Here is a 115,343-nt window from a genome sequence, read left to right as displayed (position 1 = left end):
CGGTCCTAAAAAACCAAAAACCTGCCCCGGAGAAATATCCAGGGTCAGGTCACTGACCAATGATCGGGAGGAAATGATTTTACTGACGCCTTGAAGTCGGACGACCGGCTCCTGCTGCATTCAATCCTCTCCTTCATGGACGGACATATGTTATGCCCGCTTCTCATATGAGCATAGTGTATCATAATCTTTAGTAAATTGTCCTGCAAACTGGGACTTACCTTCTCGTTTTGATTCAACTACACACGCCTCACAGCATCCAAGCGGCATTTCACTCCGGTAAAATCCAGTACGAAATACGTGATTGCCTCCATTGCCCTCTGGTTTCTGGGCAGCGTCTCTAGCGACCGACACAATCATCCCACAACTGACACAGTAAAAGCGGCCCGTTTCATTCAATGGAATACCTTCCCCTCACAGGGAGCCTCTAGTCCCTGTTATTTGTCGTTAGACGCTGAAATTTGATACATTTTGTATCCTAATTCGTAATTTACTTGACACCAGGACTATTGTCAAGCTTTTTAAGCACAAAATTAGGTTGAAAATTCAAAAAAGCGCTATAAATGCGACAAAAGTCTCGCATTTATAGCGCTTAATCAAGGACTAATGATACAAAACGGTATGTTAAACCTTCATTTACATTACAAGCTATGTAACATTAACTCCTCATCCTGATATTACACTATATCACGCATCAGGATGAAGTTTCAGTGTTGTGTTTTCCCTCATCTGGATAATACCATAGCAGAGTCCACTGCTTACCATCCTGCACGAGATAACAAATCTGCACAAGATCAAACCTTCCAAAGGTTCCGGAATACATTTGTGTAACTTTTATTTTGTAAGCTTCGGAAAAGGGCTTCACGCCTTTCATGATCTCTACATCAAATTCCCGTTCCGGCGGTTCCATCTCCAGTTCAAACGTCTGCACACCGAAATGTTGCATAAAGATGTGTGCTCTATTCTGCACGTAGGCACTCTTTGGGAATCGCTCTTTCATTAAAGGATGAAAAAGCTCCCAGGAGCTTCCGAAGTCACCCGTTTGCTCGTATTTGTAAAACTCTTCTGCTACAGCAGCAGCCTCTGCAGGCGCATCTGCACGGAATAACGCAGGTACACTCCTAATAATCAGCCATAGCAAAAGCATTACAAATAAAACAAGTCCACTTTTTTTGAGCAGCGCATTACGGTTTCTTCTTCTTAGCATCATTCAGCCCCCTTGTCCTGCCTACCCCATATGTATGTTGGTATGCAAGCAAGTAGAAGCTATAGCTGGGTGAAACATTGCATTTCCTGGGAAATCAATGATGTCTTCTACCCAGCAAAGCTCGAATTCCTATATAAATTGCAATACCACAACACCCGCCAATCAAGTCTACACCGACATCCCAGATTGAACTCGTACGGTTGGGGCTAAACTGTTGAATATACTCGTCAATGGAGGCAATGATTACAACGAACATCAGCGCTAACGCAACGCATGTTATGACACGCACCCGTTTGTAACGCAGACTACCATAGATTAACACTGCGAGTATAGCGTAGACTAATAGATGCGCAGTCTTACGAAAGAGGAATTCTACAAAATCATACGGTCTCTGTTTTAGCGAATATTCATGTCCGCTATACGTAAAGTGCACATCGGGCAGTGTAAACCCGATGTGCACCTTCTGCGATAGTCTGTGGAGCCACGGCTGAATATTCTGCTGCTGATAAGATTGAGCAGACATCGACCAGATGATTACAATCCAGATGACAACCAGCAGCAGGGCAATCCACCATCCGTATGTTCTGCGTGTCTGCTTATACCTTTGGGGCCCGGAGCCTCCCCTCATGGTCATCTTGTTCACCACTTTCATGACTATGTTAATCTTGTTACTCTAATGATCCGACATAGATTCCTCTGCCATTCGTGCCAATGTAGACGCGCCCATAGGTTTGACGATCAGCAACCATAATCTGTGGTTCATTGCTCAAGCCAATCCCTTCACCCGTCGGACCGATATTACTCCAGGTCATCCCCATGTCATCGGAACGGAAAAAGCCAGTGATATTATTAACAGTCCCATATACATAAGCGCTTGGTACCGTCTGACCAGGTCGATTTTTGCCAAAAGAAAACAACCTGGAGTTCTGTACGCCTTGAATCTTGGTAAACGTGGAACCCGAATTCGCTGATGCATACAACCCATCGGCACCCAGACTTACCCATACACGATTCGCCAATCCGGGAGCAGCCTCTACTTTAATGTTCCCCTCACTTACCGGAAGTCGGGTGGCATTGCCTTTGTACCAGTTAGCTCCTGCATCGGTTGAGCGATACAAATAACCGGCAGCATACATGTAAAATTTATATCCGTTGATGCGATCAGCGGCAAGTGGATGGTTATAAGTGAAAACCATACTTCCTCCAATCGCCTGAAAAGGAGCGCCATTCATGTTTTGCCAGGTCGTTCCTCTGTTGATACTCCTGACCGGATTTCCAGTTTGCGGATAATAGACAATGACGTTGGGATTGGTAGCCGAGTAAGCTAGCCGCCCCAACGTAGAACCTGCTGGAAGATTCATCGGAGTTACGGAAACGCCATTATTAGAGGAGACAAACAAACGGGTTGTTGTACCGTACCAGTCACTGCTCCCCAAAAAAACCATGTAGTTCGGGTTGGCCTCATGGTAATCTATGCTCACAATTTCACGCATGCCCGCAAGCGGGAGTTTGTTAAGCGGTATTTCGCTCACGTTCTCATGCCGAAATCCGATCTGATCAGTTAAACCACTGAAAAATGATACGCCTTGTGGCGGAGTTGACGCTGTGAGTGCAACAACTTCCTCATGTCCATCCGTAATCGCTTCCCATGTGCTTGCTGATCCTGCCACTCCATTTGTACCATTGATGTTATTTGTTTTGTACACACCGAACCAATCTGAGGCATATACGGAACCGGCATTGTGGGGGTCAAATCCAATACTGGATGTTGCGGAGAAAAACATATTAGGTGTCCACCATCCCGGTTTGGAAACCAGTGTTTTATTGACAGTGGTCCAGCTGCTTCCCCCGTTCACCGAGCGATATAGGGGCAAATTATCGCCTCCTGTCCGAACTGCGGCCAGAATGTGATTATCGTTTCTAGGATCGATTGTAATGCCGTAATACGAGGAATAACTCGAGCTTGGTGTGATATTGGTCCACTGCACACCATTGTATTTGAAAATCCCTTGGTTATCTGTCGTTACATATAACGTGCCGTTCTTCGCTACAGTCATGCGGGCGGGGTATTCAGGACTCCGGCCCGTAAGTTGCCAGGTCGTCTGTCCGTTACTTCTGGGCGCTTTGCTATATACACCAATACCACGTACACCTGCATACACAACTTGCCCTTGCTTCGTTACAGGATTCAATCCGTAGGCTACACTTCGTATACCTTCACCAGATAACCCGTTAGGCACATCCCTTACCTTGCTCCAGGTGGTCGCACCGTCACTGGAGGTGTACAAACCATCATAACGTGTACCCACATGCAGATAGTTTGAATTGGTTGGATTAACAGCTATGCTCTCTCCCATGGCCCGGTGAATATTCCCGTTAGCTTCATTCCGAAGGTTGAGTCCCGTACGTCTCCAAGTAGCTCCGCGGTCAGTAGATTTCAGAATATCACTTGGTCCGACATTGCCATACTTCCCGGCCGCAATATATACCACATTCGGATTTTGTTGGTCCAAGGCAATGCCATCGACCCCGTACAAATTGCTATCTTCATCCCCTAAATGATCCAGCAGCGGAATCCAGTTTCCGGAGGAAGTGTCTAGGCGATAAGCCCCTCCAACGTCAGTACGAGCATAAACCAGATCAGGTTCAGTCGGATGAATGACAACACCTGTAACGTACCCCCCACCACCAATAGGCACATGCTTCCATTGATAACTTTGAGCTGATTGAACAACACTTGTACTTGCAGGTATCATCAGCATATACATCAACAGCATAATCATTGATAATTTCATTAGCGTGGAGATACGCATCTGGTTCACCGCCCTATCCGATCATCTTGTGTGCTCCACAATCATTTGGTGAATTCTGTCCCTCTCCACCTGATCCACCATGTAATAATAGATTCCGTCTATTTTTTTCCCCGATCCTTTAATTTCAATGGAGTCAATATGGTTTAGCACCGGTCGATAATTGGTGAACATCTGCTTCATTTCATCAAAAGTTATATCGGTTCTGACATGCGCACTGAATTCATCGAGCAAAGATTCGAACTGAAACATGTTGGATACCTGCACTGTATTTTTCAATACCTGCTGAATAATTTCCCGCTGCCGATCATTCCGGCCCAGGTCCCCCTTTGGATCATCATAACGCATTCGTGAAAACCCGAGAGCTGCCTCACCATCCAGATGGATCGTCCCCTGCTCAAAACGTCTTCCTTCGTAGTCAAAGGCAAACGGATTATTCACGTCGACCCCGCCTAGCATATCGATGACCTGCGCAAACCCCTCCATGTTGACTTTCATGTAGTAGTGTATAGGAATATCCAGTAGTTTCTCTACGGATTGCACAGACATGTTCACGCCCCCAAATGCATAAGCATGGTTGATTTTATCCTCCGTACCGTGTCCCACGATACTTGTTCGGGTATCTCGGGGGATGTTAAACATCAGAACGGACTGTTTTGCCGGATTTACGCTGAGCACAATCATCGTATCTGAGCGGCCTCGATCATTGGTGCGTTCATCTACGCCTAGAATTAACGCATTGAAAGCCTCCTCGTTTTCCATGTCTACGGGAAAGTCGCCCCCGCCACGCTGATCTGTAATAGAGACCTTTTTAATCGGTTCCCGCGGCTCATACATCTCTTCCGCAGCTGATTTGACGTGCAGGTACAGATAAACGGAATATCCCAGCAGCAGAACAACCATGAAGACCACTGCTCCAACTGTAATTTTAATCCCCAGTCTCATCATATTCGCCTCCGTCAGATGATTGCGGGTTTTCTGCTTTCAATATTGGTCAGGCTTGGACGTCCCACAGCATAATATCGGAAGGAGCTATCCTTGATTTGTGCCTCTCCGTATATATTTCGTCCATCAATCAGAATAGGCTGTTTCATTCGAGTGGAGAGTTCAACCAGATTCACTTCCATGAACTCCTTCCATTCGGTCAGGACACAGAGTGCATCAGCTCCTTCGGCTGCATTCATGGCGCGCTCTTCCCAAGCAATAGAAGGTGAATCTACCTCTTTTCGGAAGTTTACCGTTGCAATTGGATCATATGCACGAACACGGGCTCCTTCTTCCAACAAACGCTGAATAATCTCTATAGCTGGAGCATCACGTACATCATCGGTATCCGGTTTGAATGCAAGCCCCCAAACAGCAATTTCTTTTCCTTTTAGTGAACCCAGCGCATCCTCCAGTTTTCGAATGACATTAAAACGCTGATCCTTGTTTACTTCCACAACGGATTTCAACAACTTGAAGTCATAGTCTACATTGCCTGCAATTTGGATCAACGCCTGAGTATCTTTGGGGAAACATGATCCTCCATAACCAATACCGGCTTTAAGAAATGACCCACCAATTCGTCTATCATATCCCATACCCTCTGCAACACGGCTGACATCTGCACCTACCTTCTCGCAAATGTTCGAAATTTCATTAATAAATGATATCTTGGTTGCCAAAAAAGCATTGGATGCATATTTAATCATTTCTGCCGAACGGATATCTGTGACGATAATCTGGTCCGTAAGTGGTTGATGTAATTCTCTCAGTACCTGCTCTGCCCGGGCGCTGGAAGTACCAATTACGATTCGGTCAGGAAAGAGCGTATCTTGTACGGCTGTACCTTCACGAAGAAATTCGGGCACGGAAGCCATATCAAACGGCTGGTCTGTCAGACTGCTGATCCACTCCTGAATTCGATCATTGGTCCCCACAGGAACAGTGCTTTTTGTCATTATTATTTTGTAATTATCCATATGAGAACCAATTTCCCGCGCGACAAGCTCAATATAGCTGAGATTAGCCTCACCGTTAGGCAATGAAGGTGTGCCAACAGCGATAATAATGATATCCGAATAACTGATCGCATCTTGAATATTGGTTGTAAATGACAATCTGCCTGCCTTCACGTTGTTGTTCATGATCTCCTTAAGCCCTGGCTCGTAAATCGGCACATGACCTTCCGTGAGCAAATTCACCTTTTCCACATTGTTATCAACACAAATAACCTGATTCCCCAGCTCTGAAAAGCATACGCCTGATACAAGTCCCACATACCCCGTGCCAATGACCGTAATATTCATTCCAAGATCTCCCCCAAGTCCTAATGTGATGGTTACACATGCCTTACATAAGTCTGAACAATATCTTTCCATTCCGTGGATACTCGCACGATGTCTTCCTCAATCAGTTGTGTGCCGATCTGTACTTCTATGATTTCAAGTTCGGTAATCGCACGTACAGAGTGAAGCATGCTTTTGTCAATGACTACGGTATCCCCCTCACCAATCTTGCGACTCTCTCCATTCAGAATCAGTTCGCCTTCCCCTGATGCAACGGTCCACACTTCATTGCGAAGCAGATGATATTGGTAACTAAGGTTTTTACCAGCAGTAATACAGATCCGTTTGGTTAGCACCTCGCCCCCAGCTTCATTTCTTGTGTGATCCAACACCCGATAACATCCCCACCTGCGCTCCTCATACATAGGACGCTGATCCTCATTCTTCAAGATTTCTTTGATTCTTGGACTGGACTCCTTATCACTGACCAAAATACCGTCCGGGCTCACAGCTACCACAACATCTGAAAGTCCCAGAATAGCCACCGGAATGTTTAGTTCGTTGACTAAATGTGTGTTTTGGGTATCTGACGTAATCCACCCTTTGCCCACTACTGTGGTATCCATCTCTTCAGTAAGGGTGTTCCACGTACCAAGATCCTTCCAAAATCCGTTATAGGGTAAGGCTATAACCTTTTTCGCCTGTTCAACGATCTTGTAATCAAAACTTATTTTTTGTAATCTCCCGTATTGTTTCAGCATCTCGTCGTACTGGATTGGCAGCTCCATCTCAATTAACAAATTGATCAAATACCCGAGCTTAAAGGCAAAAACCCCGCAATTCCATAATGCATTCTGCTCGATCATGAGAGCTGCATCGGATTCACAGGGTTTTTCTTGAAACTTGGCTACATGAATATATTCTTCTGTCGACATGTCTGAACTTTCTTTATCCCGTGCTGGGATGATGTATCCATACTTCTCGGATGGATAGGTCGGTATAACTCCCATCAAAGCCATATCTGCTCCTGACTTCTCCATCATCTCTGGCAAAGTGCACAACGTCTCAAAAAATTCTTTTTCCACAAAAGGATCAACCGGCAGCACCGCTACCGTTTCGCTCAGGCTCACACTCTCCACGGAATACAAGTAGGAGGCTGCGAGGGCGATCGCTGGAAATGTATCCCGGCGCTCCGGCTCCACTACCAGCTGTACTTCCTCACCGAGCTGCGAAGTCAAAATCTCGACCTGCGACAGACTCGTGGCAATGAGTGTTTGTGAAGCAAGGCCACTCTCATTCATTTGGCGCCATACACGTTGCACCATCGATTCCAAATCACCGGAAGGACTTCGAAGGACTTTAAGAAACTGCTTGGATCTGGCATCATTGGACAATGGCCAGAGACGTTTGCCAGAGCCGCCGGATAAAAGAATGCTTCTCATAACGCGGCTCCATCCGAGAGCACAATAGCCCCGGAACCCTTAGAAGGCTCTTTTGCCAGGTTTGCCGCTTCAGCTCTCCCTGGAGTTCCAGACTTTCCGGCACCTCCCGATTGGTTTGCTTCCAATCGGCCCACCGGATTATTTTTCGTCCATGCTGCGTAATAGTTTGAGTTTTTGCCATAGGAGTTATCTAGCAGTACATTGGGCTGATCGAGCAGACAAGCCAAAATATGCCCATGCAGGCGGGACGTTGTGACAGTTTTATATTTACTGAATTCTTTAATCGCGGTATGTACCATCCGATCCGAATATTTGTACCATAACCAGCGGGCGAGCGACCGACCTTTGCTTGATTTCAGACGGGATGTAATCATGCGAATAATCTTCCGATCAATCCGGTTGTACAATGTCTCCCAGTCCTTGAAGACGGCCTCAGGTCCACTGATAGATTCATAGTGAGTTTGATTCTTCGTTTTCTCAATGTCTTTACGGAAAAAATATAACATCTCCGCAAGGGGTTGCCCCTTGGATTTCAGTGGCCATAGCTGATGCGCCATATCCGGTGACAAATATACATTAGTTTGCCGAAACTCCCTTTTGGCAATCTCATAGGATACGGTATCCCTGACAAAGAAGTGTACATCCTTATGACGATTAAATACCTGCGCTGTCTTTTTCAGCTCAATATCACTCTTGTAGAACATCGTTTGAGGCAGTATTACAATCCGGTGATGCGGATGTTGGTTGATCATCCGCTCTCTCAATTTCTGATGAGCAGGATACAGATCACCGAAATTACCTCCGCCATGCAGTACGATCGTTATTCCATCTGGCACGTTCAAAGACAATGGGCAATCCAAGACACTGTATCTGGCAAGTACATTAATTTCATTATCCCGGAAAAATGCTTCTGTACCTTTCATAATAAGCAGGTCGCCACCGTTACTATGCACGGGGTAATCCAGATAGTAGATATTGCTTCCGGACGGGATCACTTTCAAAATCTGACGTAAATGTCCCTTTAACTCTTCCATGGGATGAATATTGTTAGCGTCCAGCATCTCCATCTCCTCCTTGGGTCACTCTTTTTCTTTTTTTGTTTAGCCGTTCATACAGAAAAGGCAGGTCCTGCTTGTCAAAGAACATCGTTCCAAATCTGACTTTGAACACGATTTTCATGGCGGCTACCGTAACCAACATACGTACAACAGAACCGACCAGTAACGCTATCGCAATCCCATTCAATCCCCATAAGGGGGTGAAAACAAAAAATAGAGCCACCGTGACGGAAAGTGCGATAAGTTGTCTGATCATCACAAGCCCTGGACGTCCCAATGCATTAAAAGCAGATGCGAGAATCCACGAGCCCCCGCCAATAATACATTCGAAAGCTAAAATGTAGAAGGCTACACTGGCCTCCAGAAATTCAGAACCAAACAGCAGGCCCATCAGATAGTTCCCGACAAACATCGTCGGGATTACAAGGATCATCATGACGATCAGGGAGATACGAAATGCTCGGCCTACCGTCCGGATGATCTGTTCCTGGGGCTGTCCGGTGACTTTTGGAAAGACCACATTACTGATTGCAGTTTGCACCGCATTATAGATTCGTGATAATGCAAATACAACAGAATACAAACCAAAATCACGCGGAGTGAGCAGAGCAAGAATGATGATTTTATCAAACTGGGTATAGAGCGTACCAAGCAGTTCTACTCCATACACCTTGCCACCATAACCAAAAAGCTTCTTCGCTGTAACTTGGTCTATCTGATCCTGAAACCATCTCAGTCTCAATTCATTACGATTGGCATAGATTGCCCACACCACAACCGAGAAGCTGGTCACGAAATAGATGGCTGCCGCGAGCTGGATACTGAGCAGGCCCAGTCCCCACAATACAAAAAGCCCGCCTACATTAAAGAGGGGGATCATTAATCGGATGCCATTATAAACGGCGAATTTCTCCCTACTCTGCGAGAGGGCCGATATGAGATTGATAACAATCAGCACAGGAACCGTTGCTATGGTGTACCATCTGGAAATTTGAATCACTTCAGGGGGAAAGCTTGAGAGCCAGTATGGGAGACCGAGCCAGGCAACCACTCCGATAATGATGCACACTGGAATTTGAAACAAAAAACTTAAACGGACATATTGCGCGCTCTTCTCGCTCGCACTCTGTTTGATGTTATATATAATCGACGTAGGAAGGCCAAACCCGACCAAACCGGTTAACAATGCAGGCCAGAAAAGGATGGCTGAGAATGCCCCTTTTCCTTCTACTCCAAACATGCGTGATGTAAGTATGGAAGATAGCATCGTCAGTGTCATGACCAGCAGATTCGTCCCACTTGTCTGAAAGATAGCACTCATCAAGCCATTTCCCCGCAATACTTTACTTAGCGCAACTTGAGCCATAACGATCCTCATCCCTTACTGTTTTGACGAAGCGATCCAACGATCATTCCGTTCCGATAACATACTTTGGCCAGTTGGCGTGTAAAACGATCAGCATTATAAATATATATCAGTGCCGTTGTGATGCCTTGCACCAGCTTGATGCCATGTTTGATTGTACGTAACACTCCCCGATGCTGATCCCTGATCGCATCGCTTACCCCCTGCCAGTAGATCCGGCGCAGAAACCAGTTTTTCGTCGTCCGCTCCTTGGCCACTTTATGTTGCACCGCCCCGTATGGCGTGTAATACACCTTATATCGGGTTCGAATTCGTGCAATCAGTTCACTCTCCTCACTAGAGAGAAGATTGTTCCCCACTCTGCCCAAATCTTCACGGAATGGAGCCAACTCATCAAAGACCGATAGGCGAAAGGCTACGTTTGCCCCAAAGGGAATCGAGGGGCTTTTCATCTCGGTCACTTCATTGGCAAAATCCAAAATTGTGAACAACGACCGGTTCTCCGGCGGAATCCACATCGGTTCGGGGACTTCCCAGATTGGATCAATTCGTCCGCCAACACATCCGATCTGCTGATCCATTTCAAACACATGCACAATCTGCCGAATCCAATCTTTGCAAGCAAATGCGTCATCATCCAAAAATAAAATATACTGACCACGGGCTTCCTGAATGGCACGGTTGCGAGCCACAGATAAGCCTTGCTTTACTTCAAGCACATATCGGATATGATGCTGTTCATGCTGCAGAATCGTTTGCAATACCTGATCACGAGTGTTGTCTTTTGAATTGTTATCAATCAGTATGATCTCGTAATCATCACAGGGATAACTCTGCCGAACAGCACTGCGTATCGCCTCTATAGCATCCTGTGCACGATTATACGTACATATTGCTACAGTCACCTTCATCATTTCATCCCCATATTCTTAAAATAGGTTAACCTGAATAGAGCGTAAGTGTTCGCTGCGCAATGACCGGCCAATCCAGCCGTTCCAGCGCTTTGACAAATCCGCTGCCTTCCTCATACTCGGATTGCTTCATTCGGATCAGATGCATGGCCTTAATTAATCCATCCGGGTCCGCCGGGTCATAAAGCACGGCACAATCATCAGGCAAATATTCCTCCAGCAAGCCGATCCGTGGTGCCACCACAGGTTTACCAAAGCTCAAAGCCAGAATGGCACTTCCAGAGGTTGCAATCTGTTTGTAAGGAAGAATGATCGAATCGACGGCAGCAAAATAATCCGAATATTCATCATCTTCTATGAAATGAAAATGAGTATGCACCTTGCCGCTCTGGAGAACCTGTGTATCTAGTTCGTACTTCTCCACTTTTTTTCCGGCAATTAGTAGATGTGCTTGTTCCGACTGTAGGCCCTCAAAAGCGTCAAGCAGATCATCCACTCCCTTGTAAGGGGAAACTTGCCCGAAGAATCCATAAACATAGCTATTCTTAGGAATTCCAAACCGCGAACGGATGTCTGTTCCTTTTCCCTTATATACCCCTTTGTAGTGGCCATGAGGAATAATCTCGATTCTGTCCTCTCCCACACCGAAGGTTGAACAAATTTCGGGAATCAGCGGTTTGCCCATAACGATCAGCTTCACACAATTGGCCACCAATATTTTTCGCATCCAATAATCAAATCTAGTTTTTCCGCTGTTATGTGGCCAGATGTTATGAACCGTCCAAAATAATTTCACCCCGCGAAGACGTGCATAAGCAATCATCAGCACATAAAGCATGGCCTTAATTGTGGTGGACAATACAGATGAGCCTCTATAATAGAAGCTGGGCCAGTGAAAATGTACGATATCATTCTTTTTAAGCCTCAACAGATTCTTTTTCGTAAACTGCTTTACCTCCCACCCCTTATTCTCAATGGATCCGGATAAAAGCTCATTAAACTTGTTGTTCTCAATCATCTTCGGCAACATATATACTGTCGGGTTTTCCATCCACACACCTCTTACTTCAGTTTCATTCGTACAGGTTCCTCAGCATATGCTCCTGCCATACGTCTGGCCTGGAACCGCATCAGGTAACCCAGCAGTATAATTTTGGTGTTCCGCTTGAGTAGCACCCAGTCTCTCCACCATGGATACAACGATAAAGCTTTTTTCAGATATACATGATTGCGAATCCTGTTCCGGGACCATTCCAACATGCGATAGTGTTGCAGCTGGCGGCGCTTCTGCTCTTTGGACATATCATTGTAATACTTTAAAATGATTTTGCGCTGTCCCTTATATTTGGCACTTGTGGAGGTGGAGATACGCGGGCCACTATGAATATTGATATCTACCAGCACTTCTTTTACATTAATGGCGACATATCCCCGTTGGAGAATACGCAGATAAAAATCATAGTCCTGAGCCGAGGTTAAATTCTCATCAAACCTTACATCTCGGGCTAGCGAAGTCAGTACCATGATCTTGGACGTTTCTCCAATCCAATTGAAGGTAAGCAGATCCTCGTAACGAATGACATCCCGCTCTTCTACAGATAACTTTCGTTTGACCACCTGATGCTGATCATTGGTATACGCCAGATATTTACTGCAAAAGGTAAAGGATTCCTCCGTCTTTTCCAGCACCTCACACTGAATTTTAATTTTGTCAGGCTTCCACTCATCGTCGTCATCCAGAAAAGCAACATATTTACCATTCGCTTGGGATATGCCTATATTCCGCGCATGATTGGCTCCTTGGGGGAAGGGCACCCGAATATATCGAATGCGCTCATCATCACGAGCCCAAGCTTGACAGACCTCGGGCGTCGTGTCCTCCGAGCCATCGTCTATAATGAAAATTTCTAATTCCGGATATGTTTGCGCAAGCACACTGTTCAGTGCAAATTCTAACAAGTTGACCCGATTATGGGTTGTAATGATGCAAGATACCAAAGGATTCATACCATCACCTTTTCCTGTTCATTCGGATTTCACTAGGATACTTTTGCCTGTAAGGCATCATATATTCCTGACAATCTGCCCATCAGCAGATTAATATCAAATCGTTCGGATATAATCTCTCTGTTATATGAGCCCATTTTTTTTCTGGCCTCATCATCTGTAATGAGATCGGTCAGCGCCGTTGTCAGCCCGTGCACATCTCCCGGCTCGATTAACAGCCCATTATGACCAGATGTAATGACCTCAGGAATCCCCCCCACTGTGGTCGAGATAATGGGCAAGCCACAATTCATCGCTTCGAGTATAGCCATAGGTAATCCCTCATGATAGGAAGGTAGCACCAAGAAATCCGCTTCCTGCATCAGCTTTTCCTTTTGCTCTCCGTTAATCCAGCCGAGTACGTTAACACAATCCTCAATCCCGTATTGCTGTACAATCGCTTTGACTTCATTGACTTCACCATCCCCTGCTAAATTGAAGATTGCATGGATTCCTTTTGCCTTCAATTGCTGAATGGATTGAAGTAAATCATAGACTCCTTTTCGTTCCCCAAGTCTGCCCAAGAACAGAGCATTCACCGCAGCCTGCTGCGTTTTGGGTAGTGGTGCTTTTACGAATACCCCGTTATACAACACTTCTATCCCATTCTCCGGCACGATGGTGGCGAAGTATTCTCTCCACGTATGGGACAACACGATCAGCTTGTCGGCCTGATTTAATATATAATGGCAATACTTGCGTTGCAGGGGAAATTTGTTGTAGAACTCGTCAAAGCTCGCCGCATGAATATGAAGTATAACCGACTTGCGAAACAGCTTGCGTGCTGTGAGCAAGAACATTGATTTTCGATAAAAGCTCCCATTGTTGGCCATATGAATATGCACGATATCGGGTTTGAACGTGTACAGCTTCATCCAGAACTTCAGATATCCCTGAATAAAAATAAGCAGACGTGAGAACACGCTGCCCGTGATGTAGGTTTCGACCCGTTGCATGGGGTACAATTCGGAGATGGAGGAATCCTCGATATTTTTGATTACACTCACAATTCCACCCATATCCCTCAAGGATGATCCAACAACCAATACTTTTGGTTTCATGACAGACTCCTTTTCTCATGGTTAATCCATTGATCTAGACTCCGCCTTACAGACTGTTCACATAACTTTTAATGGTAGAAATCAGATCAGATGGCTGCCTTACATAAGGTTGAAATTCCATCTCCCCGATGTAAGGGATCACCTTGCGCAGTTCGGACTGACTTTCCGCAACAACAACATAACCGCGCTCCTGAAATACCTTGGCAATCTCAAGCTGGTGGTCATCGACATGCTCACCTTTGTCTTTGCGGCGAGGAATAACAACAACCGGCTTTCCCCGTTCAAGACAATTCGTGATGGAGCCTATACCGGCATGCGTAATCACACATCGGCTGCCCTCGATATACGCATCCATCTCTTCTTGGCTTAGGAACGGAATTGTTTTGAAGTGACGTGGTTCATAGGAAGTGTAACCCGATTGCGCCACGATTTCTTCCTGAATGGTTCCAGCTTCAATCGCTTCATCCAGCAGTGCAAACATGCGATCAAACGAAAAGCGCTGTGTCCCCACAATCGCGAAAATCAAAATAACGCCCCCCTGTACTTCGCATTGGGATAGCTGTCCTGTAACGTTTCCCATTGAATGAAGAACTCATCCGAAATTTTGTACATCAGTCGTCCAGTTGCGCTGGAGGAATAAATTTTGGCATAGCTTTCAATATAAATGAGCTTGGCGCCGAATAGTTTACCAAACAGGCAAAATGGAAATGTCGCACCTGCCCCTGTCGTAATGATGACTTTGGGACGTTCACGCAGGTATAAATAGAGTGATTTGATGATGTTTGCAGCAAAAACAAGCAAAAACAACAGGTTTTTACGCTCCTGCTGCATCAGGAAATACACTTTATTCCGGGAAGTATCCACGCTTTTGCTTTTGTTTTTCTCCGTGATGATAAAGTAGTCATGGTCTTCCACCGCAGGAATGATCTTGGTCAATTCATCAAGATGGCCGCCCGTCGAACTGATCAAACAGACCTTCATGTTCTAATCTCCTTTGGAAAGGATACTTCCCCCGTATGCTGCAACTGTGAATCGGCCTCTTTTACTGCTGTCTTTCCGGCATTCCGGCCCTCTCCAGTTGTATACAATGCATTCAAATAAATACAAAACGGGGCAATGAGATGTACTGTAGACAACGTGTTATCGAAAAATGAATATGTCAGAAACCCTGCAATCATACCTAAAAAATATAACTTGATGATACCGTTCAGACGATGATAGATGACCCGGAATACGAGCAGTAGCGAGAGAAATAACAGAATCGCACCCACAAGTCCACCATCATAATAAAAACGAATGTACTCATTGTGCGGAACAACAAACCCCGAAAATATGCTCCCATCGTTCGCAACCAATGTAGAGCCCAAGCCGCGGCCAAAAATAGGATATTCGTTTGCTTTCTCAATAAAATAACTCCAGGCCACATCCCTACCAGACAGTCCCTTGCTCTCTGATCTCATCTCATAATTGTCCCACTGTGCGATAACCATGTAGGTCACAGCCACAACGAATAAAATGAGGGGAAGGACCGCAATCACTCTACCCTTAACAAAGGCTCTCATCTGATCAAAAAGATACACCAGAATGATCGGAATCAGTGCAATTAATGGTCCACGTGTTCCCGTCTGCACCAGAATGATAAGATGTGTCAGTGTCAACATATAGAACAATACGGCCTGCTGACCCTGTCTGATCTGAATGAGACAGACACAGATCGAAATGAAACAAAGCATTGCCAGATGTGCGGCAATATTTGCTCCCTGCAAACGTGTCACACCGGATATTTCCAAATTCATAATGGACAATATGCCACCCAATTGGAGAAAATAGCCCCCTACCAGACTGAGTACTGGTAGCCAGGCTAGCACATGGATAATACGCCGGCTAACCTCATGTGTGAAGTGAGGTATCAATAACAGAAAGGGAACCACTACCCCTAGAAATGCTTTGAACGGATCAAGCGGACTAACCCTGCTCGGCAGATCAGAAAGAAAGTAGCTTTCCACGAATAAAAACGTAATGGCCAGTGCCGGGTAAATTAATGGTTTACGTATGCCGTAACGTAGAAAAAGTGAAACGACAAATCCAAGAATCGCCAGCTTGTAAAAGGACAGTGAATCAAGTCCGGCGAGTTGTACTTTGAAGATCTTGTCAATGGACAAGGAAAAGCTGATCACAAACATAATAAAAATCCAACTGGGGTGCTTGATATACACACCCAGCAGGATTACAAACAATAGCGCAGCTACCGAAACTAGTGGAAGATAGATAGCTGCAGCAACGATAACCAGCGATAAAAAAATGATCCTAAAAACCTTCATATCCGTTGCAGCCACTAAACCGGTCTTTTGCATATCTGCTATGCCACCTCAGAACCAGAATCTTGTTTCAAAATGCATCCTTTGAACCGAGCAGCACTTTGAATGTTTTGAAAATGATTTTGATATCCATCAACAGATTACGCTCAAGCGCATAGGTCAAATCAAGTTCAACCATCTCCTTGAAGCCGACACTATTTCGCCCACTCACTTGCCAGAGTCCCGTGCAACCCGGCATCACCTGCAGACGTTGTCTATCGTAGGAAGTATAATTCTGTACTTCTCTCGGCAGAGCCGGACGTGGCCCTACAAGACTCATCTCCCCTTTGAAAACGTTCCACAGCTGCGGAAGTTCATCCAGGCTCGTTTTTCGAATAAATTTGCCGATGCGTGTAATACGTGGATCATTTTTCATTTTGAACATATTCCCGTTGACTTCATTCTGATCGATCAGCTGGTCCAGCATACCCTCAGCATTCTCAACCATGGACCTGAATTTATACATATAAAATTCCTTACCATGCTGTCCCACACGAACCTGACGAAAAAAAACAGGGCCTTTGGGGTCTTCCATCTTGATTAACACAGCAAGCAAAATAAATAGGGGTAACAATAGAATCAAACCTATGAAAGAACCGAGAAAATCAAGCATTCTTTTCATAAATAAATAAACTTTATCCGCATTTTGCCTGGTTAACTTGCCTGATCTATATCCCAGACTGGGGTCCATTACGATCTCGGCTTCCTTAGTCTGCGGAGTTGAGCTCATTCATAATCCCTCCCAACCACATGCTCTACAACATGTTTGTCAAGAATTTGTTGCAACGCTTGGAGCATAGGAAATTTAAGATCATGATTCTGTAAAGCAAAATCGATAGTTGTCAAAATGAATCCGAGCTTCTCACCGACATCGTATCGCACTCCTTCAAAGTCGTAAGCGTACACTCCTTGTGTTTCATTTAAACGTTGGATCGCATCTGTAAGTTGAATCTCTCCCCCTTGACCAATTTCCTGTTGTTCCAAATATTCGAAAATCTCTGGGCTCAGGACATATCTCCCCATAATCGCCAAGTTGGAAGGCGCCGTTCCTTGAGCAGGCTTTTCCACAAATCGCAGAACCTCCGTCAAACGCCCATCCGATTGTAATGGGTCCACAATACCATATCGATCCGTTTGTTCAGGCAAAACTGTCTGTACCCCAACGATGGATTGATGAACTTGTTCATATTGATCAATGAGTTGTTTCGTACAAGGCACTTCGGATACAACGATGTCATCCCCAAGCAGGACGGCGAACGGTTCATCACCGATAAAGTTACGTGCGCACCAAACGGCATGCCCCAGTCCTTTAGCCTCTTTTTGTCTTATGTAGTGGATATCCACATTAGATGATTTGCGCACCTCTTCTAGTAGGCCCAGCTTTCCCTTTTCCAGGAGATTGTGTTCCAGTTCAAATGCGTTGTCAAAGTGATCCTCAATAGCCCGCTTACCTTTTCCTGTTACAATGATAATATCTTCAATTCCAGAGGCAATGGCTTCCTCAACGATATATTGAATGGTTGGTTTGTCCACAATAGGGAGCATTTCTTTGGGCATGGCCTTTGTGGCTGGCAGAAAACGCGTTCCCAATCCAGCTGCAGGAATGATTGCTTTTCTCACTTTTTTCATAAATACCACCCTATCCTCTTTTTTTAATTTTTTCACCAAACATAAATATACGGGCATTTAACCCCTCCTCACGTCATGCCTTTGACGATATACGTCTAAGGTCTCGAAAACCCACAGCATGACCGAGTGCCTACAGTGATAGAGGTACAGTAGACATTACCTTTGAAATAAAAATTTCAGGTTCTTTCATATCTCGCCGTAACTGACTGAACCTGCACTTGCTTTTAAATTGTTGAGAATAACGCCCAGAATACGAGCATTGACATGTTCCAGATGAGCCTTCGTTTTCTTTACCAATTCCTTTTTGACTTTACCTGCATTTACGACGAGTAATACTCCGTCACACAATGAACTTACGATCAGTGCATCCGTCACAGTCAGCACGGGAGGTGTATCAAACATGATGACGTCGTATTGATTCTCCAGCTTCTCCATCAGGCTTTTCATCCGATTGGAACCAATCATCTCGGAAGGGTTAGGAGGGATCGGACCGGAGGTGAACAACTGCAGGTTATCAATGTAACTGTCCCTCAGCACCTCTTCTACGGCATACTGATTCGAAAGCACACTGCTTAACCCGACATGATTAGGCACAGAAAAGACTCGATGTAAGGAGGGGTTTCGCAGATCTGCATCAATTAGCAGCACTTTTTTTCCCTCTTGGGCATATGTCACCGCCAAATTACTAATGGTCGTTGTCTTGCCTTCACCTGATTCGGCCGAAGCAACCATAATTTTATGAATAGTATTGTCGATGGATGAGAACTGGATATTGGTTCGTAGCTTGCGATAACCTTCCGAGATTTGGGATTTGGGATTAAAGTAAGTCACCAAACTGTTATTCTCACTGGTTAACCGTGACATATGTGCCATCCCCTACTTTCTGTTGTGATACGTAATTTTTCGTATTTTTCAGATCTTCTTTTTTCATTTTGGATATGACCGTTAACACAGGTAATCCCAGCTCTTTCTCCAGTTCGGTTTCTGATTTGAACGTATCATCCAGATAATCAAGTAGAAATACTAGAGCTACGGCGAGTACAAGACCAGCAAACAGACTGACGATAATGCTTAAAGTTGTTTTCATATTAATCGGGGCTACATTGCTATTGAGATTGGCTTCGCTGAGGATGGCCACATTATCAATTTTCATAATTAGAGGAATTTGAGATTGAAACACTTTGGAGATCGCATTGACCGTTTTTGCAGCACTTTCGTAGGTAGTCCCCTGTACCGTAATGCTCATCACTTGGGATTCGCTGGCCGTAGAGACGGAGGTTCGATTCATAAGTTCATTAGAGGTTAGACCCAGATCCGGATAGGTTGAGACAACTTTGTCCATAATCGCCGAAGACTTAATAATTTCCCGGTACGAGTTGATTAATTTGATATTGGTTTGAATCATGCTGAAGTCCATGATCGCCTGCCCTTCAATCGTTGAAGTCTGGTTGACGATCAGTTTGGAACTGGCTTCATAGATCGGTTGGGTAAAAAAGAGGCTTTTCACGCCTGCTCCTACCCCAGCAATTAGCGCAATAACTACAATTAACCACAGTTTTTTTTGCAAGATTCGAAAATATCCCTTCAGTTCCACTTTCATTCCTCCTAAACGTTGTAATCAATCCTATGTAAACTACCAGATAGACAGCAGCCATTTGCGAAATTTCCATCGTTTTGGAACCACTCTCGAATTCGTCAGAATGGAAGAGGCATTCAACGTCAAATGATTCATTGCTTCAGTACCAAAGCGATGTCTTATCTCTCTGGCCCCCTCTTCCAGCGCAAATGTCCTTTTGCAACTATCATGAGCATCTGATGAAATGAAATGAAACCCGTTTTCTTTGCAAAAATGAAAACACCATTTTTGAACTTTTCGTCCGAAAAGCCCCGTGAAAGATGCAGCCGTAAGCTGGCATAGTCCGCCTTGCCTCAAGTATTCGGACAACAGCAATGGCTTTTTCAAAATGACAAGGTTACGTTCCGGATGAGCGATAATAGGGGTAATTCCCGAGATTCGCAGTTCATGCAGTATTCCGGGGAACTGTGAGGGAATATGACCAAAGGGCAGCTCCAGCAACATGTAACGACTACCGGCAAGTGTGCAGCACTTTCCTGCATACAAATCTTCAATCAGCCCATCGTGCACTCTGATCTCCTGACCGGGATCAATCTGCAAACGGATATTCCGTTTGGCAAGCTCAGCACGAAGCATAAGGACAGCCTGATTGACTACCTCTGGTTCATTGTTGTAATGTCCGTTCAGGTGATGCGGAGTTGCAATAATGGAGGTAATTCCTGAAGCTACTGCCTTCTCGGCCATCGCAACGGACTGCTCCAACCGAACAGGACCATCATCCAGACCGAATAGAATGTGGCAGTGCATTTCAACCATATCCAAACTTCCAGAAATAGTATGCTCCTCCTCGCCTCTTTATTCATTGCGCAAATGCTTTTGGTGTTAAAGAACTAATGCATAACGCTACGAAATATAGTAAAATGGCGTTAAGTACATGCTTGTTCAGAAAATGTTCAGATCTCACCTCATCCTATATGGTAAAATCAATGTAACGATAAGGCTTTAACTGTGGAGTTGGCTCTGTTGCATTCCCGTATGTAGAACGGGGAACCGCCTCGAATTCAACTTCAGTAAGCATTCTGTTTAACTGTCCAGTTATATATAGTGTTTGCTCTTTCTGAATATGCAAGTTTGAATGATACAATATCAACTCTCCAAAAGGCTGTTTCCATTGCAGCTTGGCATGAAGCCTGACGCATAAACGGCTGTCTTCTACATCTAAACCTAGTACCATTTCTGATAATACGGGTAAGTTCAGGTCGCTCAGGAAAGTGATCGCTTGTGTGTCCATACCAAGTAACAGGACGGGACGTCTTTTGCGATCTACCATTTTCCCATGAAACTCCTGAATGTACATATGGACATTTGGTTTCAGATCGGCCCATTCCTGAAGAATTTTTGAATTCATGATTTCATTCCTTTAGAATGGATTGGCCAACATGGACAATACTCTTTTACTTTTGACAGGTATAACACTCAGTCCATGAGGAAATACTTAAAATACTAATAATGATACATTTTGTAACTCCATACGTTCAATTTACGATACAATACGTATCATGTCAAGCGGTATTTGGACATGGTTCTTTTGATTTACGACAATATGAGCTGTCCTTAGACAGACCTATTTTAGAAGTGAAGTATATGAAACGAATGAGGCGTAGTACCTTTGCAGGAAAGCTTGCCCTGATCAAAAACTTGGCTCAGGATTGTTTCAATATATATGATGGTGTTCAGGGGGAAATAGCTTATGAGCTACGGAAATCGCATTGCTGAATTACGAGAACAGCGGGGACTTACTCAAGAAGAACTTGCGAACTCCATTCATATTACCAGAGCGGCTCTTTCCCACTACGAGAAAAACCGGCGCAAACCGGATTTCGAGGTGTTAACGCGGCTTGCTGACATTTTCGATGTGTCCATTGATTATTTGATTGGACGTACGAAGCAAAGTGATATGGTTATGGATGAAGAGGTGCGTGAATTCGTGGATGCGCTTGAATTGTCAGATAAAGAAGTGTTAGAGCGCTTTGATCTGATGATTGATGGTAAACCTTTAACGGAGGAAGAAGCTCGTCGTTTTATCGCTTTTGTGCGAATGGAACGCAGTATGGATTAATGATGTGATACCCGAAAAGAAAACCCAGTTTCCGAGTACTTCCTGCTCCGGTTTCTGGGCCTTTTTGTGTATCATGATTCCCCTCCATTCCTTGGTGTGCACTGGCTCATGTACGCTTGCTGTCGGAGGATACGAAATGTTTCAAACGCTCCGGGTCGATTCCACATTGCAGTAAAACTTTCAAGATGTCCATCTGGGTTGCTTCGACTTTGTTCCCTGTCGGCTTAGAATCGCCCATGTTTGGATGCTTCATCTTCATTCCGCTAACCTCTCTTATCTTTATAGTTCTCTCTGCACTCCAAAAACTAAACCTAATTATACTTTAGAACGTTCCTCGATGTTGTCGTCTCATGGCGATAACGTTTTTTGAGCGGGTTCTAATTTTGTCGAAAGCAAAAAGGAGCCTTATAACGCCCTTCCGGCGACTATAAGACTCCTGTTGTTTTAGTGCTTTTCTTATAATAGAAAAATAACGAAACATTAACCTCCGGTGCGCGCAAGCTCACGCATATTTGCTTCAAACGCGGCCAGCAAAGCGGCTTCACCTGTCAGACCTGTCGCCTGTACCCGCTCAATCTGTTCTGTCATACGTTTGAAGTCCTTCGGAATGACACGCACAAATTGATTCAGGGAATCCTGCCATGTATCCAGGATACGCTGACCTGCATCACTTCCAGTCAGTGCTACGTGCCGTTGAATCATGCCAAGCAAATCTTCGCTTTCAGAAGCATCCTCGATACGCTCCAAAAGAACCATTTCCAGATTGCATCGTTGCAGGAAGGTGCCTTTTGGATCATATACGTAGGCAATACCTCCGGACATCCCTGCTGCAAAGTTACGACCTGTATCGCCGAGCACCACGACACGACCGCCTGTCATGTATTCACAGCCATGATCGCCTACACCTTCAACAACCACTTTGGCTCCTGAGTTACGTACAGCGAAACGCTCTCCGGCAATACCGCGGATATATGCTTCCCCGCTAGTCGCTCCATATAAAGCAGTGTTTCCGATAATGATATTATTCTCTGCTTCGAATGTCGCTTTTGGTGAAGGCATAACAATCAGCTTGCCTCCCGACAATCCTTTACCTACGTAGTCATTGGAATCTCCTTCAACCGTGAGCGTCATACCTTTTGGTACAAAAGCACCAAAGCTCTGTCCAGCGGAACCAACAAATTTAAATTTAACCGTATCCTCTGGCAAACCAGCAAGACCATATTTACGTGTAATCTCACTACCGAGAATAGTACCTACTGCACGGTTAACGTTGGTAATCGGGAGAACCGCTTCCACAGGTTGACCGGATTCAATCGCTGGCTGTGCCAGTGGCACAAGTTGTTGCATATCCAGCGTTTCTTCCAATTGGTGATTCTGATGCTGTGTACGATAACGTGCAGCGCCTTCCGGCAGTTCAGGCACATGCAGCAATACTGACAAATCCACACCTTTTTTCTTCCAGTGATCCACAGCTTCTACCGTTTCGAGACAATCTGTACGTCCAACCATCTCCTGAATGGTACGGAAACCAAGATCTGCCATGATTTCACGCATGTCTTCAGCGACAAAACGCATAAAGTTCACGACATGTTCAGGGTCTCCCATGTAGTTTTTACGCAGTTCCGGATTTTGTGTTGCCACACCAACTGGACAAGTATCCATTTGGCAGACACGCATCATGATACAGCCCAGTGCAACGAGTGGTGCAGTAGAGAAACCATACTCTTCGGCTCCAAGCAACGCTGCAATCGCCAGGTCGCGCCCGTTCAGCATTTTACCATCCGTTTCAAGAACAACGCGATCACGCAGGTTGTTAAGCATCAACGTTTGATGTGTCTCTGCCAGTCCAAGCTCCCACGGCATACCGGCATGACGGATGGAACCTTGAGGAGATGCCCCTGTACCGCCGTCGTAACCGCTGACCAAGATAATGTCCGCACGACCTTTAGCTACACCTGCAGCAATCGTTCCGACACCCACTTCAGATACCAGCTTCACGTTAATTTCGGCACGCGGATTAGCATTTTTCAAGTCATAGATCAACTCAGCCAAGTCCTCAATCGAATAGATATCGTGATGCGGCGGCGGTGAGATCAGACCCACACCCGGTGTAGAACCACGAACTTCAGCTACCCATGGATATACTTTACGGCCTGGCAGTTGTCCGCCTTCGCCTGGTTTAGCCCCTTGTGCCATTTTGATCTGGATCTCGTCAGCATTAACCAGATAGTTGGAGGTTACACCAAAACGTCCGGATGCCACTTGTTTGATCGCACTGCGACGGGAATCCCCATTACTGTCTTTGACGAAACGAGCTGGATCTTCTCCGCCTTCACCTGTGTTGGATTTACCACCCACACGGTTCATGGCGATTGCCAAATCTTCGTGAGCTTCTTTACTGATTGAACCGAAGGACATCGCACCCGTTTTGAAACGACGCATGATGTTTTCCACCGATTCCACTTCTTCGAGCGGAATGGATGCTCCGACCGGCTTCAGCTTCAGCATGGAGCGAATCGTGAGCAATTGGTCATTCTCACCCTGTACGAGTTTGGAATACTTTTTGTACAGCTTGTAATCGCCGGTACGTACCGCATGTTGCAACGTGTGGATCGTTTGCGGGTTGAACAAATGCTCTTCCCCGTCATTACGCCATTGGTATTCACCGCCGGAATCCAGCACTTTATCATTGCCGTCCTTATCCGTGAAGGCACGGTTGTGATGTGTCAGCGCCTCTGCTGCCACTTCCTCGAGACCGATGCCACCGATTCGTGAAGGTGTCCAAGTGAAGTAACGGTCTACGAAATCTGATTTCAGACCCACCGCCTCGAAGATTTGAGCACCGCGATACGATTGGATCGTGGAGATACCCATTTTGGACAATATTTTAATAACACCTTTGGTTGCGGCTTTAATGTAGTTTTTAACGGCTTTCTCATGGGAAATGCCACGCAGCAAGCCTTGCTGAATCATATCATCCAGTGTTTCAAATGCCAGATAAGGGTTAACCGCACTTACGCCATAACCCAGAAGCAATGCGTAGTGGTGGATATCACGCGGTTCTCCCGATTCGAGCAAAATGCTGACTTTTGTTCTTGTACCCTGACGAATTAGGTGGTGATGCAGACCCGCTACAGCCAGCAACGCAGGGATTGCTGCATTCTCCGCATCCACACCGCGGTCAGACAAGATCAGAATATTATGTCCTTTGTCGATGACACGGTCTGCTGCTTCAAAGAGCAAGTCCATTGCTTTACGCAACCCTTCCGCTCCTTCTGCAGCGGTGAAGAAGATCGGGATTGTCATGGAACGGAAGCCCGGACGACGAACGTGGCGGATCTTCGCAAAGTCTTCATTAGACAATACCGGTGTATCCAGACGAATCTGGCGACAGCTCTCCGGTTCAGGGTTAAGCAGGTTACGTTCCGGACCAATCGTTGTCGCTGTAGAAGTAACGATCTCTTCACGGATCGCATCAATCGGCGGATTGGTTACCTGGGCAAACATCTGTTTAAAGTAGTTATACAGGCGTTGCGGACGATCTGACAGAACAGCCAGCGGTGCATCATACCCCATGGAACCTGTAGCTTCCATCCCTGTAGATGCCATTGGCTCCAGCACTTTGCGCAGTTCTTCAAATGTATATCCGTAAGCCAGTTGAAGTTGCGTAACATTGTCATGTTTAGGGTCGGGAAGCTCCGGTGCTTCCGGCAACTCGTTCAGATCCATCAAGTGCTCTTCAAGCCATTCCTCATAAGGATTCTCTGCAGCAATGAGAGCTTTAACTTCTTCATCAGAGATGATACGTCCCTCTTGAGTATCTACAAGCAACATCCGCCCTGGACGCAGACGATCTTTGTACAGAATGTCTTCCGGTGCGATATCCAGAACACCGACTTCGGAAGAAAGAATGATTCGGTCATCCTTCGTTACATAATAACGGGCAGGACGCAAACCGTTACGGTCAAGCGTAGCACCGATCTGTAAACCGTCCGTAAATGCCATAGCGGCAGGGCCGTCCCAAGGCTCCATCATCGTGCTGTGGTATTCATAGAATGCCTTTTTCGCAGGGTCCATACCTTCATCAGTGCTCCATGGCTCAGGAACCATCATCATCGCCACGTGTGGCAGGGAGCGTCCGCTTAGGTATAGGAACTCCAGCGTGTTATCAAACATCGCAGTATCTGAACCGTCCGGATTAATGACCGGCTTTACTTTCGCAATGTCATCGCCGAACAGTTCGCTTTCGAACAAGGACTGACGCGCATGCATCCAGTTCACGTTACCACGCATCGTGTTGATCTCACCGTTGTGGATCATGAAACGATACGGGTGAGCACGTTCCCAGCTCGGGAAGGTGTTTGTACTGAAACGGGAGTGTACGAGTGCAATTGCTGATTCAACCAGTTCTTCCTGTAAATCCAGATAGAACTTGCCCACTTGCTCGGTTGTCAACATGCCTTTGTAGACCACTTTGCGGCAAGACAAGCTCGGCAGGTAGAATGATTCTCCTTCCGCCTCGTCTGCGGAATAACGGATAGCCAGTTCCGCACGTCTGCGAATAACATACAATTTGCGTTCAAATGCAAGCTCATCCTTCACTTCATCCGATCTTCCGATAAACACCTGACGTACATAAGGCTTCGCTGCCAGTGCAGAACGGCCCAGCATCTCATCATACGTAGGTACATCCCGGAAGCCTAGGAAGGTCTGTCCTTCTTCTTCAATAATCTTCTTCAAGCTCTCTTCATGTGCAGTACGAACTGCCGGATCATGAGACAGGAACAGCATACCTACGCCATAGAATCCCTGTTGAGGCAAAGCAATACCGAGTCGTTCTGCTTCCTTTGCAAAATAGCGATGTGGAATCTGGATCAGGATGCCTGCTCCGTCGCCGGAATTCGGTTCACTTCCCTGACCCCCACGGTGCTCCATGTTACTGAGCATGGTCAGCGCTTGACTAACGATATCGTGTGAAGGTACTCCTTTGATGTTGGCAACAAAACCCATACCACATGCATCTTTTTCGAATTGTGGGTCATACAGACCTTGTTTTGGCGGTAATCCGATGTGTCTCATGGAACGCAACCTTTCTATAATGAAGTATTTCGGAAAGATCAAGAACAATAACAACAGGCAACATTGAAACGGGAGGAGCCGGCATTTCGCTTGCGACAAGCCTGCCTGCTGAGATGGAGAGGTGATAGCTTGAGCCATCTGTTGTAAGCCTGGTTGCGGTAAAGACCGCGATTATTGCGAAGGACTGAATCCGGTGATCCGGTAACAGCATATATACGACAATACGTAGCCGCTGGCACGACTACTCAAGATGGAGCGACGTTTTTTGATATAGTTCTATTATTTTAACACCGACCTAACATCAGCGCAATTTAAACTTTTTAATACCTCTGATAAGAATTGCTTTGCAGTACAGCTTTAGTGTGTTGACGTTTAAAAACATCTCTTTTTCGAATAATTATACACATTTTATAGCAGAGCACAACTGATTTTAATTGCTGGTAAAAGAAAATCGTTCCATATCCAGCCTGCGTTTGACCATATTTTCGCAATTTTCATGATTCAGCTTCCAATATAACTTTCTATTTTCATACCACTGAATACAAAATGGCCTGCAGCTTATTTTCGCGCTGCAGGCCATTTGCACTATTTGACTACTATATTGCATAATTTCGATACATATGCTTTAACTTTTTTTGCAGAAAGTTGTGTGAATTGTCGTCTTGCTTCATTAATTATACAGTCAAGGGCTGACCGTTCTCTACTACTTCAGCTTCTTTCTTTGTACGTCGGCCGTTCAGGAGGAAGTACGTCAGCGTCAGCAGAACAGATACAACTGCATAGATGCTAAGTATTTCAGCCTGATGCCACATTACATCGAAGTTTCCGCTGGAGACAACGGCTCTGAGACCCATAATGCTGTGTGTCATCGGTAGCCACTGACTAATGGATTGTAGCCATGAAGGAATCAGTTCTACCGGGAATGTCCCCGCGCTTCCCGCAAGCTGGAAGACTAATAGCAGGATGATCACATAACGTCCAGGCAGATCTAGCCAAGTAACCAGCGCTTGAACGATCAGCATGAAGGTCAGACCCGTTATAATCGTAAACAGATAGAACAGTCCTGTACTATGTGTCTCTAATCCGAGACCGTATAGCATAAAGCTTGCTACAATAACCGACTGGAAGATGCTCACCGAACCAAATACCAGTGTGCGGCTTACGAAACGATTCCAGCCTGTTGCTCCAGGTACAGACGTTTCACGCATTTTCAGAACGATGGTAGAGATCAGTGATCCTACGAACAGACCGATGGACAGGAAAAATGGTGTCATGCCTGTTCCGTAATTACTTACGTTCTCTGCCTTGTTCTCGGAAGAACTCACCGGTTCTGCAAACATATTCACAACTTCATCCGTTTTCTTCACTTCGGATGTTTTTTGAGCTGCATCTTTCAGCTTCGTTGCCAGTTCACCAGAACCATCTTTCAATTCTGTAAGGCCATTAGCCAGTTTACCGGCTCCGTCACCCAGCTGTTTGGAACCGTCAGCCAGAGATGAAACACCGCCGCTAAGTTTACCGACACCTGACTGCAATGCAGCCGTACCTGTACCTAGCTGTTTCGCACCAGCCGCCAGTTGACTACCGCCAGTGGCTGCTTCACCCAATTTACTACTGAATTGTTGCAAGCCGTCCGAGAGTTTTGCTCCACCCTGGCTCAGCTGTCCAGCACCTGCAAGCAGTTGCTTCTGTCCATCAACCAGTTGAGTGGCACCTGCAAGCAGTTGTTGTTGACCTCCATGTAATTCAGTTGCACCCGTAGCCAGTTGCTGATTACCTTGGTGAAGTTGATCCGCGCCTTGAGCCAGCTTCTGCTCGCTCTCATGCAGCTGTGCACTGCCGTCAGCCACAGCCTGACTCGCGGCAATCAGCTTTTGAACATCAGCGCTTGCTGCAAGTTCCGGGTTGCTTGCGGCCAGTTGTTTCAATCCGGATGCTACTCCCTGTGCCCCATCGGCAACTTTACTGCTACCATCCACAGCGGATTGAAGGCCGGTTGCCAATGTTCCACTGCCCTGAACTGCCGATTGCAAACCGTCAGACAGCTTCGCACTGCCTTGTTCGGATGATTGCAGACCTGTTTGTAGCTTGTTTGTGCCATCCACTGAAGATTGCAGGCCGGAGGCCAGCTTGTCGCTTCCTTCTTTCAACTGGTCAGCACCACTTTGAAGCTGCCCAGTAGCTGCTTCATGAAGTTGCTGTAAACCTGAAACTAGACTTGTCGTGCCATTTTCAAGTTTGGAAGCTCCATTATGCAGCGCAGTAACTCCGTCACTTAACGGAGCTAGTCCATCCTGAAGTTTCAACGTGCCGGATGCAAGCTTAGCCAGATTATCTTTAAGTTTCACAGCACCGTCGTCGAGTTTTCCAGCACCTGTCTTCAAATCTCCGGCACCGTCGCCTGCTTCAGCCAAGCCATCCGACACTTCGGAGAACTTATCTAACAGCGTCTCTGCATAAGACTCTGTAACTTTGGCCGAAACTTTAGCCTTCAGATCTTTAATTGCCGTTTTACCGATTTGCGCACCTACAAAGTTGTAATTACCGTTCGGCTCATAGATCAAGTCCGCTGGTGCAGGCTTATCATCCAGCAATGTTGTGGCTTGGGACGAGAAGTTCTCTGGAATGGTAATCTGCATGTAATACTTGTCGTTTTGCATGCCGTCCTTTGCCTGAGCGGCACTCACAAAGTCCCATTTAAAATCTTTATTTTTCTTCAGTTCGTCAATAAGGTCTTTACCTACGTGAAGTGACTTCCCTTCCAGTTCGGCTCCTTTATCAAGGTTAACTACGGCTACCGGGAGTTTATCAACACGACCGTATGGGTCCCAGTAAGCCGCCAAATAAATGCCGCTGTACAGGATCGGTATAAATAATATCGCAATTACAGGGATCAACACCTTCGGGTTTCTCACGGCTGATCCCAAATCCTTGAAAAACACGTTTAATGATTTCATGTCATTTTCTCCCCTTAATCTCTCTGCTAGACAGCAGGAATAACCAATATGAAAACAGAATGAAAAACTCTGGTATTTTTACCGAAATACGTGATGACCAAATCTCTCAAACGGTCAGTTGAGAGCAAAAAACAAACTTGTCTTTCGACAAGCAAGTTTCAATCAACAGAACTGATCGCAGCTATGCCTTCCATTAAGAAAAGACGAAAGTAGTTCTTGATTTCCTCTTTGCTAAGCGGATCATGATGTTTACTCCAGTCCGAAGTTAATGCAATATACAATCGAATCATCATAAAAGCAACAACTTGCGGGTCGCAATCGCGTATTTCTCCCCCAGCTCTGGCTTTCTCCAGTTCACGGGACAGAAAATCGGAAATGACCTTCTCGACTTTTTCCAGACCTTCTTTGGCCTGTAACGTTCCAAAATCCTTCAACTCCTGTGACAACTTCACGAGCAACTCGTGATCACGGCGGAATTCCAACAGCGCATCGAGCACACGAAACAGATTATCAAAAAAAGCACTTTCCTGATGCACTTCACGCTGCGCAATGTTTTTCATCTCCTGTATGACTTCCACCAGGATCTGATCAAACAATTGTTCTTTATTTGTGAAAAAGGTGTAGATCGTGCCTTTGCCTACATTGGCAATCTTGGCCACTTGATCCATCGTAGTCGCTTTGTATCCAAACATGGCAAACGACTGGGCCGCTGCATGAATCACCTGCTGTCTCCTGTCGATCGGAGCCATCTTATCCCCTCCTTGCTTCATAATTAATAAGACGAGTGATTCTATCGCTCTCTATAAAATGACCAAAAATACAAAATGGTCATTCGGTCAAAAACTACAATATCATCTTGAAAATAAGATTGCAAGCCTAACAATAAAAAAATGTATTAATATTTTTTAACCGAAATGCAGTGGAAACTGTCAGCGTCGTCGTCTATAGTGTAAGATGACTCAAACAATCCGCATATAACTGAAGTTTGCTGTCTCAAATTAGTGTATACAGTGTAAATATTTTTGGATGAAACATGATTCCTTGTTTTGCTGTATATTCATTAGTAACAAACCTAGCATAACTGTCCCTACTTAAAACGTACGAAACTGTCTCATTCAAATTTAAATTTTAACTCAAACTTATGAATAAAGGTGAACTCATGCGAAAACCAAGAGTGCTCTTATTATCAGAAGGATTCGGTACTGGTCACACACAAGCGGCTCATGCCCTGGCACATGGCATCAAAAAAGTTAGTCCTCATGTTCACAGTCGTGTTATTGAACTTGGGAAATTTTTGAATCCGACCGTCGCTCCGCTGATCTTTTCTGCATATCGAAAGACACTATCGGTTCAACCGAAACTTGTCAGCCTGTTGTACCGCACACAGTACAACAAATCTTTAAACGGCTTAACCAAACTGGCGTTGCACCGTATTTTCTATACCCAGACGGCGCAGGTCGTATCCCAGCTGAAGCCGGATATTGTAATCTGCACCCATCCGTTTCCTAATGCGGTTATTTCCAGACTTAAACGTCAAGGGCTGAATATTCCGCTCTATACGTTGATCACGGATTACGACGTACATGGAACATGGATTAACCCTGAGGTAAACAAATATCTCGTATCCACTCCGCAAGTTAAAGCCTTGCTTGAGATTCGCGGCATCCCTTCCTCACAAATTCAAATTACAGGTATTCCTGTGCATCCGGATTTCTGGGAAGCCGGGGATAAAGTCAAACTCAGGGAAGAGATGGGGTTACAAAACATGCCGACAGCTCTACTTATGGGCGGCGGCTGGGGGCTTTCTTTTGACGAGGAACATATGAAAGCTCTCGCATCCTGGGCAGACCGGGTACAGTTAGTCTTCTGTCTTGGAAGCAATCAGAAAATGATAGACAAAATGAAGGAACTCCCTTGCTTTCAGCATCCGAATATTCGTATTCTGGGATACACAAAAGAAGTCAGTAAGCTCATGGATGTTTCGGACGTACTGATCACCAAACCGGGAGGCATGACATGCACAGAGGCGATGGCTAAGGGCCTGCCGATGCTGTTTATTCCTCCGCATCCAGGACAGGAAGAGGAGAACTGTGAATATTTTGTACAAGCCGGATATGGAGAGATTATTCATTCAAAGGATGTCATAACGAATCGATTCCGGGAATTGTCTGAAAATCAGCATAAGCAAGGTAGCCTGCCCAAGAAGAACAAAAGGTATATAACAGGACATTCACCAGCTTATGATCCGACCTGTTGTGCTCAAGCTGTTCACGATTTACTGTTCCCTGCAACAACAGAGGTTACAACTACGTCTCTAGAGCGTTTCTCAGCGGGCATTACAACCAGACCCTTGTCTGGTACCAGACTGCCTTTATAATCCCGTTAAGATGCCTTAGCATCGGCCTGAGAGTGCAATATCCAACGAACTATGATTCAAGTGCTTGAACGATACGAAAATGCAAAAAAGGTTCTCCTTCCGAAAATGAAGGAGAACCTTTTTTATTTATGTTGCATTTCATCGTATGATCTACCAAAAAAATGGGTAAATTACAATTAAGGATACTCACAAAAACGACGAAATAAAACTGCATTTATACAGATTCAGGGTTCATGTGACGTTCACATAGTTAACTACCCTGCCTGTTTGCAGAATTTTAAGGCCTTTTACTTGTAAAAAGTATGATGACCGATCGTTTTAACTTCTTTCTTCGTACGAGCCACTGTCAAATCATCAGCAAGCGTCAAAGATAAAAAATAATACGTATCATCAGACACTTCCTTCTGCCCGTTCAGCGCAGCATTTACAGCTTTGATGCTATCTTCATTGGGGGTTACCCGTTTTAGTCGTCCATTCGCCACAGGGCTGAACTGTGATTTTTGATGGATGACCTTATAAATGGTATCGGGAAAATTGGCTGACCGCAGCCGGTTTAAGACAACGTTGGCAACTGCCACTTTGCCTTTGTACGGTTCACCTTCCGCTTCTGCCATGACAATTTTTTGTAGCAGATGCAGCTCTTTATCGGACACACTGTAAGACCAGGTTGCGAGATTTGCATCCTCCTGATTCAAAAGTTTGGTCCGCGTAAAGTAAAGTTTTTGGGGGGGAGTTGACACCGCAGCCGCTGCTTTGGCATGTTCCATTTTAGCCAATTTTAGAGCAGCTTCTTTTTTTGCTTTCGCTTCAGCTATAGCCAAGGCTTTTTGTTTAGCCGCAGCTTCCTGTTGCTCTCGCTCTTCCTGAACAGTCAAAAGCCAGTTTGTTGCTGGCAATGCATTAGTCCAAGTTCCAGATTGTAGAGACGGATCCGTAGACAGACTTGTCCCATCTTCCATCATTCGCCTCTGTTCTTGCGGCAATGCTGGGTTATTATGACCGGAAGACGTAAGTTCCGTCATCTGTTTACTCTCACTTGCTTCATTCCACTTCCCCGTCGCCTGAACGACATTTACCCCCACTATACATACAAGCAGCACTGATAACATCGGCGCTACCCAACGATTCTTGCTTATAATTTCCATTCGAAGATTCCTCCTATCGAAACAATTCCCTAATCTTAGTAACCAAAAAAAAAGAATTTGAATAACGATGGCTAATATTACATAGGGATAAACACAATGTCAATGTGAGTTTATGGTATTAAAAAGTTTTTCAGGAAAATGAGAACGTATCCACCGTCTCATACATTGGCGTTTGCCCAAGCCTTGTCACATAAAGTACAAAACCGTCTACTGACCATGAATTTCCATGTGAAACATGTTCTGTTACGATTTCGGAAACTCCATAATTATCCATACCAGGAAGTGATCCAAGATATTTTCTCGCTACAGTAACATGTGCACGATAAGGTCTTAACTCAGCTTCAAAACCTAAACTTTCTGTAGCCTTTACAATTTGTTTTTGTAAGTGATGTAATCGCTCTATATCTCCGTTAACACCTCTCCAGAGAACTTTAGGCGTTTTCTCTAGCCCGAACGTTCCCCATTCCGATAGATGCAAGTCAAACGCATGAAAATCAGCAGCTACGTTGTGAAGAGTTGCTCGAAGATGACCAACATCACTCATTAACGTATCTCCCAGAAATTGCAAGGTTATATGATAGTCTCTATAGTCTGTCCACTTCCGAAAATCAAGCTTGTTCCGTATTAACTGTGCTTGCATATGAAGAAACTGCTGAACAGATTCAGGCAGACGCACAGCAATAAACAGACGTTCCCGTCTGGATGCATGTTCTTGAAGTTTTGGGGCATTCATTGCATACACCTCTCTAAAGTTCGCTCTATTATTCCATAACTATGCATATCATTTCAAGCTGGGTAAACATAGAGTGACACACAATATAGATTTTGCATATCAGACTCCGTTCCTGAATTTTCCATTTACATGCACAGGATACACTGAATCTGATACACTTGACAAGACTAATTCATCGATCTCAGGAGGCACACACATTATGAGTAAAATCGTATGTTTTCCATCTCTATCCGAAGAACAACAGCAACAGATCCAGCAGGCTGCGCCAGGATACACGATCAAAGTGGGTAAAGCCAAGGATCTGGAACCGAGTGAATTAAAAGAGGCCGAAATCATACTTGGCTGGTCCCCCCTTGTTACCGAACACGCTCTGCATCAGGACAGCCCTTTAAAATGGATTCAGGTCTGGTCAGCCGGTGTAGATAATCTCCCATTCGCGGAGCTACAACATAAAAATATCCAAGTGACCAGTGCCAATGGTGTTCATGCCATTCCTATTACTGAAATCATTTTGGGCATGATGTTATCCCACAGCCGCTGGTTGAGACAAGCTATGCTGTATCAGCAGCAAGCTGAATGGAAAAATCCCGGAAAAGCACTGCCTGAGTTGCATGGTAAGACAGCCGTTATCGTCGGAGTCGGCGAGATTGGTACCGAAACAGCCCGTGTATTAAAAGCGCTAGGCATGCGTACGATTGGAGTACGACGCTCTGGAAAAGACGTGCTCCATGTTGACCGTATGTATGATATGTCTGGACTATATGAAGCTCTCAGCCAAGGTGACTATGTGATTAACATTCTGCCATTGACCGATGAAACCCGGCACATGTACGATCAGAATACCTTTAACCATTTCAAGACTGATGCGTGTTTTGTCAATGTAGGTCGTGGCCCTAGCGTAAACACGGAGGCATTGCTGACCGCCTTGCAAAGCGACAAAATTGCCTTCGCTGCTCTGGATGTATTCGAAGAGGAACCCCTTCCAGCAAACCACCCGCTATGGGGCATGGATAATGTGTTAATTACACCTCACATTGCAGGAAGCACAGAACAATATACGCAGCGCGCTCTCGATATTTTCATCAAAAATCTGGAAGCCTACGTTGCAGGTAAAACTCTTCCGCTCAATCTTGTCGATTATAGTCATAAATATTAACACAAACACCCGTTCCCATGCAACTTGTCAAAATGATGTTTGATCATTCTGGATGAATTCAGAATAAAAACACTCCACGAAGGATTCTTTCTTCCTTCGTGGAGTGTTTATTATGCACTCAAACGTAAAATTACATGCACATCCAGATCATCACATACACACCCAGACATGACGTACAAATGTGCCTTTACGCACCGTTATGTACTTTTCTATCGTCCATCCGGATTCCAGCAAGTGAGACTGTACCCACTCTGTGGAAACGACGATAGCTCGTTTGCATAACTTGCGTAATTTCTGGAGCATCTCTCGCTGTTCTTGATCGGGAAGAACCGAACAAAGATTATAGGGCATGTCGAAAATTGCCGAATCATACTCATCTTCCAGATCCCTCATGTCTCCCAAAGTAATTCGATTGGTGTCATACCCGAAATGAGGTAGATTAACTTTTGCTCCGCGCACAGCAAGTGCATTAAGATCATTGCCTACTGCATCAATTCCCATGGATAAAGCTTCAATGACCACCGTTCCCATTCCGCAACACGGATCCAGCAAACGATGATTTTCCGTCTCTGGAACAGCAACGTTCACCAGCGCCCTTGCTAAGGTTACACCGAAGCCTGTGGAGTAGTTTTGCGGCTTCTGCTGATGGTTTTGCCACGATTTTTCCGCTTCTGTCCACTGACCCAAGATCCATTTTAGACCTATTTTAATTAGTCCGAAAGTCACTTTAGGTTGTTTCATCTGCGCTTTTCCATGGATGCACATCCCGACTTCTTTTTCAAACTTCCGTGCCTGAGCATAGTCAGGTGGCGTATCTCCTGCTTTTAGACAAACGACCTTAAATGTCTCATCCTGCTGCAAACGAATGTTTCGAGCTATAGGGAGCAGCTCCGTAATCGAGTCTCCTTCACCCAATACATTCAGCCGTCCATGCATAAATGGACTTCTTCCCGGCGGGATACACCGCTCAGACCTAATATAAGAACCACTGGTAATGCGTATTTCTGAATCCAACTTAAGCAATGTACTCAATTCAAGATGGCATAACTCACGTTCATTTTCATGACAGGCAAAGATGTATATATATGTAGCTGCCATCATAATCATCCTCATTTCTTGGTTCTACTTTTCAAGTTTAAATCAAAAAAATAAGGGATCCCATTGCTGGATATCCCTTTCAACTTTAATTTTATGACCTGGTCTTAAACTCGAACTCCGACAACAAATCCACCTTTTCAAACAATCGTTTTACCCTGTTTCTTCTATTATAAAGAACGGCTTATACTTTTAATTTTTCAATGGATGTGAGCAGATCGTCAGACAGTTCCTTCAACGTTTGAATATTACTGCTGATGGTCTCCATAGAACCGACTTGTTCCTCAGCCGAAGCAGAGACTTCCTCTACACTGGCCGCCGATTGTTGAGACACTGCAGAAATCTGCTGACTGAAGTCATTCATCAGGCCACTGCTCTGTTCCATACCTGAAAGCCCTTCCGACATCGTGCCAATTACCTCTACCATGCCTTCTACGGATGTGTTGATGGTTCTGAACAACTTACCTGACGTAAGCATACGCTCCTGCCCTAATTCCGTTTCTTGAACGCCAACACGTAGCTCATTCACTACACCCTGTGAATCTTGCTGGATATCCTGAGTGATGGTCGTAATTTCTTCAACGGAAGCTTGGACTGCTTCTGACAATTTCCGGACCTCCGATGCTACAACAGCAAAACCGCGTCCACTCTCTCCAGCCCGTGCAGCTTCAATCGATGCATTCAACGCGAGTAAGTTGGTTTGGCGAGCAATGTCGTGAATCACCAAAACCAGCTTGGAAATGTCTTCATTTTTACGGTTTAGCTCCTCCATCTTGCTCATCGAGGACGATACCGAGCTGGCAATCTGTTGCATCTGTTGCACGGATTCTTCCATGGATTTGCGGCCGCTCTGTCCCTGCTCCAACACTTGATTGGACATCATACGAAGCTGATTTCCCTGTTCCGCATGCTGCTGAATATGATTATTCAAATCTTCCACTGTGCGAGCCGACTCCACAGCGGTCTGAGCCTGACTCTCAGCCGCCTTAGCCGATTCCTCCATTGTGATCGCAATTTGCTGACTTCCGATCTTCACTTCTTCCGAAGCAATGGCCAGTTCGCTACTCTGACGATTCACCGATTCAGCTACACGCCTTACATTGATCACCATCGAGGTCAGGTTACCTTTCATCTCATTGACTGCTTTCGCCAGGGCGCCCACTTCATCTTCATGTTTGGTATGTACATCCTGCACGTTTAATTGACCTTCCGCGATCAATTTAACAGCACTGATGACACGAAGCAACGGTTTAACCACCTGTGTGCGGATGATTGGAACAAATATGGCAGTAATGATAATCATCGCAAGCACACCTATGAGCACCGACAACCTGCCATCTTGAACAGAACGAATGGTTTGAGCTGCCGAAATATCGGATTGCTGCTGGTTGTAATTGACGAGATAATCCAGATCAACCTGCATCAAATCAAATGAAGCAGATCCTTTGTCAGCTACTTCTTTGGCAAGCTGAGCCTGTCCTTCGTCACTAACCCGAATGGCTTGTGCATTCATTTTAAGATAGTCTTCCCATTTACTCTTAAACGCTGTCCAGTGTTCGTTCTCTTCTTCAGACTTTGCCTGTTTATCATAAATCGCAATCGTCTGAGCCGTTTCACGAATATACTTGGTGCGCTCTTCGTTAAGTTTGGACTTGTCCGCTTCCTCAGCGTCAAAGTAACGATAACTCAGTGACAAAACATGTTCGGTTGAATAATTTAATTGGTTGATCTTTTGGATCGAAGGCATCCAATTACCTGTAATGTCATTTGTGTTAGTCTCAATTGAATTCATCCGGCCAATGATGGTAACACTCAGAATAATTAAACAGAGGATTAACAGATAAAATGCGATGCTGATACGCAGACCGATGCTCTTGATTTTAAATCGGCTAAACATATAATTTCCCCCTCATGACAACTTTCGCCACATTTACAATTTAGTGCTTTTCTCGCAAATAAACCCATCTATTGGCCCCTTGCAAATTACACTCTTCTATATTTATCTGCATTATAGCGATAAAGTATTATAGCATTCTTTTGTCGGTAAACGCTGTAATCTATGAAATTTTGTTGAACTTTATCGAATTAAAAATGAGCTGCAACATCTGTATGATTCAGATCTGCAGCTCATCGCCATCTTAACATCACCTAACACTTGATTAGGCAATTTTAGATTCACTTTGTCCCTTAACTCATTCTAGATTTTAACAAGCGGTAGGACTCCAGCCTGCGTTCATAATCAGGACCAGTCGTTACCACGAGGATCCGGTTGGTATCCAGCCTCTGCCCTGCTTGCCGAATGTACTGCCATACTTGTTCGGGTGTGCCAGCAACATGCCGCTTCATCTCGTTGTCCTCTTTATGGACAGAAATACTCTGAGGGTTATCCTTGACGATACCCACGTTGGTATCTCGCTCATTTGTGTGCTCTTCACGACTTTCCTGGCGCCGGTTCTCAATCTCACGACTCCACCTTAAAGCATCGTTCTCCGTTTCCGCACACATTGCACTGAGCGCCACCATCACTTCTGGTTCCTTCAGCCCAGCACTAGGCACGAATTCCTCACGATAGCGGCGTACAGCCTGGGTTCCATCCGAATCACTCATGAACTGTCCAAAAACATAACCCATACCAAACTTCGCAGCATATGCTGCGCTTTTGACATTGGTCCCTAGCATCCATAAGGATAATGGAATTTCCGGAACTGGACGCGCTGTAACCGGAACATCCTCATACGTAAAACGGTCTTCCAGCAATTCGGTAAGCGAAGCCAGTTTGGCGGGAAGGTTCGAGACATGTTGCAAATAATTTCCACTGAGCGCCATCGTTGCATGAGGCCCTCCGCCAGGAGCCCGTCCTAACCCGAGCTCGATCCGTCCCGGATAGAGTGAAGCCAGCAGACGGAACGACTCTGCGACCTTGAGTGGACTATAATGCGGAAGCAGAACAGCTCCCGACCCAAGCAGAATGGTATCTGTCTTTGCACCAATATGAGATAGCAACACCTCAGGAGAAGCCGAAGCTAGTTCAGGCATATCATGATGCTCAGACGTCCAATATCGTGTGTAACCCCATGCTTCAGCATGTTGAGCCAAAAGTAATGCTTGCTGAAGTGCTTGTTCTGCGGATGCACCGTTCAGTCTAGGAACGAGATCCAGTACGCCGAGACTGAATTTTTCTCCAGAACAATCTTGTGTGCTGGCACCTAAGCTCTCAGTAAAGGTTTCACTTAAATTTGCAACCACACTGTACAACTCCTTTGATCTCTTGCCCCTCTTTGATTTTGCACTTAGTCCAGATCGTAGATCGAACCGACCTTCAGGCCGTAAAGTTCATTATAAATCTTCTCGGCGAATGCATCGGTCATGCCTGCAATATAATCAATCACCATATGCTCCCAAGTCCAGATCGGCTGCGCTTTAGCTTGGTCCTTCTCATATCGTTGCAACCAATCAGAAGGAATAATGGATTTTGAGGTTTCCGGATCAAGGAACGCATCCCAGAGCCGTTTAATCATCCACTCACTGCGCTTCTGCAGGCGTTGCACGCGCAGATCCCGAATCATCGTCACCCAGGCGAAACTCTTGAGTACACTCACGGTGCGTAACATGTCGAGGTCTTCTACGCCTTCGCGGACAAAAGTTACCTTTTTCCAATCCCCGTCATCAATGACTCCTAGACTGCCGACAAAAAGACTGACCCAATAGGCCTTTACCTCACGACGAGTACGCGAGTAATCATGCTCGCAGAAAGGCATCTTCTCATTCCAGATGCGCAGGAACGATGCAAGAACTTCTTCCACTTTTTCCGCGATCGCCTCTCTTGTCCAGCCCTTCCAGAACAGATCTTCCAGTGTAGTAATTTTGTCTACGATGAGCCGGTTAATATGCTGGTCTTGCAGAAAATGCTCATGCACCTCGATTTTGCCTGCCTTGATGCCATCCTCCAGATCATGTGCGGAGTACGCAATATCATCGCATAGATCCATCAGTTGTGCTTCGAGCGTTTTCTTGCCTGCCGGGATGTTCCAGCGCTCCCGAATCTCACGAATGTACTGCCACTCGTGGTGATACATGCCTTTCTTGCTCTCTGTTCCAGGGTACGGATACTTGTTGATCCCTAGCAGCACAGCATCAGACAAGTTCAGTCCGTCGATATCTTCACGTTTCTCCAAATACATGATCAGGCGGAAGTTATGTGCGTTGCCTTCAAAATGCTCATATTTTCGTTTGAGCTCCGCTCGTACGTCAGACTCAGCCTTAGGTGTTTTGGCGGCACGACTTTTTTTCATAATCTTCTTCGTCTCACTGTTGATCAGATCATCTAAAATGCCATCGAGCACTTCTTCCCCTTTATGTCCAAAAGGTGGATGACCAAAGTCATGTGCGATCGCTGCACATTCTACAACTTCCGAATCGATAATCAGACCGGGGTTCTCTGCCCGGCCCCAATCTACCTCCGGGTAATGACGCAACAGGCTTCTCGCCGCTTCTCGCGCAATCTGTGCCACTTCAAGGGAATGGGTTAGACGTGTCCGGTAATAATCACCCGTACCTGCGCCAAACACTTGCGATTTGCCCTGCAGTCTCCGGAACGTTGGGGAATGAATCAATCGGGAATAGTCTCGCTCATACGCTGCACGAGAGCCCTCCAGCTTGGTAAGTTCAGGGTATTGCCTATGTTCTCTCAGATCATGCCATTGCATTTAGATCACTCCTAGCCGACTGTCTCTATTTTGAGTGATTATACACAACATCTGCGGTTTCGAAAAGAAAAATCCGTCTGTCATGTCATCTCTTCTTACATCAACATATGATGCACAGTCCTCTCTATGTATATTATACCCTGCAAGACTACTGTCTGTGCATAGAATGAAGAACTGTACGTCGATAGTTGAGCCGGTGAGTAGTTACCTCGATATAAAAGAAAACCCGACAGACGAATGACGTCTTGTCGGGTTAAACTTCAAATGAAGTTTTAAATCTAGCAGACTTACACCATCACCTTGCAGATATCATTCGTAAACTCTACCGGGTCTTGAATCGGCAATCCTTCAATCAGTAATGCTTGGTGATACAAGAGGCTGGTATACAGGCTGAGCTTCTCTTTATCCTGTGCAAAAGCATCTTTCAACGATTTGAACACATCATGGTTCACGTTGATTTCCAGCACTTTATCCGCTTGAACATCTCCGCTGTTCGGCATAGCTTTCAGCACTTTCTCCATCTCAATCGTCAAATCACCCTCGGTGGACAAACATACCGGGTGGCTGCGAAGACGTTTGGACGCTTTCACCGCTTTAACTTTGCCCTCCAGCTGTGCCTGCATCGCTTCGAACAATTCTTTGTTGTCATTGTCTTGCGCTTCAGTCTCTTCTTTTTCCGCACTGTCTTCAATACCAAGATCACCACTGGAGATGGATTTGAACTCTTTCTCCTTGTAATTCGTGATCATCTTGATCGCGAATTCATCGATATCGTCGGTGAAGTAGAGCACTTCGTACCCTTTTTCCAATACGCCCTCGATCTGTGGCAGTTTCTCGATTCGGCTGATGGACTCACCCGCAGCATAATAGATATACTTCTGATCTTCCGGCATTCTGGAGACGTATTCGTCCAGGCTCACCAGCTTGTTCTCTTTCGAAGACGTAAACAGCAACAGATCCTGCAATGTGTCTTTGTTTGAGCCATAATCGCTGTATACGCCGTACTTCAGCTGACGACCAAACGCTTGATAGAACTTCTCGTAGTTCTCGCGCTCGTCTTTGAGCAGACTTTGCAGTTGGCCTTTGATTTTGTTTTTGATGTTCTTCGCAATCAGGCTAAGCTGGCGGTCGTGTTGAAGCATCTCACGTGAGATGTTCAGAGATAGATCCTCGGAATCCACCATCCCTTTGACAAAACCAAAGTAATCTGGCAACAGGTCGCCGCACTTATCCATGATTAATACGCCGTTGGAGTATAACTCCAGACCTTTTTCATACTCTTTTGTATAGTAGTCAAACGGTGTATTCTCCGGAATAAACAGGATCGCATTGTACACTACAGCGCCGTCCGCGCTAATGTGCAGATGTTTCAGCGGTTTGTCAAAACCGTACCGTTTCTCCATATAGAAGTTGGTGTAGTCTTCTTCGGTCAGTTCGCTTTTATTTTTACGCCAGATCGGCACCATGCTGTTGACTGTTTGTTCTTCCTTGTAATCCTCGAACTCGTTATCCGTACCTTCCTTCGGACGGTGATTGGTCACATCCATTTTGATCGGATAACGAATGAAGTCAGAGTATTTCTTGATGATGGATCTCAAGCGGTACTCTTCCAAAAACTCGTCATACGAGTCTTCTTCGGTATTTTGTTTAATCGTTAGAACGATTTCTGTACCCACGGTATCTTTTTCCGCAGGTGTAATCGTGTACCCGTCAGCACCTTCGGATTCCCATTTCCAAGCTTCGTTGCTGCCCAGCGTTTTACTCGTTACCGTCAGCTTGTCCGCCACCATGAACGCCGAGTAGAAACCTACCCCGAATTGACCGATAATGTTATGGCCGTCTTTGGCTTCGTTCTCTTTTTTGAAGGCCAGGGAACCACTCTTCGCAATGACTCCGAGGTTGTTCTCCAGTTCTTCCTGTGTCATACCAATCCCGGTATCCGTGATCGTGAGCGTGCGGTTATCTTTATCTACTGTCAGCTTAATGTAGTAATCCTCTTTGTTGAAGACGAGCGTGTCGTCCGTAAGTGCTTTGTAATATATTTTGTCGATGGCATCACTGGAGTTGGAGATTAGTTCTCTGAGGAAAATTTCTTTCTGTGTGTAAATGGAGTTGATCATCATATCCAGCAAACGTTTGGATTCTGCCTGAAATTCTTTTTTAATCGCCATGAATGAAATGCTCCTTTCGAATTTGGGTATCAAATGATTCAGTTGAGTACAGAGCCAAGCTGAGCCATATGCGACTGAACCATTCCATATGTAGTGGTGTGTATTAGCTTCATTTGTTAGCACTCAAACACTCAGAGTGCTAAACCCTTCTTTTTATATAACATATGGGAAAATTGGGTGTCAATACGAAGACGGTTATTTTAACAAAATCATGGATTTCATTCTGTAAAAACCGATTAAACTTCTGCATGGACAACCACTCTTCCCAGTGTAACGCACTTGCTCCAGCAAAACAAAAACCGCCACGAATTGAAATTCGGGACGGCTGGGTGAAATGGGCTATTTCTTCGCCATCTTTGGATCAAGAGTATCACGCAGGCCATCGCCCATCAGATTGAAGCCAAGCACCGTCAGCATAATGGACAGACCGGGAAAGACGAGCGTCCACGGAGCCTTTTGGATATACTGGCGTGAATCCGAAAGCATCTTGCCCCACTCCGGGTCCGGCGGCTGCGCCCCCATACCTAGAAATCCGAGCGCCGCTGCCTCGATAATCGCTGTACCGATTCCGAGTGTACCTTGCACAATAAGAGGCGTAAGGCTGTTTGGTAAAATGTGTCGAAACAAGATTCGTCCGTTCCCTGCTCCCAATGTCCGTGCCGACGTAATAAACTCTTCCTGCCGCAAGCTAAGTACACGCGACCTCACCAACCGTCCATACGTTGGAATATTCACGATCGCAATGGCGAGCAATGCATTCTGCAAAGAAGGGCCTAGAATCGCGACAATCGCGATCGCCAGCAAGATACCTGGAAATGCCAGCAAAATATCAAACAGACGCGAGATCAGCATATCCGCCCATTTACCATAAAACCCCGCAACCAGTCCAAGCAGCGCTCCAGCGACAATGGACCCAATGACGGAGAAAAATCCAACCCACAGCGATATTCTTGCGCCATGAATGACACGGGAAAATACGTCCCGTCCCAAGTCATCCGTCCCGAACCAGTGCTCAGCCGACGGAGCTTGAAGCCTGTCTTGTAGCACCTGCTCTTTGTAATCATAGGGCGCAATATAGGGGGCAAGGAAGGCTAATGCGATGAAAAAAACAATAATGATCAAGCCTGCCAACGCAAGCCGATTCCGCCGAAACGTCCTCCACGCCTCACGCCAAGGACCCGATCTACTCGCGCTGACTGCGTCAACGGTTCGTCCGGTATTGGTCGACAATTTGGCCATACAGGTTCTCCTTTGCTGAACTTAGATAATGGAAGAGATAAACGGATTGTTTACACAGAAGAATAAACCAACCATTGGGACTTTATCGTTGTATCTTAGGATGCTTTGATCTGCTATCCTGTCCCTCCTACTTGTAACTGATTCTTGGGTCAAACACCGCATAGAGCAAATCTACGATCAGATTAATCAATACAAAAAAGAAAGCCACGATCAGGATTCCGCTCTGAATCACAGGATAGTCCCGTGAACTAATCGCTTCATATATGTAACGCCCTACACCCGGCCAGGCAAAAATAGTTTCCGTCAGCACGGCGCCACCCAGCAGAGACCCCGTTTGAATGCCGATAACAGTCAACACGGGGATAAATGCATTTTTCAGCGCGTGCCCGTATACGACAAAAAACGGCCCCAACCCTTTCGCCTTGGCGGTACGAATATAATCTGAACTCATCACTTCCAGCATGCTGGAACGTGTCATGCGCGCAATCACAGCCATCGGGATGGTACCCAGTGCTACACTTGGCAGAATCAGATGTTTGGTCACCGTCCACAGCTGATCCCAGCGTCCTGCAAGCATCGTATCCAGCACATACAATCCCGTAATTGCCTCTACCGGATCACGTGCGTTCATTCGTCCAATGGACGGTAGCCATTGCAGTTTGTTGGCAAACAGCCATTGCTCCATTAGCCCGAGCCAAAAAATGGGCATCGATACCCCTACAAGCGCAATCACCATGCAGCAGTAATCAAACCAGGAGTTATGCTTCCATGCACTAACAATCCCTGCATTCACACCAATAATGACAGCAAACAACATACTCGCCATCGTAAGTTCGAGTGTCGCTGTCAGATAAGGCACGATTTCCTGGGCAATAGGTACCTTGGTACGAATAGATGTGCCCAGATCCCCTTTCAGCAAGTCGCCTAGATAGGCGAAATATTGCTGGAACCAGGGTTTGTCCAGTCCCAGCTGATCCCGAAGAGCCTGCTTGGATTGTTCCGTTGCTTTTTGCCCCAGAATCGTCTCGGCCGGATCACCGGGTATTGCATGGATGATGGAAAAAACGATCAACGTCATGCCCAGCAAAACGGGCAGCAGTACCAGCACACGTTTGACAATATAGCTGTTCACTTCCAGATCACCTGCCCTAAAGGGTTCATCTGCTTGATTTCAACTTTGGCTAAATCATAGAAATAGCGCTGGCGAACACGTATGCTTTGGCTCGTCACGACCCGGATGTAAAATCTAATAAGCATTGCATGTCCGCCAGCGCATAACTTGGTTTAACACTTGCGTTTCATTTATTTTCACTCGAAAGTTTTATTCGAAATAAGCCCCCACATACGATTCCGTTCCCAGCGGAGAGGTTACAAAACCCTTCAGGCTGGCTTTCCCGGCAAGAATCGGTGTGGTATGCACAAGTGGAATCCAAGGAGCGTCTTCCTTGATGATGACCTGAGCCTGTTTGTAAAGCTCGGCACGTTTATCCTGATCCGTCTCCGTTTGTGCTTTGGTGAGTAAGGAATGCAACTCTTCATTTACATAGTAGCTACGGTTGTTGCCTGGAATGGCGTCTTTATCCAGAAGGGTATACAGGAAGTTATCCGGATCACCGTTGTCCCCTGTCCAGCCGAGCATGTATATGTCGTCCTTCTCCCCGGCTTTGGAATCTTCCAGATAGGTCGCCCACTCCGGAGATTCGATCGTTGTTTTGACACCGATTTTCTCAAAATCAGCCTGAATGGCTTCTGCTACCTTCTTGCCATCAGGCATGTACGGACGGGATACCGGCATGGCGTAAAATGTTACCGGATCAGGCAATCCGTCAGGGAAGCCGGCTTCGGCCAGCAACGCTTTTGCTTTTTCCAGATCATACGCGTAATCTTCGATCTCATCATTGTAACCCCATAGAGTAGGTGGCATCGGGTTCACCGCAGGCTCTGCCTGTCCAGCAAAGAACGCGTCAATAATGGCCTGTTTGTTCACGGCATGGTTCAGGGCTTGTCTGACTTTCACGTTATCAAACGGTTTTTTCTTAAAATTAAACCCGATATATGCCACGTTGAACGGCGGACGTTCAATCTTCTGCAGCTCGCTATTGCTTTCCAGAATGCTCAGATCATCCGGATTCAGGTCTTCCATAATATCGATCTCGCCATTTTGCAATGCATTGAAACGAGCCGTGTTATCCGGAATGGAGCGCACGATTACCTTGTTCAGCTTCGGAAATCCTTCCCTCCAGTAGTCTGCATTTTTCTCCAGCGTGATGGAGTCGTTCCGTTTCCACTCTTTGAATACAAATGGGCCGGTGCCGACAGGCTCACTCTTAAAATTTTCTTTCTTCTCCTGGATGGCAGCCGGACTGCCAATGCCAAACGGAGTCATCGCAATATTTTGCAGGAAAGGAGCTTGTGGCTGGTTCAGGGTAAACTCCACCGTCGATTCATCGAGTGCCTTCACTTCCTTGATCACACGCGCGCCATCTGGCCCAAACATGGAATCATAATAGTCGAAGGAATCACCTTCGAATTTATATTCACTTGCCGGATCGCTCCAGCGATTAAAATTAAACACTACGGCATCCGCGTTAAAGTCAGTTCCATCATGGAACTTCACCCCGGATTTCAGCTTAAATACATACTTCAGCCCGTCCGCGGAAATTTCCCAGCTCTCGGCCAACGCCGGAACCACTTCGGTTCCACCCTCTTTGTAATCGAGGAGCGAATCAAATACCTGATGCCCGATCTTGAGGGATTCCCCATCCGTTACGATCGAAGGATCAAGCGCAACCGAATCTCCGCCGCGTCCCATAATCATCGTATCCTGGGCAGCCGCTTCTGTAGGAGGTTCATTACCTTCCGCAGGTGCCGGCGTTCCTTCCCCGCCATCTTTGCTGCTGGAGCAACCAGATAACACAAGTACGGTACTCAGTGCCAAAGTCAGTAAACCGGACATCCATTTTTTTCTCATTCGCATACGTACAACACCCTTCCCCTGTCTCATAATGTGTGTGATGCTTGCGCTCGAAAAACGGTACCTCTGGCCGTGTGTGCGATGATGTGGTGGTGCCAGCTAGTCATCAGATCATCCCTAGTTATAATCTTTAAATTCTTGTATCAATCATTAAAGGCTTTATATGCCTGTGATACCTGTTTTAGAGTGCTGAGAATTTTTCAACGGGTTAAATTAGCAGAGCGAGAGGCTACCGTAAATGTAAAACCATTAAAAAAGCCCAGATCAACGGATCGCCAGCGTTGGAGCACAAAGGATGGGATTTTAACAATAATGGGCTACAAAAATAAACAAAATGATGGAACAACGTTCATCAAGTTCTTCTAGGGGGATTAGTTAGTTATTTGGCGTATTAGCCAATTCATCTTCTAGCATTCCGGGCTAGCGAGAACCATGTATTTGAACCAAGGTCAATTCGAAACAGCAAATTTGCCCTTGAATGGGTGGACGCAAAGACCCAAAACATTCGCCATAAGCATTTTGTTCCGCAAGATTGTCTTCATGAGGTGTAAGATAAATTCAATCGATTTGCGAGTAGAAAAAGAATAGAACAGATCGACACTACAATAACTTTTCATGTTATGGTTTTGTCATGATGAGGAGGTTTGTGTATTAAATCGTGGTGAAAAACATTTTCGTGTAACTTACTTTACATCACATTTACCAATTAGACAAGAACTTTACAGACATACGTTTTAACAATATTATACGCGTCAGAATTAGTGACATTATGTACAAAAAAGGAACACAGCTCGACAATAATCGCCCATGTTCCTTGCTTTTTTCTCCACATTCAAATCTGTTCTATATCTAACATCAGACCCATCGTATTTACTTTTTAAACATACCTCTGCGATGCATCACGGTAATAAAACGATAAAAATCGTAGCTCGCTCCGTTATCAATACTAAACAGCGGATTTTTGGCATCATAGGCCAGAGCAGCATCTACAGCAGCCTTCGCCCAGGCAGGTACCTCCATCTGCTGACGCGCTTGCAAACGATCAACCTGCGCTTTCAGTGCATCAAACGCAGCTTTTTCTTCAGCTGTCATCGGTTCGCCCCCTTTCGGTGGTACAGTTGGTGGATTCGGATTCGAAGGTGTGGTCGGGTTACCCGGATTAGTCGGATTGGAAGGCTCTGTTGGATTCGTAGGATTTGGGTTCGGCGTAGCCGCCGCATATCTCACTCTAAGCTGCGCCGCTGTTCCCTCGAATTCATTCATATCCACATTGCCGCTAATGCCATTTACCTTACCTGAATCGGTATACTGCCAGAACGTCCAGCGCTTCCATGCCGGCTGAGCATCCGGTACACGTGTCGTGCTGTAACGCGCAACCCACAGATCGTAGGAGCCCAAAGAAGCATCGAAATTGCTAGCAAATGAATTGCCTGTATATATGATCGGTTTTACACCTGTAAGACGTTGCAATTCTGTTAAAAAGGCTTTGGCTACCGTATTCATCTGGGCTTTGCTCAGATTGCCGGGATTGTTCTCGTAATCCATAACCGGTGGCAACTGTAGCGCCTTGGCTCCCCCGATCTGGTTCAGCGTATTGGCATAATGTGCCGCTTCTGCCCTCGCAATCTCCACAGTTGTTCCGCGGAAGAAATGATAGGTTCCCACCATCATGCCCGCCGTAAGCGCACCGTTTACATTTTTCTGAAAATTCGGATCAATATAAGTCCGCCCTTCGGTTGCTTTGATAAACACAAAGGTCATGCCGTTTGCCTTTACCTTGGCCCAGTCGATATTGCCCTGATACCTGGAGACATCAATGCCCTGCGTGTTGCCCGGGGTTCTATTTTGCAAATTTCTCACACCCTTTATTCGGCTAATTGCCGTTTGTATATAGTTAATGCGGACGGGTTAAATGTTGCCTGTGTGCGTGTCCCATGTTGTACGTTATGTGAATCAGAATACCGAGCTAGCCTTATGAAAGAAAACTCTTATTTGGAACAGCTCAAATACTACTACAACCTTATTATCAAACTTAAAAGTATTCTGTAGACTAGTATGTAGCTTGAGTCGCACGAAATCACAGCGTATCAAGGATTAAAGATGAATTAGAGTAATGTCTAAAAGTAAAGAAAGCACCCATAACGGGTGCTTTTCTCATTGCTGCGCTGTGCCTTTCTTAACGTCGGAAACCTCTTGATCCGCGGCTTTCTCTTTGGATTGTTCATTTTCTGGAGGAAAACTTCTTTCACTTTCGGGTTGATCCAACGACGGAGGCGCATGCGGCAATGGAGTAGATGAGGCATCTTCCCCCGCCTTTCCTTTGAGCACTTGAATCGCCTGCCGAATGACTGGCGGAATCGGAGCGCCCAGTTTGCCCCCATTTTCAATAATGGATAACAACTCATTCGCCATATAAAAAAAGGCGACCGCATCCCTGAACAAATGTCCGTCTCCCAGAACACCGTCCACCAGATGAGCCACCGATACCATTGCAAATATAAATACCTTGCGTGCGATGCCAAACAATCCAACATTACTTTCAAGCTTGCCCGTCATTCCCGCCGCCGCGATACCTGTTAGGTAATCGAGAATGACAAAGACTAGCAGTACGCCGAGCACCCCTGACCAACCTCCGAAAAAGTAGTTTGCCGAGCTGCTCATCAGCGCAATTCCCCATTTCCATAGGGTGTCCCATCGGTCCATGGCTTCACCTCCTTTTGATTTGTATATACCCTCAGAATCATAAGTTTTGGAAATTAGTAAAGGTTACAATATTTCTGTATAAATCATTATTAACTCAAGTTATACACCGTAAATAAACACTTGCTTTAGTCTAAAATTATTGACATAAGAATTTGTATTTCCATTGCTTGTATAATTGCTTGCGCTTAAGGCTATTGTCACACTATTAGGAGTAAATTTTGTACTGTTAGTTCTCCATGAAAAGTTAAGTGTGTTGAAGTACCCGTTACTCTTAGTATAGTTTTGTGACTGTACTGTTGTCCTCGTTTTTAGTACCCCATCAATCACATCTGCGGTCATAACTGCATCTATTTGATTATATATATTGTTCCCATCACCAAAAGCTACCATATTGGTAACAAATACTTCGACTAAAAGAGGCTTGAATGGTAAGTCATTAACAGCGTAAGTAACGTAATTGTTACTGTCCTGAACAACATTTAGCCCTGTATACCTTGAAACCTTCATCCCCGTAGAGATTTCCCTTACTCCTGTAGCCAATTCTGAAAATGTGGCAGCACTTTCAGTTTTTGAGACTGACCCGCCTTTGTCAATGATTGCTGTCTCAATTAACCTTTTACCATCATTGACAGATTGAAAAAGCGTGTCAAATTCCGATTGCGTAGGCATTCTAACTAAGGTTGGTGTAAACTCTGTGTCCTTCACTGTGGAGATCGGTCCGGTTTCAAAGGTATACACGCCAGCCTGTCCCAATCTAAAAATGATACCTCTAGCACCCAAGTTAGAATGAGTTTGTTTATAATAATACTTATTGTTTGTCGGGTGGATATAACAGTTATGCCCCATCAAGAAAAAGCCAGATGTACCTGCCGAGATACTTCCCCACGAACTAATCGTAAGAGGACCTGAAATATCACCACCCGCACGCGGAAGACTCGCATTTTTCGCATTTGTTTCAGCTGCTGTAGCTGCATCCCTTACCGCCTTCTCCGTCGCTGCCATCGTCTCGGACGTGCCATCCGTCTTGTTCGATAACTGCACCTTCCCTTTTTGCGTCAAGGACGCATCGGGGATATCCATCTTGCTCACGGCTTCACGAAGTGTATCTAAATCCGCTTGTGTGGCAACGCCTGCGTCAATCTTTTCAAAAATCCTGTTAATGCTCTCTCGGGTCACATTCTCATTCCCCAAAGGCAGGGGTAGATTTAATCGATCTGTATCTTTTGGCATTACGCCCACACCTCCAGTTCATTCCACGTCAGAGACGCGGCATCAAGTTCATCCCACGTTTTCTGCTTCTTGTCCAGGTCGTCCCAGACCAGATAACGGTATTTATATTCAACGGCCATATGGGCCGGTTTCAGTTCATCAATGGCTCGTTTCAGATCATCGATATTGGGCGGAATGCCCATCGTATCTACAAAACTCACCGTAAAGCTCCACCCTTCCGGCTGGAACGTGACATTCACCTTGCCTCCGGCATACGCCTCAGCAACATTGGCAACTTGCCGACCCGAAAATTTGCCTGCCCCGCGCAGCTTCGCTTCAACGACCGAGCGCCGCTGTTCCACAGGTTTGAGACGATTCGTCTCAATGCCAAGCTCCTGCTCCCAGAAGTCCAGACCCCACGTAGCCGTGCGGACAAAAAACTGCTCCAATGTCTCGTCCAGCGCCTGATACAGCATATCCATCTCGGTGCCTTTGGCCTGCATGTCGGCCCGCATGACACGTGAAGTCTCATAATACTGAGGCAAATACGAGAACAGCTCCCGCCCTTTCTCACTTGTCAGTCCCACACTACTCATGCACATCCACCGTCCCAAGCACAGCCACTTGGCTGGCGGTCATCTCGATATTCTGGTCGCTTATGCCGTTCACGGTCAGCTCCGAATAGTCGATAATCGGCGGAATGTCCAGCAGGATCGCGGCAATGCGCGTGTAACGCACGAGTGGGTCGGCAAAAGCAAGCTGTTTCAAATATGCGGTAACCCCGCGTTCGATTAATGCCCGTACATCTGCCAGCGTAGCATCACTTGCCAAGGTCAGCTTCACCTGGATGTTCATCGGCACTTCCTCTGCCGGCATCACCGTCACCACAGGTCCAGCGGGGGCAACGCCCTCGCCTTGTCCATCTTGCGTGGGGTCAACATACTTTTGCACCGCAGCCGCCAGATCAGATCCCGCAGCGCGCTTGTCCGTATCCAGCAGATACAGCCCGACGGTACCCGGCCCTTGCCACAGCGGGATCACCCGTGTAGCCCCGACGCCTGGCACTTCACTGGCCCATTGCACATACTGTGCCTTGTTGCCGCTGGTTCCCTGGTTGCGGACTTTGGCATAAAAGCGCTCCAGCAGCGCGGTATCCGCCTCGATGTCCGCGCCGCCCTTGATGACGTCCGTGTTCACCACAGACGTGACGCCGCTTACCGGTGTAGACAGCACGGTTAACGTGCCTGCGGGTACATTGCTCTCTTTTCCAGCAACGAGCGCACGTACCCCTACACTTCCGAGACCATCCTCATCCAGCTCCACACGGCCCACCGTTTCATATTCCAGCGATGATTCACCGGATACCTCATCTGCGAGCGTAGCTACAACCGTACCTGCTGGCACGACTTTTCCCGGCGTGCCCGTGAATTTCACGGTGCCTTGTGCTGCCACAGCCGCCCGGCGCGTAATGCCATGTTCCCCCGCTCGCAAATCCAGCTCCTCCGAACGAAAATTCGGATCACCGCTCGCCGCTGTACTGGCAAATCCGCGCCGGAGCAGCTCCTGTGCCCAAAGCGCCGCCTCGGATAACATAAAGGCTACGGGAGCCTCCGCATCCCATAGAAACGAACCTTCCGACTTGTCCAGATCCGCGGGCAGACGATCCAGCATACGCTGCATAATCTGTTCCTCTGTCTGGTCCTCCAAATAACGCGGAATCTCAGCCATCCCGTCAGATCACCTCGCTTTCCAGAATAAACATCTCATCCTGCACACTCATCACCCGGCACGTAAACCCGCACTGCTCCCGTTCCCAATCAAATGTAAACTGGTCCACCGCATCCGTACGCGGATCAGCGAGCAGCGTTTCCGTCACCATTCGGGCAATCTCACTTTCCATCACACCGCGGCTATCCCCTTGACCGACCAGATCCTCCAGCTCCGAACCGTAGTCCCGAGAGTAGATCACATGTCTGTACCGCGGGGTTTTCACCGCCTTGATACACCACTGTACCCAAGCTTCATGCGCATCTGCCGTAGCCACCTTGCCGCTGGGAGTCAGCACAAAATCACCAGCATCGTAGTCATAGCGCCAGCTTCGTCCAAAACGTACCTCTTCCGAGGCCACTCCCGACAGGTCCTCCTCATCTCCCCAGACCATACCCGTTTCTGGAAACAAACTAGGCATTCGCGCTCACCACCTTACACAGCACCACAATATCGTTTCCGCCATTCACCCGCATCGCCAGCACGCGATCCCCGGCTTTCAACCCTTTGCCCAAAACCCAGACGGCCTCTTCCACTTCCCCTTTTTGCAAAAGAAACCGTCCCGTGCCCGTCGTACCGCCGCCCGCCACGTCAGATATCCCGGAGATCGAGCCAGCAAGCTCGCGCTCCGGCAAATTCAATGTCCCAGGCAACTCGGCCACGAGATAGTCCTGCACCTCGTGCTTGAAGTCGTCCAGCTTCACCCCGGACGCCGTGATCGTACCGAGCACCGCACCCAGACCGCTCACGGCCTGACGTGAATGTGTGCTCATTGCTCCCTGCATCACATCGGCAAACTGCCCGTACGGATCGTCTTTATTCAAGGTAAACCCTCCTTTTCACCAGCTCCGCCGTGCCCAGCTCCAGCGTCATTGTACCCGGTCCAACTGACAAATCTCGGCTAACCGACATGACGATCAGCTTCAAACCTTTCAGTGTGACCGCGTCTCCAGCGCGGATCGTATTGATGTCCGGAGCCGAAATCGTAAACGTCTCCTGGATGCCTGTCAGCTTGCTTTTCGCCAGTTTTTTTGCGGCGGCGGCTGTTTTTACCTGATCGTCCTCAACCAGTTTCTGTAATGTGCCTAACTGCTCTGTATCGCTCTGCTCAATCGCCAGCACTTTGGAAGGTACCTCTTTACCGCTACCACCGGACTCGGACGCAGCCATGACTTTTACTTTCGTAACCGCACCCTCCAGCGTCCGCATCTGCGTCAGATCGATTAGCCGATCCAGCGCATGTACCTTCGTATTGCTGCCTACCTTGAACAACTGCAACCCACCCGGCGTCATCCGCGGATTATACATATCTCCCCCGGACTTGGCCGTTTCTTTCAGGTCGGCAAATATCATCGAAAAAATCGTCTGCGACCGATATACCGCCTTACCCAGCTTGGTCTTCATCTCCGGCAGAGTAGCCAGAGGAATTTTCCATTCCTTAGCGTAAGCTTTGAGCCGTTGTACTGCCGTCTGATCCTTGGGAAACAGGAATTCATCCTCTGATTTCTCAAGATAAATCATTCGATCGTAGACTGTGAGCGACAATCGCTTGGTGCCACTATTCGAGCTTTCCGCTTCCCAGATGACCGCTGGGTGGAGCAGGTAGACCATCGATTCTTCGCCAAAAGGAACCCCGCTGATCCGCACCGCCATGCCCGGTGAAATCGCAGGCAGATCTGAAGAAGCAGACACGGCCAGGCGGATGTTCGCCTGATAGGCGATCTGGTCGAGCGAGTCCTTCAGCGTAATTGTCTCGACCAGCTTGGTGATATCATACTTGTCATCGACAATGACCTTGTAGGTCATGGCATCACCAGCTTTTGCCCCGGTTTGATCCGGTTCGGATCACTGCCGATGATTTTGGAATTGAGCTTGTAAATCTCGTTCCATTTGGAACTGTTTCCAAGCTCAAGCTTGGCTATTTTGGACAGGGAATCCCCGGCTTTGACGGTGTACGTCTTGCTACTTTTTTTCAGATCGGTACGTGAACCGGATTTGCTCGCAGCAGCGCTTGAACCCACCTTCTCCACTTTGGAATCCCGCCACGTTCGCAGGGTCAGGTCGAAATAAATATCGCCCGTTTCCCCGCCGCGAAAGCTCGAATTAAGCGAAATGAGAAATACTGGTACATTCACTCCGGTTCCGGAGATGATGAAACGCAGTGGTTTTTTGGAGATAATAAAGGTGTTCAGCACATTCATCGCCACGCGTGGATCAGGAATGTCCGTCACCGTACAATAGGAATCGTCGTACTCTTTTGGAAAAAAAGAAGAGAAGGTGATCTCCTTCACCTTCTCCCCTTGTGCAAAGTCAAACTCGCCATGCTCCAACATATGAATCGTTTCATATCCTTTGGATCTGGAAATGTTGACTTCTTCCGGATTCACGGGGAATTGAAACGAAGTACTGCCGTCTTTCAACGTAAATTCCATTTTCGCTGCATGAACCTCATCTTGAAGTACAGCCATATCTGCGGCCTCCTTTCTGCCTAGGCCATAATCGTTTTGCGATTTTGCATCGCGCGGCGGAACTCGCCTGCAATCCGTTGCCCCACCTGTTGAGTCACAGCATCGTAATCAATTGCGTTCTCGCGGACCGTCACCTGTACCGTTCCCGGCGCAACATTCACCGAAATCTGGTTGGTCGTTTCCGTTTTGAAATCCTTAAGGTAACCTGCCAGACTGCTCATCTGTTCTTCGGAGATACTTACTGTGAGTGGCGATGCTTTACCGCTCTGCTGTCCCGTTTGATTTAACGCCATCGCTTGAGATTGCATCACACTTGTTCCCATAAGACCCGCAGCCGTCGGTGAGCCCAATCGATTGTTCATATAGGCTTCGGGTCCGGTGATCGATAAAAATTCTGGCCTGTACGCTGGCGGCATTTGCGGTGCTGCAGGTACAGAAGGGGTTGAAGCAACGGTTGCAGGCGGAGTAGTCTGTTCTTCTTTTTTCGATCCAAAACCAAAGAAATTAGAAAATCCCTCAGTGAGACTCTTTGCTTTCTCAGAGACGAAGTCAGCAGCACCAGATAACGCGTTGCCTAAACCTTCCGATGCATTGGATACAAAGCTACCGATATCCTTCGCCTTATCTCCAATCCAGCCTCCCACTTCACCACCAGCCCAACCTCCAACAGCACCACCAATAACAGTACCGATCCCCGGCAAAATAAAACTACCAATGGCGCTACCAATAGCCGTACCTGCCGTGCCGCCGATCATATTCCCCACAGCCCGGCCTCTTTCCTCGGCAGGTGCATTGGCGATATTAGCCACATCCGCAAGCATGCTGATTGGACCGAGCAATCTTTTGGCCCCTTTGGCAAAGCCACCACCCACCTTGCCTAACATGCCATCTCCCGAAAAAAGATTCGACATTCCCATTGGTGAAGAGGACATGATCCCAGAAACCAGGTTGGATCTTCTACCGCCGCCCATTCTCCGGTTTCGGTTTCTGTCCATATCCAACGATTCTCGGAATGTTCGGTCTGACGTATCTGTGACAAGATCGGATACACTGGGAGTCGGCACAGATGCTGGAGTCGACACTCTGGAACCCCCACCTCTTCGTCCTCTTCCACCGGCCACTCTGCGAGTAGATGAATTTCGAGAAGTTTCTCCCCCTGCACTGGAGCTGGAACGAATGCGACGATTTCTTCTTGTACCCTCTGCAGCTTCCGTACTTGCACTGGGATTAGCAGCTTTATTCTTTTTATCTTTTAGACCGGACAACCATTCTTTGAATTGTATACCCTTTTCAAATAAATCACCTAGGTTGTTAGCAATGTTTAATACTGTGTCGAGATATTCCCACCATGCCTTATCCTCTTCTTTAGCCACATTATTAATCGTGGTGGTGGTATTGTTGCTCCCAATCATAACGGACATGGAAGAGGCACTTGCCGGGGTCATTTTCCCCATCGCCACTTCAACCTTCTGCTTCACCTCAACCGACACCGTTCCCGAAGCCTTCACTAACTGATTGCGGAAGCTGTTCAGTTTGATCAGCGCACGGTCCAAAGCCGGACTTAGCTGATCATCCAATCCGATTCTCGGCGTGATCCGCAAGCGGCTCAAGCGGACAGCGGTACTATAGATATTTTCCAGTCTGCGTCCGGTGGTTCTCAGCTCATTGTTTACTTTAATCAGCCCTTGATAACGAACCCGGTTTAAGCGATCCGTAGAGCGTTGAATCTGATCCAGGTAACGAAGCGTCGTCTTCATTTGTGTGTTGGACTGGGATAACCCAATAATCAACTCTGCCATTTTTTCACCTCCTGCCTGTTATGTTTAACTTGTGTTTAACGATTCATTTGAGCACTTAGCGCCGCCATCTCTTCTTCCGAGAACGCGAGCAACAACGAGCGCTCCCCGCGCGGCAAAGACCAGAACTCTCCGGGACGAAGATGATGACGCACCCACATGTGATACAGGAACGTGGTCATCCCGCCGGAGTGAATCAGTTTTTTAGGTCTTCGATCTCCACGCCGAATCCAGACAGTTCGAGCACTTTGTCACCAACCGCATCCAGTTCGCCCGCCAGCAACATCCGGCGCACTGCCTGTTCTCCACCCGACAATTTCATCCGTCCTGTGATACGGTTGTCTCCCCAGCCAGACAGCTCCAGTCCCTGTACAGTCATTTTTACCGTGGCTTCGGAGATCAGTAGGGCATTAAACGTCTCGGTATCCACCTTTTCTTCGGTGCGGCCCTTTGTCGTTTTGCGAATGGTGCAACGTTCCCGAATCTGATCCACTTTGGAAGACGTGAGTCCACGCAAGGTGAGCAGCAGATCCAGACGCTGGATACGTACATTTTCTTCTGGCAGACGTTCCGCCGCTTCAAACAACTGATCCAAAATCTGTTCCTCGGATAAATTCTCGTTCATACTCATCGGTTAAAATCTCCTTTTTCTCATCTATTCTCTGACCTGTTGCAACGCATCTAACCTATATCTCAAGACACCAAAAAGACCGAGCTCTACTCGGTCTGCTTCAATGTCGTTGTCTGTTGTTAACTAGCTCAATACCGTTCACAAAACTTAGTTCGCCACAATCGGATTCAGCAATTCGAATCCTTCAAAGGTAAAGCCCGTTTCTTCCGGCACTTCCTCGCCCGCCGTCCAGTTGGCCAGTTGAATTTTGTCCACCATACAACCTTTCAGCAGCACGCTTTCGTGACCATATGATTCGGGGTCATCCAGCTTGGAGATAATCTGAAATTTAGTAAACCCTCGCTTGATCATATCCGACGTCACCTTGTAACCCGTCATTGTGCCTGTTCCTTTTTTGGCTCCGTTTTTGTGAACTTTCCACTCGTTGCCGACCAGATTCAACTCACGCTTCTCAATCTCTACGCTGGCCTCCAGTTTGTTAATATTAGTCTGCCACACGCCATCCATATGCAACTGACCGTGGGTACCGAGAATTACTCTTGATGCATCCAACATGTAAATTTCCTCCTTATTATGGTTGAGCGGTTATGGTCCAGACCTCATAACGACGCCATCAACATGCCTCCGATTGCCGCATCCCCAGAACTGCTATGTCCTTTCCGTTATTCGTGTGAACCAACCACTCAACGTATCTTTCTACATTTGCGAAACTATCTATATACTATCTGTCAGCCTGCGTGCAAGCCCGTTCCTTATTGCACGTAAAACGTACCAAACAGCTGCTCCATCACATCCGTCAGCTTCACATTCCATTGCAGGAATACCTGATCCGCCTCCGGTTTCAACACTGGGGCAGTACCGTAATACGCTGGGTCGAGAACGACATCATACCCTTCCGCTTCGATAACATTGCTCTGTGCGAGCAACGCCAAATAGGCCTTCATCGCACCAATAAGTGCCTGACGACCTTCTTCGGTATTGTTCACCTTGCCGATGTACGTATCCTCAGCCGAACGCTGCAAATCCGTATTAATCGCATCCATGACCCGGATGGAACGAATTTTTTTCCACGCATTATTTTGTCCGGCAGCAGGAGTGACAAGAGTATTCACACCACGAAGTGCCTTAACCCGACGTCCATCATGGAAGAAAATAAATACGCCATTCTGTACAGCATGCTCCTGTTCGGCACGCGTCCAGCGACGTGTTACATCATCGAACGGTGTTGCTGCATAGGTCGTAGATTCATTCAAACGCTGTCCGGCAATGAGACCTGCCACATAAGCAGATGTCTGTGCGGAGCTATAGAACGCATCGCCCAAACGTACGCCCGTACCCACATTAATTACACCTTCATGGTTCAACGTAAAGGAACGTGCAGCTGCTTTTTGGGCCGCCGTTGCAGAAGTATCATCTGCTGTGGAGCCGCCAAAGACAGCCATGACTGGCTTGCCCTCATTACGCACCCGTTTCACCCATGCCGCAAAGCTTGCAAGCAATGCCGCATCGGCAGCGTGATCCAGAGCGAGAACATCGAACTGCTCGCCTTCCAGCGCACCCTGCATAGCAATATATTCCGCATTCGTGATTGCGTCGTTGCCACTTACGCCCCCTTGGAAAGCCGCCCCGGATACGTTAGCAACCTCTCCTGTTCCGTCTCCGATCGCCTGTGCCTTGATCCATAGGTTTTGCTCATCAGCATTGATCTCTTTGGCAAGGGCCGCCGCCGTGACATCTGCCGTCAAAAGCGCGTACAGCATCCGGTTACCTTCAAAAAGGCGTACTTCAAACTTCGTATTGTCGATGACACCGGGCTGAATCGTTACATAGAAGCCATTCGCACGGTCGCCCGGGTACGTTGCATCAACCTGGAGCACATCAGCACCGCCTCCGTCCTTTAACGTAAGCGTAGCTGCTTTCGCTGCCGAACTTGCCACCCGATAAGCGAGTAGTTTCTTCGGTCCGCCGAGCAAAGCCAGCTTCAAAGACGCATATGCCGTGCCGTTATCCAGTGCATTTGCCGCAAATGTACGTTCAATTGCCGCTTCACTGCCCACTTCCACAAACGTGCCTACCGGACCCCAGTTAGCCTTCACCGGCACAACGACCGTTCCACGGCTACCTGCCTGGATGGCTGAAGAGGCCGCCGCCTGAAAATTCATATACAAACCCGGAAGCACCGGACGATTTGTTTGTTCCCAAGTTCCACCTGCCATTATTGGTTCACCTTCGCTTTCAAAAATTGGTTAATTCTTACCTGCACTTCTTCAATGGAAAACGTCTGCTGCGCCGCTTCGTGCAGCGCACCAACCAGCACCTCTGCCTTCACGGCAAAGAGGGCTTCCGAATGATTCATCAGTTCAGCCCGCGTATACCGCGGGGGATCCGGTAACTTTTTTTTCATAAAGCTTGCCACGTATTTCTCACCTCGTTATTTAGCTTTAAAGACACGATTATTGTTGACCTATGAATTTTTGATCCTACAATCTATAAAATCTATGGTATTTCTACTTTGAAGCAGTGAGCGGTCTTACTAAAGCTAAAGAGTCTACATAAGCTAAGGTATAAAACGATCTGAAACTACCCGTTAGTGATCGTTTCTCTGGACTTACTTTTACTGAATCCCTTTGTTATGGTGAATCTCCCGCATGAGCGGTGCATTCGTAACCGGACGACGGGTTCGCTGTGTTAACGTCAAACGAATCTGTCCGTTCAGATACGCATCGGCTTGCAGATCGGCTGTTGCTTCATCGACCGTCACGTAACGTGTATGGCTTTCGTCGGTTGCGTTAGCTTTAGTACTTGCGCTCTCCACCTGAATAATCGGAATTCGCGATTGAAGTGCCAATTGCTGGACCAGATGACTTGTCGTCCGATCTGTCAGACTTGTATCATCGGTGAGAACATGCCCGATCCACTGTTTTCGTACTTCAAGCGCCGATGTTCCGGCCAATGCGGTACTGTACCCGCTTAAACGCCACAGCACCGACGGCATCTCATATCCGCCTGGCCAGCTACTCGTGTAGACAGACCAGTCCGGGCTTAACTCGTTTGCTGTCCAAAGCTGCAATGCCTCAAGCCAAGGATCACCCGTGATAGCACTGTTTCCAGCGGTACCTTGCGGTTCAGGAACGTACACACCGAAGCGCAAACTACGCGTAACCAAACCCGATCCACTATCAACGCGGTCACTGTCCGTTGAACCCAGATAGAGGCATGTAAAAGCTCCACCTTCCTCATCCTCCAGCCGCACCTGATGCAAGCCTGCGATCAATAATGCTGACCAGAGTTCCACCTGCTTTGCCCCCCCGTCTTCTGACCGGGCATACGGTGAAATCTTGATAATTCGCCTGTAACCTGCCCAAGCTGACTTCGGTACTTCTTCGGCAAAAGCAACAACTGCGCATGGACCCGACAATACTTCACCCGAAGCGGGCATATCTTGCACGCGGCCTTCCCAAGCGGGTACAAGCGCTATAAGCTTTTGCTTTAACGTCTTTTTGATCCGTGTACTCAGCCTAATCCCTGATACAGTTTTGCTGCTTTCGTGGCTTTGCTCATTATTCATTTTATTGCTCGTTTCCGTGTTCATTTCATGTCTCATAGACACATTCATTTCGCCCCCTTCCGCTGCAAAAGTGAATGCTGCCCGCATGTTACAGCAACCATGTGGCAGTTCGGGGCTCCCCCTTTTCCTACACTCCATGTGTAAACCGGAGCAATACAAAGACGACTTCACCGCATCAAAAAGACCAGCCCGATGGGCTGGTCTGTACATTAGCATAGATGATTTCGGTGTGTCCCTTTGCTATTGATCCGATAATACTATCTTACAGCCTTTTCCCCCTAGCGCGGATGGTGATTGGGTTGACATGCGCGCGAATAAAGGAGGCACTTGGGCGGTAAAAAGACGAATCCAATTTAATTCAGCCTCGCTTGCGGACTCAGCGTAATTTCAAACGCGCGTCCCCAGATGAAATCAGGATTGTTATATTCCAGCAACGCACCATGATATGTCGAATACATTAGCTGCCCGTCACAAATTTGACGAATGGCCGGATTGCCTTGCCCGAAAGCCGGCTTGCTTGCCAGCTCAGCGGTGTGTGTCTGCATGAGATCACGCAGCAAGCTTTGCAGATGAGCGTAATCCTCTTGCGAGTTAAACAGCAACATATTCTGATCCGCCAGTGTTGCCACATTGGTATACAGGGCATGCGCACGCGAATAGGTACGAACATCGGCAATGGCTACCGCTTTGTAGCTGTAGTCCTTCAGGAAACGTTTGAATAACAGCGAGCCGTGCGCATTCATGGCATCCCGCAGTTGATGTTCATGCTTTTCAGTAGTAATCAGCGCAAATCTCGATTGTGCCATGCCAACCGCAAGACCAATTTTATTCCCCGGTGTATTCCAGGCACTGTATCCAAGCACGCGTCCGGTATATGGACTATTCAGCAACGCTTGAGCAACATCGATATTCGCTGGCCCTTTACCCACAAAATCAATCAGGATCGAAGGAAGCCCTTGTTCTCCATTGGAAGCCAAATGCTCCACCGCCGCCTGCATCTGATCAAGTGCCGTGATGGCAATGATCTCTATATCCACTGTAGATTCAGCCCCATCCTCAACCATTACGCCGCCAACGATATCGACGTGGTGCACCACATTTTGGTGCACATCCATATATTCGTAGGTATTGATAATCGTCGAGCCGTGAGGACCATAATACTTGACGCCATATTTCGTTTTGGCTCCACCTCTGAATAACTGGTTCGCCATTCGGGCAACCAAAGCATGTCCCAATCCGTCTGCATCCGGCAAAATAATCGCTCGATCCGGGTTCTGCCCATCCGTACCGCCAAGCCATTCGTTAATCCGCGCTTCGACGTACTTGATCTCGTTGATCTGGACACCTTGAGTATTCGCATCATCCACACCAACGGCAAGGAAATCAATATAACCTGTACGAGCGAGCTGATCCAGAATGTATCGATTCGTTTTGAATTTGTGCTGTCTTGTATTGTAGTATTTTGGTTTATCAAAATAAGTCGTTCCCCCGTATTCCACACCATCTGGAGAAACGTTATATCCTTGGATAATATCTTCAAATTCCGTATAAGTTTGACGTGGCTGCTGCATCAGCGCCCGGGATTCATTATATGCATCCAATGCCAGACCATCCGCAAATGAAGTCGTTGCAAGCCGCATAATGGTATCCATTACAAACAGCGGTTTGCGCGGGTACTTCGTTTTAATCGTTCGAATGACATCTAGCAAACGGGTGGTTTGCTCGTCATATGACGGATACGTTCCCCCGCCGTTTTCGCGAAGCTGACGACTGCCGATCAGCCCACCATAGGCAAGCATATCGGTCGAAATAATGAAACCATCTGCCTTCGCTGCATGTTTGACAATGAAATCATAAATGTTGGACGGATTCCCGTAAACGGGCGTCGAAGTGCCGAGCAGCGTTGTGCCATCTGTCGTCTTCTTCGTATCCAAACGATTCTTGATATCTTTCAGGTTGGGTGTAACGATGTGAAGACCGGCTGCTTTCCCTTGTACAATGACGTCATCCAGATTCGCCGGACGATCATCGAGTGGTACATACAATACTGTTTTCATATCATGTAGCCTCCTGTTTTTGATATTCTTCAATACCCGGTCAGGGCAAGGGCACAATCACCGAAATGAAAAAAAAACCAGCTTTTTGCTGGCCTGTTTTTTCATATAAGAGCTACTGTCCGCCTTTTGCTCATGGTTTAGACATTGTGCTCCATACGTTGCTCCCCTCGCTTCTGATCCGATAATATCATCATACCTTCTTTTCTTCCTCATGCAGACGGTATTGTGGATGAATTACGCCGATTTGTCGTCGGTTTTATGAGAAATGGTGTTTCACACTGATCTATGTTCACGCGATAATATAACGGAAGTTCTCCCAAATTTCTGGCATAGGTTCCTCATGTTTGGCATGGTGATAGAAGCTGAATGGAAATTTAAATATATGCCCGCCATACCAGTCACGGCAGCGCCGATCCGTTAACCAGTACTCCAATTCATGAGGCAGAGCGCGTGAACGCTCAGCTTGTGCTAAAGGCAGCACGTCCACAGGGGATTGCAGTGTAGCTGCCTCTTGCGTCATATCGATATGGCGGCTCAGGCGCAGGGCCTTGACCATCTTGAGAAAAGGGGGAATGCCTTTATAGAACAGAGCCTGATATCCCAGCTCATAAAGCATGTTGAGCGCATGACCGTAGGTAAGCATATGTCCAATCAGATCATGATGTGCTTCCGCCTGATAGATTGTGCGAAACGCACCAAGTTCCTCCAGAATGAACTGAGATAACTGAATCGGATGGAGAATTTCAGGGAAATGATCGTTCTCGTCCGGATGCATATGACGAATCTCTTTCACCGTTGTATTCACCCAGGATCTGCCTGGAATCGTGCGTTCAAATGATTCAATTAATTGAGCAATCTGCTCAATCTCCTCTACGGTGCCCCATCCTTCCAGTTCACGAATGGCTTTGAGACTAAGCGCTCCATAGATCACTTGGTGTCCTACCCAGTGCAGCTCGCCAATCGTGTGCTCCAGTGCGCCTGCAATACGCGCCTCGGCTTCTTCTAAAGGCATACGCTCACTTGGTGAGGCCGTATGACTGTTACGTGTCCCATGCTGGCGGAGCATCGCTTTCGCTTCGGCGGTAACACTGCCCGCGGCAAGGGCGGTGAGACGATTTTCCCTCACCCAAAAATAAGCTGCAATTGCCCCTGCCCCATAATGGGCATGCCATAGATCACCCGTGCGTTCCCGACTGGACGCAATTGTCGCTAGTCCCTCATCCAACAAACGTCGATCCAAGTATGCCATCCCCCTTCAAGTTACGGAAGCCTCGCTACAAACCGGACTACCCTGATCTCAATACAATAGAGCGTTTACTTCTATAACATGATGGAGTTCAGATACTTATTCCCCTTTTGCGCTATAACTGATCTAAGAACTTTTAACCTGACATTCCAGTAGCAAAATATCCTGATGAGTTGCTATTATCCCCCTCGAATCGAAGCGTACCCACTTGATGTATCGTAGCTTCTAGCGGGAAAATCTGCGCTTTTCGATTAGAAAAAAACCAAACGCGTTCTTTCCTCACCACAATAAACAAACCGTTTCGATCACCTACCGGAGAAAACGAATCACTTCCTTCACCCCAGCGGAGTAATCCCGCTTTCTCCAATTCATGCACCGTGGCTGGAACATCCTTCGAAACCAGCCCGATCTCACACACCTTCAAAATATCTGCCACCGAAAATGCGCGCTCTTGCTCGTTGTTTTCCTGATGATGGGCAATCAACTCCACGATATTTCCCGCCGGGTCTTCAAAATATAACGAATGTGAATCCCAATTGGTTGAATAAGTCTGGTTCCGCTCTCCATCTGTACTTAGCGTTACCCGTGACGCTGCCCACTGCTTCGCTTGCTGAAACTGATTCGTCGGAATCATCCAGGCAAAATGATAGAACGGTTCGATGCCCTTTTTCTCTGCTTCGAATGCAGGGTTCCACTGTTTGAATATCATTTCGGTGCTTCCGGCCTGCAAGGTAAAAGCCTCCTCCACAGAATTAACCTCGGATACTCTCATGCCCAGCGTAACTCCATAGAAATGGTGCAGTTCCTCCAGCTTTACGGTATAAAACAAAACTTGTTCGATGATCACATGCTTCTCCCATGCATTTTCTCCCATTCACTCCACGGCACCAAACCAAGCTCTGGCTTCGCTTCGTCCGGCAGCACAGCAATGAATTCTAACGAGTGACCATCCTGATCGGCAAAGTAAACAGAAACCGCTGGCATCCAGCCAAATACATATAGCTCTCCAATGTCATCATCCAGAAAATTACGGGTGGAGATGCCCTTGTTTTCAAGGTATTCAACGGCATGTTTCATATCTTCCAGGGATACTTGAAAAGCAAAGTGCTGACGTTGCACCTGCGCGGGGTCTTTCTCCCACAGCCCTAGCATGGCATGGCGTTCGCCGCCAATCCAGTAAAATAAGTATCCACGTTCCGGGTTCTCACTAGCAAGAGGTAATCCAAGTACCTTCTCGTAGAAATGATGTGATCTTTGAAGGTCTGTCACATTCAGATGTGTTTCATATAAACCTTTAATCATGCTGTATCCCCTCCTTCTATTTCGTTAAAATGATGAATTTATGAGACTGAAATGATCACCCACTTGTCAGTTTGGGATACTTTACAATGCTTTCCTTGCCGCCGTTAACGTCTGAGCCAGATTCAGAAAAGATCCGAGTACGCGCTGCACCCGTTCCTCAATATCCTGACTACCTTCGTATTCCTCATATCCGTCAAATGTCGCTTCAAATCGTCTGCGCTGTGCACCACCAATGGAGATCCATTCTGGAGCATTAATCCCGTGCAGATTACGTACCATGGTTTGCATTTGGGTAAGCGAGCTTACACCAACAGCTCCTCCCGCGGAGCTGATCGATAAAACCGGTTTACCACTGAAATGGGCCTGACTTAGATGATCCAGCGCATTTTTAAGCACACCGCTTATGCTGCCGTGGTACTCTGGGGTAGACAGGATAATGGCATCCGCCGCAAGCATTACGGTGTTCAATGCCGCCAGGTTCTCATCGGTCTCTTGCTTTTCATCCGGAGCATAGAATGGCAGTGGTTTTTCATACAGATTAAACAAGCTCGCCTCGTGTCCTTGTCCTTGAATGATCTCTACGGAATATTCACCCAGGCGTGTGCTTGTTGCATTTCTTCGGTTGCTGCCTGCCAATATCACAATATTCATTACATTCACTCTCCTGATCGCTGTTATTATCGTCATCCATGCTCTTGCTTCTCGACTTTGGTTATCCTTATTTTACCTTGATGCAGGGCAGCATTCGTCAGCTAATGGACTTAACTTCAGCACAAAAAAACTCAACCTTTCGGTTGAGTTCATACGACTTTAGTCTGAATTTTGTCTGAATTTGGCGACTACAATGATAGCCTGCAACTCATTACAGTTCCCAGCCATTCCGAACAGCATGAAGCGCTGCCTGAGTTCGGTCTGCAAGCCCTAGTTTATCGAGCAGATGACTGACATGTGTTTTAACTGTTTTCTCCGTAATCACAAGCCGAACCGCAATCTCTTTGTTGCTTAACCCTTGAGCGATCAGCCCCAGCACTTCCCGTTCACGGCGAGTGAGTGCATTTAGACCTTCATCGGACGGAGGACTCGATGGATTAGAGTTCCATGAATGACTTGAATGATTTGAATGATTTGAACGACTTGAATAACCTGGTTCATCTAACTTACTCGGATTACTCCGTTCACTTGGTCCACTCGTTTGGTGTGCAGCCTGGTTCGAACCTTGGAAAAGCGTTTCCTCTTGAGAGTTGCCCTCCACTCGACTTGCTTCTGACAGCATATCCATCGTTGCCATGACATGCATCAATTGACTTGCAGCGGCCGGATGTAATTCGACCTGACCGGAGTGCACATTACGAATCGCAACGGCTAAATCCTCAGGCTCGATATCTTTGAGTAGATATCCCTTGACACCTGCACGAACGGCAGGAACGACATGATCCTGATCCGAGAACGAAGTTAGCACGATAATCCGTGTATGTGGCAGCAGACTGCGCAAACGCCTGGCTGTTTCAATACCGTCCATAACAGGCATATGAAGATCCATCAGAATAACATCCGGCTTCAGTTCCTGTGCTTGCTCCAAGGCTTCCTGCCCGTTTGATGCTTCACCAATAACTTTCATATCTTCCTGCGTTTTCAGAAAAACATGTAGTCCCCGTCTGACCATGACATGATCGTCGGCAAGTAGAATTGTAATTGGTATCATTGCCTGCCTCCTGACTCTATTCCGCCTCATACGGAAGTGGTATAACTGCGGTCACGGTTGTCCCTTTACGCGAAGAACTCCATATATTTAGTTTGCCTCCGAGTGATTGTGCGCGCTCTCTCATAATCGACAATCCGAGTGAATTTTCAGATGAAGGTTCACGCCGCTTGGCACCGCCCTTTCCCTGATCCGAGATCGTGAGCTTCGCCTCACGTTCACTGAATTCAAGCATTATGCATGCCGAAGACACCCCTGCGTGCTTCCGAATGTTATTCAGCGCCTCCTGGCCAATACGCCACAAACCTTCTTCAATAAAACGTGGTATGGAGCGCATTCCCTTACGATCAGCGATAACTCGAAGCCCCTGTTTTGCCCCGTACTCCTGTAGCGCGCTTACTAATCCGGCCTCCAAACCTGATGGACGAAGCTGCATAATTAACGCTCGCATCTCCTTAAGGGCTTCCTGAGACAAGGCTCGTATATCTCTCATCACTTCCGCTGCCGGATGTACCGGTTCCGTACCGGAGAGCATACTCTCTGCACCTTTTGCCGTCAACGATAGGGAGAACAAAATCTGATTCACCGAATCATGCAAATCGCGAGCAAGCCGATTCCGTTCTTCAAGCCTCGCCAGTTCGCGCCGATGATCTGCCAGCTTCAGGCTTTCCTGTGAAGCAATGATATGCTCTGCCAAAGCCTCAAGGACTTCCCGGTCTGCCCGGATCAAATCCAGGGATCGTGATTCAGTGCCAATGATCAGCACTCCCGGTTCCTCTGGCGCATGATACGGAAGAGGCACGCCAACCCCCGAAGCAAATTCACACCATGGAGAATCAAGCTTACATTGACCGAATATTTCTGTGAGTTCATCCGCGGATAGGATGGCTGCACGATAGTGATCCACGATTCGATCCATAAGGCGTGTCCCTTCCAAGGAAAGCGGATCTGTCGATTCCGTCCATACCTCACCCTGTGCATACATTGCCTGGTTATGAAATGTGCCATTCGTTTGTTTTATAAGTGCAGAGAACGGCCAATCAAAATGCTTGCCAAGCAACCTTACCACGGTATTAGGCAATGCATTCGCTTCGGTACATTCATTGACAGCAAGGCTTAATGCTGTACCGAAATCTCCGAGCCGGGCATAAAGTTCTGCCCGCCGTTGCTCTGCGCGATACAATCGCATTCGCTCCATTGCACTGCCAATCTGATAGGCTACCGCCTGCAATAGTGCGAGTTCACTATCGCTGAAAACCTCTTTGCCTGGCGCTGCTACATTGAGCAGTCCCAACATTCGTTCTCCCGAGCGCAGCGGAACTGTAGCGTGGTGTGTAATATCTTGTGTGTCTCCCCACTTAAACTCGACAGCATCTTCAAGACGCTTGCAGTTAATGATATTGACCGCATGTTGCAGCCGTCCGTCCCGGAAACGATTGATACACCAGCATGTTCCCATGCGCATGGGCTCTCTATCGTTTCGTATTAAAGCGGGTGGCAAGTTATAGTCTGATACACAGGTATACTCTCCGCGTTCATCGATGAGAAAAAGCCATCCCGCCGTGAGTCCGGTCAGCTCAAGTAATTTGCCAACAACCGTATCCAGCATCAGACTCAGGTCGTTGGAGGTGTTTAACGTTTCCGCAATGGTTTTCAGTGTCACCATTTCCTGCATTCCAGCCTCTTCCGGCATCGGCTCTCCCCCTCAGATGCTCCGTCTATGATTTTGTCCAAACCATTGTAACCAATCCTTCGGGGATATGAAAGCTTCAACTTTTTGCCTTATGCTCAGCCAAGCTTCTTCCGTTCTTTTCTTGTGCATGAAAGAGGTTCCATATTCATCAGTCCACGGTCAGACAAAGCCAGCGCCAATTTGTAAAAAGCACGGGTGCGAATCTTCGTATAGGTATCCTTGCTCACAGGCGGATCAAAAACATGGTTGTATATTTTATAGTCAAAAACATCATCGTCCTTCATATAGCGCTCGTGTACAAGTAATCGTTCTTTCTCGCTAAGACGAGATACGATATGATCAATGGTATCGCAGTAAGCCTGACGCGCACGCTGGACATCCACATTAAAGATGGCCGTTCTTGCGGTAGAATCCCCCGTGACATTGGTAGCTCCATGCAAACGTTCCGTATAACTTGCGGTCACCTGCACCTCACGTTCTTCAAAAGCAATCGTTTTATAAATCCGATACTTCTCCAACACAGCCTCGACAGCTGCCTGCGTTTTACGACGATCCAGTTCCGGTAATATCAATTCCATATTTGTCATCGTTGCCATAGTCATTCTCCTCCTAATGTTCATTGCCTCTATATTTCATTCCATTTGATGACTCATACTGATACTTCTTACTCATCCCCATCTTCTAGCGAAAACAGTCTCTCATCTAGAATTGTTCCGATTCTTCAAAATGTAACGTTTTTTGTTTTTTTTCTGATGTTGCCTTTTGGAAACAAGTTCTTGTTTACATAACGTTCGTATTTTTGTTCGCATTTCTATTAGAGGATACCACTTTATGGAGAATAGAGTAAACCTTCATTTTGGGTCATTTAGACGATAAAATAAAACCTTCGCTCTCATTATCTATACCTTTTGGCATAATTGTTTCATATCTCTTTACCTAATGGTATATATACGATATAGTACAGATAATTACTGAACTCGTATAAGTCATTTGTTTTTTATTATTTAAGAAGAGCGATCATTTGCACGATAACGGAGAGGACAGAACGAACCGGAAGAAGCGGAGCGTTCGCCTTTATCACCGGATTTCTCCCCTTGAGGAGAAGAATATTGGAAATCCGGGGATAACAGCGATCGGTAGGTTGTTCTGTTATCGGAGTGTCCTGTGCAACAGCGTTGTCTTAACTTATAATCACAAGCACTTATGACGAGTCGAAGGAGATGCATGAGTTGTGGAGCACGCTTTTGGTCCTTATATGAAACAACTGCGAGAGCAGCAGGGATTCAGCATCAACCAGCTCGCCGAAGCGGCTGGAATAAGCAATTCACAGATTTCACGGATTGAAAATGGTGTGCGCGGGGTGCCTAAACCAGCAACGATCCGAAAGATTGCCGACGCACTCGCCGTACCTTACTCAGACATGATGAAACAGGCAGGTTATATGGAGACAGGGCTTGAGGCGAACCATCAGGAAGTGCCGGAATGGGCGACGTACAAGGATCGACGGGACTTTAAGAAAATGCTGGAGGATGATGACGATCTGATGTTCGACGGTATCCCGCTGGATGAAGAGGACAAGAAACGGATCAAAGACGTGCTAACCGGTTTGTTCTGGGAAGCCAAACAGATGAATAAACGGAAAAAGCCAGGCGAATCGGATCAACGCCCATGAGACCAGGACGCGAGTTCAAACTTATTGAAACTGCAGGTGAGATCATATGGATGACATCGTAACCAAGCTGATTCGCAAACACCGAACCAACTGTCCATTCAGCATTGCCCGTGCTGTAGGAATACAGATTCGTTTTACGAATCTGGGCAAATCTACGAAAGGGCTGTATTTCCGTAAACTTCGTCGCAGATTTATTGTGATACACAATGACCTGCCGCCCGAATGGCAGCGCTTTGTATGTGCACATGAACTGGGGCACGACAGACTGCACAAAGGAATTAACCGTTTCTTCCTGGAGGAGCATTCCTACTTCGCTCCAGGCAAACTGGAGAGACAAGCCAATCTTTTTGCCATTCAACTTTTGACGGCCGGAATTACACCCGAACCGGATGAATCTCTTGAGAAATTTTGCTTACGTACCGGACTGCCGCGTGAAGCGCAGCATTTTTTTTACAGCAATTAAGAACATACGTTCTTTATCATGTAGTGTTGAACCCGTTTTCCAGGCAGAATCAGATGTCACTTTCAGGTTACTTATTTTTACGCAAATCACGAGATTTCCTCAACATAGTCTGTTAAAATACTACATGAGCTGTATAAACGCTCTAATAGATTACTATTTTGGGAGGTTTCGGATTCATGAAAAACTGGAAAAACGTTGTTTCACTTCTGCTAACGGTTTGTTTACTGTTCGGCAGTGTAGGCATTGCGGCAGCAGCAACGGATTCTGCTCCAGGAACAGGTAAACACATCACTATCCTACATACCAATGACATGCATGCTCGAGCCGTGGAACAATCACCTGCTATGGGTTTTGCCAAAGTCGCAGGCATCGTTGACAAATATCGCAGCGAAAATCCTAACACCCTCTTGCTGGATGCAGGCGATGCGGTACACGGTACTACATTTGCAACTCTTGTTAGAGGCGAGAGCATTGTGCAGGTCATGAACGAAATAGGCTATCAGGCGATGGTCCCTGGTAACCATGAATTCAACTATGGCTCGGAACGTCTCATGGAGCTGGCGAAGATGATGAAATTCCCCATGCTCAGTGCAAACGTAAAGAAAAAAGACGGAACTCGTATCTTTGAACCCTACCTTATTAAAGAAGTGGATGGTGTGAAGATCGGGATTATTGCCTTGACTACACCAGAAACCATGTACAAAACGAACCCGAAAAACGTAGAAGGTCTGCAAATTACTGACCCTTCTGCAGAAGCAAAAGTTCTCGTGAATGAAATTCGCAGCAAAGTCGATGTTGTTGTAGTTCTCGGACACCTTGGACAAGATGTTTCCAGTACGGATACAAGCTTCAAAGTCGTTAAAGAGGTGCCAGGCATTGATGTGTTCATCGATGGGCATAGTCATACCGTATTGAAAAACGGACTTGTATCTGATCATGGAACTTTGATTGCAAGTGCAGGTGAATATACGAATTATGTAGGTGTCATCGACCTTTGGGTAGACGGCGGCAAAGTCTCAAAGAAAACAGCAACATTAATGGATGAAACCGGGGCCAAAGACATTAAACCCAACGGGAGCGTTGCCACGCTCGTAAGTTCCATTCAGAAAAAACAAGAACCAATCCTAAAAGAAGAAGTAGCAAATACGGCTGTCCTGCTGGACGGGAAACGTGAACAAGTACGTGCTGGCGAGACTAATCTGGGTGACTTGCTGGCTGATGCAATCCGTGATGTCAGCAAAGCCGATATCGCATTGACTAACGGCGGTGGCATTCGTTCTTCTATTGAAAAAGGCATCGTAACTAAAGGGGATGTCATTACCGTTCTTCCCTTTGGCAACCAGGTCGTAACTCTTGATGTAAAAGGCTCCGATATACTCGCAGCCCTGGAGAATGGAGTAGGTTCATACCCGGAACCAAGTGGTGGATTCCCGCAAGTATCTGGAATCACATTCAAAATTGACGCCACTGCTACAAAAGGCAGCCGTGTTCATTCCGTAATGGTCGGTGATAAAGCTCTTGATCCAACAGCGACTTACACGCTTGCAACCAATGATTTCACAGCTGTGGGCGGTGACGAATACACGATGTTCGCCAAGTATTCAACAACCGGCATGTACGGTGCACTGGATGAGGCATTGATCAACTACATGCAAAAGCTCGGCGCAGTCGATATTAAAGCCGACGGCCGCATAAGTGAAGGCAAGAAAACCGCTGTGGAACCAGAAGTACCGGGCACTGAGGCTCCGGCTCCTATTCCAGTACCAACCAAGCCTCAACCAGAGAAACCAAAACCGGAGAAACCGATCAAACCAGCACCGGGCAAACCGGCTCCATCCCCTGCTAAATTGCATATTGTGAAATCAGGCGAATCTCTGTACTCGATCTCCAAACAATATGGTACAACATGGCAGAAATTGCAACAGCTCAACAAAATCAAAAATCCACACTGGATTTATCCAGGTCAAACACTGAAATTGCCTGCTGCTTCTTAATCTGCAGCCATTTCAAATCAATGAAGAAAGGGAGCCCTTGCCCAGATCACTGGATAAGGACTCCCTTTCTTTTTCTTTTTCGTTGGCATGAAAGAACTCCGTTGGGCGAAGCCTCCGTTTGAAGTCTTTGATGTGAGACATCGTTTAAATGGTTGCACACAAATTCAAAAATAAATCTCTTGCATGCCTCTTTTGACTTCAAGGTTAATGTCTCCCCCCTGCTGAACTAGAACATATATGCCTGTAATATCCGTACTTATGCGATTTACAGCATGGATGAAGCACAACCATTCTTAAGCTAGTTTTGCACAATTACACCCTTATTACTTCGAATAGCCAATCTTTCGATAGCTTTATGAGCAAAAGCGGAACTAACCTCAGCTTCATATTTCAGATATAGTCACTAGGTATGATTATTTTCTGTGATTATGCTTTCTTTCCACTTCTAGAGTCCCGTTTTTCAAGGAACATCCGAATTATGCAGCTAAAAATAAAGATCGACATAATATTCAGTCCTATTATATAGGCAAATGTCATCTATCATAAACTACTATCATGTACTACTGTGTTTTCATCACTTCTTCGCTATATCCTTGCTTAATCTCGGCGAATTTGCTCTGTTACGTAATTTACAGCTTCCTGTGCCGACATACCGATTCGCTTCGTTTCGCCTGAAACAGCAAACATATGGGAACCCAGTTCCACTTGTGCTTCGGCTGCTCCTCTGCCTATAACAATGTGTACAGGTAGCCCGATTAACTCGGCATCCTTGAATTTTACGCCCGGACGCTCATCCCGATCATCTACAAGCACACGGAATCCACCATCCATTAACTGTTGCTCCAACTTTAGAGTTAACTTCTGTTGATGTTCGTCTTTCCAGCTTACCGGGATAAGATGCACCTCATAAGGCGCTACAGATGCAGGCCACCGGATCCCCTCTTCCGTCGCGTACTGTTCAGCAATAGCTGCCATTAAACGAGATACCCCGATACCGTAACATCCCATTACAGGCGCACACTGACGGCCATTGCGATCCAGGAAAGAAGCTCCCATGGCGTCGCTGTACTTTGTACCCAGCTTGAATATATGCCCTACTTCAATACCTTTGGTGAACACAAGTGGTTCGCCGCATGATACGCAACAATCCCCTGCAGTGGCAAAACGGATACGCTCGACTTGATCCAGCGCAAAATCCATGCCTGGACGAACACCTGATAGATGCATGCCAGCCTCATTCGCTCCGGTCACTGCATGTTTCATGGTGGCCACATCAGCGTCTACCACCATACGTAGCCTAAGCCCTACTGGTCCAAGATAACCGACGGTGAGATTGGAATGCGCGGCGATAGTTGCATCGTCAGCCAGCTCCAATTCCTCTGCGCCAAGCACCTGTTTCAAGGCAATATCGTTCAGTTCATGATCCCCACGAACGAGGGCAGCAACAAGCTGACCATCCGCCAGATAAAGCAATGTTTTGATCATATCTTCGGCCTTCTGATCAAGGAAAGAGCATAATTCTGCGATGGTTCGAACACCTGGTGTCTCAATCCGTAACACTTCCGTGTGCTCATTAGCTTTTGGTTCATTCGTAAGGATAGCAGGTTCTACGGATTGAAACGCCGCCTTCTCCAGATTCGCAGCATAACCACATATCTTACACGTCACAATGGTATCCTCTCCTACATCTGCCAACGCCATGAACTCATGTGTCTCGCCTTGTCCACCAATCGTTCCCGCATCTGCTTCAACTCGAAGAAAGTCCAGGCCACAGCGTTCCAGAATGCGGCAATATGCTGTATTCATTGCCTGATAGGTTCGATCCAGTTCCTCCCAATCTGATGCAAATGAATAGGCATCCTTCATGATAAATTCCCGGCCACGCAACAAACCAAAACGCGGACGGCGCTCATCCCGGAACTTGGTTCCGATCTGATACAACGTAAATGGCAACTTACGGTAAGAGTTGACCTCGTCACGAGCTAAAGCCGTAACGACCTCCTCATGGGTCGGTCCAAGCGCAAACTCTCTCATATGCCGGTCCTTCAGGCGCATTAACTCTGGACCATATTGCGTGTATCTGCCGGATTCCTCCCATAACTCTGCTGGTTGCATAATTGGCAACAGCACTTCCTGGCACCCGGCACGATCCATCTCTTCCCGGACGATTCGCTCGACGTTCAGAAGTACACGTCGCCCGAGTGGTAAATAACTGTATATTCCCGCGGCCACTTGACGGATCATACCCGAGCGCAGTAGCAGGCGGTGCCCCGTTGCATCAGCCTCTGCTGGTGCTTCGCGTAATGTTGGAACAAGCATTTCACTTTGACGCATCTTGAACACACTCCTTGTTTATCAGATAGGCAAGTACTGCACACATGAAGCCTTGAATAGCAAAAAGACGCATTCGTCAAGGGACGAATGCGTCGTGGTACCACCCTTATTTAACTGTATTCAGTCGTTTCATGTCTCGCTCTGCTAACATACAGTCCTCTGGGGCGTAACGGACCCTTCCGGCGAAGGTTGCAGTCTGTTATGGAACAGACATTCCCCTTGGCAGCTAACGAGGTAGGAATTGCGCAGCAGCAACAGGAATGTTACAGCAATCCATTCCCTCTCTGTTGAAGCGAGCTTACGTAATTATATCCTCGGTAAACGCTATTTTTCATTTTTGATCACATTAGAACATTTAGTCGAACTTGTCAATAAATACAACTAAACGAATGGATCACTCCAAACAAGGATGCCCGAGCTCCTTCAGGCGAAATCCATAACAATGGCTGACACAGCTCCAGGTTCACTGTAGAATAGAGTTTAACATTTTACGGATCTAACGTACGGATCCCTGAGTGGAAATTTGTATCCTTCATAAAGGAGTTTATCTTATGCCCTATATTATATATGATCTTGAATTCACAGTAAGTCGCAATGCACGCTACTCCTCTGAAATTATTGACATCGGTGCCGTCAAAGTGAGCGAGAACCCGGATTCAGGTCTTACCGTCATCGACACCTTTCATACGTATGTCCGTCCGTCTAACAAATCCGTCCTGTCCACCGACACCGTTCAGTTTACAGGAATCACGCAGAAGGACATCGATGCAGCCCCTCTTTTCCCGGCAGCACTGAGCCAGTTCATCGACTGGATGGGCAGTGAGCCGTATTATATGTGCTCTTGGGGACCAGATGACCGCAACAAACTTATCTCCCATTGCCGAACACACCAGCTGGATGTGGCCTGGATTACCAACCACAATGATTTACAGCAGCAATGGTCGCGGGCCATGCACAAAGAAGGGAAATTCCGGCAACTGGGACTTGCCCAGGCTCTTGAACTTTGTGGAATTGAATTTGACGGTACGCAACACCGCGCTTTGGATGATGCCATCAATACGGCTAAAGTGTTTATGCACCAGTTCGACAAGTTCAAACTTGAACATAATTGCGCAGCGGATGATGAAGGCGTTGCTTCCAAAGTGGTTTACTCCAGTGCTGTGGATGACGAGGAAAAGGAATCGCCGTTTGGCAATCTTGCCAATCTGTTTAAAGCCAAGGAGTAAAACGAAGTTCGGACGTTAACCTGTAATCTGAAATTCATTTTGGATTGTACACTTGCCGCCAGCGCTCCAAATGTTCTTGCATCAAGGTACGACAATGTTCCGGTTCCAGGATCTCAGCTTCTGGTCCGTATCTGGATATCCAGACAAAAAATCCCTCTGCATCACTCACTACAGTTTCAAACAATAGGGTACCTTCAGGCTCTCTGGTCAGAACAGGTCGCACAAAAAAGCGTTCTTGCATCACGCGGTCCACAACTAGGGAAGAGAATCGGATTTTAACCACCGTCTCTTCTGTACTTCCTCTTGAGATCCAGGCAGTACGGAAATAAGACTGGATTAAATAATCATTTTTGCGGAAGGTGCGTGGAATGATTCGTAAATCTTGCAATCGGTTTACCTGAAACGTTCTCATGCTCTCTGAGGGATGGCAATAAGCTAACAGATCGAATTGATATTCCCGAGGTATCAGGCAATACGGATCAAAGCGAATCATCTCCGTTTCTTCCTGAGACTGATATGTCCCTTCCATGCTGTTCTGTGAAATTCCGGCTTGAAGCAACAAAAGGAGCGAATCACTCGGTTCATCTCTGTCATTATTTTGCCAGAAGATTCCTCCCTCTTTAAACATTCCTCTGATCTGCTCAGCCCATTCCACTCGTTCGGTTTTGTTCTTCTGACTTGAAGCTACTACTTTCTCGTAGGCACTCTCAAAGGCAGGCTTTAGTAGCGGACGAATATCTTCCATAACGTCTGCAAGCTGTATGAATGCTTGAGCTTCCTCGTCAGACCAATTTAGCGGATACATGGCAAAATGGCTGATAAACATGTACCCTCTTCCGTGTCCCATATTGGCGATCGGAATATGCATTGCACTGAGGGCCTCCATGTCACGGTATATCGTCCTTTCCGTTGTCTCGCACCTCTCCGCAAGCTCCCGAGCCAGAATACCCGGCTTGGCTTGTACCAGCGTGATAATGCGCATTAATCGGATTAGTCGGTCTGTCATTTGCCCAGGCCCTCCATGATGTTGTTTCAAATAGTGTGATATAGCTCCATCCTTAACTGATATAGTATGGATATATACATTCGACTTGTTATTTAACTTCACCTTCAACACTTATGTAAACTGATTCTCTCTGTACGGTTACTACTTGATCCTGATCCCTTATCATTCACCCGACATTGCTCTTCCACGATTTTGATGACCAGTAGTAAACGTAATTCCATAATGGTAACGAAGCTTCTCGACAATCTCGGCTTCTGCAAAATAATCCAGATCCTGCTTGCGTGCAGCTTCGATAAGCAGTGCATCGGCATGACGACGTAGCATCTCGCTCCCTTCCTCGATCCGGCCTCGTTCGTAAGCACGTAGAGCTTGCTTGAGTAATGGTACAGTTTCATTCAATTTAATCGTTTTCTCTACTTTGGGATCTTCAGGCTGTCTTAGCATCCCGAGGTGACTTGTATACTGAATATAGAGTTGTTCCCGACGAAGAAGAACACGCTGACTCTGCTTTAACTTGCGGGTACTCCAGTAGGCAGAACATATCGCTGCTTTTCCTGAAAGATGCGGTCCTACGGCAAATTCCAGCAGAATCTGTTTACTTTCTCCCTTGAGTACATCACCAAGTCGTAGTACCCAGCCAATATCTGTTTCTTTGGATCGGCATCCGTAGATACCTTTAAGCTGGACACCATATTCCGGTTTGAGCAAAAGCTCTAAATCTCTCGACATAATTTTGGGTGCTATTTTCCTAAGTCTTTTGGCAGGGGACCCGTAACGCCACTCTACCATCATATATACGGGATCGGCTCCCCCTGTCGGTATGGCCTCTTTATTCCACGAATAAGATACTTCAAAGACTGAGTTCACTGGTAGTCTCTCCCCCGATTTATGTGTATTATCTTCTAAGTTAGCAGGGTGAATGGACACTATATTGTCACGGAACATATGTTCCCATTACTTTTTTCCATTATATTAGTTTTATCCCCCTTGATCCGCCTAGAAGCGACAATAAACGACGAAAAAGCTTGGCTATAAGCCAAGCTTTTCACACCCTTCTCTATGACAAGTCCCAACTTAAACAGCTGGATGATTATGCTCCATTTTGTGCATGTACTGTGCGCTGTCCGTTTCAGCAACCGGTGCATAAGTTACACTGTCAATAATCAGTTTGCGTCCGACTGGCTCGCCATTTAAAGTAATCATGATCGTTTTCGTTGCCGTGCTCTGGTTTGATACGTACATAGTATTCTACTCCTTCATTATTTGCGATCTTATTTAAAATCGAAATATATTAATTTTAAGCATTATATTGCATATTTGTGAACAGGATATACCCGGAGCGGAAGTACAACTTTGTGTTTGCTCTGTCCGGGGTACTGCTATTCTTGTATTACCCGCTGATTTTTAAAATAAAACATTTGTTTTTATCAATTTTTCGAGAAACATTCGGGTAATTAAACGTAATCCTCTTGAACCCAACACCGGGTTTTTGACGTATAATAAAAGAGCAAGAATTCAACAAATGACGACGAATTCGGCTCTGAATCGATCCTGCCGAAGAGAGAGGTGTTATTCATGCCAAAATCCATTCAGGGGTATTTTATTCGGGTGTTTTTCTCCACATGTATTCTATTTACAGTCATACTCGGTTCTACTGCTAATGCAGCGAGTGCGAATATATTCTCGGACTTTTATAACGGTTGGGAGCGCGTGTCAGAACTACCTGGGGAAGTGAACGCATTACAGGAGAGCTACAAGCAAACCCTGGAGCAACTCAATCAAACTTCCGCCCAGCTGGGACAAGCCCAGGCTAACGTCGAGGCATTTAAAGCACAAAATGATCAACTCCTAGCTCAGAACCAGAAGCTAACCGAAATAGTCAGCCAGCTTCAAAACGAACAGGATGCCAGAACAGCCACCGCACAACGAATTCAAATGATGGTAATCACCATTGTTGCTCTCATATTGGGTTACTTCCTTCTGATTCGCGTGATGCGCTGGGGAATGCGCCGCCGATCTGGCCGACTATAAAAGAACAGGAGCTACCGCATGCACATACATCTGAACCATGCTGAAGCTGGCGGAGCCGGACAAGTGGTCACATTTTCATTGATTCAGGATGACCGCCTTCATATTCTGCATCCGCAACAAATCGTTGCTTTTCGCGGAGCCAGCAGCAACAGACAAGATAAATTCATGAATATTTCAGGTATGTATCGTAAAAAAAAGCTGATAAAATCCGAAGTTACCGGCCCATGCCAATTTGTAGCTGCCCTCCCTCCGGGATTTACGATGAAAGAAGTTCAGCTTACGGAGCACAGTGATCTGCTTTATGATTTTCGCCATTTGTTCTTCTATTCTGACGGTGTCACGATGCAGACCAAAATTCAAAAGATCAAAAACATGCTGATTACCCGGGATGCGGTGAAGGTGAAGTTTTCAGGCAAAGGAACCATTGGATTACTCACACAGGGTCAGGTATGTCAGCAAGAACTGCATCCTACCGCCCCGCTTTATGTAGATGCCGGGAGCGTCATCGCCTACCCCGAAAACGCCCATCTGGAATTAACCGTATACGGAAACAACCTGGCCAGTCAGCATATGAACTACCATTGGAAAATGACAGGACAAGGCCCGGTGCTTTTTCAAGCTGGACGGGAAAACTACAGGCTGCAACAGGACATCAATGACGAGGGTTTATTCAAACGTATATTAAAAGAAGTCATCCCCTTCGGTAACGTTATTATTAAGTAAATCTGGGATTTTAAAAACGTGCCGATTCGGCAAATGATATGGTATACTGTATCCGGACAATTAAAGAAGAAAATCCATGCCTATGGCATGGGAGAGGTTCGCGAACTCCCTCTACAAGACTTGGCCTGTGTAAGGTCGCTACAGTCTTGCGTACTGAATTCCGTGTTTACACGTAACTTATACATGCTTAGGCTTAAGGCTTAAGTTGTAAAAGGCTGCGGGCTGACACGGTGTACGTAAAAAACTAAGGACACTTGCTTATAGCGGCTTTTTTTGAAGCGGTTATTAAGAAGGTGTGTTTTTTGATGGATGCCAGTTCATGAACTTCTCTGTTCTTCCGACATTCCTTGCTTCATTGCAAGGGTGATCTCAAGAAGATGGAGAGGTTTTTTTATGTTGAAAAAAGAAAAAGCGGTCGTTGTATTCAGCGGCGGCCAGGACAGCACAACGTGTCTGTTCTGGGCAAAGAAACAATTTGCCGAAGTTGAAGTGGTTACGTTTGATTATGGGCAGCGCCATAAGCTGGAGATTGAATGTGCGGCAGCGATTGCCAAAGATTTGGGCGTGCAACAAACGGTACTGGATATGAGCTTGCTGAAGCAGCTCGCACCGAATGCACTCACACGAGTTGATGTAGAAATCACCCACGAAGAAGGGGAGCTGCCCAGCACATTTGTGGATGGACGGAACTTGCTCTTCCTCAGCTTCGCGGCCATTATGGCAAAACAAAAAGGTGCTCGCCACTTGGTCACAGGTGTCTGCGAGACAGACTTCAGCGGGTATCCGGATTGCAGGGATTCATTTGTGAAGTCGATGAATGTAACGCTTAATCTGTCAATGGACTACCCATTTGTTATTCATACGCCATTGATGTGGCTGGACAAAGCTGCAACGTGGAGAATGGCCGATGAACTGGGCGCTTTCGATTATGTACGTGAACGTACTTTGACTTGTTATAACGGCGTCATCGGTGACGGGTGCGGCGAATGCCCAGCCTGCAAGCTGCGCAAAGCCGGACTGGATCGTTATGTAGAGGAGCGTACAGCTGCTCATACGAGTGCTCCCTCCACTGGAGTGGACGCATGATGAGAGAGCCCGGAACGTTTCGTATCGTTGAACGGCTGCAGCGGATTGATCAGGATATTCTGCCCACACAGCTGAGATATCACCGCAAACGTGTGATGGTCAGCAAAGAATTTACTTTTGATGCGGCGCATCATCTACACTGTTATGAAGGCAAGTGCAAAAATCTGCACGGGCATACGTATAAAGTGGTTTTTGGCGTCAGCGGTTATCCGGGTGAAACCGGGTTGACGGTTGATTTTGGACATATCAAGGACATCTGGAAAAGCCGGATTGAAGGTTATCTGGATCATCAATATTTGAATGAAACACTTCCCCTCATGAATACGACAGCTGAAAATATGGTGGTCTGGCTATTCGAGCAGATGGAACATGCTTTGCAGACGGAGCCTTATGCCGGACTTACAGACCGCGCACGCACGGAATTCGTGCAACTCTTCGAGACTCCGACCAGTTATGCTGAAGCAAGACGGGAGTGGATGATCGATGAGTAAGGAAGCACACATCCCCGTCATGGAAGTTTTTGGTCCGACGGTTCAAGGCGAAGGCATGGTCATCGGGCAAAAAACGATGTTTGTGCGCACCGCGGGCTGCGATTATCGCTGCTCCTGGTGCGACTCGGCCTTTACCTGGGACGGCAGTGGCAAGGACCAGATTCGCATGCTGACGCCGGAGGCGGTATGGGATGAACTGCGCCGCCTGGGCGGCACGCGTTTCTCCCATGTAACCCTCTCCGGCGGTAACCCCGCCTTGCTGGCTTCGCTGGGCGGGCTGGTTGCCCTGCTGCGGGAGAACGGCGTCCGCACAGCGGTTGAGACGCAGGGCTCGCGCTGGCAGTCATGGCTGGCAGACATTGACGAAGTCACGGTCTCGCCCAAGCCACCCAGCTCAGGCATGGACACCGACTGGGCTGTTCTGGACGATGTGATCAGCCGTCTGGCTGCTGGCCCGGCGGATCGAAACCATAGTCTGAAGATCGTGATCTTCGATCAGACAGACCTGGACTATGCCCGCCGTGTGCATGCACGGTATCCCGGCACGGCTTTATTTTTACAAACGGGGAACCCGGATGTTTCTTCGGCGGATACGCCGGATCTGGCGGCTTCCCTGCTGGAGCGTTACGAGTGGCTGATTGATCAGGTAAGTGCCTCGGACGATCTGAACAACGTGCGCGTGCTTCCGCAGCTTCATACGCTGGTATGGGGTAATAAACGCGGGGTTTAACGATATACGAGATATAAATAAGAGGCCTACGGCTTCAATTGAATACGAGGAGTTTATTTGAATGAGACAACCTGACGAGATGCAAAATGTAACATTGCTGGGCAACCAGAATGTGAAATATACGTTTGAGTATGATCCTGGTATTCTGGAGAGCTTTGATAACAAGCATCCGTACCGTGATTATTTTGTAAAATTCAACTGCCCGGAGTTCACTAGTCTGTGCCCGATTACGGGTCAACCTGACTTTGCTACGATCTACATCAGCTATGTTCCCGATATCAAAATGGTCGAGAGCAAGTCCCTGAAGCTTTACCTCTTCAGCTTCCGCAACCACGGTGATTTTCACGAGGACTGCGTGAACATCATTATGAACGACCTGATTAAGCTGATGGACCCGCGCTTCATTGAAGTCTGGGGCAAATTTACTCCGCGCGGCGGAATTTCTATCGATCCGTACACCAACTACGGCAAACCGGGAACCAAATATGAGCAAATGGCCGAACACCGCATGATGAACCATGACATGAATCCGGAGACGATTGATAATCGTTAATTATAAACGTTTCAGGGTCAAGGGCTTGTGAATAAATATCGCAATACTGGATTAATGGATGAATAGTAAAAAGCGACTTTCCCCTTACATCTGATTGGGGAAAGTCGCTTTTTTATTGGATTTCAAATGTTATACCGAACCATTACGATCGGTACATCATGCTATATTTACTGCTGATGTACACGCATAAGCACCTGCGCTGCTTCGGCACGAGTCGTTACAGACAGTGGATCAAATGCTCCATTTGCACGACCTGTCATCCATCCCGATTGCTGCATATAAGCCGCTGCTTCTTGTGCCCAAGCCGGAATGACAGCGGCATCCGAGAAGGATACGTCAGCCGTCACAATCGTTGATGCTAGTGCGCGGCTCACCATCACTGCCATCTCGGCACGGGTGATCGAAGCATTCGGACGGAAACTACCGTCGGCATTGCCTTTGATCCAGCCAAGTGCACTCGCCTGCGCGATGGCATCGCGTGCCCACGTCCCAATCTTGTCTCCGTCGGTGAAGGCTGACAACGAAGAAGTCGTACTAGCATGTTCGGATGCTGGTTTTAGCATACGCACTAACATCGCTGCAAATTCTGCTCGCGTCACCTGCGCTGCTGGATGGAATGTACCATCTGCATAGCCTTTGACGATGCCGAGTCCAGCCGCTTCACGAATGCTAGCTGCTGCCCAGTGACCGTTAATATCGCTAAAATCAGTCATTGGTGTAGCTGTACCCTCGCCCGTAGTTGGGGCATTCACAACTGCCATTACAGCAAAGCGTGTAAAGTGATTCACTCCCACTGTGATCGCGCTGCCTTCTACCGCCCCGTTGTCAACCAATACCCACGGTGTATTTGCGCTAGTTTGATAGAAAACGGCTGGCTTCTCGTTACTGCGAAGCGTAGCAGAATCGAAGCTCATGGTCAGTTTGACCGGAACCTTGAAGTTCTCCTGCAAGTTTTTGATAAATTCAACTACAGGGCTGAGCACACGTTGATTACTGCCCAGATTCGTAGGTGTTGTATCCATCTGACTAGCCGAAATCTCTAGCGGCTGATCGGCTGCGCCTGCTGGAACTTGCAACCTTACACTATCACCCAGACGAAGCTCCCCCGCCTGCCCAGCAGGAATAAGAACGCGTGCTTGAGTAGCGGTGTTGTTAGTATTGGTTGTGTTGGAGCTGGAATTGGAATTAGCATTGCTCCCCCCACTTCCACCGTTATTGCCGGTATTTCCGCCACCTGGTTGTGGTACCAGTGTCCAACCCGCATAAAGTGTCATATCTGCTGTCACCGTAGCTGTTCCAAAATCGAACAACTGCGTATGTGCCGCATCAGCGTACCAACCGGTAAATGTATAACCGGCTCGTGACGGATCAGCCGGACGCAATACGGAAGAGCCGTTGTTCACGTTTTGTGCTTGCACCAACGTTCCGCCATCCGTCTGGAAGATTACCGTACGTACAGCGATATTCCATTTTGCATACAGCGTCATATCTGCCGTTACGGTCGCCGCTGCAAAATCAAATGACTGACCGCGTGCCTCATCCGTGTACCAGCCTGCGAAAGTATAGCCTGCACGCTCTGGATCTGCCGGACGGGAGAGTCGACCTCCATATGCCGCGGACTGCGCACCAACCGCTGTTCCTCCATCGGTATCAAACGTAATCTGCTGTACACGTACTGCCCATTTTGCATACAGAATCACATTCGTTACGATCGGCTGGCTAAAATCAAACGGCAGATCATGCTGTGGATCGGCAAACCAGCCCGCAAAGATCAACCCTGCTTCATTAGCGATCGGCTCATTCGGAAGGTCTAGCTGATCTCCATAGCCGATATACACATCCCGCACGACAGAGCCGCCATACGTGTCAAAGCTGACCGTATACTGATTGCGTTCCCATCCCGCATAGAGCTGGATATCCCCACGAATTGCGGATGTTGTGAAATCAAACGGTTGCTGGTTTCCAGCATCGCTATACCAACCCGTAAATGTATAGCCTGTTCGGCTTGGCTGCCGTGGTTCCACCAATGGACTGCCGTAATCCAACGCCTGACTGTTAACCTCTGTCCCGCCCTGGCTATTGAAGCTAGCCGTATACTGGTTCACTGACCAGCCTGCATACACCGTGATCGGTGTCGTAATGATCGCCTCGAAGTCAAAAGGCTGCGTATGTGTAGCATCCGCATACCAACCGGTAAACGTGTGACCGTCTTGCACCGGATCGCTCGGTCGAGAGATCCGCGTGCCGTACGGAATCGTCTGAGTAGGTACATTTGCTCCCTGATACACATCAAACGTAACCGTATACGATTGTAGCGTCCAACCTGCATAGAGCTGGGTATTCGCTGCTACCGTAGCTGTCGCAAAATCAAAGCGCTGCGTATGCGCCGCATCGGTATACCAGCCTGTAAACGTATAACCGGTAAGTGTTGGCGCCGTTGGTTCGCTCACCAAACTGCCATAATCCAGCTGGCGATCAGCGATCGACGTTCCGCCACTACTATCAAAACCGATCTTGTACTGATTGATCGACCAACCCGCATATAGCTGGGTATTCGATATTATTACCGTATTGGCAAAATCGAACAACTGCGTATGCGCCGCATCCGTGTACCAGCCGGTAAACGTATACCCCGTACGCGACGGCGCAGTCGGTGCGATGACACTTGAGCCATGACTGATCCCAACATCTGCAATCAATGTACCGCCACCGCTGTTAAAGCTGACGATGTATTGATTCGTGATCCACTCCGCATACAATTGCAAGTTAGCTGTAATCGCCGTCGCAAAGTTGAATAATTGTGTACGGCCTGCATTCGTATACCAACCATTAAAGGTGTAACCCGTGCGTGTCGGCGTGGTTGGCTCACTGATTGTAGAGCCATAGTTGACGGGAACATCGGCAATTGCGGTTCCGCCACTACTGTCGAAGCTAACCGTATACTGGTTAATACTCCAGCCCGCGTAGAGCTGCGTGCTTGTCGTTACTGCTGTATTCGTAAAATCAAACAGCTGCGTTCGTGCCACATCCGTATACCAACCCGTAAAGGTATACCCCGTACGTGTCGGTGCAGTCGGCTGAACGCCATGATCGCCATAGTATAGATTTTGAGTCGCTATAATTGTACCGCCCGCGCTATCAAATGTGAGCTGGCGCGGAGCGTAGTAGCTGAAGGTGAGCGTGGTGCTATTATTAGCCGCGTCGGTAGCAACGAGTGTATAGTTGCCTTCTCCTGTAATTGAGGTGCCACTTACAAAGGCTGCGCCATTGAGAGTAGCCGATCCATCGCTCAGCGTAATCGTAGGCGGTACGGTGTAACGTCCTCCGTTGCTCACGCCGCTTACGGTTGGCGGCGTCAGATCAATCGTAAACTTCACCTGTGTCGTGCCATAACTGTTCGTTGCGACTAACGTATAGCTGCCCTCTGCAGTCACTGGCGTACCGCTAGCATATGGCTGATTGTTCAAAACAGATGCACCATTGTTCGTAATGATTGGCGTCACGGCATGATTGTAAATCCCGTTATTGCTGACACCTATTACAGTAGGTGGTGTAGTGGATACGACATTAATGTTAATCGTTGAATACCCACTCGCAAATCCATTGGTATTATACGTGCGAACCGTGAAGCTATCCGGGCCTGTATAATCATTGTCCGATTTATAGTTGAAGCTGCTTCCGAGATCCACTACGGTGCCGTGCTGTGGCAACGTTCGTAGGGACACACCCGTTCCCGTTCCACCAGAAAGCATCGGTGTTTTATTAAAAAGAGCATCCGATCCAGAACCAACCGTATACGGTGTACTTGTTACTGCCAGATCAGACGGACTGGGTCCAGCATTGGAATCTCTCGATGGATAATTCGTGTTATGTGACGAATCACCAGGCACGATATACGTCGAAAAGGAATATGGATTTGTACTCATATTAGGCAATCCAAAGCTTGAATACCCGTTTCCACCAAATCGTGTACCTAGAAGTGAGAATAAGGCTTGCTGATCCATCACATTCAATTGACTGCCATTAGCAGAAAAGAAGGAGGTCTGCATCGGTGTAAGGAATGAGAGGACTTCACCTGTGAGCAAGTAGCTCTGATCATTAGCCGTCAACTGGGTCAGATCTTTCCCTACCTGATTCGCGCTTGTCTTGGCAGCTACCGCATAAAAGAGCGATTGCCCAGGAAGAGGTGAAGGCATATTAGGTAATGTAAACGTGGAGTTGCCCGACGGATTGAGTAGACTCGATAATTCGGGATAATCATCTTTATTCTTTACCGATCCATCCAGCTTCAACCAGTCACCGGGCACATAAAAGTATGGAAACAGATGTACTTCACCTAAAAAGGCATTATTCGTACCGCTCCCAGCTCCATCGCGCTGAGGAAATATACCCACCGTCGAAATGTAGTACGCCATACCGTCTGGTACAGGTAATCCGGTCAGGTTAGGGATCGCAAAGTTCGTGCGTCCATTACCACCGTAGGCAGTACCCATCGTACTATAAAGCGCTGTGTTAGATTGAATCGTCAAAATTTGGCCTGCGGCAAACATCCAGCCATTGGGTGCGAACCCGTAAGGAAATAACTGAATCTCACCGATATACGGCTCCGCCGCCGCAGCATGCGCGGAACGCATCGTGTTAGTTCCTGTCGATAATGTGGCAAACACCAGTATAAACGCCAGCGCAATTTTCCAACTGGCACGACAGGCATAATGAATCACTTTAAAATCTCCCCCTTTGAACAATCCTAATGATATCCTCATGCTAAATGCAGCTCCGCCAAGCAATACATCATGTCTGGCTCCCCTGATATGCAACTAACGCGACCCCTATCGCGATTGCTTGCCAGATGCTCGGCTTTTCGTACGATATCCATTTGAGTAACAGCCGACCGCTCCCGTCAGCACGCGGTTTCCGTAGCATATAACATGATTCAATACACTTAGTTTACTTTATGGATCGGCAAAAAAATATAATAATATTAGGCTATTTCAACTTATTTTTTTGGCATGTTATGCAACACGCAATGATTAATGTCACTTTTCCTCCGATTTGTTACATTAGAAACGAAACGGAAGTGTTACTCGTCGAGCCTAAATCCATTGCTTTATGATGCCTCAATCTGAGAAAGAGATAGCTAGTGTCCAACATTAAGGGGTTAAGCCAAAAACGCCTTAGCCGACCACTCATTCAAGCCATTCTGTTGTTGTAACTTCCTTCCCTGTTCCCCTTGTCGCTTCTTGCAATCTATCCTATTATGTAACAATATGCTTAATTGCATAGAATCTAACATAGGCGCTGATCCCTCGTGACCGCGACCAAAGGAGAACTGAACATGTCTACACAAACCTCATTAGCCAAGGACGCCGCAGCGCGTTCGAAAGCCCCACCCGGATTGGATGCCCAAGGCACCGTATACCGGATACTTATTGCCATAAGTCTGGTGCATCTGTTCAACGATTCCATTCAGTCTGTCATTCCGGCAATATTTCCTATTCTAAAAGACTCCATGCATCTGACGTACACTCAGATTGGCTGGATCGCCTTTGCGATCAACTTTACCGCATCCATTATGCAGCCTGTTGTAGGCTGGTTTGCTGATAAAAAACCTACACCGTCGATCCTGCCCATAGGCATGGGTTTCACGTTCACGGGCATGTTGTTGCTCGCTTTTGCCGACAGTTATATGATGGTGCTCATCTCTGTCATTTTTGTCGGGCTCGGCTCCGCTGCTTTTCATCCGGAAGGCTCCCGGGTATCCCATATGGCTGCGGGCCAGCGCCGTGGACTGGCACAGTCTATTTTTCAAGTGGGCGGTAATGCTGGACAATCCCTTGCACCGCTCCTGACACGCTGGATTTTCATCCCGTTTGGGTTGTTTGGTGCCATTGGCTTCACGGGTATTGCCGCGATGGGAATTGCCGTACAGCTCTACGTCGCACGTTGGTATGGGCAGATGTTGCAATCCGGTGCCTATTTGCGTAAACAAGCAGCTGCCCGTCGTGTTCCCAATCCAGCGTTGCGTCAAAAGATTGCTGCCGCAATTACGATTCTGATTCTGCTCGTATTTGTCCGTTCGTGGTACGTAGCTTCAATCGGAAGCTTTTATGCCTTTAATCTGAAGGATACGTTTGGTTTATCTACGGAAGATGCGCAAATTTATATTTTCCTCTTCCTGGCTGCCGGTGCACTAGGCACATTCTTTGGTGGCCCGCTCGCAGACCGATTCGGCAAACGTAACATGATCTTTCTCTCCATGGCCGGGGCCGCACCGCTGGCGTTGCTGTTACCTTATGCCAACTTGTTCTGGACTGGCGTATTGCTGACGATTATTGGCTTTATCATGTTATCCAGCTTCTCCGTTACTGTGGTATACGCTCAAATGCTCATTCCGGGCAAAATCGGAACGGTTTCTGGTCTGATTACTGGTCTTGCCTTTGGTATGGGGGGCCTTGGGGCACTCGTGCTCGGCAACTGGATCGACGCCTTCGGCGTTTCACCCGTCATGCAAATATGCAGCTTCTTGCCACTGATCGGTATCTTTACGTTCCTGCTACCATCTGACAAGTTGCTTCATCGCTGGGCACAAGAAAACGGGAGCGAGGAGTAAGTTCCTTCGTTTACATTCTGCTATCAAACACGTACAAAAAGGCTCCCGCCTGTATCTGTATTCATGCAGATCGGCAGGAGCCTTTTTCATCATATAGTCCTATCTTATAACTCGCTTCCCTATTTATCTAGAGCAATATTAACCTACCATCAACAGCCTCAGGCGGATTTATCTATTTCAAACGCTTTAGAATCAGCCTTTTTTTGTACAGCATTTTGCCTGCCTCAGCGACGTCCTGAATGGTATTTTTATTGCTGACTGAACCAAAGATCATGCCTGCAATGGGCACCAACTGGAACAGCTTTTTCCAGCCAAAAGACTCACTGTATGAGTTGAACACTTCACGCCATCCCTGCATTTGAGAGATCACTTCAACTTGTTTCTCCGGATTGTCATAGTCGGCGAGTTCTTCAATGATGGCTTTCTTGCCTACAATATCGGCGGAAGAGAATTGCAGACATTTTACGATGAAGACACGCTCCAGTGGATCATCGGGATCACACCCGTAACATAGCGACATCTCTTGCAATACTTTCAGTGAAAGTCCCATCACGAGCGGAATGTCCGCTGCAATGGTGACGATGCCTCCAAATCCTGTCGCGGCTCCTTGTGCCGCAGCAAACTTGCTTCGACTTTCGGTAATGTGATCCGCGACGCGGTCCAGCACCTCCAGCGGTAGTTTTTCCACACTATGAATTCGGGCCGTGTTCTCTGTATCCGCGTCTTGCTCTAACCGGTAGATGTAATCGGATGACATAGGGTAACCCGAGCGCTCGGCTTCTTCTTGAAGAAGCTTGGCCACTTTCTTCTTCTGAACAAGGAACTTACCACCCGTTTGCAAATATTGGCCCACTTCGTTCAGGGAGTCGCCAATCTTCTGTTTGATCGCTTTCGGCATCACTTTATCCAGCATTGCAAATGGCAAACGTCCGATTTTATCCCATATGAACAGATCTTTCTGTTCCTTTTCCCATTTTAAAATATGCTCCAGTTCCCCATCTAATCTCTCACGTGATTCCATATATGCTCCTCCCCGTGTCTGCTCTGAAATCTGCTTTTACAACTGTTATATACGTACAATCGTTGTTCTGGTTGCCGCAGTAAAATTATGTATAATTTATGACTTATTACAAAACTATTGTTTAGGTTATTTTCTAATATATGGTATAGGTGTATAATGTTATTACAGGACTAAAGGTGAACACGAGAGGATGTTATATTTTGAAGAAAAAAGCGATAGGAATCGCACTAAGTTCATGTTTATTGCTCAGTAGTGTTCCAGCATACGCGGATGGTCTTTCTAATTCAGCCCCCAATCCAAACCAAGTAATTTCTATCAAAGAGGAAGTTACGATTCCCGGTAATGTAACCTTGGCCTCTGACAACGTTTTGCAGGCCTCTTCCATTTCTTATGATCATAACTCCGGAATTGATTGGGACAAGGGAAGAAGACAAGTCTGGGGGAACACCCAGGCCAAACAAGGCTCAGTAAAATTGAATAGTTATACAAGAGCCCGGTATGAGCGTTCATGGATTCAAGGGGGCGGCTCTTATGGAGATTCCGGCAGGGTGTGGAGTTCCAATAAGGGGAGATCCTATGCCCGATCCGATTGGGAGAAATACGATACCTTAAACTCCGGGGTCGCTAAAACCTATTACGGCATATAAGTACAAGTTATCTGTGTTTATTTTTGAACGTACATGATTCTTAATTTCGTTTGGATTCAGCATTATAATAATAAGTTCACCTTTTGACCTGTCTTGGAGGAAAAATCATGAATAACTTTCGTATAACAACTAAACTAAGAATGTTTGATTTGTTTTTAATCATCGTTGTCGGTTTATTTTGTTTTTCTTGTTTGTTTACCTTGATGTATCAGCTCAATGTAAGCACCATTCAGAGACTCAATAACCAGTTATACGATGAACATGCTCTTTTTTTCAAAACATCACAAGATCAACTCGATTTTGAAATTTTGTATCCTTCTCTACCTGCTGACAGCGTTATGTTTGCGAAGTTTTTCGGGCAAGGAGAGGACATACGAGGTATCCTTTTCAAAGGCAATTTTGCCAAACCGCAAATGATCAGCGGTCGTTTTTTCGAAGAGATGGATTTTCAGACAAACACCCGTGTCGCAGTCATTGGTAAAGATGTTTCTCTTCCCTTGACCATGAACGAGAAGAAAATGATTGCTTTTAATGGCATCGACTACGAGGTCATTGGAATCATTGGTTATAACATGCCTACACGGATAGATCGAACTATTTTGTTAAATATGAATGAAGATAACATCCATTTAGGAACCGAGTATGTGATCAGTGGTTCGACTATACAACAGGGTCTGAATTTTATTGGCAATGAGGAATTGTTTGGACAAGTCACACTGTTTGAAAAAGAAAACGTAAACATTTTGCACATATTGGATCAAGGAAAACAACCTGTCATTGTTTCTACGATTCTACTCTCTATATTATTCGTTAATAGCCTGTCTGTACTGCTCTTGTGGATGGATAAAAAAAATAATGAAATCAAAATTAAAAGAGACAACGGTTATTCCATATCGCAGATTCTCTGGGATGTCTGGAAAGCTTTTGCCCCTTTATTGTCTATAAGCATGATTTTGGCCCTTGGTTTTTGTTGGCTGCTGGAAGAGTATCTTCGTACTATGACGATAAGCCTTTTACATACTCTGGCAAGTACAATAATTCTATTTGTTGCTTTTTCGTTGGTTGTCATTTCTATTTCGTATAAAAAGCTCGTACAAAGGTGATCTATGATAATACATATGTTAGTTGATTCCTTAAATCAACGCAGACGACGAACAGTGCTGATCTTATTGCAATGCATCGCATCCTACTTTTTAATTATGCTGACCATGAATTTTACTACCCATGCCAAAGAAATAGCTGCGGGTGTTCAACATGCTTCATCTACACTGTATAAAGTTAATGACCACTTTTTTGATCAACAAGAGGAAGATTTTCTGGCTCGCCCAGACCACCTGCTAACTTTGCATCATCTTTATACATGGGAGAAGACAAATCCACACTTTAAATATATTATCGCTAGTAAACAGCACCTTTCTTTAAACGTTTCACATTTGCCTGCAACGTTTCAATACGGTTATGAAGCAGGACAGGAGACACCAGATGCTTATGAAAGTCTACAGGTCAATCAGCAGTTTCTTGAACACTTTCAAGTCAAAACGTATGAGGGCCGACTATTTCATGCTGAGGATTACAATTTAAACAATACAGTTGTTCCAATCATTGTAGGTTATGAATACAAGGACTATCTACAACTTGGACAATCGGTGAATGTGGGATATATGGGTATAGAACTGAAATGCAAGATTGTTGGCATATTGGAACAAAACAGCTTTTACAATGACAGTTACGCTTTGAGATATATGGATCGGGTTATCATCCTTCCTTCGCTTGAAGCAGATGATATCTATGCTTATCCTGAAACTTTGATGTTAAAACTACTTTGGGATAAAACAAACGGTTATATTTCTAGCCCCCTTTCAGCAGAGGCTATTCAGGACTTGTTTACCCAAAAAAGCCTGCAGCTTGATATCGAACCTTATACCTTGGAAGGCGTATCCCGTTTTTATTTGACGATGTGGGGTCTGGAGGGAGAGCAGCTACAGCAGATATTTACCGTTTTTTCCAGTGTTATCGTTGTAAGTTGTCTGTTCAGTCTGTCAGCTAACATTGCGGCTAAACTAAGCATACGTCAGTATGCATACGGAGTTATGATTGCAAGCGGCGTGAACAGACGTTCCATTCGGTTATCTATTTTGCTGGAAGTCTTGCTTATCCATGCAGCTTCACTGGTGCTCGCCAGTCTATTCTCTTATGTAATTATGCATCGTATACAATTTTCTGTTCTTTTGCCGTTCAGCATGATCTTGTGCCTATTATCCTGTATTCCGCCTTGGTGGATGATACACAGATTGCGCTTATCCAGTACGATACGGGGTGGTAGCCAATGACTATAATTGCTCTGAAAAACATGACAAAGTCTTATGGTCCGCGAAAGATCCTGTCCGATGCTTCTTTCCATGTACAAGATGGTGATTTCGTGGGCATCGTAGGAAGGAGCGGATCGGGTAAATCAACGCTATTAAATATATTAGGCTGTCTGGATACAGCTGATCGTGGTGAATATTTTTTCGATCACCAGCTTATCCAATCTAAAGACGAAAAGCAAAAAACAATATTGCGACGAGATCATATCGGTTTCATCGTTCAGGATTATGGACTTATTCGTGAAAAAAATGTCTTTTACAATATTGCTTTACCTTTGTTATGCAAGAATGTACCTAAAAAGGAAATTCAATATTCTATTGAAACCCTCTCGAATTCGCTGCACATCCGTAATTTGATTGATAAATATCCAGATCAACTCTCTGGAGGCGAGGCACAAAGGGTAGCCATCGCAAGGGCACTTATTCGAAAGCCCAAAGTCATTCTGGCAGATGAACCAACCGGTGCCTTGGACGAAGCTGCTGAATTAAACATTCTGAACCTTTTGCAAAACCTCAATCAAACGGACGGAGTAACCATTGTGCTTGTTACTCACAATCAGGTTGTCGCAGATTTATGCAAAAAACGTTACAGCATTTTAGACGGAAAAATAGTTGAGGTTTGAATCCACCGATGCGTTCCCCCAGAATGCTCCGCGTAAAAACCCGTAAAATGGTTCCTTTCCAACTGAAAGGCCATCTTACGGGTTTTATATATTAAATCAGTTAAACCTATCAGGATACAAGTCAGGTTCAGCTTTTCACTTCTGCCACGGACTGGCCATCGGGAACCGGAATTCCAAAATTCGGTGTTCCATCTTCATTCCAATGAATCACCTGCGCACGAGCGTGGCGGTTCGGATCGTACAGCGGATCTCCTTCAATCTCTTTGTAGTTGCGCGCATGATAGATCAGAATGTCGGTTTTGCCATCGGGTGAAACGGTAAAGCTGTTATGTCCCGGACCATACTGCCCGTTCTCTTCACAAGTCTGGAATACCGGTTCAGGTGATTTCACCCAACTTGCCGGATCAAGTAAATCAGCATCTTCATTGGCCGTAAGTAGCCCCATGCAGTAGTGATGATCGGTTGCACTGGCTGAGTAGCTGATAAACAGACGACCATTCCGATGCAGCACGGCCGCGCCTTCGTTTACTTTAAAACCGATGATCTCCCAATCATATTCAGGTGTCGTGATCATGACCTGCTCACCACGAAGTGTCCATGGATTTTCCATTTCACAAATATAGAGATTTGAATTGCCGTCGATGCTCGGATCTTTCTGGGCCCAGACCAGATAACGAATGCCTCTGTGTTCAAAGGTCGTGGCATCTAGCGCAAAACTTTCCCATTTGGTTCGAATCTGTCCTTTCTCTTTCCACTTTCCTTCAAGCGGATTAGCGGAATCATTTTCGAGCACGTACATGCGATGATCGAACAAACCATCGTTGGTTTCACTTGTATGTGCGGCCGCGAAATATATGTACCATTTTCCATCAATAAAATGAATCTCCGGTGCCCAGATATTCGCGCTCATCAGTCCTGTCTCCCGCTTCGTCCAAGCGGTTACGGGTTCGGCATCTCTCAACCTCTCCAGCGTCTCTGCACGCCGAATTTCAATTCGGTCAAAGGCTGGTACGGAAGCAGAAAAATAATAGTACCCGTCTGTATGACGGTACACCCAAGGATCAGCGCGCTGCTCCAGCATGGGATTGGTAAATGTAATCGAATTGGTCATGGGAATGAACCCCTTTCATATATGTGTTTGTGGCTTGAATCTATGATGTGCTCAGTGTGCTTGCAAAAATATGGAGAGCAGGGTTTGAGGGCACAGCGGGCGTTCGCGGGCGGCAGGGCCTTGGTGCTCTCCTTGACCTCCGATTTCTTTCACTCACCGCTCTTGGCGGTGGAAATCGGATGGCAAACTCGCACGCGCGGCTCCTTCCTCCCTCTCACTGCTTGTGCCCTCTGTACTGGTTGCTCGCGATATTTTTGCTCGCTAGTACACATCGGGCTTCGAGCCTTAGTTGGCTCGATAACTTGTGGCGTTGACCGCTTGGCTGGGTCAACTCTCCCCGTGGCCGTGCTCAGGCACAGCGAGCGTTCGTGGACGGTAGGGCCCTGGCGCTCTCCTTGACCTCCGATTTCTTTTCACTCACCGCTCCCGGCGGTGGAAATCGGATGGCAAACTCGCACGCGCGGCTCCTTCCTCCCTCTCTCTGCTGTTGCCCCTCTGCGCTGGTTGCTCGCGATGTTTTCGCTCGCTGGCACACATCGGGCTTCGAGCCTTTAGGAGTGGCTCGAAGATTGTGGCGTTGACCGCTTGGCTGGGTCAACTCTCCCCGTGGCCGTGCTCAGGCACAGCGGGCGTTCGCGGGCGGCAGGGCCTTGGGGCTCTCCTTGACCTCCGATTTCTTCCATTCACCGCTCCTGGCGGTGGAAATCGGATGGCAAACTCGCACGCGCGGCTCCTTCCTCCCTCTCTCTGCTGGTGTCCCTCTGCGCTGGTTGCTCACGATGTTTTCGCTCGCTGGCCCCCCCTCGCTGACCACCCTCAGGGGTCAGCGATCTATTTCTCAGCTGCGCTGATTTGTTTGCCCCAGACCGCGATGCCGCGGTCGTTCAGACCAGTTACCACCAGCGCAGGCTGGCTTCGCTCCCAATCCCAGGATGGGAGCAGCTTTAGCTCTTCCGTGGAAGCACCGCCCCTCAGGCTTTCCTTCCACGTCAGCGTTAACGTTTGTTTGCCATCAAACGTCCAGGTTCCCGAACCGTTCTCGCTTTCAATTTTGCCTTTACTCGTCAGCGTATATGGCACAGCCTGCACCTGTCCATTTACAGACGGATCAAGCGCCATGCCTTCCCACGTTCCGGCAATCATCGATTTCGGAATATCTTGTGCGGTCTCTCCGGCATAACGTTCAGGCGACACGACAGGCCAGCCATCCTTCGTCCACAGCATTTTACGCACATGCAGATACGGCCAGTTTTTATCCGTCTCGCCCCGCGCATGATGCACGATGTAATAATCGTCGCCATCCTTCAGCACGGAATTATGCCCAGGAGCAACCCAGCCTTCACCTTCGGTGAAGCGGTATCCGCCCAAAATTTTGGTGCCTATCTCATACTGTGGCAGATGCTCCGTATCCAACATTTTATTGCCGTTCATATCCGTATAAGGCCCTGTGATGGAGTCGGCACGAGCTACCCGCACGTTATAGTCTTCGAACAGAGAATCATAAGACACGAACAGGTAATATTTTTGAAACTCTGGATTATACACAATGTATGGCCCCTCGACTGCGCCTTCTTCGGTTGCACGATCCCTTGCTGCGATGCGTGTACCATACCCCTCTTCCTTGAACTTGCCCGTATCCGGATCAAGCGGTGCAATGTAGATTCCGTCAAAAAATGAACCATATACCATCCACGGGTTGCCTAGCGCATCGAGCACCGGATTGGCATCAATGGCATTCAGGCCGTCCTTTTCCTGACCAGCCGTCTTCACAACCAGTCCTTCATCCTTCCACGGCCCCTCGGGAGACTTGGAAGTTTGCAACCCGATGGCTGACTGTGTACTACCAAAGCTCGAAGCCGAATAATACAAGCGGTACGTATCCCCGGCTTTAATAATATCCGGTGCCCACAGGTTCGTTGCCCCTGTCCAATCGAGTGCTTCCTTCGGGATACCCGACAGGGCCTGCCCGACCCATTTCCAGTTGATCAAATCATCGGATTTTCGCACCATTACGCCTGGTTTCGGTTCCCCTGCTACTCGAACGTCTGTGGAATAGACGTAGTAGCCCTGGTCTGTTTTGATAATCGCAGGATCATGCGCATTGTTAACCGTCCACTTGGATTCATCATCCAGAATCGAAAGATCATACATTTTTGGTTCCTGCGGGGCTTCCGGAAAAACCGGAGGTTTCGCCGTATCCCCGCCATCTGTACAGCCCGTCACACCGATAACCATCAGTAACATCAATACCGCAACTCCCTTCCTTGCCCCCTGTCGCCCCTTTAGCCCCATCCAATATTTATCGTATCTCCGCTCTTTGCATTCTTTCATTTCATTCAACTCTTCTTGTTGTCCTTTTTTCCCCTTCGCTTCCTTCCATTCTTCTCGTCTCTTCGGTTGTTGCCATACTTTCCATCCTCTCATGCCCATCACCCTTTTACCCCTGAAATCGCAACCGACTCGATAATTTGCTTTTGGAAGATCAAGAAGATAATCAGAACAGGTAGCAGAGCCACAATCGACGCCGCCATAATGAGCGGATAATCCGTTTGAATGGCATAGGTCGCGTTAAAGTTGGCAATGACAAGCTGCAAAGTTTGCTTTTCAGGTGAATTCAGATAGATAATCGGTGCCAGATAATCGTTCCAGATGCCCATAAACCAGAGAATCAGCTGTGCAGCCACCGCAGGTTTAATCAGCGGAAACGTAATGCTGGAATACAACCGAAAGTAAGAGCTTCCGTCGATTTTCGCCGCTTCAATAATTGCGTCAGGAACACTAAGCAGATATTGCCGCAGGAAAAAGATCATAATTACATTCCCGAATAGTCCCGGTACAATCAGCGGCAGCAAAGTGTCCACCCAGCCTAGCTTCGAAAACATTATAAATTGCGGGATCATGACCGTCGGATACGGAATCATCATCGAGGCCAGCAGGGCGAGAAACAGTTTGTTCTTATGTGGAAATCTTAACTTGGCAAAAGCAAATGCCGCAAGACTCGACGTAAACGTTCCAACTACCGTCACACTAAGAGCTACAATGAGACTGTTTTTAATTCCGCTGAGCAGCGGTCCTGCTTCCCAGATCTCTTTATATTTATCGAATCGAAACACTTCCGGAATCCAGACCGGCGGAAGCGCGAATACATCCTGTTTCTCCTTGAGCGAGGTGGACAGCATCCAGAGCAAGGGCGCAATCATCGCAATCGCACCGATGGACAGAACGATAAATATAATAGAATTGGTTACTTTCCTTCTTTGACTATAAGACATCTTCCGTTCCACTCCTTTCCTCGCCCATTAATCCCCGTCGTAGGCTGATCTTTCGTTAAGTTTGAATTGTATAAGCGTAATCACAAAGATGAAGATACCCAGAATCATGGCCATCGCAGAAGCGTAACCCATCTGCAGGTTGCTAAAGGCCTTCTGCCAGATATAAAAGACGATCGAAGCGGATGCATATTCCGGCCCGCCTGTCGGTGTCATGATGTTCATCTCGGTAAAGATTTGCGAACCACCGATGATATTTGTCACCACGAGGAAAAAAGTTACGGGTTTCACCATCGGCCAGGTGATATTGCGGAAAATCTGAAATCCATTCGCTCCGTCAAGCTCTGCGGCCTCGTAATAGGTGCGGGATACACTTTGCAGTGCCGCCAGATATAACAGCATAGTATAACCCAGACCTTTCCAGACAGTCATGATGATCAGCGCGGGTTTTACTGTATCTTTGTTCGCCAGCCAATTGGGGCCTTTGATACCGAACAGATCAAGGAACTGGTTCACCAGACCATAATCTCCGTTGTAGGCCCAGTTCCACATGATGGATACCGCCGCCAAGGAAGAAATGACCGGTATGTAGTAGATTACACGAAAGGTGGTCGTACCCGGAATTTTACGATTCAGCCCCATCGCCAGCAAGAGCGCCAGCAACAGACCAATCGGAATACCGAGCATCAGGTAAAACGTATTAAACATGGCTTTGTAAAAAAGATCATCGGTCAACAAATCTTTGAAATTGGCAAGCCCGATAAAGTTCATCTGCCCCAGTCCGTCCCAATCGGTGAACGAACCATAGAGGGAATAGAGGAACGGGAACAATACAAAAATCACAAGCCCCAAAAGGGGGGGCAAAATAAACAAGTATCCATACATCTTCTCTTTGCGATACAAACTGGATTTCGTATTCACGTGTTCACCCCTGTTTCTAAGATCAGCATGTGGCATACATCGATTGGCTTTTTTGAATCATGGCCTCTGCTCTGTTCCGGTCGATACATGCCACATGCCCGTATGGAATCTGGCGATAAAATTAAACAAACCGTTTACATCGTTCACTTCGATGACAGAATAACCTGGAGAGTAGCGGTTATCCCCAGATTTTCTGAATTCCCTTTTCAATAGGGGAAAATGAAAATCCGGTTATAAGCGTATGCTTCCGATGTAGCCTTCTTTCAGAAAGCTTTTAGGCAAACGCTTCGCTTTTCAGATTTTTTCTGCCCTCTCCGTTACAACATGTAAACATAGTTCAATTCGTATCTTCTAAAAAAACAAATGCCAGCAGCATCGGTTCAGGCTGCTGGCATCCCTTGTCTATCTATTTATTCTGAGATTTCTTCTCCTGCTCCACTGCTTTGTCCAGCAGCTTCTGCATTTTTGGCTGTTGTTGCTTCACATAGTCAGCGGCAGTCATCTTGCCATCAAGTACCGGCTGAATATCGGTGAAGAACATGTCGTACCACTCCGCGTTGTATGTGTAGTTACCCGGCAACGCACGTCCGTAGTCTTTTACGATATCGATGAATTCCTGTTTGTTTTCCGGTTTGGTAGAGGTGTCTTTGGCCCACTCATCGGCCATATCAAGCAAGTTTGGAATCTGCACCTTCGCGTCTACCAGTTGTTTCATGCCTTCCTTTGAAGCAGTGAGATAATTCACCAATGCAGCAGCTTCTTCTGGATGTTTGGTTTTGGCAGATACTCCGATCCCGAGGGAACCGATCCATGTCGCGGGTTTGCCTGTTGATCCCGCCGGGAAAGGCAGCAGATCATAATCGAATGGAAGCTTTTCAAATGTACTCATATCCCACGGACCAACAGGGAAGAACGCCATTTCACCCTTCATCCAGCGCTGATACGTATCCAGCGTTTGTGCTTCCTCAATGGAAGGAGTGATCTTGTACTTGTTCTGCATATCCGCGAAGAATTGTAGCGCTTCGGCAAATTTTGGATCATCAATCGTGACTTTCGTTTTGCTCTCGTCCAACCAGTCAGCCCCGTTGCTCCATACAAAAGATTGCAGTGCCCATTGTACGTTAAAACCTGTACCAAATACGTCCGGTTTACCGTCTCCGTTCGTATCTTTCGTTGCTTGCTGATTTACCTTGATAAACTCTTCCCACGTATAAGGCTTGTCCTTGTCAGGGAGCGGAATGCCTTCTTTTTCAAAAAGGGTCTTGTTATAACCCAGTGCAAATGGCCCGACATCCTTAGGCATACCGTAGAGATCACCTTGCCCTGCCATCTTGCCATCATAACGATACAAGTCCACGCCATACTTCCAGATATTATCCAGATTGATATCTTTGTTTTTCTCGATATACGGCGTTAGATTCATGAGCACATTGCTGTTCACATAGGCCTTCATATCACCCGGTGTGAAATAAAATACGTCTGGCAAGCTATTGCCTGTAATCGCCGCGCGAAGCTTTGTCGCATATTGGTCCGCTGCGGTAACGATGATTTTAACTTTGACGCCTGGATGTTCTTCTTCAAACTTCTTCACGACAGCCTGATACGCCTTCTGCTCATCCGTGCCGCCGCGGAACATAAACGTCAGTTCTTTATCTCCGCTCGAACTTCCGCTTCCTCCTCCACAACCTGCAAGCACCAGTGCACTGACCAGCATTAGCAGCATAAACGTGACCCAACTCTTTCTCTTGACCATATGAACCCCTCCTGATCTGGACTTGTAAACGTATTCAATACCATGAATCAGCATTTCTGTTGTTAAATTTATCAAATCCAGATCCCTTTAGTCAATACTTTATTAAAACATTTTATATTTTTATAAAATAAAAATCATACTAATACGTCGGCCAGCCATTCCCGTCCCATAACAAATCGTTAATCAGCAATTTCGGATTGCCATTATCCGTTGCATCATAAGCATGCCGTACGATTAGATTGCCGTTGACCACGTCCTGCCCACCCGGTCCTTTCCATCTCACATTACCTGTATCCAAAATCGTGCCGCCACCGTTCATCATATTTACTCCGTTTTTGTCGACGTAAGGGCCCGTAATGCTGGTGGACCGACCATAAACCATTTTGTAGGTACTGTTCACACCTTTACAGCAGGAATCAATAGAGGCAAACAAATAATAATATCCGTTGCGATACGTGATACTTGGCGCTTCAATTGCGCCCCCGTTATTCGGACGTGCTGCAATCGAGGAGATGTTACCTGTCGGTTTCATCGTGTTTTTGTCCAGTTTTACAATTTTCAGACCGCTCCAGAACGAACCAAAGGCCAGCCATGGATTACCCGAAGCATCAATAACCAGTTCCGGATCAATGGCGTTGTAGTTATTCGATGTATTGGATTGCAGTACAAGCCCTTCATCTTTCCATTGCCCCGCGCCAACGCTGTTTGCGGACGCTAACCCAATCGCAGACCTGTTGGAACCAAAGGTCGAGATGGAATAATAGAGCCAAACCTTGCCGTTATACCTTTGTACGTCCGGTGCCCATACATCCAGGTCTTTCTGTGCGGGGACAGCCGAATTCCACCAGGACGGTTCACTTAGAAAAATCTGAGGCACACGATACCACGACGTTCCGTTATCGGATTTCAGCACCTGAATACCTGGACCCGTGGAAAAGGTGTACCAGGAATTGCCCTCTTTGATGATCGTCGGATCATGAACGGCAATGTCTCCCGATAGATTCCAAAACGCGGCTAAAGCCCGAGACTGTCCTGCTAGCACCAGACCCAACACCAGTAATGCTGGTAATGCCCAACGCTTCTTGGATGAAAACTTCGAGCCTTTCACCTGCTTCAAGCGTTCTGAATCAGTTAACGATCCTGAGCCTTCAACATTCTTAACCCTTTGAAAATCCCTCTCGATCTTGCATTTGAAACTCTTCAATTCCCACCACTTGAAACTCTTTAATCTCTTCCATGAACTGAACTTTTCCATACCGGAACGCCACCTCTCCTGATTAAACGGTTACTTTGGTTCATGAAGTATTAAATCAATTTAAGTATAATAGGATTATAAAAGCGGTTACATGACAATTCAATGGTATATTTCAAATATATATGAATTAATTCAATGTTTTGTTCGAGTCAATCCGGAAGTAAAACCTATACAAGATTTAAATTTTTCATTGTATACATAAGGAATACCTCCCTTTTCTCCACCTTTCTTTCCAGCATGTAATGATTTATAATTATCTGAAATAAAACAATAAATGTGCAAAAGTCTGCGTAGATAGGCTTTGTTCAGAACGGGGAAAGGACATCCACCTATGATTTATATTAAAGATCTCATGTCAGGTGTGAACATTTTCAAAGCACTCAGCTCCGAAATTCGCATTCAGATTATTGAGTTGCTGGCCAGAAACCAAAGTCTTAATCTCAATGACCTAGCAACCAAGCTGGGACTTAGTAACGGCGCAATCACAATGCATATCAAAAAGCTTGAGGAGAGCGGATTAATCGAGATTAATACAGCGGTTGGCAAACACGGCATTCAGAAGATTTGTTATCTTAACGAGGAAAAATTAATGGTCGACCTGCGTTCTCAGGAGATTCATAACCGGTATGAGGTAGAGATTCAAGTTGGGCATTACAGTGATTATCAGGCAGCACCCACATGTGGGATTGCTACGAAAGACAGTATTATCGGGGAGTTTGATGATCCCCGTTATTTTGCCGATCCGCTTCGGATCGACGCAGAGATGATCTGGCTGGCTGAGGGGTATCTTGAATATCGTATTCCCAACTATCTGAAGCCCAACCAGACGTTTAACGAAATTCAACTGTCTATGGAACTGGGGTCGGAAGCCCCCGGATTCTGTGACAACTATCCGTCGGATATTTACTTTTATATCAATGGCAAAAAAATCGGACTATGGACGAGTCCAGGAGATTTCGGTGATACACGCGGTACGTTTAATCCGGACTGGTGGCCTCCGCATCTGAATCAGTACGGAATGCTGAAGCTGATTCGTATTACGAAGGAAGGCAGTTATATCGACGGATGCAAAATCTCGGACGTTACCCTGGACGATATCGGGCTGGATTACAAAAGTGATATCCACTTCCGCATCGCTGTTACGGACGGACCTGTCAACAAACGCGGCCTGACTATTTTCGGCAAAAACTTCGGCAACTATGGTCAAGGCCTGCTCGCGCGAGTGCTTTATAATGTGCAGGAAGACTAGATAGGATCTGGCTGGAGATTTTGGTTGAAGAATGCTCCTTAATTGTAGAAGAGTGCGAATCTGCACTCTTTTTTTAGTGATATACTTATGGCCTGTATCGGAAAAGAAGTGATGACGGGTGGGGTTCTTTTGAAGCTGGAACGGTTAGTCTCGATCATTTACAAATTACTCAATCACGAAGTGTTGTCTGCCTCTACCCTTGCGGAAGAATATCAAGTATCGCCCAGAACCATCTATCGGGATATTGATGTGATCTGCGCAGCCGGGTTTCCGGTTGTTTCGCATCAAGGAATGAACGGCGGGTATGGCATTATGGATGGATATAAAATGGATAAAAGCTTGCTCGGCTCATATGATGTGGATGCTTTGATTACAGTGCTCACCAGCCTCTCGACCGTGTTTAACGATGTTCGTGCACAGGGTACAATTGAACGTTTGCAGACGATTGGAGACCAGCATGAGAGACCAGCATGAGAGACCAAAGTTAACTGTAGACCTGAATACGTATCGAACTGAGCCTGACTCGCTTTCGCATCTTCGTGCAGGAATCATACAACATCAAGTCGTCCAGTTGGATTACATTAATTCCAAAAATGAGCACACGACCCGAGAAATCGAACCTGTTCGATTGCAGTTTAAATACCGCAGCTGGTATGTGTATGGATATTGCCGAAGCCGGCAGGATTACCGGGAATTCAGACTGTCACGGATGTTAAACGTGCACCTGACCAACCGTCATTTTGAACCGCATGTTCTCCCCATGGAAGAGCCATCTTCCACTCCTCCTGTCACCCAGGAGATCATGACAGATGTGGTATTTCGCGTATATCCGGATGCACTCGCGGAGGCGCTCGATCATTTTCAGCAAGCAGATAAACAATTTCATGAGGACGGCAGCATGACGATGCGCGTTCAGGTTCATAAACCGCTCCAGGCCACGTGGTTATGGTCGTTCTTACTGAGTTTGGGAAGTGGGGCGGAGGTTTTGGAACCTCTAGCACTGAGGGATGTTTTAGAGACGCAACTACGAAATGCACTGAGACGTTACGACAAACACACTCATTGAAGCCCCATAATGGGAGTCTTGTGAAGTGAAAGAAGAAGTATGACACGCTGTTGTCATACTTCTTTTTTTATACTCATTTCAGTAACAAGGGAGGCACTAAGACCATCCTATCGTTCGCTAAAATAAAGGAGACGATTTTTTTATGAATTACCTAGAAGAAATGGTTCATTATCATGTTTGGGCTTCGCAGATCATTATGCAACGCATTCAGGAGTTGCCGGCTTCTGTGCTGCATCAGGAAGTGAACAGTTCCTTTCCCACCCTCGCCCATGCGCTCAGTCATATGAATGCTGTGGATCAGATGTGGTACCTGGTGCTAACCGGAACCAGCATGCCTGAAGCTTTACAAATCTGCATGCCGCGTAACGGCGAAACGTTTGCCACCATAGAAGAATATTTCGAGCGTTATGCCGAACTATCCAATCAATATCTGACTTGGTTCAGTCAGCAGACGGATTTGGAGCAGGTGCTTCTGCTTGACAATCCCTTTGCAGGCGTGCGTCAAACCCGTTTCGCGGAAATCATCTTACATCTGGTGAATCACGGGACCTATCACCGGGGTAATATATCCACCATGTTGCGTCAGCTCGGCCATGCTTCTGTCATGAATGACTATTCTAGATTCTGGTACGAAAACTCCAATACTGCCGAGTAACTCTCTAATCCTTGAAGTCCATTGTGCCTGATAATAACTCTTGGATACGATGTAGTATGAAGCTCTTAGGTATCGTGTAGTATGAAGCTCTTAGGTATCGTGTAATACGAAGCTCTAAGGTATCATGTAATACGATAGTGTTAGATACAATGCAACATGAAAGGTCTTGGATATGATGCCGTCTGTTCCACTTGAACGAATACTCACCTTTACCTCCAGGGAAGAGTTAAAAAAATGGTTACAGAAGCACGGAACTACAGCGTCCTGCTGCTGGATTCCTGTGAGTTTGAAACCACGCCCCGATACCCTTTTATATCTGGATGCTGTTGAAGAAGCATTGTGCTTTGGCTGGATTGATGGAGTCAAAAAGAAAACGTCCGATGGCCTGTTATTACAACGCTTGTCCCCCCGCAGCCGCAAAAGCTCATGGACAGAGCTCAATAAGGAGCGTGTGCGCCGATTAGAAAGGCTAGGTCTTATGAAAGATGCGGGTAGAAAGGTTCTGCCCGACATGAATCCTGAAGCTTTTGTTGTCGATGCCGAGATTAAACAGAGGTTAACTGCGGACAGACAAGCATATGATCATTTCGTAGCTTTCCCTCTCCTCTATCAACGGGTACGCATCGACACGATCCAGAGCGTTAAACGGCAGCCAGCTCTCTTTCAAAGCCGGCTTGATAAGTTCATCCAACATACGAAGGCAAATCAACTGTATGGCCAGTGGCATGATAACGGAAGGTTGTTGCAGGATTAAAGCACATGTGGATTGGTTTAGCCGTCCTGCTTCTGCTCGTCGTTCTCCCTGATGCCGAATTTCTAACGATCACACGGGACGCTATTTAGCCGTTTTTCGCCTGACTGGAATTCTAACGATCACCAGAAACCTTATTCTCCGATTGTTAGCTATTTTTCAGGCGAAATCAGCCTAATTGGCTGATATAGCGTCTCTGAGAATCGTTAGATTTTATAACACTCTATTTTGACCAAAATAAGCTCTGTGGTGATCGTTAGCGCTTTAAACCCACTCATCACACAGGCTCTCCACGCAAAAAAAAGGCCAGCCAGTAATTACTGGCTAACCTGATCATACGAAAACCACCTGCCCGACCGTTTCCCTATAACCAGAAACTAGCCAGATCCCTTGACTGGTAACTGCCTAGCACCCCTGATTAGAGAATCCGATCAATTAGATAGTTTTCTGGTTTTCTGGTTTTCTGGTTTTCTGGTTTTCTGAGGCCCTGGTGCTCAGGTGCTCAGGTACTCTGATGCTCTGGTTTTCTAGTTTTCGGGTTCTCTGTCTTCTGAAGCTCTGTTGCCCTGATACTTTGGTACTTTGGTTTCTTTAGTTCTCTAGTTCTCTGGTTTTCAGATACTCCGGCGCTCTGGTGCTCTTCAAGTCGGTATAGTCTGTCACTCCCAAGCAACAGGTAAAGTGAGCAGTCTTACACAAACTGATTTACTTGCCAGAAGGCTGAGCTTCAGCGGTGTAACCTGTTGGAATTTCAGCTTCTGCCGTTACTTTGGTAATCACCATCGGATACATCATGTCCGGGTCAGGTTGCACGATTGAATATTTTACAATAGCTTGTTTATCCTTCTCCAACTTCACTTCATCAATTTTCAACCCGTATCCCGGATGCGGCATTTCAGCCGTCAAGGTCACTTTGCTTGTTTTGTCATCTACCTTGCTGATCGTTACTGCTGGTACGATCGCCTGCTGTCCTTCACCAGGATTGGTTGGAGCCGGTTCAGTTGCACCCTCATCGCTATGCTTATCCACAAACTCAAGGGCATTGAAAATCATGCTAGCTGCCTCCATACGAGTAAGCGACTGATCCGGGCGGAAGTTTCCGTCCTTGTCCAGTTCAATGATGTTCATATTCAGCAAGTTCTGGACCGCAGATATGGCGTCCTTACTTAATTTTTTTTCATCCTTCACTTCATTATACTTCATGATTACCGGATAATTACCGGTCGTGTTAATTCCCTCATGCAGCAAAATAACAAATTGTTCACGCGTCATCTTGCCTTGCGGATTCACTTCTACCGGAACGGAAAGGCCATTCTGAGTTGCCGCTTGCACAGCATCTGCATACCAGGTATCTGGACTGATTTTATTCTGAGCGGAAGCTTCCGCATATGCATTTTTCAAACCAAATGCTTTAACGATTAACTGAATTCCCTGCGGTTCGGACAGAGCAACATCCGGTCGGAACAGATCCGCCGTTACTCCATTCACAATCCCCTTCGATTTCAAAGTATCCACAACCGTCTTCTGGCCTTCATCCTTAATGTCGGAAAATGCAAATACCGAAGCACCTCCTGCTGTCAAAGAAACGCATAGCGCAAGTGTAGCAGCCAATCCTTTTTTATGTTTCATTTCCTGGCACCTCCATTATGATTAGTAAAACCTGTTTTTCATCTTTTCATCCCTACAGACGGGACATCTTCGTAAAATGTTTCAGTTCTTTTCGCATTTGGTGAATACAACTTCATAACAAGGCATATGATTTGCGGTGTATCGGTAGCCTATTAAGCTGTACTAGCGCATTGACAACGACTTATATTAGCGCGAAAATATAAATAGAAAGATTCATCGGTTGACGGATAAATAACAAACAAGTTCGCATAAAGTAAGAGGGCATGACACGCTACGATCAGGTGTCTGCCCTTTTCTTGACTTCGTAACAAAGGAGAACCCACACCTATGTCCAAAAAAGGTTTGCTGCGCGGTTATGTGTTATCCAACTGGCCTATCTATCTCCTGGCTGTTCTTTTGATCATTGCGTCGAATGTCGGTCAGGCCTCCCTGCCCCGTATTCTGGGCAACTTTACGGATCAACTCCTACAGAACACGCTACAGATGCAGACGGTGATCCGTTACAGCTTGTCGCTACTTGCGATTGCAATTGCATACAATCTGCTGTTTGGTACCGGCCAGTTCATGATTATGAAACTGGGCCGGCGATTTGAATTTATTACACGCGAGCGGATATTCCGCAAGTTTTCCGAGCTTAGCGAGCACTATTTTTCCAAACAGGGCAACGGCAAGCTGCTCAGCTATTTTATGAATGATGTCACTTCCGTCCGGGAAGCCATATCCAACGGGGTTACGATGATGACGAATGCCGCCTTTTTATTATTGTCCTGTGTAGTGATGATGTTACTTAGTGGCATTCCGCTGACACTGATCCTGATCAGCATTGTACCGCTGCTGGCCATTCCATTCCTGGTTGTGTACTTCGGACCACGGATTCGAAAGCGCTCCCGAGATGTGCAAGAGGCACTCGCCACAATGACGGAATCGGCAGAGGAACAGCTTGGCGGTATACGCGTAATCAAAACATTTGCCATCGAGGATAACGCTCGTTCACGTTTTGGCGCAACCGTGGATGATATCAAAAATAAACAGCTGCGGTTAGTTCGTCTATCTTCCCTTTTTCAGGCTACACTTCCGTTGCTCGGTGCAACGTCTCTCGTAATTTCGCTGCTGGTTGGCGGCATTCTAACGATGCAAAACTCCATTACGCTAGGCAGCTTTGTCGCCCTGACCTTGTATCTGCGAATCATTATGGGGCCACTCCAGCAGATTGGTAACGTGATTAATACGATGCAGCGTTCAGGAGCCTCTCTCGAAAGAGTCAATGATCTTCTCGGTGAAGAGCCCGATGTACAGGAAATCCCTGAGGCGGAGACACTGCAAAACATGCAAGAAATTAGGATCGACGATTTGACGTTCCATTATCCAGGTAGCTCATCGCCCGCGCTAAAAAAAATCCATCTCGAGATTCAAGCGGGAAGCACGGTTGGCATTGTCGGGAAAACAGGTTCAGGCAAAAGCACACTGGTTAAGCTGCTGCTCCGTACATACGAACCACCGGAAGGCAGCATTTTTATCAATGGCACAGACATTCGGGAACTATCTCTAGACAGTCTCAGATCTCAGATCGCTTATGTTCCTCAGGACGGCTTTCTATTCAGCACCACCATACGGGACAATATTGCATTCAGCAACCGTGAAGCGCCTATGGGTGACGTAGAAGACAGCGCCAAACAAGCGATGATCTATGAAAATATTGTGCGTTTCCCTGATCGTTTCGATACCCTGCTGGGAGAACGTGGACTTACGCTGTCTGGTGGACAGCGGCAACGTACCAGTCTCGCTCGCGGATTGATCAAGCAGGCTCAGATCCTAATTTTGGATGACAGTATGAGTGCCGTAGATGCCGTTACCGAAACAGGCATTCTCCGCAGTCTGCGTAAGATCAGCAAAGGCAAAACCACCTTAATCATCTCTCACCGTATCAGTGCCGTCCGTCATGCGGATGTCATCCTCGTGTTGGATGAAGGACAGATTGTTGAACAAGGGACGCATGCGGAGTTGATGGCTGCCAAAGGGCTGTATGCAGCGACCTATCGTTTGCAGGAGGAGGGGTTACATCATGTCTGATGCGGATGCGAATCCTAAACACACCAACCATAATTCTAAACGTACCGATCAATCGGACAATAGCAGTCATTCCGATAACACAGCCGTCAAATCGGAGTCCCCCACCAACGATCAGCACAGTAAACGTGCTTCATTTAAAGAAATGATGGGTTATGCCAAACCGCATCGTTGGGCCTTTGCCGGCATATTTTTCTGCTCCTTGCTTGGCATATCCGCCGATTTGTTGCAGCCTTATCTGGTCAAGATCGCTATCGATGACCATCTGGCTGTAGGTCAAACCAGCACCTTGTTTCTCGTTAAACTCGCCGCCGTTTTTCTGGGGCTGGCTGTAATCAGTTTTATTTTCACCTATATTCAAAATAATCTATTGCAACATGTCGGACAGAGCATCGTCGCTCGCATTCGCAAGGATTTGTTTAGACATATTTCCAAAATGTCCATGTCCTTCTTTGACCGCTTTCATATCGGTAGTCTGGTGACCAATGTGTCCAGCGATACGGAGACGATCAGCAGTTTCTTCACCCAAGTATTGCTCAGTCTGATTCGGGATGGCATGATGCTGGTGCTCATTATCTTTTTCATGTTTCAGCTCGATCCTATGCTCGCCGGTTATTCACTCATCGTACTTCCGGTCATCGCTGTCGTGGCTGCCCTGTTCCGTCGCAGACTGCGGAGCGCCTATCAGAATGCACGCAAACGCCTTTCTCGTCTGATCGCGTTTACGGCGGAAAACCTGTCGGGTATGTTCCTGATTCAGGCGTTCCACCAAGAAGAAGAGCAGAAGAAACGATTCATAGAACAGAACGCCCTTCATCTGGAGGCAAACATTACACAGGCACGTTCCAATGTTATTTTTAACCGGACATTTGACATTCTGGGTAACGCGGCGCTGGTGATGATGGTGTGGCTGGGTGGTCGCGCCGTGCTGGGTGAGTCTTTGCAAGTCGGAGTGCTGTATGCGTTTATCAGCTACATTCGTCAGTTTTTTCAACCGATCAACCAGATTACAATGCAGTGGAATACCTTTCAATCGACCACGGTTTCGATGGATCGGATCTGGAACATTTTGAACACGAGGCCTGAAGTACATGACCCGTCCCCGGATCAGGCTTCGCCGCTGGAACCGCAACATGTGATGGGTCAGATTGATTTTAATAATGTATCCTTCGGTTACAAGGCAGATCGCCCTATTATTCAACATATGAATCTGCACCTGTACCCTGGGGAGATGGTCGGTATTGTGGGTACAACCGGAGCGGGCAAAAGCACACTGATCTCCCTGCTCAATCGGTTCTATGACGTTAATCAGGGCAGCATCCAAATCGATGGCACCGACATTCGCCACATTCCGCAAGCCGCGCTCCACCGGATTGTTGGGCTGATTCAACAGGAGCCTTTCCTGTTCTCGGGTACCATTATTGATAACGTGAGAATGTTCAGGGAGGATATTACACGCGAGCAAGCGATGGAAGCCTGCCGATTTGTTGGGGCAGATGCGATGATAAGTCGTTTGCCGCAAGGCTATGACACCCGTCTGTCCGAGCGCGGAAGCGGGTTATCCGCCGGTGAACGACAGCTGATCTCGTTTGCACGAATCGTTGTATTCCAGCCACGCATTCTTATTCTCGATGAAGCTACCGCCAACCTGGACTCACATACTGAACAACTCGTACAACATGCGCTGGAGTCCGTATCCCAAGGCAGAACCACAATAGTGATTGCACATCGCCTGTCTACAGTCATGCATGCTGACCGGATTCTGGTCATGGAACAAGGCGCTATTGTCGAGGAAGGATCACATCAGGAGCTGGTTGCGAGCCAGGGCGTTTATGCCGATCTGTATCAGCACGCACGGGAGGCAGGACAACAACCTAGCAAGTTCGGGTAATATTTTTAGCGTTAGTTTGAATTACAACATTTCTCTCAACAGGACATACGGCGCTAGAACCGCTAGGATTACGTTAACTGATTGTTCAAAACTGCCCTACCTAAATGCCGCAAGAACTCGTAAACTTGATATAGGATGCACAGGTCAAACAGGCCGCTCTGCTCGTGCAGGCGGCATTTTTTACATATGAATCTGCAATGAAAGGAGTGACGATGATGTTACCTGCAACTTCTGAGGAACACCATCAGGGGGAAATTCGCTATCGTCGCATCACAGCGATCTGGAAAGGGAGCGTTTGTTTCCTGTTTCTCGTCTTATGTGTACTGCTCTTATGGGTCATCGTTGCCGGGCAGACTAAGAGCGTGGAAAAAATCTATTACCCTATGGCTGCGATACTCGGCATGTGGATGGTGGGACCGTTTTTCTTTATGTTTTGGACCCGTTCCATTCAGCGCGTGGCGATCCTCGTCTCATGGGATGAACAATCTCTCTATGCGGGTCAGCGCCATATTCCATGGAACCAGATTCGCAAGATCGAGCTTGCTACCCCTGCCCGAAGCAAATGGCAATTATCCGCCTCCCCCATGTACGCCTTGTATCTGAAGGACGGCACTCGAGTCCACATTCATACCGACCATTTGTTTGAAAAAAAAGAGCTTAAGTCCTCCTTGTCTACTCTCCAAAAGACGTTAAGGGAACATCAAGGGCCTGAACTGGATTGAACTTGTCCAGGTCAGGACCTTCAGGATGATGATTTCTCCACTCCAATGGATAAACTCACCCTATAATTACCTAGCGGTAGCAGTGCTTCCAGCAGTTCACCGAGTTGCTCTGTTGTCCCTGTCTGCACCCGCATCAGGTAACAACCTTCTCCACTGACACGGTGGACTTCAACAACGTCCTCACGCCCCGCCACAAACGCACGAAAGGCAGCATGTTTATCGCCAGAGTTCAGAAATACCGTGACAAATGCCTTCAAGCCAAGGCCGAGGCGGTCCGGGTTCCATTTTACCGTATACCCTTCAATAACCCCCAGGTCCTGCAACTTGCGTACTCTCGCCCCAACCGCTTGTCCTGTCAGATGCACTTCCTCTCCGATCTCCTTGTTTGAACGCTTGGCATCCCGGATCAGAATCTGCAAAATGCGTACATCCGTGGCGTCTATCATTTCGTTCATAGGTATTCAGCATTCCTTTCACCTTGAAAATAGTCGGACCGATATGCATTCAGCAGGTTATGTACGACGTGAATCGGGTTGTATAACATATAGGATAATACTAAGAGAGAACCCGAAGGAGTGCAAATCCAATGAAAATCCAATTAATTCGACATGCCACCCTGTGGCTGGAATACGGCGGTCTGAAAATGCTGGTTGACCCCATGCTAATGGATGCCGAGAGTATGCCCGCTTTTCCAAACACGCCGAATGAGCTGCGTAATCCTGGAGTCAATCTCCCCGAAACCGAAACAGATTATCTCAAGCCTGATCTGCTGATTGTAACGCATACCCATGCCGATCATTGGGATGAAGCAGCCGCAAATCAACTGCAGAAGGATATCCCATTGTTGTGCCAGCCGGGGGACGAGCCTATTTTCATAAAAGCGGGATTTACGGACGTAACGCCTGTCGATGTGGAGCATGAGCATCATTCGGTGCGATTCTCGCGTACATCCGGTCAGCACGGTACAGGGGAGATTGGCAAACGTATGGGTAAGGTCTCCGGTTTTGTGCTTGAAGCGGATGAAGAACCGGTCACCTACATTGCCGGAGATACGATCTGGTGTGATGAGCCAGCGACAGCGATCAAGCAATATAAACCAGAGGTCATTGTAGTCAACGCCGGGGGTGCACGCTTCTTGCAGGGTGATCCCATCACGATGGACGGACCCGACGTTGCTGCCGTGAAACACGCTGCACCTTCCGCTCACCTCATCGCCGTTCACATGGATGTCATCAACCACTGCATGACAACACGTGCGGATCTAGCCGCTTATCTGGCAAAAGAGCAGTTGGAAGATCATGTACTCATTCCAATGGATGGGGAAAGCTTCGAGTTTAAATTACGGGGGTAAGCGAAGGGGCATAGTTGCGTATGTAGGATGGTTAATTTAGACCATGTCCCCTGCAATCATCATTCGTATGATGTAGATTGCTCGTGAGTTTTTCTAACGATCACAGCAGACGCTATTTGGGCTGATTTTGCCACTTTGAAATTCTAACGATCACAGCGGAGCCTATTTAAGCGAAATACCCACTTTCCCCTGGAATTCTACCCATTTTCACCGAAATAACGTCTCTCATGACCGTTAGAATTAAAATGTGGCGTTAAATGCCTAAATAAGGTTTCCTGTGATCGTTAGCGCAATTGGACAGCGAAAAAACACTTTACTGGGGCACTCTACTGGGGCACTCTACTGGGGCACTCTACTGGGGCACTCTACTGGGGCACTCTACTGGGGCACTCTACTGGGGCACTCTACTGGGGCACTCTACTGGGGCACTCTACTGGGGCACTCTACTGGGGCA

At 46.8% G+C, this 115,343-nt stretch carries 99 protein-coding genes and 2 pseudogenes (1 of these 101 running past the window's edge); 26 read left to right on the top strand and 75 right to left on the bottom strand.

All coding sequences use genetic code 11. The annotated features are described in order from the left end of the window. The 22 genes from M3629_RS21355 to M3629_RS21250 all read right to left on the bottom strand — a co-directional run. Nucleotides 1-120, bottom strand: the start of a protein-coding gene (locus M3629_RS21355) for an ABC transporter ATP-binding protein (RefSeq protein WP_251510026.1). Its footprint begins 792 nt before the window's first position; only the first 120 of its 912 coding nucleotides appear in the window; it begins with the start codon at nucleotides 118-120; the stop codon falls past the left edge of the window. Between the two features lie 574 nt (nucleotides 121-694). After that, complete coding sequence (locus tag M3629_RS21350) at nucleotides 695-1,210, bottom strand: hypothetical protein (protein ID WP_251510025.1); 516 nt, start codon at nucleotides 1,208-1,210, stop codon at nucleotides 695-697. A 91-nt stretch (nucleotides 1,211-1,301) separates the two neighbouring features. Continuing rightward, on the bottom strand, nucleotides 1,302-1,841 hold the full coding sequence (locus M3629_RS21345) for a VanZ family protein (protein WP_251510024.1): 540 nt from the start codon (nucleotides 1,839-1,841) through the stop codon (nucleotides 1,302-1,304). A 34-nt stretch (nucleotides 1,842-1,875) separates the two neighbouring features. Continuing rightward, nucleotides 1,876-4,020: a WD40/YVTN/BNR-like repeat-containing protein gene (locus tag M3629_RS21340; protein WP_251510023.1), complete on the bottom strand. Its 2,145-nt coding sequence runs from the start codon at nucleotides 4,018-4,020 to the stop codon at nucleotides 1,876-1,878. Nucleotides 4,021-4,041: 21 nt separating this feature from the next. After that, nucleotides 4,042-4,962: an LCP family glycopolymer transferase gene (locus M3629_RS21335; RefSeq protein WP_251510303.1), complete on the bottom strand. Its 921-nt coding sequence runs from the start codon at nucleotides 4,960-4,962 to the stop codon at nucleotides 4,042-4,044. 14 nt (nucleotides 4,963-4,976) lie between these two features. Next, nucleotides 4,977-6,308: a UDP-glucose dehydrogenase family protein gene (locus tag M3629_RS21330; RefSeq protein WP_251510022.1), complete on the bottom strand. Its 1,332-nt coding sequence runs from the start codon at nucleotides 6,306-6,308 to the stop codon at nucleotides 4,977-4,979. Between the two features lie 32 nt (nucleotides 6,309-6,340). Beyond that, entirely contained in the window at nucleotides 6,341-7,729 is a 1,389-nt protein-coding gene (locus tag M3629_RS21325) for a sugar phosphate nucleotidyltransferase (RefSeq protein ID WP_251510020.1), read from the bottom strand. Then, nucleotides 7,726-8,790 carry a polysaccharide pyruvyl transferase family protein gene (locus M3629_RS21320; protein WP_251510019.1) on the bottom strand — a complete coding sequence of 355 codons (1,065 nt, stop codon included), beginning with the start codon at nucleotides 8,788-8,790 and terminating at the stop codon, nucleotides 7,726-7,728. Before M3629_RS21320 ends, M3629_RS21325 begins: the two co-directional genes overlap by 4 nt. Continuing rightward, entirely contained in the window at nucleotides 8,777-10,153 is a 1,377-nt protein-coding gene (locus tag M3629_RS21315; RefSeq protein ID WP_251510016.1) for a lipopolysaccharide biosynthesis protein, read from the bottom strand. Before M3629_RS21315 ends, M3629_RS21320 begins: the two co-directional genes overlap by 14 nt. Before the next feature lie 8 nt (nucleotides 10,154-10,161). Next, entirely contained in the window at nucleotides 10,162-11,067 is a 906-nt protein-coding gene (locus M3629_RS21310; RefSeq protein ID WP_251510013.1) for a glycosyltransferase, read from the bottom strand. A 25-nt stretch (nucleotides 11,068-11,092) separates the two neighbouring features. Then, nucleotides 11,093-12,115 carry a glycosyltransferase gene (locus tag M3629_RS21305; protein ID WP_251510010.1) on the bottom strand — a complete coding sequence of 341 codons (1,023 nt, stop codon included), beginning with the start codon at nucleotides 12,113-12,115 and terminating at the stop codon, nucleotides 11,093-11,095. 11 nt (nucleotides 12,116-12,126) lie between these two features. Next, on the bottom strand, nucleotides 12,127-13,071 hold the full coding sequence (locus tag M3629_RS21300; protein ID WP_251510007.1) for a glycosyltransferase family 2 protein: 945 nt from the start codon (nucleotides 13,069-13,071) through the stop codon (nucleotides 12,127-12,129). A 32-nt stretch (nucleotides 13,072-13,103) separates the two neighbouring features. Next, nucleotides 13,104-14,171: a glycosyltransferase family 4 protein gene (locus M3629_RS21295; protein WP_251510004.1), complete on the bottom strand. Its 1,068-nt coding sequence runs from the start codon at nucleotides 14,169-14,171 to the stop codon at nucleotides 13,104-13,106. Between the two features lie 46 nt (nucleotides 14,172-14,217). Continuing rightward, on the bottom strand, nucleotides 14,218-14,697 hold the full coding sequence (pssE, locus tag M3629_RS21290) for a PssE/Cps14G family polysaccharide biosynthesis glycosyltransferase (RefSeq protein WP_251510001.1): 480 nt from the start codon (nucleotides 14,695-14,697) through the stop codon (nucleotides 14,218-14,220). Continuing rightward, nucleotides 14,694-15,152 (bottom strand): PssD/Cps14F family polysaccharide biosynthesis glycosyltransferase, encoded by a 459-nt coding sequence (pssD, locus tag M3629_RS21285; RefSeq protein ID WP_251509998.1) that lies wholly within the window; start codon nucleotides 15,150-15,152, stop codon nucleotides 14,694-14,696. The genes pssE and pssD overlap by 4 nt, the downstream gene beginning before the upstream one ends. Beyond that, nucleotides 15,149-16,525 carry an O-antigen ligase family protein gene (locus M3629_RS21280; RefSeq protein WP_251509996.1) on the bottom strand — a complete coding sequence of 459 codons (1,377 nt, stop codon included), beginning with the start codon at nucleotides 16,523-16,525 and terminating at the stop codon, nucleotides 15,149-15,151. The genes pssD and M3629_RS21280 overlap by 4 nt, the downstream gene beginning before the upstream one ends. Nucleotides 16,526-16,559: 34 nt before the next feature. Next, the gene (locus M3629_RS21275) at nucleotides 16,560-17,219 is read right to left on the bottom strand and encodes a sugar transferase (protein WP_251510301.1); all 660 of its coding nucleotides are present in this window, start codon (nucleotides 17,217-17,219) and stop codon (nucleotides 16,560-16,562) included. A gap of 35 nt (nucleotides 17,220-17,254) precedes the next feature. Beyond that, complete coding sequence (gene galU / locus M3629_RS21270; protein WP_251509993.1) at nucleotides 17,255-18,157, bottom strand: UTP--glucose-1-phosphate uridylyltransferase GalU; 903 nt, start codon at nucleotides 18,155-18,157, stop codon at nucleotides 17,255-17,257. A gap of 186 nt (nucleotides 18,158-18,343) precedes the next feature. Next, on the bottom strand, nucleotides 18,344-19,021 hold the full coding sequence (locus M3629_RS21265; protein ID WP_251509990.1) for a CpsD/CapB family tyrosine-protein kinase: 678 nt from the start codon (nucleotides 19,019-19,021) through the stop codon (nucleotides 18,344-18,346). Beyond that, nucleotides 19,002-19,757 carry a YveK family protein gene (locus M3629_RS21260; RefSeq protein ID WP_251509987.1) on the bottom strand — a complete coding sequence of 252 codons (756 nt, stop codon included), beginning with the start codon at nucleotides 19,755-19,757 and terminating at the stop codon, nucleotides 19,002-19,004. Before M3629_RS21260 ends, M3629_RS21265 begins: the two co-directional genes overlap by 20 nt. A gap of 33 nt (nucleotides 19,758-19,790) precedes the next feature. Beyond that, nucleotides 19,791-20,549 (bottom strand): tyrosine-protein phosphatase, encoded by a 759-nt coding sequence (locus tag M3629_RS21255; protein ID WP_251509985.1) that lies wholly within the window; start codon nucleotides 20,547-20,549, stop codon nucleotides 19,791-19,793. Nucleotides 20,550-20,703: 154 nt separating this feature from the next. Continuing rightward, nucleotides 20,704-21,141 (bottom strand): hypothetical protein, encoded by a 438-nt coding sequence (locus M3629_RS21250; RefSeq protein WP_251509982.1) that lies wholly within the window; start codon nucleotides 21,139-21,141, stop codon nucleotides 20,704-20,706. 342 nt (nucleotides 21,142-21,483) lie between these two features. Here M3629_RS21250 and M3629_RS21245 point away from each other — a divergent pair, with 342 nt between their 5' ends. Next, the gene (locus M3629_RS21245; protein ID WP_251509980.1) at nucleotides 21,484-21,852 is read left to right on the top strand and encodes a helix-turn-helix domain-containing protein; all 369 of its coding nucleotides are present in this window, start codon (nucleotides 21,484-21,486) and stop codon (nucleotides 21,850-21,852) included. A 106-nt stretch (nucleotides 21,853-21,958) separates the two neighbouring features. Here the strand turns inward: M3629_RS21245 and M3629_RS21240 are convergent, their stop codons facing one another. The 4 genes from M3629_RS21240 to M3629_RS21225 all read right to left on the bottom strand — a co-directional run bounded on the left by M3629_RS21240 (nucleotide 21,959) and on the right by M3629_RS21225 (nucleotide 30,637). Continuing rightward, nucleotides 21,959-22,111, bottom strand: coding sequence for a hypothetical protein (locus tag M3629_RS21240; protein WP_251509978.1), 153 nt, complete (start codon nucleotides 22,109-22,111; stop codon nucleotides 21,959-21,961). A 221-nt stretch (nucleotides 22,112-22,332) separates the two neighbouring features. After that, nucleotides 22,333-26,931 (bottom strand): glutamate synthase large subunit, encoded by a 4,599-nt coding sequence (gltB, locus tag M3629_RS21235; RefSeq protein WP_251509976.1) that lies wholly within the window; start codon nucleotides 26,929-26,931, stop codon nucleotides 22,333-22,335. Between the two features lie 674 nt (nucleotides 26,932-27,605). After that, the gene (locus M3629_RS21230; protein WP_251509974.1) at nucleotides 27,606-29,888 is read right to left on the bottom strand and encodes a YhgE/Pip family protein; all 2,283 of its coding nucleotides are present in this window, start codon (nucleotides 29,886-29,888) and stop codon (nucleotides 27,606-27,608) included. A 158-nt stretch (nucleotides 29,889-30,046) separates the two neighbouring features. Then, entirely contained in the window at nucleotides 30,047-30,637 is a 591-nt protein-coding gene (locus M3629_RS21225) for a TetR/AcrR family transcriptional regulator (protein ID WP_090918298.1), read from the bottom strand. Between the two features lie 410 nt (nucleotides 30,638-31,047). On the opposite strand from M3629_RS21225, the gene M3629_RS21220 reads away from it, so the two are divergent. Continuing rightward, nucleotides 31,048-32,265: an MGDG synthase family glycosyltransferase gene (locus tag M3629_RS21220; protein WP_251509971.1), complete on the top strand. Its 1,218-nt coding sequence runs from the start codon at nucleotides 31,048-31,050 to the stop codon at nucleotides 32,263-32,265. A gap of 287 nt (nucleotides 32,266-32,552) precedes the next feature. Here M3629_RS21220 and M3629_RS21215 read toward each other — a convergent pair whose 3' ends face one another. Further along, nucleotides 32,553-33,410 carry a cell wall hydrolase gene (locus M3629_RS21215; protein WP_251509958.1) on the bottom strand — a complete coding sequence of 286 codons (858 nt, stop codon included), beginning with the start codon at nucleotides 33,408-33,410 and terminating at the stop codon, nucleotides 32,553-32,555. Between the two features lie 130 nt (nucleotides 33,411-33,540). Continuing rightward, nucleotides 33,541-34,143, bottom strand: coding sequence for an RNA 2',3'-cyclic phosphodiesterase (gene thpR, locus M3629_RS21210; protein WP_251509955.1), 603 nt, complete (start codon nucleotides 34,141-34,143; stop codon nucleotides 33,541-33,543). 199 nt (nucleotides 34,144-34,342) lie between these two features. On the opposite strand from thpR, the gene M3629_RS21205 reads away from it, so the two are divergent. Continuing rightward, complete coding sequence (locus tag M3629_RS21205; RefSeq protein ID WP_251509952.1) at nucleotides 34,343-35,299, top strand: D-2-hydroxyacid dehydrogenase; 957 nt, start codon at nucleotides 34,343-34,345, stop codon at nucleotides 35,297-35,299. Between the two features lie 150 nt (nucleotides 35,300-35,449). Here M3629_RS21205 and M3629_RS21200 read toward each other — a convergent pair whose 3' ends face one another. The 33 genes and pseudogenes from M3629_RS21200 to M3629_RS21040 all read right to left on the bottom strand — a co-directional run bounded on the left by M3629_RS21200 (nucleotide 35,450) and on the right by M3629_RS21040 (nucleotide 70,201). Next, nucleotides 35,450-36,400, bottom strand: a complete 951-nt coding sequence (locus M3629_RS21200) for a TRM11 family SAM-dependent methyltransferase (protein ID WP_251509950.1) — start codon at nucleotides 36,398-36,400, stop codon at nucleotides 35,450-35,452. Between the two features lie 178 nt (nucleotides 36,401-36,578). Beyond that, the gene (locus tag M3629_RS21195; RefSeq protein WP_251509948.1) at nucleotides 36,579-38,291 is read right to left on the bottom strand and encodes a HAMP domain-containing methyl-accepting chemotaxis protein; all 1,713 of its coding nucleotides are present in this window, start codon (nucleotides 38,289-38,291) and stop codon (nucleotides 36,579-36,581) included. A 290-nt stretch (nucleotides 38,292-38,581) separates the two neighbouring features. Further along, nucleotides 38,582-39,640, bottom strand: coding sequence for an MsnO8 family LLM class oxidoreductase (locus tag M3629_RS21190; RefSeq protein WP_435368255.1), 1,059 nt, complete (start codon nucleotides 39,638-39,640; stop codon nucleotides 38,582-38,584). A gap of 44 nt (nucleotides 39,641-39,684) precedes the next feature. Next, nucleotides 39,685-41,100: a deoxyguanosinetriphosphate triphosphohydrolase family protein gene (locus tag M3629_RS21185; protein WP_251509946.1), complete on the bottom strand. Its 1,416-nt coding sequence runs from the start codon at nucleotides 41,098-41,100 to the stop codon at nucleotides 39,685-39,687. A gap of 287 nt (nucleotides 41,101-41,387) precedes the next feature. Further along, nucleotides 41,388-43,271 (bottom strand): molecular chaperone HtpG, encoded by a 1,884-nt coding sequence (gene htpG, locus M3629_RS21180; protein ID WP_251509943.1) that lies wholly within the window; start codon nucleotides 43,269-43,271, stop codon nucleotides 41,388-41,390. A gap of 339 nt (nucleotides 43,272-43,610) precedes the next feature. Then, nucleotides 43,611-44,510, bottom strand: a complete 900-nt coding sequence (gene nikC, locus M3629_RS21175; RefSeq protein WP_251509940.1) for a nickel transporter permease — start codon at nucleotides 44,508-44,510, stop codon at nucleotides 43,611-43,613. Nucleotides 44,511-44,637: 127 nt separating this feature from the next. Further along, on the bottom strand, nucleotides 44,638-45,642 hold the full coding sequence (locus M3629_RS21170) for an ABC transporter permease (RefSeq protein ID WP_145411976.1): 1,005 nt from the start codon (nucleotides 45,640-45,642) through the stop codon (nucleotides 44,638-44,640). Further along, on the bottom strand, nucleotides 45,639-45,767 hold the full coding sequence (locus M3629_RS28480) for a hypothetical protein (protein WP_285888963.1): 129 nt from the start codon (nucleotides 45,765-45,767) through the stop codon (nucleotides 45,639-45,641). Before M3629_RS28480 ends, M3629_RS21170 begins: the two co-directional genes overlap by 4 nt. A 64-nt stretch (nucleotides 45,768-45,831) precedes the next feature. Beyond that, complete coding sequence (locus tag M3629_RS21165) at nucleotides 45,832-47,481, bottom strand: ABC transporter substrate-binding protein (protein ID WP_251510298.1); 1,650 nt, start codon at nucleotides 47,479-47,481, stop codon at nucleotides 45,832-45,834. An 873-nt stretch (nucleotides 47,482-48,354) separates the two neighbouring features. After that, nucleotides 48,355-49,344, bottom strand: coding sequence for a glycoside hydrolase family 25 protein (locus M3629_RS21160; protein WP_435368254.1), 990 nt, complete (start codon nucleotides 49,342-49,344; stop codon nucleotides 48,355-48,357). A gap of 435 nt (nucleotides 49,345-49,779) precedes the next feature. Beyond that, nucleotides 49,780-50,187 (bottom strand): annotated as a pseudogene (locus tag M3629_RS21155) (phage holin family protein); the annotation flags it as partial. A gap of 99 nt (nucleotides 50,188-50,286) precedes the next feature. Next, a complete protein-coding gene (locus M3629_RS21150; protein ID WP_251509933.1) occupies nucleotides 50,287-51,417 on the bottom strand; it encodes a tail fiber protein in 1,131 nt (376 codons plus the stop codon). Beyond that, a complete protein-coding gene (locus M3629_RS21145; protein WP_251509931.1) occupies nucleotides 51,417-51,992 on the bottom strand; it encodes a YmfQ family protein in 576 nt (191 codons plus the stop codon). Before M3629_RS21145 ends, M3629_RS21150 begins: the two co-directional genes overlap by 1 nt. Continuing rightward, nucleotides 51,985-53,124: a baseplate J/gp47 family protein gene (locus M3629_RS21140; protein WP_251509930.1), complete on the bottom strand. Its 1,140-nt coding sequence runs from the start codon at nucleotides 53,122-53,124 to the stop codon at nucleotides 51,985-51,987. Before M3629_RS21140 ends, M3629_RS21145 begins: the two co-directional genes overlap by 8 nt. A 4-nt stretch (nucleotides 53,125-53,128) precedes the next feature. Continuing rightward, nucleotides 53,129-53,584 (bottom strand): DUF2634 domain-containing protein, encoded by a 456-nt coding sequence (locus M3629_RS21135; protein ID WP_251509929.1) that lies wholly within the window; start codon nucleotides 53,582-53,584, stop codon nucleotides 53,129-53,131. Then, a complete protein-coding gene (locus M3629_RS21130) occupies nucleotides 53,577-53,987 on the bottom strand; it encodes a hypothetical protein (protein WP_251509928.1) in 411 nt (136 codons plus the stop codon). The genes M3629_RS21135 and M3629_RS21130 overlap by 8 nt, the downstream gene beginning before the upstream one ends. Then, nucleotides 53,980-54,969, bottom strand: coding sequence for an XkdQ/YqbQ family protein (locus tag M3629_RS21125; RefSeq protein WP_251509927.1), 990 nt, complete (start codon nucleotides 54,967-54,969; stop codon nucleotides 53,980-53,982). Before M3629_RS21125 ends, M3629_RS21130 begins: the two co-directional genes overlap by 8 nt. Further along, nucleotides 54,966-55,595 (bottom strand): LysM peptidoglycan-binding domain-containing protein, encoded by a 630-nt coding sequence (locus M3629_RS21120; RefSeq protein WP_251510296.1) that lies wholly within the window; start codon nucleotides 55,593-55,595, stop codon nucleotides 54,966-54,968. Before M3629_RS21120 ends, M3629_RS21125 begins: the two co-directional genes overlap by 4 nt. Nucleotides 55,596-55,651: 56 nt before the next feature. Continuing rightward, the gene (locus M3629_RS21115; RefSeq protein WP_251509926.1) at nucleotides 55,652-57,430 is read right to left on the bottom strand and encodes a hypothetical protein; all 1,779 of its coding nucleotides are present in this window, start codon (nucleotides 57,428-57,430) and stop codon (nucleotides 55,652-55,654) included. Nucleotides 57,431-57,465: 35 nt separating this feature from the next. Beyond that, nucleotides 57,466-57,609 carry a hypothetical protein gene (locus M3629_RS21110; protein WP_167433730.1) on the bottom strand — a complete coding sequence of 48 codons (144 nt, stop codon included), beginning with the start codon at nucleotides 57,607-57,609 and terminating at the stop codon, nucleotides 57,466-57,468. A gap of 14 nt (nucleotides 57,610-57,623) precedes the next feature. Continuing rightward, entirely contained in the window at nucleotides 57,624-58,058 is a 435-nt protein-coding gene (locus M3629_RS21105) for a phage tail assembly chaperone (protein ID WP_251509924.1), read from the bottom strand. A gap of 147 nt (nucleotides 58,059-58,205) precedes the next feature. Then, nucleotides 58,206-58,613 (bottom strand): phage tail tube protein, encoded by a 408-nt coding sequence (locus M3629_RS21100; RefSeq protein ID WP_123063182.1) that lies wholly within the window; start codon nucleotides 58,611-58,613, stop codon nucleotides 58,206-58,208. 197 nt (nucleotides 58,614-58,810) lie between these two features. Next, a complete protein-coding gene (locus M3629_RS21095; protein WP_251509922.1) occupies nucleotides 58,811-60,274 on the bottom strand; it encodes a phage tail sheath subtilisin-like domain-containing protein in 1,464 nt (487 codons plus the stop codon). After that, nucleotides 60,274-60,462, bottom strand: a complete 189-nt coding sequence (locus tag M3629_RS21090; protein WP_251509921.1) for a hypothetical protein — start codon at nucleotides 60,460-60,462, stop codon at nucleotides 60,274-60,276. Before M3629_RS21090 ends, M3629_RS21095 begins: the two co-directional genes overlap by 1 nt. 210 nt (nucleotides 60,463-60,672) lie before the next feature. After that, nucleotides 60,673-61,668 carry a hypothetical protein gene (locus M3629_RS21085; protein WP_251509919.1) on the bottom strand — a complete coding sequence of 332 codons (996 nt, stop codon included), beginning with the start codon at nucleotides 61,666-61,668 and terminating at the stop codon, nucleotides 60,673-60,675. A gap of 311 nt (nucleotides 61,669-61,979) precedes the next feature. Further along, complete coding sequence (locus M3629_RS21080) at nucleotides 61,980-63,683, bottom strand: DUF4127 family protein (protein WP_251509917.1); 1,704 nt, start codon at nucleotides 63,681-63,683, stop codon at nucleotides 61,980-61,982. 289 nt (nucleotides 63,684-63,972) lie between these two features. Beyond that, nucleotides 63,973-64,923, bottom strand: coding sequence for a hypothetical protein (locus tag M3629_RS21075; protein ID WP_251509916.1), 951 nt, complete (start codon nucleotides 64,921-64,923; stop codon nucleotides 63,973-63,975). 142 nt (nucleotides 64,924-65,065) lie between these two features. Further along, nucleotides 65,066-65,776, bottom strand: a complete 711-nt coding sequence (locus M3629_RS21070) for a VOC family protein (protein ID WP_251509915.1) — start codon at nucleotides 65,774-65,776, stop codon at nucleotides 65,066-65,068. Next, nucleotides 65,773-66,231 carry a VOC family protein gene (locus M3629_RS21065; RefSeq protein WP_251509914.1) on the bottom strand — a complete coding sequence of 153 codons (459 nt, stop codon included), beginning with the start codon at nucleotides 66,229-66,231 and terminating at the stop codon, nucleotides 65,773-65,775. The genes M3629_RS21070 and M3629_RS21065 overlap by 4 nt, the downstream gene beginning before the upstream one ends. An 81-nt stretch (nucleotides 66,232-66,312) precedes the next feature. Continuing rightward, nucleotides 66,313-66,882: an NADPH-dependent FMN reductase gene (locus tag M3629_RS21060; protein ID WP_251509913.1), complete on the bottom strand. Its 570-nt coding sequence runs from the start codon at nucleotides 66,880-66,882 to the stop codon at nucleotides 66,313-66,315. Nucleotides 66,883-67,093: 211 nt separating this feature from the next. After that, nucleotides 67,094-67,933 carry a response regulator gene (locus M3629_RS28475; RefSeq protein WP_285888962.1) on the bottom strand — a complete coding sequence of 280 codons (840 nt, stop codon included), beginning with the start codon at nucleotides 67,931-67,933 and terminating at the stop codon, nucleotides 67,094-67,096. A 16-nt stretch (nucleotides 67,934-67,949) separates the two neighbouring features. Continuing rightward, nucleotides 67,950-69,623, bottom strand: coding sequence for a GAF domain-containing sensor histidine kinase (locus M3629_RS21045; protein WP_251509911.1), 1,674 nt, complete (start codon nucleotides 69,621-69,623; stop codon nucleotides 67,950-67,952). Between the two features lie 95 nt (nucleotides 69,624-69,718). Next, complete coding sequence (locus M3629_RS21040) at nucleotides 69,719-70,201, bottom strand: ArpU family phage packaging/lysis transcriptional regulator (protein ID WP_251510294.1); 483 nt, start codon at nucleotides 70,199-70,201, stop codon at nucleotides 69,719-69,721. A 653-nt stretch (nucleotides 70,202-70,854) separates the two neighbouring features. On the opposite strand from M3629_RS21040, the gene M3629_RS21035 reads away from it, so the two are divergent. The 3 genes from M3629_RS21035 to M3629_RS21025 all read left to right on the top strand — a co-directional run bounded on the left by M3629_RS21035 (nucleotide 70,855) and on the right by M3629_RS21025 (nucleotide 73,752). Then, entirely contained in the window at nucleotides 70,855-71,295 is a 441-nt protein-coding gene (locus M3629_RS21035; RefSeq protein ID WP_353056765.1) for a helix-turn-helix domain-containing protein, read from the top strand. 46 nt (nucleotides 71,296-71,341) lie between these two features. Next, entirely contained in the window at nucleotides 71,342-71,758 is a 417-nt protein-coding gene (locus tag M3629_RS21030) for an ImmA/IrrE family metallo-endopeptidase (protein ID WP_251509909.1), read from the top strand. Between the two features lie 176 nt (nucleotides 71,759-71,934). Beyond that, complete coding sequence (locus tag M3629_RS21025; RefSeq protein ID WP_251509908.1) at nucleotides 71,935-73,752, top strand: 5'-nucleotidase C-terminal domain-containing protein; 1,818 nt, start codon at nucleotides 71,935-71,937, stop codon at nucleotides 73,750-73,752. 597 nt (nucleotides 73,753-74,349) lie between these two features. Here the strand turns inward: M3629_RS21025 and M3629_RS21020 are convergent. Next, complete coding sequence (locus M3629_RS21020) at nucleotides 74,350-76,086, bottom strand: proline--tRNA ligase (RefSeq protein ID WP_251509907.1); 1,737 nt, start codon at nucleotides 76,084-76,086, stop codon at nucleotides 74,350-74,352. Between the two features lie 551 nt (nucleotides 76,087-76,637). On the opposite strand from M3629_RS21020, the gene M3629_RS21015 reads away from it, so the two are divergent. Beyond that, nucleotides 76,638-77,312 carry a 3'-5' exonuclease gene (locus tag M3629_RS21015; RefSeq protein WP_251509906.1) on the top strand — a complete coding sequence of 225 codons (675 nt, stop codon included), beginning with the start codon at nucleotides 76,638-76,640 and terminating at the stop codon, nucleotides 77,310-77,312. Between the two features lie 34 nt (nucleotides 77,313-77,346). On the opposite strand, the gene M3629_RS21010 is transcribed toward M3629_RS21015, so the two are convergent. From M3629_RS21010 to M3629_RS21000, 3 genes are all read right to left on the bottom strand, one after another. Continuing rightward, nucleotides 77,347-78,318 carry a helix-turn-helix transcriptional regulator gene (locus tag M3629_RS21010; RefSeq protein WP_251509905.1) on the bottom strand — a complete coding sequence of 324 codons (972 nt, stop codon included), beginning with the start codon at nucleotides 78,316-78,318 and terminating at the stop codon, nucleotides 77,347-77,349. 162 nt (nucleotides 78,319-78,480) lie between these two features. Beyond that, nucleotides 78,481-79,185, bottom strand: a complete 705-nt coding sequence (locus M3629_RS21005; RefSeq protein ID WP_251509903.1) for a hypothetical protein — start codon at nucleotides 79,183-79,185, stop codon at nucleotides 78,481-78,483. A 207-nt stretch (nucleotides 79,186-79,392) separates the two neighbouring features. Then, nucleotides 79,393-79,560 carry a hypothetical protein gene (locus M3629_RS21000; RefSeq protein WP_251509901.1) on the bottom strand — a complete coding sequence of 56 codons (168 nt, stop codon included), beginning with the start codon at nucleotides 79,558-79,560 and terminating at the stop codon, nucleotides 79,393-79,395. A 333-nt stretch (nucleotides 79,561-79,893) separates the two neighbouring features. Between M3629_RS21000 and M3629_RS20995 the strand changes: the two genes are divergently transcribed. From M3629_RS20995 to queF, 6 genes are all read left to right on the top strand, one after another. Further along, on the top strand, nucleotides 79,894-80,349 hold the full coding sequence (locus tag M3629_RS20995; protein WP_251509900.1) for a hypothetical protein: 456 nt from the start codon (nucleotides 79,894-79,896) through the stop codon (nucleotides 80,347-80,349). 18 nt (nucleotides 80,350-80,367) lie between these two features. Beyond that, nucleotides 80,368-81,072, top strand: coding sequence for an AIM24 family protein (locus M3629_RS20990; protein ID WP_251509898.1), 705 nt, complete (start codon nucleotides 80,368-80,370; stop codon nucleotides 81,070-81,072). Nucleotides 81,073-81,468: 396 nt separating this feature from the next. After that, the gene (queC, locus tag M3629_RS20985; protein ID WP_251510290.1) at nucleotides 81,469-82,158 is read left to right on the top strand and encodes a 7-cyano-7-deazaguanine synthase QueC; all 690 of its coding nucleotides are present in this window, start codon (nucleotides 81,469-81,471) and stop codon (nucleotides 82,156-82,158) included. Further along, nucleotides 82,158-82,649, top strand: coding sequence for a 6-carboxytetrahydropterin synthase QueD (gene queD / locus M3629_RS20980; protein WP_251510288.1), 492 nt, complete (start codon nucleotides 82,158-82,160; stop codon nucleotides 82,647-82,649). The genes queC and queD overlap by 1 nt, the downstream gene beginning before the upstream one ends. Further along, nucleotides 82,642-83,379 (top strand): 7-carboxy-7-deazaguanine synthase QueE, encoded by a 738-nt coding sequence (gene queE, locus M3629_RS20975; protein ID WP_251509897.1) that lies wholly within the window; start codon nucleotides 82,642-82,644, stop codon nucleotides 83,377-83,379. The genes queD and queE overlap by 8 nt, the downstream gene beginning before the upstream one ends. Before the next feature lie 61 nt (nucleotides 83,380-83,440). Continuing rightward, entirely contained in the window at nucleotides 83,441-83,932 is a 492-nt protein-coding gene (gene queF, locus M3629_RS20970; protein WP_251509895.1) for a preQ(1) synthase, read from the top strand. A gap of 167 nt (nucleotides 83,933-84,099) precedes the next feature. Here the strand turns inward: queF and M3629_RS20965 are convergent, their stop codons facing one another. Next, entirely contained in the window at nucleotides 84,100-88,749 is a 4,650-nt protein-coding gene (locus M3629_RS20965) for an InlB B-repeat-containing protein (RefSeq protein ID WP_251509893.1), read from the bottom strand. A gap of 518 nt (nucleotides 88,750-89,267) precedes the next feature. Here M3629_RS20965 and M3629_RS20960 point away from each other — a divergent pair. Continuing rightward, a complete protein-coding gene (locus M3629_RS20960) occupies nucleotides 89,268-90,542 on the top strand; it encodes an MFS transporter (protein ID WP_251509892.1) in 1,275 nt (424 codons plus the stop codon). A gap of 172 nt (nucleotides 90,543-90,714) precedes the next feature. Here M3629_RS20960 and M3629_RS20955 read toward each other — a convergent pair whose 3' ends face one another. Then, complete coding sequence (locus M3629_RS20955) at nucleotides 90,715-91,563, bottom strand: EcsC family protein (protein WP_251509890.1); 849 nt, start codon at nucleotides 91,561-91,563, stop codon at nucleotides 90,715-90,717. A 200-nt stretch (nucleotides 91,564-91,763) separates the two neighbouring features. On the opposite strand from M3629_RS20955, the gene M3629_RS20950 reads away from it, so the two are divergent. From M3629_RS20950 to M3629_RS20935, 4 genes are all read left to right on the top strand, one after another. Further along, the gene (locus M3629_RS20950) at nucleotides 91,764-92,210 is read left to right on the top strand and encodes a hypothetical protein (protein ID WP_251509888.1); all 447 of its coding nucleotides are present in this window, start codon (nucleotides 91,764-91,766) and stop codon (nucleotides 92,208-92,210) included. 107 nt (nucleotides 92,211-92,317) lie between these two features. Further along, entirely contained in the window at nucleotides 92,318-93,313 is a 996-nt protein-coding gene (locus M3629_RS20945; RefSeq protein WP_251509886.1) for an FtsX-like permease family protein, read from the top strand. A gap of 15 nt (nucleotides 93,314-93,328) precedes the next feature. Further along, nucleotides 93,329-94,540, top strand: coding sequence for an FtsX-like permease family protein (locus M3629_RS20940; protein ID WP_251509884.1), 1,212 nt, complete (start codon nucleotides 93,329-93,331; stop codon nucleotides 94,538-94,540). After that, nucleotides 94,537-95,199, top strand: coding sequence for an ABC transporter ATP-binding protein (locus M3629_RS20935; protein ID WP_251509883.1), 663 nt, complete (start codon nucleotides 94,537-94,539; stop codon nucleotides 95,197-95,199). Before M3629_RS20940 ends, M3629_RS20935 begins: the two co-directional genes overlap by 4 nt. A gap of 127 nt (nucleotides 95,200-95,326) precedes the next feature. Here M3629_RS20935 and M3629_RS20930 read toward each other — a convergent pair whose 3' ends face one another. The 6 genes from M3629_RS20930 to M3629_RS20905 all read right to left on the bottom strand — a co-directional run bounded on the left by M3629_RS20930 (nucleotide 95,327) and on the right by M3629_RS20905 (nucleotide 103,508). Next, a complete protein-coding gene (locus M3629_RS20930; RefSeq protein WP_251509881.1) occupies nucleotides 95,327-96,310 on the bottom strand; it encodes a glycoside hydrolase family 43 protein in 984 nt (327 codons plus the stop codon). Between the two features lie 831 nt (nucleotides 96,311-97,141). Further along, nucleotides 97,142-98,557: an arabinan endo-1,5-alpha-L-arabinosidase gene (locus M3629_RS20925; protein WP_251510286.1), complete on the bottom strand. Its 1,416-nt coding sequence runs from the start codon at nucleotides 98,555-98,557 to the stop codon at nucleotides 97,142-97,144. Nucleotides 98,558-98,739: 182 nt separating this feature from the next. Next, entirely contained in the window at nucleotides 98,740-99,582 is an 843-nt protein-coding gene (locus tag M3629_RS20920; protein WP_090918394.1) for a carbohydrate ABC transporter permease, read from the bottom strand. Between the two features lie 27 nt (nucleotides 99,583-99,609). After that, nucleotides 99,610-100,500, bottom strand: coding sequence for a carbohydrate ABC transporter permease (locus tag M3629_RS20915; RefSeq protein ID WP_251509879.1), 891 nt, complete (start codon nucleotides 100,498-100,500; stop codon nucleotides 99,610-99,612). A gap of 406 nt (nucleotides 100,501-100,906) precedes the next feature. Further along, nucleotides 100,907-102,253 (bottom strand): ABC transporter substrate-binding protein, encoded by a 1,347-nt coding sequence (locus M3629_RS20910; protein ID WP_251509878.1) that lies wholly within the window; start codon nucleotides 102,251-102,253, stop codon nucleotides 100,907-100,909. Nucleotides 102,254-102,392: 139 nt separating this feature from the next. Next, nucleotides 102,393-103,508 (bottom strand): glycoside hydrolase family 43 protein, encoded by a 1,116-nt coding sequence (locus M3629_RS20905; protein WP_251509876.1) that lies wholly within the window; start codon nucleotides 103,506-103,508, stop codon nucleotides 102,393-102,395. Between the two features lie 331 nt (nucleotides 103,509-103,839). Between M3629_RS20905 and M3629_RS20900 the strand changes: the two genes are divergently transcribed. The 4 genes and pseudogenes from M3629_RS20900 to M3629_RS20885 all read left to right on the top strand — a co-directional run bounded on the left by M3629_RS20900 (nucleotide 103,840) and on the right by M3629_RS20885 (nucleotide 107,232). Further along, nucleotides 103,840-104,757: an ArsR/SmtB family transcription factor gene (locus tag M3629_RS20900; protein ID WP_251509874.1), complete on the top strand. Its 918-nt coding sequence runs from the start codon at nucleotides 103,840-103,842 to the stop codon at nucleotides 104,755-104,757. 129 nt (nucleotides 104,758-104,886) lie between these two features. Beyond that, nucleotides 104,887-105,823 (top strand): annotated as a pseudogene (locus tag M3629_RS28855) (helix-turn-helix transcriptional regulator). A 142-nt stretch (nucleotides 105,824-105,965) separates the two neighbouring features. Next, a complete protein-coding gene (locus tag M3629_RS20890; protein ID WP_251509873.1) occupies nucleotides 105,966-106,478 on the top strand; it encodes a DinB family protein in 513 nt (170 codons plus the stop codon). Nucleotides 106,479-106,653: 175 nt separating this feature from the next. Next, nucleotides 106,654-107,232: a YdeI/OmpD-associated family protein gene (locus M3629_RS20885; RefSeq protein WP_251510284.1), complete on the top strand. Its 579-nt coding sequence runs from the start codon at nucleotides 106,654-106,656 to the stop codon at nucleotides 107,230-107,232. A 702-nt stretch (nucleotides 107,233-107,934) separates the two neighbouring features. Here the strand turns inward: M3629_RS20885 and M3629_RS20880 are convergent. Next, nucleotides 107,935-108,858, bottom strand: a complete 924-nt coding sequence (locus tag M3629_RS20880) for an S-layer homology domain-containing protein (protein WP_251509872.1) — start codon at nucleotides 108,856-108,858, stop codon at nucleotides 107,935-107,937. A 327-nt stretch (nucleotides 108,859-109,185) separates the two neighbouring features. Between M3629_RS20880 and M3629_RS20875 the strand changes: the two genes are divergently transcribed. The 3 genes from M3629_RS20875 (at nucleotide 109,186) to M3629_RS20865 (ending at nucleotide 113,538) form a co-directional block, all read left to right on the top strand. Beyond that, on the top strand, nucleotides 109,186-110,928 hold the full coding sequence (locus tag M3629_RS20875; RefSeq protein WP_251509871.1) for an ABC transporter ATP-binding protein: 1,743 nt from the start codon (nucleotides 109,186-109,188) through the stop codon (nucleotides 110,926-110,928). Continuing rightward, the gene (locus M3629_RS20870) at nucleotides 110,921-112,816 is read left to right on the top strand and encodes an ABC transporter ATP-binding protein (protein WP_435368253.1); all 1,896 of its coding nucleotides are present in this window, start codon (nucleotides 110,921-110,923) and stop codon (nucleotides 112,814-112,816) included. The genes M3629_RS20875 and M3629_RS20870 overlap by 8 nt, the downstream gene beginning before the upstream one ends. Before the next feature lie 212 nt (nucleotides 112,817-113,028). Beyond that, nucleotides 113,029-113,538 carry a hypothetical protein gene (locus M3629_RS20865; RefSeq protein WP_251509870.1) on the top strand — a complete coding sequence of 170 codons (510 nt, stop codon included), beginning with the start codon at nucleotides 113,029-113,031 and terminating at the stop codon, nucleotides 113,536-113,538. A 20-nt stretch (nucleotides 113,539-113,558) separates the two neighbouring features. Here the strand turns inward: M3629_RS20865 and M3629_RS20860 are convergent, their stop codons facing one another. Continuing rightward, entirely contained in the window at nucleotides 113,559-113,993 is a 435-nt protein-coding gene (locus M3629_RS20860) for an Lrp/AsnC family transcriptional regulator (protein ID WP_221787751.1), read from the bottom strand. A gap of 131 nt (nucleotides 113,994-114,124) precedes the next feature. Between M3629_RS20860 and M3629_RS20855 the strand changes: the two genes are divergently transcribed. Then, nucleotides 114,125-114,889: an MBL fold metallo-hydrolase gene (locus M3629_RS20855; protein ID WP_251509869.1), complete on the top strand. Its 765-nt coding sequence runs from the start codon at nucleotides 114,125-114,127 to the stop codon at nucleotides 114,887-114,889. The last annotated feature ends 454 nt before the right edge of the window (nucleotides 114,890-115,343 follow it).

This window comes from Paenibacillus polysaccharolyticus (assembly GCF_023714295.1).
GTDB lineage: Bacteria > Bacillota > Bacilli > Paenibacillales > Paenibacillaceae > Paenibacillus > Paenibacillus polysaccharolyticus_A.
Note: the sequence above shows the minus strand (reverse complement) of the source record. Positions and strands in the feature narration are given on the sequence as shown.

Excerpts from the sequence above, each read along its gene's own strand:
- M3629_RS21305 (WP_251510010.1), bottom strand. The coding sequence starts at position 12,115 with ATGGAAAACCCGACAGTATATATGTTGCCGAAGATGATTGAGAACAAC.
- M3629_RS21275 (WP_251510301.1), bottom strand. The coding sequence starts at position 17,219 with ATGGACCCCAGTCTGGGATATAGATCAGGCAAGTTAACCAGGCAAAAT.
- M3629_RS20955 (WP_251509890.1), bottom strand. The coding sequence starts at position 91,563 with ATGGAATCACGTGAGAGATTAGATGGGGAACTGGAGCATATTTTAAAA.
- M3629_RS21260 (WP_251509987.1), bottom strand. The coding sequence starts at position 19,757 with ATGAAAGTGGAACTGAAGGGATATTTTCGAATCTTGCAAAAAAAACTG.
- M3629_RS21205 (WP_251509952.1), top strand. The coding sequence starts at position 34,343 with ATGAGTAAAATCGTATGTTTTCCATCTCTATCCGAAGAACAACAGCAA.
- M3629_RS21150 (WP_251509933.1), bottom strand. The coding sequence starts at position 51,417 with ATGCCAAAAGATACAGATCGATTAAATCTACCCCTGCCTTTGGGGAAT.
- M3629_RS21330 (WP_251510022.1), bottom strand. The coding sequence starts at position 6,308 with ATGAATATTACGGTCATTGGCACGGGGTATGTGGGACTTGTATCAGGC.
- queE (WP_251509897.1), top strand. The coding sequence starts at position 82,642 with ATGAGTAAGGAAGCACACATCCCCGTCATGGAAGTTTTTGGTCCGACG.
- M3629_RS20865 (WP_251509870.1), top strand. The coding sequence starts at position 113,029 with ATGATGTTACCTGCAACTTCTGAGGAACACCATCAGGGGGAAATTCGC.
- M3629_RS21310 (WP_251510013.1), bottom strand. The coding sequence starts at position 11,067 with ATGATGAAGGTGACTGTAGCAATATGTACGTATAATCGTGCACAGGAT.
- M3629_RS21010 (WP_251509905.1), bottom strand. The coding sequence starts at position 78,318 with ATGACAGACCGACTAATCCGATTAATGCGCATTATCACGCTGGTACAA.
- M3629_RS21335 (WP_251510303.1), bottom strand. The coding sequence starts at position 4,962 with ATGAGACTGGGGATTAAAATTACAGTTGGAGCAGTGGTCTTCATGGTT.
- M3629_RS21025 (WP_251509908.1), top strand. The coding sequence starts at position 71,935 with ATGAAAAACTGGAAAAACGTTGTTTCACTTCTGCTAACGGTTTGTTTA.
- M3629_RS21040 (WP_251510294.1), bottom strand. The coding sequence starts at position 70,201 with ATGGAATTGATATTACCGGAACTGGATCGTCGTAAAACGCAGGCAGCT.
- M3629_RS21265 (WP_251509990.1), bottom strand. The coding sequence starts at position 19,021 with ATGTCACGGTTAACCAGTGAGAATAACAGTTTGGTGACTTACTTTAAT.
- M3629_RS20870 (WP_435368253.1), top strand. The coding sequence starts at position 110,921 with ATGTCTGATGCGGATGCGAATCCTAAACACACCAACCATAATTCTAAA.
- M3629_RS21105 (WP_251509924.1), bottom strand. The coding sequence starts at position 58,058 with ATGAGTATGAACGAGAATTTATCCGAGGAACAGATTTTGGATCAGTTG.
- M3629_RS21000 (WP_251509901.1), bottom strand. The coding sequence starts at position 79,560 with ATGTACGTATCAAACCAGAGCACGGCAACGAAAACGATCATGATTACT.
- queD (WP_251510288.1), top strand. The coding sequence starts at position 82,158 with ATGAGAGAGCCCGGAACGTTTCGTATCGTTGAACGGCTGCAGCGGATT.
- M3629_RS21115 (WP_251509926.1), bottom strand. The coding sequence starts at position 57,430 with ATGGCAGAGTTGATTATTGGGTTATCCCAGTCCAACACACAAATGAAG.
- M3629_RS20935 (WP_251509883.1), top strand. The coding sequence starts at position 94,537 with ATGACTATAATTGCTCTGAAAAACATGACAAAGTCTTATGGTCCGCGA.
- M3629_RS20880 (WP_251509872.1), bottom strand. The coding sequence starts at position 108,858 with ATGAAACATAAAAAAGGATTGGCTGCTACACTTGCGCTATGCGTTTCT.
- M3629_RS21195 (WP_251509948.1), bottom strand. The coding sequence starts at position 38,291 with ATGTTTAGCCGATTTAAAATCAAGAGCATCGGTCTGCGTATCAGCATC.
- queF (WP_251509895.1), top strand. The coding sequence starts at position 83,441 with ATGAGACAACCTGACGAGATGCAAAATGTAACATTGCTGGGCAACCAG.
- M3629_RS21120 (WP_251510296.1), bottom strand. The coding sequence starts at position 55,595 with ATGGAATTTACGTTGAAAGACGGCAGTACTTCGTTTCAATTCCCCGTG.
- M3629_RS21100 (WP_123063182.1), bottom strand. The coding sequence starts at position 58,613 with ATGTTGGATGCATCAAGAGTAATTCTCGGTACCCACGGTCAGTTGCAT.
- M3629_RS21280 (WP_251509996.1), bottom strand. The coding sequence starts at position 16,525 with ATGCAAAAGACCGGTTTAGTGGCTGCAACGGATATGAAGGTTTTTAGG.
- M3629_RS20940 (WP_251509884.1), top strand. The coding sequence starts at position 93,329 with ATGTTAGTTGATTCCTTAAATCAACGCAGACGACGAACAGTGCTGATC.
- M3629_RS28475 (WP_285888962.1), bottom strand. The coding sequence starts at position 67,933 with ATGATACCAATTACAATTCTACTTGCCGACGATCATGTCATGGTCAGA.
- M3629_RS21295 (WP_251510004.1), bottom strand. The coding sequence starts at position 14,171 with ATGAAACCAAAAGTATTGGTTGTTGGATCATCCTTGAGGGATATGGGT.
- M3629_RS21220 (WP_251509971.1), top strand. The coding sequence starts at position 31,048 with ATGCGAAAACCAAGAGTGCTCTTATTATCAGAAGGATTCGGTACTGGT.
- M3629_RS21080 (WP_251509917.1), bottom strand. The coding sequence starts at position 63,683 with ATGAAAACAGTATTGTATGTACCACTCGATGATCGTCCGGCGAATCTG.
- M3629_RS20930 (WP_251509881.1), bottom strand. The coding sequence starts at position 96,310 with ATGACCAATTCGATTACATTTACCAATCCCATGCTGGAGCAGCGCGCT.
- M3629_RS20990 (WP_251509898.1), top strand. The coding sequence starts at position 80,368 with ATGCACATACATCTGAACCATGCTGAAGCTGGCGGAGCCGGACAAGTG.
- M3629_RS20900 (WP_251509874.1), top strand. The coding sequence starts at position 103,840 with ATGATTTATATTAAAGATCTCATGTCAGGTGTGAACATTTTCAAAGCA.
- M3629_RS21250 (WP_251509982.1), bottom strand. The coding sequence starts at position 21,141 with ATGAATTCAAAAATTCTTCAGGAATGGGCCGATCTGAAACCAAATGTC.
- M3629_RS21255 (WP_251509985.1), bottom strand. The coding sequence starts at position 20,549 with ATGGTTGAAATGCACTGCCACATTCTATTCGGTCTGGATGATGGTCCT.
- M3629_RS20905 (WP_251509876.1), bottom strand. The coding sequence starts at position 103,508 with ATGGAAAAGTTCAGTTCATGGAAGAGATTAAAGAGTTTCAAGTGGTGG.
- M3629_RS21030 (WP_251509909.1), top strand. The coding sequence starts at position 71,342 with ATGGATGACATCGTAACCAAGCTGATTCGCAAACACCGAACCAACTGT.
- M3629_RS21340 (WP_251510023.1), bottom strand. The coding sequence starts at position 4,020 with ATGCGTATCTCCACGCTAATGAAATTATCAATGATTATGCTGTTGATG.
- M3629_RS21140 (WP_251509930.1), bottom strand. The coding sequence starts at position 53,124 with ATGGCTGAGATTCCGCGTTATTTGGAGGACCAGACAGAGGAACAGATT.
- M3629_RS21135 (WP_251509929.1), bottom strand. The coding sequence starts at position 53,584 with ATGCCTAGTTTGTTTCCAGAAACGGGTATGGTCTGGGGAGATGAGGAG.
- M3629_RS21090 (WP_251509921.1), bottom strand. The coding sequence starts at position 60,462 with ATGAAAAAAAAGTTACCGGATCCCCCGCGGTATACGCGGGCTGAACTG.
- M3629_RS20910 (WP_251509878.1), bottom strand. The coding sequence starts at position 102,253 with ATGGTCAAGAGAAAGAGTTGGGTCACGTTTATGCTGCTAATGCTGGTC.
- M3629_RS21225 (WP_090918298.1), bottom strand. The coding sequence starts at position 30,637 with ATGGCTCCGATCGACAGGAGACAGCAGGTGATTCATGCAGCGGCCCAG.
- thpR (WP_251509955.1), bottom strand. The coding sequence starts at position 34,143 with ATGAATGCCCCAAAACTTCAAGAACATGCATCCAGACGGGAACGTCTG.
- M3629_RS21345 (WP_251510024.1), bottom strand. The coding sequence starts at position 1,841 with ATGACCATGAGGGGAGGCTCCGGGCCCCAAAGGTATAAGCAGACACGC.
- M3629_RS21185 (WP_251509946.1), bottom strand. The coding sequence starts at position 41,100 with ATGCAATGGCATGATCTGAGAGAACATAGGCAATACCCTGAACTTACC.
- M3629_RS20860 (WP_221787751.1), bottom strand. The coding sequence starts at position 113,993 with ATGAACGAAATGATAGACGCCACGGATGTACGCATTTTGCAGATTCTG.
- pssD (WP_251509998.1), bottom strand. The coding sequence starts at position 15,152 with ATGAAGGTCTGTTTGATCAGTTCGACGGGCGGCCATCTTGATGAATTG.
- M3629_RS21145 (WP_251509931.1), bottom strand. The coding sequence starts at position 51,992 with ATGAGTAGTGTGGGACTGACAAGTGAGAAAGGGCGGGAGCTGTTCTCG.
- nikC (WP_251509940.1), bottom strand. The coding sequence starts at position 44,510 with ATGGCCAAATTGTCGACCAATACCGGACGAACCGTTGACGCAGTCAGC.
- M3629_RS20890 (WP_251509873.1), top strand. The coding sequence starts at position 105,966 with ATGAATTACCTAGAAGAAATGGTTCATTATCATGTTTGGGCTTCGCAG.
- M3629_RS21020 (WP_251509907.1), bottom strand. The coding sequence starts at position 76,086 with ATGCGTCAAAGTGAAATGCTTGTTCCAACATTACGCGAAGCACCAGCA.
- galU (WP_251509993.1), bottom strand. The coding sequence starts at position 18,157 with ATGAAAAAAGTGAGAAAAGCAATCATTCCTGCAGCTGGATTGGGAACG.
- M3629_RS21015 (WP_251509906.1), top strand. The coding sequence starts at position 76,638 with ATGCCCTATATTATATATGATCTTGAATTCACAGTAAGTCGCAATGCA.
- M3629_RS20920 (WP_090918394.1), bottom strand. The coding sequence starts at position 99,582 with ATGTCTTATAGTCAAAGAAGGAAAGTAACCAATTCTATTATATTTATC.
- M3629_RS20960 (WP_251509892.1), top strand. The coding sequence starts at position 89,268 with ATGTCTACACAAACCTCATTAGCCAAGGACGCCGCAGCGCGTTCGAAA.
- M3629_RS20995 (WP_251509900.1), top strand. The coding sequence starts at position 79,894 with ATGCCAAAATCCATTCAGGGGTATTTTATTCGGGTGTTTTTCTCCACA.
- M3629_RS21325 (WP_251510020.1), bottom strand. The coding sequence starts at position 7,729 with ATGAGAAGCATTCTTTTATCCGGCGGCTCTGGCAAACGTCTCTGGCCA.
- M3629_RS21300 (WP_251510007.1), bottom strand. The coding sequence starts at position 13,071 with ATGAATCCTTTGGTATCTTGCATCATTACAACCCATAATCGGGTCAAC.
- M3629_RS21315 (WP_251510016.1), bottom strand. The coding sequence starts at position 10,153 with ATGGCTCAAGTTGCGCTAAGTAAAGTATTGCGGGGAAATGGCTTGATG.
- M3629_RS21200 (WP_251509950.1), bottom strand. The coding sequence starts at position 36,400 with ATGATGGCAGCTACATATATATACATCTTTGCCTGTCATGAAAATGAA.
- M3629_RS28480 (WP_285888963.1), bottom strand. The coding sequence starts at position 45,767 with ATGCTTATTAGATTTTACATCCGGGTCGTGACGAGCCAAAGCATACGT.
- M3629_RS20885 (WP_251510284.1), top strand. The coding sequence starts at position 106,654 with ATGCCGTCTGTTCCACTTGAACGAATACTCACCTTTACCTCCAGGGAA.
- htpG (WP_251509943.1), bottom strand. The coding sequence starts at position 43,271 with ATGGCGATTAAAAAAGAATTTCAGGCAGAATCCAAACGTTTGCTGGAT.
- M3629_RS20855 (WP_251509869.1), top strand. The coding sequence starts at position 114,125 with ATGAAAATCCAATTAATTCGACATGCCACCCTGTGGCTGGAATACGGC.
- M3629_RS21065 (WP_251509914.1), bottom strand. The coding sequence starts at position 66,231 with ATGATTAAAGGTTTATATGAAACACATCTGAATGTGACAGACCTTCAA.
- M3629_RS21045 (WP_251509911.1), bottom strand. The coding sequence starts at position 69,623 with ATGCCGGAAGAGGCTGGAATGCAGGAAATGGTGACACTGAAAACCATT.
- M3629_RS21165 (WP_251510298.1), bottom strand. The coding sequence starts at position 47,481 with ATGAGAAAAAAATGGATGTCCGGTTTACTGACTTTGGCACTGAGTACC.
- M3629_RS21215 (WP_251509958.1), bottom strand. The coding sequence starts at position 33,410 with ATGGAAATTATAAGCAAGAATCGTTGGGTAGCGCCGATGTTATCAGTG.
- M3629_RS21240 (WP_251509978.1), bottom strand. The coding sequence starts at position 22,111 with ATGAAGATGAAGCATCCAAACATGGGCGATTCTAAGCCGACAGGGAAC.
- M3629_RS21110 (WP_167433730.1), bottom strand. The coding sequence starts at position 57,609 with ATGACCACGTTCCTGTATCACATGTGGGTGCGTCATCATCTTCGTCCC.
- M3629_RS20875 (WP_251509871.1), top strand. The coding sequence starts at position 109,186 with ATGTCCAAAAAAGGTTTGCTGCGCGGTTATGTGTTATCCAACTGGCCT.
- M3629_RS21245 (WP_251509980.1), top strand. The coding sequence starts at position 21,484 with ATGAGCTACGGAAATCGCATTGCTGAATTACGAGAACAGCGGGGACTT.
- gltB (WP_251509976.1), bottom strand. The coding sequence starts at position 26,931 with ATGAGACACATCGGATTACCGCCAAAACAAGGTCTGTATGACCCACAA.
- M3629_RS21095 (WP_251509922.1), bottom strand. The coding sequence starts at position 60,274 with ATGGCAGGTGGAACTTGGGAACAAACAAATCGTCCGGTGCTTCCGGGT.
- M3629_RS21125 (WP_251509927.1), bottom strand. The coding sequence starts at position 54,969 with ATGACCTACAAGGTCATTGTCGATGACAAGTATGATATCACCAAGCTG.
- M3629_RS21320 (WP_251510019.1), bottom strand. The coding sequence starts at position 8,790 with ATGCTGGACGCTAACAATATTCATCCCATGGAAGAGTTAAAGGGACAT.
- M3629_RS20945 (WP_251509886.1), top strand. The coding sequence starts at position 92,318 with ATGAATAACTTTCGTATAACAACTAAACTAAGAATGTTTGATTTGTTT.
- M3629_RS21350 (WP_251510025.1), bottom strand. The coding sequence starts at position 1,210 with ATGATGCTAAGAAGAAGAAACCGTAATGCGCTGCTCAAAAAAAGTGGA.
- M3629_RS21230 (WP_251509974.1), bottom strand. The coding sequence starts at position 29,888 with ATGAAATCATTAAACGTGTTTTTCAAGGATTTGGGATCAGCCGTGAGA.
- M3629_RS21060 (WP_251509913.1), bottom strand. The coding sequence starts at position 66,882 with ATGAATATTGTGATATTGGCAGGCAGCAACCGAAGAAATGCAACAAGC.